The following is a 115,343-nucleotide window of genomic DNA, read 5'->3' on the forward strand; positions in this document are numbered from 1 at the left end:
GGCGCGACGCCAGCGTGAGATGAACTGGGAGGGCTACGAGCCCGACCTCACACTCATTGCCGACTGCGAGGCCTCGCGGGCTCGCGGCGACGACGAGGGCGTGCTCGCGGCGAGTTCGGGGCGGTGGGCGGATCAGGTCCGCAACACCCGACACGGGTTCCTCACCTATCGCGCCGAGGCACTGATCCACACGGGCAAGCTCGACGAGGCGAAAGAACTCGTCGACCAGCTCGCCGAGTGGCGAGGCACGCGCTGGCTCGAATACTGGGGCACGCTCGACTGGCTGCAGGCCCGGCTCGCTGAGGCCCAGGGCGACACTCAGGTGGCGATGTGGCACTACGAGGCCGCGGTGCGTAACCGGGCGTTCCCGCTCGCGCTCGGCCTCGCACTCACGGACTACGGAAACCTCCTGCTGCAGGCGGGGCGGCGCACCGAGGCCGCCGAGCGGCTCGACGCGGCCGTGCGCGAATTTGAGCGGATCGGAGCCGACGGATACCTCCCTCGTGCACGCACACTGCTCCAGCAGACTGCCGAAGCACACGGTGGATCAGGCGCGGCCCTGCTCGGGAGCCTCACCGAACGCGAGCGGCAGATCGTCGCGCAGCTCGTGAAGGGGCGCTCGAACAATCAGATCGCCGAGTCGTTCGTCGTGTCGGTCGCGACGGTGCGGTCGCACGTGTCAAACGTGCTGCGCAAGCTCAGGCTCTCCTCCCGCGGCGAGGTCCTCAGGCTTATGCGAGAGGCGGCGGATCCGCAGACCTAGCCGCGCTCAGCCGCGGTCGCTCAGCAGATCGTGCAGCTTCTCGAGGAGATCCGCCCGGCTTGACGCGCCGATCCGCGTGCGGATGCGTGCGATGTGGTGTTCGACAGTCTTCGGCGAGATGAATAGCTGCTCGCCGATCGCACGGTAGCCCTGCCCCTCGAGCACGAGACTCGCGACCTCAACCTCGCGCGCAGTGAGCACCGAGGGCGACGTAGCGGGTCGCCCCTCGCTGCCACCCTGCTCCTTGATGATCTCGCGGGCGAGCTGCATCATCGAGAGCGCGCTCTCGCGCTCGGGGTGCTGCAGCGCGGCCTGCCCCGCGAGCCGCGACGCCTCCCAGGTGTGCCCGCTGCCAGCGAGGGCGCGGGCACTCGCTGCCACGGAGTCGAAATCGACCTCCCCCCTAAGCACGTCGAGCCAGGTTCCCCCAGCCACCGCAAGTGTCGCCGCGTAGCGGCTGGCTTCGCCCGCACGTACGAGCGCGTTCGCGTAGGGGATGAGTGCGGCGGGGTCCTCAGCCTGAAACGCTGCCTGCACGCCGTGCCAGTGCAGCGGCGTCGACCACACGACCGGCTCGCCCATCGTCGCGAGCAGTTCGGTCGCCGCCTGCAGCATGCGGGAGATGTGCGCGGAATCCCTGAGCCTTGCGGCGAGTACCAGCATTTCCCCGAATGGGAGCAGGTCGTACAGGGTGATCTGCAGCCCGAAACTGTGTCTGCGAATCTCTCGCCAGGCCTCCCGCATCGCCGGCAGATCGCTGTGCCGTCGCGCAAGCCCGCCGCGCAAGCACCAGTAGAGCAGGAGGTCACGGTCGCACAGCTCGCGGGGATCTTGGAGCTCGGCGATCCTGCGTTCTGCCGCTTCGAGCCCGCCGCGCATCATCAGCCCCCAGGCGATGAGCAGCAGGTGCCTGCGGCGACCCGGCTCACCGCCGAGCTCAAGGCGCAGGGCGCGCTCGAGCACGATCTCGGCGGCGGCGGGCTCCCCGCGACCGAACGCGACGAGGGCCGCGATCGCGGCCGGGGTCTCCGGCAGCAGCACCTCGTCGCCGAGGGACGCAAGCGTTGACACTGACCCGGCGAGGAGCTCGAGTGCGCGGTCCCCAAAGCCCTCAGTGCTCGCAATCAGGCCATCAGCGAAATCGGTGAGTCCCGCAGCCCTGTTCGTGAGGCCGTTCTGCGCCATCGCCTCACGCCACTGTCGGGCCGCGGGAAGGTCGCCGCGGCCGATGGCGGCGACCACGGCCCAGGCTGCGTCGACTCCGATCCGCTCCTCGCCGACGTGGCGATACAGCGCGAGCGCGCGCTCGAGGCGGTTGCTCTGAATATGGGCGGCGGCAGCGAGGAGAGCTGCGCTGGTTTGGGTCGCGGTATCCGAAGACGGAGAGTCGAGGAGTTTCTCAGTGAGTGCGAGCACCTCGTCTGGCCGGCTCCGAGCGGCCGCATCAGTTGCGCGGCGCAGCATGAGCGTGTCGTCGCTCTCGCCACGAGCACGCGCGACCATCCCGAGTGCTGCGGCGAGGCCGGCCTCGTCGGGGTGCCTGCTGGTCGCGCGGATGAGCAGGTCAATGAGCGCCTCCGCTGCGCACCCGGACTCAGCGAGGGCGATGAGCGTTGTCGGGCGAGCGGTCACACCGGTCCTGAGCTCCGCAAGCACCTGCTCCTGCACTTCGCGCAGCTCCGTGCCCGCAGACTCGGCGACCAGGCGGGTCGCCGCCGAGGTGCGCAGCACGCCGTCGTGCAGGTGCACCGAGCCCTCCTGCATGAGCGCGGTCAGGTCCTCGTGGATCGCCTGCTGCGGCCGTGAGATGCGCGTTGAGAGTTCGCCCGCGTCGTACGGGCAGCTCACCGCGATGTGCAGGAGCAGCGTGCGGAACTCGCGTTCGCGATCCACCGCGGTCGTGTCCGTGCCCCCCGCGCTCATCGCTGCACCAGCGCACTGGCCCTTGTCGGAATCCCGGAGCCAGGAGGCGCTTCCGCGCCGTGAGCGCTGTGCGGCGGCCGCAGTTTGTGCCACCAGCTCCGCAGCCCCGAGGGTCGCCGTCGAGGGCCGGGGTGCAGCGAGATTGCACCCCTTGCTGCGGTGAGGCGCAGATCATCTGGGACGTGGACCGCGAGCCCGAGGTCGGCTGAGAGCCGTTGACTGATCACTGGCATGACGGCGAGCCCACCGGTGAGGAGAACCGCACCGATCTCCTCATCGGACTGCTCGATCGCGGTGCGCAGCATCCGCAGTATTGCCTCGAGCCACGGATCGGCGAGTTCGTCGAGTTCGCTGCGCACGAGCAGGAGCTTCCGCTCCGCCCCCGGCAACCTGGGCTGAACCGAGGCCATGGCGCTGCGAGAGAGCGTCTCGCGCAAGTTGCGGCACTGCTCGAGCGCCTCGCGGGCGGCCCGAAGCGTCTCGGAACTCGTCACGTTGATCTCATCCCCGAGATCAGTGAGCCCCCGCACGAGGTGTTGCAGCACGGCCGCATCGAGGTGCTCACCACCCTCACTACTCACCAGCCGCGGGCTTGGCACGGCGCGCGGACGTGTCGCGCAATCGCGCACGACGACCAGGCTCGTGAGCCGGCTGCGCAGGCTCACGACGGCCACGGTGTCGGGAAGGGGTTCGATGCTCGCCTGATAGCCAGCGACCGCGGCCTCGGCATCGTTTACGAGGTCCGCGTAGACGCCGAGCCCAGCGAGGGCGTTCGCGAGCTCAGCCACGACCTGCGGTGGCCACCACCCAGGCACCGCGAGTGCGACCGGTTCGGCGACCCCGCGACCTCGAATTGCCTCTGCGACCATCGACGCGTACAGCCCGACTGATTCGATGACCTCGCTTGTGCCGTCGACCACGCGCACATACGGCACCCCGTCGGCGATGCGCTGCAGCAAATCCGCTGGGGCTCCGGCGGGATCGAAGTCGACGCGTTCCCCGGAGCTGAACTCGAGCCCAGTCGCGCCGGCTTCGATGCCGATGATTCCGGCACCGGTCGCTCCCGCACTGATGGTCATTGGTTCCCCGCTGTCTTCCGTACCGTGGTCACACCGCAACCACGGGAATTTCCTTCCCCACCCTACTCCGGGGCTCATAGGGGAGATCGCCGATACCCGACGCCAAATCCCCTAATCCATCCCCTAATCACCCCCGGCCGAAGGGCACCTCTGAAAACGGCAACTAGGGCACGCATCAGGGGGATCCGCCCCGTCGCATGGGGGTGGGCTTGGAACTTACGGTGAATGTAACGCTCGTCGACCCTCGGTGGGCTGTGTCTCTAGGAGCTATTCATGGCTGTAACCTCGACGGAGCTTCTCCGTTTCATTCTGAGTCTGCTCGGCGATCCGACGAAGGCCGAAGACTTCATGGCGGATCCCTCCGCAGTGATGGCATCCGCTGGCCTCGGCGGCGTCTCTTGCGCAGACGTCGACGCCATCACCCCCGTTATCGCGAACGCAGCGGGCGGAGCGGTCGCCATTGCTGGTGGTGGCGCGACCCCAGCCGAAATGGTGCAGCACATCGTGAAGAACGTGGCTGTCTCGAACTTCGACAACAGTGGCGTTATTCAGAACATCTGGAGCGACGGCGATGTGCAGCAGGCCTTCGCTGGCAAGGGTGGCCTTGCACTCGGTGGCGACCTGGTGACTGACGACCCTATTATCACCGGTGACGGGAACATCGTCGCAACCGACACCGCGCAGGCTTCGGGCCGCGACACGATCCAGAACCAGGGTGACGGTAACCTCGCGCTCGGTGGCCCCCAGACCATCGCGCAGGACGACGGCGTCATCGCCGGCGGCGACGCGATTGCCCAGGGCGACAAGGTCGGCGGCAACAACAACAAGGCTGAGAACACCGGCAACGATAACTCTGTTCATGTCGGCGGGAATCAGAACAACGCCGAGAACACCGGCAACACCACCACCCACGATCAGTCGATCACCGTCGGCGATGTGTCTGTCGATCTCTCGGACAACTCTGACAATTCTGATCACTCGGACAATTCGACGACCGTTGGTGGAAATCAGCACAACGCTGAGAACACCGGGAACGACAACTCGGATGACCACTCGACCACTGTCGGGGGTAACCAGAACAGTGCCGAGAACACCGGGAATGACAATTCGGATCATTCTGACAACTCGGATGACCACTCGACCACTGTCGGGGGCAACCAGAACAACGCTGAGAACACCGGCAACGACAATTCGGATCATTCTGACAACTCGGATCACTCGGACAACTCGGATCACTCGGACAACTCCGACGATCACTCGACCACTGTCGGGGGCAACCAGAACAATGCTGAGAACACGGGGAACGACAATTCGGATCACTCGGATAACTCCGATCATTCCGATAACTCTGACAGCTCCGATAACTCTGATCACTCCGATAACTCTGATCACTCCGATAACTCTGATCACTCCGATAACTCTGATCACTCCGACAACTCTGATCACTCCGACAACTCGGAGAGCTCCGACAGCTCGACGACCGTGGGTGGGAACCAGAACAGTGCCGAGAACACCGGGAACGACAACTCGGTCGACTTCTCGGAAGACCACTCAGTGGGCGGCGACTACTGGGAAGACGGTTCAAACGTCGGTGGCATCGGTAACGAAGTGACTGACAACCGCCACTCGGGCAACACTGTTGACTCCGGCAACACCGTCACGCTCACCGAGACCAACGACCAGTCGATCAACGTTGGCTCCGTCGCGGTAGACCTGTCAAACAACTCACACAGCTCAACCGTTGATGATCATTCAGTGACTTCGGGTGACGTAACCGACGATCATTCCGTGACCTCCGGTGACGTCATTGACGATCATTCTGTGAACTCGGGTGATGTTATCGACGATCACTCATCGATCGTTGGCGATGCTACGAGTTACGACGATCATTCTGTGAACTCCGGTGATGTCATCGACGACCACTCTTCGGTCGTGGGCGATGTCTCGGTGCCGCAGGCACCGGCCGTCGAGGACACCGTGACCGAGGAGCCGGCAGAGGAGATCTCCGGCTACAGCTACACGTACGACGACCACTCGTACAGCTATGGTGACTCCTACGGTGCCGCTGACGTCCCCGCGGAGACGGGTGGCACCGATGGGGCGGCCGACATCACTGTGATGTAGCCCGCGCGGCCACTGAAGCGCAGTGCTGGATGTGCCCTCCCCGCACATCCAGCACTGCGCTTCCGGCACCGCGTATCTTCCCGCACAGCCCCGAGAAATGAGGACCGCATGGCATCTCCCTACCCCGAGCCCGTAGCCCGGCAGCTCGAGATGATCGCCCGGCAGATGATCGACGTCGCCCAGCGCGCGAGCCGGCCCGATCTCGCTGAGCGGCTCGAGCAGGCGAGACAGGATCTCGGCAATGTCGGAGTGCGTGTCGTTGTCGTCGGCCAATTCAAACAGGGCAAGAGCGCCCTCGTGAACGCCCTCGTCTCGGCCCCCGTCTGCCCGGTTGATGATGTCATCGCTACCTCCGTACCCACGGTGGTTCGCTGGGGGGAGCAGACCACTGCCACGCTCGTGACGGAGCTCTCCGGTGAACAGCAGTCGATCCGCACCGCCATCGACCCGGGGGAGCTCCGCGCGCACGTCACCGAGCTCGCGGGGGACTCCGGGATCTTCGGTACCCTGAACGCCGACGTCGCGTTGCCGCGGCGCCTGCTCGCCGGTGGCCTGACACTCATCGACACACCCGGCTTCGGCAGGGCGCAGGTCCGCGCCTCCTCGAACCTCGCTCTCCTCCCGCAGGCCGATGCCCTCGTGATGGTGAGCGATGCAACGCAGGAGCTCACCGAGCCCGAGCTCGTCTTCCTCGGGCAGGCATCCGAGCTCTGCTCGCGCCTCACCTTCGTCGTCAGCAAGAGCGACCTGCAACACGACTGGCGCAATATCGTCGCGGCCGATACCGAACACCTCGCCGCCGTGGGCATCGACGTCCCACTCCTCGTCACCTCGTCCCTCATCCACGAACTCGCTGTGCAACAGCGCGGCAACGAGCTCATTGAGGAGGCCGGGATCCACACGCTTGCGAAACACCTGCACCGCGTGCACGCCGATGTGCTCGCTGAACGGCACCGCGCCATCGCCTCCGAGATCCACACCGTCGGCGAACTGCTCGCGATGGTGTTCAGCACGGAACTTGAGGTGATCGGTAACCCCGAAAATGGCGAGGAGATCATTCAGGACCTCAGGCAGGCCGAGGAGACGGCTGAACGCCTCACCTTGCGTTCGGCACGTTGGCAGCAGACCCTCGCCGACGGTACGAGCGAGCTCATCGACGACATTGAGTTCGATCTTCGTGACCGGCTTCGCCAGGTCGGTCGCGAGGCCGAGCAGCTCATTGACTCGAGCGATCCCGGTCGTTCATGGGAGGACACGGGCACGTGGCTCGCCGAATCCGTCACGCAGGCAGTTTCTGACAACTTCGTGTGGGCGCACACGCGCAGCATGCACCTCGCCGACGTCGTCTCCAAGCACTTCGTGCTCGACGGCCGCTCTTCAGTGCCGGATCTCTCGCTCCCGAGCACAGACCGTGCGCTGCGGGCGATCGGAGACCTCGACTACGTCCGCTCTGGCTCGCTCTCCGCCGGTCAAAAACTCATGATCGGACTCAAGGGCTCGTACGGCGGCGTGCTCATGTTTGGGCTCATGACCACCCTCGCGGGCATGGCCCTCGTGAACCCGATCTCTGTCGTGGCCGGCCTCATCATGGGAGGGTTCGCGTACAAGCAGGACGCAAAGCAGCGTCTGGAACAGCGCCGAGCCGAGGCGAAGGTCGCGGTGCGCAAACTCATCGATGAGGCGATCTTCCAGGTGAGCAAGGAATCGCGTGACCGCCTGAACACGGTCAAGCGGGTGCTGCGTGATCACTTCGTCTCCGTCGCTGAGCACTTCAAGCAGTCGCTCGCCGAGTCGATCCGCTCTGCGAAGCGCAGCGGGGCCTTGCCCCCAAGCGAACGCAGCGTGCGCGCGGCAGCGGTCGCGTCCGAACTGCGAGCCCTGCGCGCGCTCGGCGACCGGGCGATGGAGGTCGGTGCACCCGCACCCACCAGAACGGCCGCGTCCGCGGCCCCGTGACCGCAGTCCCCGCCACCGCAGCTTCAACGCCAGCGTCCCCAGAACCTGCGCTAGCCGCACCAATCCCCGAATCAGTACGGAGTGCACGATGACACAGCAGCGAGCGACTGCGCAGGAGCTGCTTGCCGCAGCCAAGCAGCTCTACCACCTCCACGCCGATGTGTACGAGCAGATTGAGGTGCTCGAGCGCCGCCTCGACGAGCCCCTGCGGGTGGCCCTTGTCGGCTCGGTGAAGGCGGGCAAGTCGACGCTGCTGAACGGACTGCTCGGTGAGCGGATCGCGCCGACAGATTCTCGCGAGTGCACACGCATCGTCACCTGGTACCACCACGGCCCGACGCCGCGCGTGCGCGCGCACCTCACGAACGGGGAGAGCGCGGCGCTGCCCGCGAAACGGCAGCGCGAACGCCTCGAGCTCGACCTCGCGGGGCTGAGCTCTGATGATGTCGACCGCATTGACGTGACCTGGCCGGTGCCGGGCATCGGGCGCATTACGCTTATCGACACCCCGGGTATTGCATCGGCATCACACGACGTGTCTCACGAGACCGACAGGTTTCTCCTGCCGGACGAGGGTGCGGCGGGTGCGGACGCGGTCATCTACCTGCTGCGCTCGCTGCACGAGTCTGATGTGCAGTACATGCGGGCGCTCACGGAACGTACCCGACACGGCAACGCGACGATCGGGTCGATTGCGGTGCTGTCGCGCGCGGACGAGCTCGCGTCGGGGAGACTCACTGCGATGGTGTCGATCAACGAGAGCGCACAACGACTGCGGAACTCGCCGGAGCTCGAAGGCGTGTGCGAGACTGTCGTGCCCGTCGCCGGCCTCCTCGGAATGGGTGCCATGATGCTGCGTCAGGCTGACTTCGCCGCCTTCGCTACGCTCGCCGCCGTGCCCTCCACCGAGACCGAACGGCTCTTCATCAGCGCCGAGCGTTTCATCACCTCCCGCGACCAGGGGCTCCCTGCGGAGCGCGTGCGCATCGACCTCGTCGACCGCTTTGGGATGTACGGGATCCGTCTCGCCATCGCACTGCTGCGCGGCGGCATCAATGACGCCCCAGAGCTCTCGGCGGAACTGCTGCGCCGCAGCGGCCTCGAAGAGCTGCGGCGAGTGATCGATGTGCACTTCACGCAACGGACGGCGGAGCTCAAGGCGCACTCGGTCATGCTGGCGCTGCACCAGCTGCTACGTCAGCGCGCTGTTGCCGGCTCAGAAGACTTGCTCCTCGATGTGGATCAGCGCATGGCCGCCTCCCACACCTGCACGGAGATGCAGCTCGTCGGGCGCATCGCGAGCGGTCGCCTGTCGCTGTCTGACGAACGTGCGGCGGAACTGGAGCGGCTCCTCGGTGGCCGGGGGAGTGATCCTGCCGTGCGGCTTGGACTCATAGACGATCGGGTGCACGGGAAGTCAGGCGCGTCAGGCAGGTACGGTGTGCTCGGCGGTGGCCGCCCGAGCACCGAACAGCTGCTCGACGAGGCAACGAAGCACCTCCTGCGCTGGCGCGAACTGCTCGACAACCCACTGCTCGATCGCGAGACAGCGAGGGCCTGCGCCGTCGCAGAACAGAGCTGCGAGCGCCTCATCCTCGCCCTGATGGGCCACAGTCGCCTCGCGGCTGCCTGAGCCTTGCGGCCGGCTGCCTGAGCCTTGCTAGGAGGCAGCGATCGGGAGTGAGCGGCGCTCGTCGGGCTGGTGCAGCCACCGCGAGGCCCCCGGGGTGAAAGATAGGGTTGTGGCGACTAGCATGCTGAGTGCCGCCCCTCCTGCGAGCGCGAGGTCGAGGGCGTCGGCTTCACGTACGAGTATCCCGATGGCAAGCACAGCGACAGTGAGCGCGACGAAGACCAGGCACGTCACCCGCACCCCCGGTCGGCGGTGTGTCACCAGCGTTCGCATGCTCAGCGCCTGCAGCAACGCGAGCACCAGGGAGAGCCCAGCGAGCGCCCCGAACAGCACCAGCACGGCCCTGTCGATATCCGCGGCTGAATACTCCACCGAGAGGTCCTCAGGGAGCGCATCGATAAGTGCGTTACCGAGCGTCTCGAACTGCAGCGCGCCGACCAACACCGCTGCGGCGACGAGCAGAACGGCGACGCACGCAAGCACCAGGGCAACGACGAGCCTGCGCGGGCGTGCGATGCGTTCCTCGACGGGCAGACCCCAGGCGAATCCTGGGCGCTCAGGTATCCCCTCTCGCTCGGTCTCCCATGAGACGCGGGAGTCTGGGGAACGGTCGTGCGGACTCATTCGGTCGCCTTCTCGATCATGAACTGTAGCTCTTCGGGGCCCGGCATCGACTCCCGGCCGTCTGTGCTCTTCACGATCGGTACGCCGTCGACCCAGACAGTCGGTGTGGACGAAACGCCCGCGTCGACTGCCGCGTTGAGCGCCTGCGCGACCCAGCCGTCGAACGTGCGTTCGGTGATGCAGCTCGCAGCGTCCGCGGCCCCGGCGGTCTCTGCGAACGCGGTGAGCTCAGCGTCATTCGGGCCGGTAGCGCCCGGCGCCGGCTGATGGTCAAACAGGAGGTCGCGCATCGTCACGAAGGCCGGTACCCCCGCGAGGTCAGCCACGCACACCGCGGCGTTTGCGGCGCGCTGCGAGTACTCGTCAGAGGACGCACTCACGAGAAAGGCGAACGGACGGTACTCGATGCTGATCGTGCCGTCAGCTAACTCTGAGGAGAGCAGCGCGTTGGCTTGTTCGTGGAAGACGCCGCACGATGCGCAGAGGAAGTCCTCGTAGAGCACGACGGGGACGAATCCCTCGTTGTGTCCCGTCTCAGTCGCCTCGCTGTCGGCTTCTGGAGCTGCTGCGGTAAGGATGAAGCCGTAGCTATCGGTCGCATGCTTCGGCACCGCGACATCGTCAGCAGCGTGTTCGGAAGCGCGGAATTGGAGCCAGAGGAGTGCGGCGCAGGCGGCGACGACTGCCATCACAACGAGTACTTTCACGCCGAGGCCCCTTTTGCCGAAGCCGCGCTGGTGGTCGCGTCTGATTTGGTCGGCGAGGGCCTTGCGGCTCTCTGCGGCAGCGTCGGTATCGGTGCTGTTGGTCGCTGCGGCGCCCGCGGCCCCCGCGGAGCGCGGCTCTTGTTCGGGCCGGAAGCTAGCCGACCGTTTGGATCGGCGCTCCGAAGTGAGGTTCATACCTTCAGGGTACCAATCTGGGAGGGGCGATGCGGCGGCTAGATGGGATATGAGTCCCGGTCACGGTACGTCTCCAGCCAGTGCGGGTGACGGCCTCTCCCGAAAATGCAAGAAGGGTCTGGTGCATGACGGTCCTATAGACGCCAAACAGCGATGAGGTGGTTCCTGAGATCATTAAACACTTCACGTGCGATGAACCGTTTCAAACACCTCAACACGTCTTTCTTGGAGAGTCCTTCAGCGAGTCTGCGTTGCATATAGTCGACCGTTCGGGCGTCGTATCTGAGCCTGACCACCGCGATCATATGCAACGCACGGTTCGTTTTTCGGTCCCCGCCTCGGTGGAGTCGCATCCGATGACTCTTGCCAGATGAGACTGGCACCGGGGCGACTCCGCATAGCCGCGCGAATGCTGCTTCGGTGTGCAGGCGTTCAACGTTCTCGCCCGCGGTAACCAGAAGCTGAGCCGCGTGAATGGTCCCGATGCGAAGCCGAGACAGCAGAGTCGGAGAGGTCTCGTGGACCAGGACGGTGAGGGAACGTTCGACACCCTTGATCTCTTCGTCGAGGTTCCCGATACGCGCTGCGAGGGTACGCAGCGCAAGCTTGACAGCTTGCTCAGGATCGTTCAGGCGTGCATGGTCGGCACGGAACTTTTAGCAATGGTGTGCCGCGGCCAGCCCGCCAGCTGGAGCGCTCTCTCGGACACGTGCTGGTGCAGTGACCAGCATGTCTTGGAGCTGCAATATCGCCGCGGTGCGCGCTTTGACTGCAGAATCACGTGCGAGCGCGAGGAACCGTATCGACTCTATGACGCTATCGGTTCGTTTCGGTATAGCGCTCGCGACGCCAGCAAGCACTTTCCTGGCGGCAGCCTCAGCGTCGATAACGTCATCTTTTCCCACACGAGCTTTCGTGTGCGGGTGCGGGGTGTTCACTTCTCGGACCTCGATGTGATGATCGATCAGGAACCTTGCGAGTCCGGCAGCGTAAGAGCCGGTGGATTCCACCCCACACGCCTGAATATTTCCATGGGCGTGAGCCCAGGACAACAAGTCGGCATAGCCACGGGTTGTTGCCGGGAATTCGTGGTCTGCGATTCGCTGCCCAGTGCTGGTAAGAATTACCGCATGGTGAGTGTATTTGTGCGCATCAACGCCGATGATCACTTCTGGTTGACGCGTGACAGGGCTGGTGGTCATGATGGTGGTGTCTCCGTCACTTCGATGTGTGGGACGACCGAACCGGGCCGGACGGACACAACAGTGACGAGGCACTTTTGTCTCAGGGCCCTACGAAGTCACATCCCCGCCTGGTCTGGGCTTTCCCTCGCGGGAGCAGTGGTGCTGAGGCGACGACGCGTCGTGCACAGGACATCGTTGAGGGTGAGTCAGTTTAGAGGCGCTTCACTGTCATTTCGCCGTCGACCACGGCGATCACGACGTGCCCGTCCTCAGCACAGATCGACCGGTCGACAATGAGTTCGTCGCCGTCGGCGATGCCGACACGGATCATGCTGTGCCCACGAGCGCGGATCAGGAACGTCGAGAGGCGATTCGGCATTAGATGCTCGTTGAGGTCGATCTCGCTGGTTTGGTAATCCTGCGAAGGGGAAGGGAAGCCGCATTCGGCGTCGACGTTCGCAAGCGCGACTGTGACGAGCGGCGTGTCCGTACGCAGCTCACGCACTTCGACTACCTGCGCAACAACCCCCAAGCTCGAACATATGTTCGAACACCATGGTAGATCTGGCTGCCGACATTCCCCAAAGCAGGGCCACAAGTTCAAGTAATAGGAGCAAGATTTCCGCCCAACTAAACGTTACTAACCACGATATGCCCTAAAAAGCGGTTACGAACATCCAGTAAGCCCCGACCACTAAGCTCACCAATACGAGCGCGAGGGCAAGGCGGCCCCAACCTCCACCGATTGCGAGAACTCCAGCAATCACTATCGCAGCGACCGCAAGCCAGGGCATTTGTAGGCGAATGAATTCAAGCATCGGTATCGATCTCCTTATGGACGGGCGACAGGCCCTTGGGGCTGTCGCCTCATAGACGCTCACCCCCGCGCATACTGCCGGCCTCCGGCAGCTGGCCGGCCTTCCTCTTTCTGCCCGAACACCATTGTTCGGTGACTCCAGCACCTTCCACGCCGTGTGGGCGTGCACTTATCAATCACACCCACACGTCATGCTTCTAGCGCCCAGCACACTTTCGCACCCCCGCTGCGTTTGAGTTCCCGGGACGGCCCTTAGCTCGCCAGCCGCATCTGTTCGTCCAGGACCGGGCCGTTCGTTCGCTTCGCCTGGACCTCTAGAGCGCGGGGGTGAGTAGCTGCGAAGGCTGGAAGGACTTGCACTCCGGCGACAAGTGCTTCGTCCCGAACTTCAACATAAATCTGGGTGGTCGCAAGAGATGCATGCCCCAACAGCTGCTGTACGACCTGGACTTGGACCCCTTTCGCAATCATGTAACTAGCGAAGAAATGCCTGATCGAATGGCCAGTGATCATCGGGTCAGTGACGCCGATTCTGCGGAACGCGGAGGTGATCTTTGTGGATGCAGACTTCATCAAGATATGCCCTCCACCATTCGGGAATTTCGCGTTTCTACATGGAGACGGAAACCACCAGCCGGCGCTCGGCATTCTGTCAGCGACTTCTCGAGCAGATTCGTTCAACGGGAGATAGTGAATCAGTCCCCCCTTCCGCACTGTTCGCAAGAATCCAGTAACGGGGTCGAAGTCCTCACCACGTATCTGTACGGCTTCTCCAATCCGTAGTCCGGTAGTGGCGAGTACTACGATCAGATCCAGTGTTTGCTGCCACAAGGGCTCTTGCAGAAGGCGCTGAATGTGCTCGACGTGTACCGGCCTCGCTCGCCTTCGAGGAACTCGGACCTTCGGTAGACGCGCCGCTGGGCTGACGGCGAGTAATCCCTCAAGAACCATCCAGTCACCCCAGACCTGCAGGTAGGAGCGTTCCACCTGTTTGGTACTTGGTGAGAGTTCTCCTCCGGTTCGTGCATGCGGTCTGTTGAGAAAGTCCACGCAGTGTCGTAGCTCGACCAACGTTGGTGGCGTCCTCACGAATTCCGAAAATCGAGCCAGCATCATCCTTCGCTCAGAGATTGTTCTCTGGCTCAGTCCGGCCGCTCGCTGGTAATTGTCGAACTGGTCCAAGGTCGCGGACCAGCCCAGACTTGGGTGCTTCACTTTTCCTCCTGAAATACAAAAAGGTCCAGGGGGATATTCCCCCTGGACCTCATAGAGATCATGCCGTGATGGTCGCCTTAGAGGCGACGACGCGCATTGACACGGGTACAACGAGACGAATTCGTTGCGTGACGACTGGCTTCGCGAGAAATCAACAAAGATGATTTCACCTGAACGGCTGGCTGCTGCAAATTCAGAAGCAGAAAACCCACGGGAGCTGTCAGGACTATGGATTAAAAGTCCGTAGCTCTACCGCTGAGCTATAGGGGCCAACCCCAGTAGCTTAGCGGATTCGCACGACCCAGAATCACCTCACTGGCCGGCCCGGCGAACTTTGCGATACGGGTGGGTCTGCACCCGGGACGTGACCTCGGCGATCATGTCGGCGGCAGAGGCGTTCTGTCGCGCGGAGTCGACGATCTTGCGGGTTGTTTTCGCCGCGGCGCCGAGGTTCATCGGGCGCCCCTCGATCCCGAACAGGAGCAGCGCCCAGTCGGGAAGCAGCGAGAGGATCCCGTCCTGCACGTTGACGGTGATCCAGGTCGCCACGGGATTGCCGCTGAGCGATGGCTTGCGAAGCGACCGCGAGAGTTCGGCCGCTGGCAGGGTCAACGCCATCCAGTCTTTGTTCGCCTCAATGTAGGCGTCGAGCTCGGCGCGCGTGCTCGGCAGGTAGCTGTCGTCTTCGATCTCGACGAGGCAGGCGGCGATGTGCTGTTCGACGATGAAGCGATCCTGATCCGCGGTCGACAGCTCTGGGCCGAAGGCCTCCGCGGCCCGCAGCAGCCCGTACACGAGGGTGTTGTGGGTCCAGGCGAGCCACTCCTCATTGTCCGCCCGCAGGATCTGGCCGGTGCGCGGATCCGTCCAGATGCTCGCGGCGTGGAGCCGGTTCACGGCCTCAGCCGCGGCCTCCGCGTGCGCGCGGTCGCCATAGACGATCGTGTCGAGGTACCTACCGGTGCGCTCCCCGCGCCCCTCGACGTCGGCGAGGTAGTCGCTGGTCTCGGCGAAGAGGCGCATCATCATCGGGTTGAGCGATTGCAGCAGGATCGCCGCGACGCCGCCGAGCTGCGCCGCGGGGTCGGCGAAGACCCGCCAGCTCACGCTGTCAGGACCGAAGTAGCCGTTGTCGGACCGGTCAACAAGGTCGTGTGCTGACCCGGGCGCGTGCGCGATGGGGCAGCCGCGGGCGGGCGCCTGCGGGGACTGGCCGGTCGGCAGTGGCGTATCGGGGAGCGTTGCGTGGTCGGTCACGGACGTGTCTTTCTCGGGTGGTTCCGCGCACGGCTGCGTGCGCGCTCCACCACTATCGTCGAGATTTCGGCCTGACACACCGAACTGCGTAGGCTCAGCGCCCTAATCGCGTAGGGGCAGCTCGTCGACAAGGGGAAGCAGCTGTCGCCTATCGCTCACCCCGAGCTTGGCGTACGCACGCTGCAGGTGGCCCTCAACCGTGCGCTGGGACAGGAAGAGCTCCTCGGCGATGGCGACGTTTGTCAGCCCGGAGGCGGCGCGCACGCACACCTCGATCTCGCGGGCGGTCAAGAGCGTCGGGTCGACCCGCACGCGCGCCAGGCGCGGCGTGTTGACACCGGGCAGCTGGTCAGCGAGCTCGGCCGCCTGGGTGAGCAGCGCCTGCGCGCGAACCTTGTTCCCGTTGGCCCGCTCGATACGGGAGGCCTCCGAGAGGAACTCGGCAGCGTAGAGCGTCCGCCCGTCGGCGTATTGTGAGCTCGCGATGTCCTCGACGAGGGCGGCGTCGGGGAGCCGGCGTAGCGCGGCCGCGAGGTGGCCGTCGATGTCTGCGGCGGCGGCAGCCGGCGCGGCAAACCCATCAATCAGTCCGAGCCGCCACGCCTCATGCGTGAGCCGCATCGCTATGAACGGCAGGCCGTCGACGCCCGCGCGCGCGAGCAGCGCGTCGAGCTCGGCGCGGGCGGCGGCCTCGCCATCGACGAGCAGGATCGCGCCCACCGCCAACCGCTCGGCCTCGGGGCGCAGCATCTGGCCGCTCCGTGGCGAGCCGGACCGGTACATCGCGAGGAGCTCGCGGGCCCGTTCGGCGTCCTCGAGCATTGCTGCGGCTGCCGCGCCGATCGCCGCGACAAACCCCGCGATCCCGAATGGGTCGCCGATCTCGGTGAGCGCGAGGACCTGGTGCGCGAGGTCGAGCGCCTCGGCAGCGCGGCCGCACTCGATGAGGGCGTGCGCGCGTGACGCGATAAAGAGCCCGTGGTCGACGCCGAGCCTGTCCCAGTCGATCCCCACGACTCTGAACGCGTGCACGAGCTCGTGCGCGCCCTCGCAGATCAGCGCGAGGTGGAGCGAGTAGAGCAGTGCCCCGCTGTCGGGTCCGCTCACGTGCTTCCATAGGTCGCTCTCGAGGGCGGTGAAGCCGCGCTCGAGCGCGACGATGGGCTTGCCCGCGTAGCTCTCGTTCGCCATGACAGCGGCGAGGAGCCCGAACCGAAGCGATGGCGAGAAGCTCTCGTTCGCCGCCCACTCCTCGAACTGGCCCGGGTCGATCTGCTCGCCGGCGTGGGCCCGCCAGAGCGCGGCAGACGCGCGGAAGTAGTTGGAATCTCCGGGCTGGGGTGTGAGCAGCCGCATTCCGTGACCGTAGTCGCCGCTGATCGCTTCGATGCGTCCGGCGAGCAGGCGCGCCTCGCCGTCGCCGGCCGCGATGAGCGGTGCGAGCAGCGCAAGGAGTTCGGCCTGGTCTTCGTCGGGCACCCCGGTCGCTGCGCGCGCCCACCAGTCGGAGACCCGCTGCTGCGCCTCGGCCGTCCCCTCGTCGATCCGCTCCCTGACGTAGACGAGGTAGCCGCGCGCGCTGACGAAGCGGCCAGAGCCCATCGCTTCGTCGGCGAGCCGTGCGAGTTCCCGCGGCACGCCGTCGACGGCGTGGAGCATGTGGGTGAGCGAACTCGCGTTCACCTGCTGTCCGAGCTGCGCCTCGAGCATCACCTTCGCGTCGGTCTCGTCGATCCCACCGAGGCTGACTCGCGCAGTGCCCGCATGCCCGAGGAACGCGTAGAACGCGCTCGGCAGGCGCGCCGGATCGCGCACCGCGAGCACAAGCTGCACGATGCCGACGCCGGCGAGCTGGGTGAGGATCGCGGCCGACGTCGGATCGACGTGCTCGGCGTCGTCGATCAAGACGCGGAGCGGCCGCGCGTGGAACCGCGCGGCGAGCGCCTGCGAAGTACTGAGTGGATCCTCCGCGTAGCCGGCGATCTCGGGGACCCGGGTCGCGAGCGTCGCGAGGTGCGAGAACGGGATCGCCGTGAGCGCCTCACTGCCGAAGACCGTAAGTGTGTCGGCCCCGAACCGAGCGGAGTCCGATGCGAGCCGCCAGAGCAGGGTGGATCGTCCGAAGCCTGCGTCGCCGAGCACCGCGATCGCGGAGCCGGCTCGGAGCGCACCAAACGCTGCTCGCTCGGATTCGATGCGAGACGGCATGGGAGGCAGTGAAGCCGATGCCTGTGTTCCACCCCCCCTGTGGATCCACTTGGTGCATCTTGTTAGATTACAAGCCAAATAGAATGATTGGCCCAAATGTGCCGTTCCGTGACGGGTGAAGATTCGGGGGTAGATGACCCCTAGTGCATGAACAGGAGCACGCCGGCCACGACGACAAACAGCGCGCCGAACACCGTGTTGAGCACGCGCTGCCCCCGCGCCGTCGACGCAAACCGGCCAAACGGCTTCGCCGCCGCAGCGAAGAAGAACCACATGACGAGCACGTCAACCGCCACCGCGGTCGCCGCCAGGATCGCGTACTGCGGCACCTGGGGCTGATCGAGCCGCACGAACTGCGGGATAAAGGCCAGGAAGAAGACAATCGCCTTGGGGTTCAACAGGTTGACCCACAGGCCACGCAGCAGCATCGCCCGGTTCGTCACGTGCGGCACGACGACGACGCCACCGGTGTCCGCCTGCTTCGGCTTCGTGACCGCCATCCGCGCACCGAGATAGATGAGATAGGCGGCGCCCGCGTACCTGATGCCCGCGAAGAGCGCCGGCGACTTCGCAACGAAGACCCCGACGCCGGCGGCGACGATCACGATGTGTACGATGAGCGCAACAACCTGCCCAACGATGCCCCAGATCGATCGCCGCCAGCCGCTCGCGAGCGCGTTCGACATCGTGTTGATCGCGCCCGCCCCGGGGGTGAAGCTAATGACGAGGCACGCGGTCAGCAGTGAGAGCCAGAGGGAAAACGACACCCGACAAGTGTATGCATGCCGGGTGCCGCTCCCCCGCCACTACCAGCCGCGCTCGGCGAGGCGGTGGGGCGCGGGAAGGTCGCTGACGTTGATGCCGACCATCGCCTCGCCGAGCCCTCGCGAGACCTCGGCGATGACCTCCGGGTCGCGGTAGTGCTGCGTCGCCCGAACAATGGCGACGGCGCGCTGCTCCGGCGCATTGGACTTGAAGATTCCCGATCCAACGAAAACGCCGTCGGCCCCGAGCTGCATCATCATGGCAGCGTCGGCCGGTGTCGCGATCCCACCTGCCGTGAAGAGCGGCACGGGCAGCGCGCCCGTCGCGGCGACCTCTGCGACGAGTTCGTAGGGCGCCTGCAGCTCCTTTGCCGCAACGAAGAGCTCGTCACGACCGAGCGAACCGAGACGCGCGATCTCTGCCGAGATGGTGCGGATGTGCCGCGTCGCCTCGGACACGTCGCCGGTGCCCGCCTCACCCTTCGACCGGATCATCGCCGCGCCCTCGGTGATCCGGCGCAGCGCCTCGCCAAGGTTCGTCGCCCCGCACACGAACGGCACGTCGAACTGCCGCTTGTCGATGTGGTGCACGTAGTCGGCCGGCGACAGCACCTCGCTCTCGTCAACGTAGTCAACGCCGAGCGCCGCGAGGACCTGCGCCTCCACGAAGTGCCCAATGCGGGCCTTCGCCATCACCGGGATCGATACCGCCGCCCGGATCCCGTCGATGAGATCCGGGTCGCTCATGCGGGCGACCCCGCCCTGCGCACGAATGTCGGCGGGAACCCGCTCGAGGGCCATGACCGCGACCGCGCCCGAGGCCTCGGCGATCTTCGCCTGCTCTGCGGTCACGACGTCCATGATGACGCCGCCGCGGAAGCGATCGGTGAGCGCCGCGTGCGCGGCGTTGTGCGGGGTGAAGGCGGAAGTGTGCAGTGTCTGTTCGTTCATGCTGTCCACCCTCTCGAGCATTTTGGTTTACCTCAAGGCCCACTTTCAGCGTGTTGCAATGGACCACTTGTGCGAAGCTGTCGGCGATCCTGATCGGCTATGCGTTCGCCCCGATGCCGCTAGGGCACCCCTAGAATCTGGGTATGCGTCCCTTCCCCCGCCGCCTCCGCTGGGCGGCCATTGGCGCCCTCGGCCTCGCGCTGTCGGCGGGAGTGGTTGGCTGCGCTCCGGAGCCCGCCGCGCCCGCGGCCCCGACGACGTCTGCTCCCCCGCCACCGCCCACGCCCGAGGAACTCCGTGCGGCAGAAGCCGACGAGTGGGTCGCGGCGGCTTCGACGCGCGAGCTCGCGGGCAGCGTGATCATGGCGTCAATCCCCACCACGGATGCGACCCAGCTCCACGCCCTCATGACGACCTCTGGCATCGGCGGGTTCATCCTCATGGGCGCGAACGTGCCAGGCACACCCGAGGAGCTTGCCGCGCTCACCGCGCAGCTCACGGTCGACGAGGCGCTTCCGCCACTCGTCGCGATCGACGAGGAGGGCGGCCTCGTCACCAGGCTGCCGTGGGACACGCTCCCCGGCGCGGACGCGCTCCGTTCCCAGCCGCCGCGGGCAACGACGGACGCGTTTCGCGGGCGCGCTGACCTCCTCCAGGCCGCGGGCATCACCGTCAACTTCGGGGTCGTGGCCGACGCCACCGCCGACTCGGCCAGCTTCATCTACCCACGCTCCCTCGGCGACACCGGGAAGGACGCCGCTCCGCGCGTGGCGGCAGCCGTCGAGGGTGAACGCGGGCGCGTAGCCACGACGCTCAAGCACTTCCCCGGCCACGGCGTCACCCCGGCGGACTCGCACCAGGCGATCCCGCAGACCGGCCTCTCGCTCGCCGACTGGCGCTCCGACACGGCAGCCCCGTTCGCCGCCGGGATCGACGCCGGCGCCGAGCTGCTCATGTTCGGTCACCTGGCCTACACCGAAGTTTCGCCTGCCCCCGCGTCGCTCGCACCCGAGTGGTATGCGCTCGCACGGGACGAGCTCGGGTTCACCGGCGTCGCCGTCACCGACGACCTCGGCATGCTCCGCGCGAGCGGCGTCCCCGAGTATCAGGATCCCGTCGACACGACCGTGGCCGCGCTCGCTGCTGGCGCGGACCTCGCCCTCACCGTCATCGGCATGGACGCCACCGGCGTGGCCGCGCTCGTCGACGGTGTGACGGCGGCGGTCGAGACCGGGGCGCTTCCCGAGGGTCGGCTGCGCGAGGCGGCTACCCGGGTGACGCTGCTGCGGCTGGAGCTCGCGGATGCGCGAACACCTGCCGCGTGGAAACACGAGTGATGGTGGATCCTAGGGGAATTGAACCCCTGACCTCGTCATTGCGAACGACGCGCTCTACCAACTGAGCTAAGGACCCGTGCGAGCGTCACGCCCGTACAGCGAACCACTTTATCAGCGCCGGGACCCGCGCGTAAAATTCGCCGCGCAGATCGTCGAGGTCAGTACAGCTAGAGCGCGCGATTCGGCAGCACGATCCGCTGCCCCGTCACCGGGTGGCGGATCACCTCGACGGGGGTGCGGTAGACGTCGGTGAGCACGTCAGCCTCGAGCACCTCGTCGGGGGCGCCGTTCGCGACGATCTTGCCCTGCCGTAGCAGCGCGATCCTGTCGGAGTAGGCGCTTGCAAGATTAAGGTCGTGGAGCACGATGAGCACCGCGTCGCCGGCCGCGGCGCGCTCGCGAGCGAGCGTGAGCACGGCCTCTTGGTGCCCCAGGTCGAGTGCGGCGGTGGGCTCGTCGAGCATGAGCACACCCGTGCGGCCCGCAATCACGCGAGCGAAGGCGGTGCGCGCCCGCTCGCCGCCCGACAGGGACGGGACCCTGCGATGCCCGAGGTGGCCGATGTCGGTCGCCGAGATTGCCTCGCCGATCGCCTCGTTGTCGTCGTCCTCGAGTGGTGTGCGGCGCCACGGGGCGCGGCCCATTTCGACGACCTGGTGCACGGTGAACGGGAACAGCAGCTGGTTCTCCTGCAGCAGCACGGACCGCCGGCGCGAGAGGTCGACGAGCGACCATTCGTCAAGGAGCTTGCCGCCGAACTCGACGCGGCCCTCGTCGGGCTCGACGTCACCCGAGAGCAGGCTGAGCAGCGTCGACTTGCCGGCGCCGTTCGGCCCGAGCAGCGAGAGCACCTCGCCGGCGCGAACGTCGAGCGAGACGCTGTCGAGCAGCTTCTTCCGACCGCGCTCGATCGTGACGGACTCGGCTGCGCAGACGACGGTGCCGTGATCGGCGACCGTCGGGAGTGCGATGTGGCGAGCGTTCATTATCCCCACCCTCCCGAGCGCTTGCGGGTTCGTCGGAGCAGCCAGAAGAAGAACGGTCCGCCGACGAGCGCGGTGAGAATGCCGATGGGGAGCTCGGCCATCGGCACGAGCGTCCGGGCGGCGAGGTCAGCGAGCGTCATGAGCAGCGCGCCGGCGAGCGCGGTCGCCGTCACGAGCGGCAGGTGTGCGGGGCCGAGGATCATGCGCATGAGGTGCGGGATCACGAGCCCGACGAACGAGATGATGCCGGCGAATGCGACGGCCGCGCCGACGAGCAAGGAGACGACCAGGATCATGCCGATCCGCAGCAGCTCAACATTCACCCCGAGGTGGCGCGCGTTGCGCTCGCCGAGCGCGAGGAGGTCGAGCTTGCGCGACGAGATGTAGGCGGCGAACAGCCCGATGGCGATGATCGGCGCGACGACGAGCACCTGCGACCAGCTCATTCCCTTGAGGCTGCCGAGCTGCCAGAACACGATCGCCTCGCGCGACTGGGTATCGCCCATGAACGTGAGGGCAGCGATTGCGGCGCCGCCGATCGCGTTCACCGCGATACCGGTGAGCACGAGCGTCACGACCTCGGTTCGGCCTTCGGCGCGGCTCATCGAGTAGACGATGAGCGTCGCGATAAGGCCGGTGATGAACGCGAGGATCGCCGTCGTCCACTGCCCGAAGACGGTGAGCCCGAACACGATCGAGATGCCCGCGCCAACCGCGGCACCGGAGGAGATGCCAATGACGCCTGGCTCCGCGAGCGGGTTGCCGAAGATCGCCTGCATGATGAGGCCGGAGACTGAGAGGCCGACACCGATGAGCACCGCCATCGCGACGCGCGGGAAGCGGATCGCCCACAGCGCCTCGTCACCCGCCGGAACTGACGGCAGCGGCAGCCAGTCGATGCCAACGCGGTGCAGGATCGAGCCGAGCACCTCCTGCGGCGGGATCGCGAGTTGCCCCGTCCCGGCCGAGACGAGCACGCTCAGGACGAGCAGCACCGCAAGGACGGCGAAGAGGATGGGTGCGCGACTACTCCGTCGTGTTGGCGAAGTGCGGCCTGTGCTATTCATGCTCGCGCGTGACGCTTTCTAGGAGATCCGGGCGCTCTGCAACGCCGTGTACGAGAGAGTCTTCGAGAAAACTCACACTTCATCATATCTTCGTGAGGTTAAGCTTGCTCACGTCATACATATGAAAAGGGGATCGATGCTCAAGGCTCGCACTTCTCGCACTCGGGCGGCACTCGCCCTCGCCCTGGGGCTCGCCATCGCCCTGACAGGCTGCCAGACGGCCGGGCCGAACGCATCGGGAGGCGGCACCGAGACTGTCGAGTTGCCGCCACTTGCTTCGCTCACCCCGCTTCAGAATCCGCTGGATTACGAGGGACCGACGACGGCGATCGTTGGCGCCCCCTCAGTCACGCCACTCGCGGAGAAGCCGACGGCGAAGCTTCCGGTGACGGTGCAGTCGCACGACCGCACCGGCGACGTCCCCGTCGAGGTGACGGACACGTCCCGCGTGCTCGCGATCTCGCTCACCGGCACCCTCGCCGACATCGTCTACAACCTGGGCCTCGGCGATCAGCTCATCGGCCGCGACGCGACGACAACGTTCCCCGGGTCAGAGGACCTCCCCCTCGTCGTGACCGGCGGCCACGACATTGAGGCGGAGTCCGTGCTCGGCCTGGAGCCCAGCGTGATCTTCACCGACCTCAGCGTCGGCGGCATCGATTTCGTGAACGTCATGCGCAACGCCGGCGTGCCAGTCATCGTCGTGAAACGGTCCGTCGATCCCGCGTCGGCAGCCGAGGCGACGCAGCAGCTCGCGGAGGGTCTCGGCGTCGCGGATGCCGCGACCGAGCTCAATGCGAAGGTCGCTGACGCCATCGCCGCCAAGGAGGAGGAAGTCGCCCGGCTGATCCCCACCGACGAGGCAAAGCGGCCGCGCGTCGCGTTCCTCTACGTCCGCGGTGGCGCGGGCATCTACTACCTCTTCGGAGAGGGCAGCGGAGTCGACACGCTGCTCGAGTCGCTCGGCGTGATCGACGTCGCCGAGGAGGCTGGATGGAAGGGCGAGCGCCCGATGACCGATGAAGCGCTCGTCAAGATGGATCCCGACATCATTCTCGTCATGTCGAAGGGCCTCACGAGCACGGAGGGCGTTGACGGCCTCATCGAGGCGCAGCCGAGCATCGCGCTCACGACAGCGGGCAAGAAGCGCAGGATCATCGACATCAACGACTCGATGCTCTTCGCGAGCGCCGGCCGCACCCCTGATGTGATCGACGCACTCGCACGCGCGATCTATGCGCCCGACTCGCTCTAGCGCCCACGCCAACGCGCAGCGCACGCCGCTCCGAGTGCTTTCAGGATGCGCCTCGCGGCGGCAAGGTATTCTTGAGCGTTGAAACTCTCGGACGCCTGTCGGCGACCGAGCTTAGGCAGGGGACCTTGGAGACACGGGTGACACAGGAACACGAGGCGGCGCACGGCGTACGTTCGCGACGCGCCGCGGCTTCCGAGTACCCGGCAGACCGGTTCGACGAGATCCCGGCGGGCGGTCGCATCGGCGCCCACCGCGTGACGGCCCAGCCGCGCGTGACCTGGCACTTCGTGCTTGGCGGCCTGATCGGAGCTGCCCTCCTGACGACAATCGGCATCGTCGGCGTGACGATTGCCGGCTCGGCTGGCACCCTCCCGTTGCCCTCCTCGCAGGGCCCCGCAACCGCTGACACGAAGGTCAAGCCGAAACTCAACCCCGAGGCGACGGTCGCAGTGCTCGACGGCACCACCGCCGAGGGCGCGACTGCGCAGGCGCTCGCCACCGTCATCACTGACGAAAAGTGGGGCACGATCGTGCTCGCCGGACCGGCCGCGGACACTGACACCGCGATCTCGGCGGTCTTCTACGCCGATGCCGCGAACGAGGCGGCGGCGCTCGGACTCGCTGAGAAGCTCGGCGGCGTCTCCACGTATCTGAACGCCGACTACGCGGAGGGTGACTCCGACCTCGTGGTGCTCATCGGCGCCGACTACGCTGGCCCCGGCAAGTCCGCGAACTAGTTCGTTCCGCCGTTCGCTGCGGGCGAGCACCTCTCCTTGCACTCTCAGCACCTGAGTGCCAAAATTGGTGTTAGCAGTCGGATCGACTGAGTGCTAAACCTGGCGCAGAACCCTCGGGGTCTCTGCAGCTTTCCCTAGACGTCCGGGAGGGGCGAATTACATGGCAAAGATGATTGCGTTTGACGAAGAGGCACGTCGTGGCCTGGAGCGGGGCCTCAACATCCTCGCTGACACTGTCAAGGTGACGCTGGGCCCGCGCGGCCGCAACGTCGTCCTTGAGAAGAAGTGGGGCGCCCCGACGATCACCAACGATGGCGTCTCGATCGCCAAGGAGATCGAGCTCGACGATCCGTACGAGAAGATCGGCGCTGAGCTCGTCAAGGAGGTCGCGAAGAAGACCGACGACGTCGCAGGCGACGGCACCACCACCGCAACCGTGCTCGCTCAGGCGCTCGTGCGCGAGGGCCTCCGCAACGTTGCTGCGGGCAGCGACCCCATCGCTCTGAAGAAGGGCATCGAGAAGGCAGTGGCTGCGGTCATCACCGAGCTGCACGCAAACTCGAAGGAGATCGAGACCACCGCCGAGATCGCGGCAACCGCTTCGATCTCCGCAGCTGACGAGCAGATCGGCGCGCTGATCGCCGAGGCTATCGACAAGGTCGGCAAGGAGGGCGTCGTCACCGTCGAGGAGTCGAACACATTCGGCACCGAGCTCGAGCTCACCGAGGGCATGCGCTTCGACAAGGGCTACCTCTCGGCGTACTTCGTCACCGACGCTGACCGCCAGGAAGTCGTCTTCGAGGACCCCTACATCCTCGTCGTCAACAGCAAGGTCTCGAACATTAAGGACCTGCTCCCCGTTGTCGATCCGGTTATCCAGTCGGGCAAGCAGCTCCTCATCATCGCTGAGGACGTCGAGGGCGAGGCACTCGCTACGCTCGTGCTCAACAAGATCCGCGGCATCTTCAAGTCGGCAGCCGTCAAGGCTCCGGGCTTCGGTGATCGCCGCAAGGCAATGCTGCAGGACATCGCGATCCTCACCGGCGGCCAGGTCATCTCGGAAGAGGTCGGCCTGAAGCTCGAGAACGCAACGCTCGACATGCTCGGCACCGCCCGCAAGGTCATCATCACCAAGGATGAGACCACCATCGTTCAGGGTGGCGGCGAGAAGGAAGCAGTCGAGGGCCGCGTGCAGCAGATCCGCCGCGAGATCGACAACACCGACAGCGACTACGACCGGGAGAAGCTCCAGGAGCGCCTCGCGAAGCTCGCTGGCGGCGTTGCAGTCATCAAGGCTGGCGCAGCGACCGAGGTTGAGCTCAAGGAGCGCAAGCACCGCATCGAGGACGCAGTCCGCAACGCGAAGGCAGCAGTCGAGGAGGGCATCGTCCCCGGCGGCGGCGTCGCACTCATCCAGGCTGGCGCCAAGGCGTTCGCGAACCTCGAGCTCACCGGCGAAGAGGCTACCGGCGCGGCAATCGTGCAGGTCGCTATCGAGGCTCCGCTCAAGCAGATCGCCCTCAACGCAGGCCTCGAGCCCGGCGTTGTGGCACACAAGGTCTCTGAGCTCCCCGTCGGCCAGGGCCTGAACGCAGCAACCGGCGAGTACGTCGACATGCTCGCAGCCGGCATCAACGACCCGGTAAAGGTCACCCGTTCGGCGCTGCAGAACGCTGCATCGATCGCTGGCCTCTTCCTCACCACCGAGGCAGTCGTCGCCGACAAGCCCGAGCCCGCTGCTCCCATGGCAGCTGACCCGGGTGCAGGCATGGACTTCTAAGTCCCGCTAGGCAACAGGGCCGGTCGCACCTTCGGGAGCGACCGGCCCTGTGTCGTTCCCGGGGCTCGGGTCCGTGGCTCCCGGCACTCCATCCGCCAGCCTCCTTGGCCAAGCCCGCCGATGTACACGACTCCTGCGGATGTACACGAAACCTCGGGGTCGGAACCGTGTGCACTTGCGGGGGTCGTGTACAGTCGCGGCCCTGGCGCGGGCGGCGCTAGCGCGGGCAGCGCGGGCTCGGGCTCGGGATCGGGCTCGGGCTCGGAACAGCGAAAGGCCCTGACGCACTTCTGGCGCGTCAGGGCCTTCAAGACTGTCGCTGGAGGCTAGTCGGTCGGGCCCTCCGGCCCCTCCGCCTTCTGATCAGGGGCAGCGTTCTTGCGCCTATCAGCGATGAGCATTCCCGAGGTCACGCCAATCGCAATGAGAGCCACACCTCCGATAATGATCGGGATCCAGGGAACGGGTTGTTCGGGAGCCGGTGTTGTGGCTTCAGGCGCTTCGGGCGCGGCCGTCTCGGCCTCCGCAGCTGGAGGCTGCGTCGCGGTTGAAGATGCGAGGTCACACCCGCTCACCGTCATCGTGAGCGACAGCGGATCTACCTCGGCGCCCGCGACGTAATCTCCGTAGTCGCCGTTGAGTGCCGCCGCGCCCTCGGCTGTGAGCCTCACCTGCGCGCTGGGAATCGACAGCGTCGAGCCCTCCCCTGCGTCGTATCCGGCGAGGTCAACCTTTCCCGCGACAACACGCTCATAGGTGAGCTCGGCTTCGTCGGTGTCAGTCGATCCCATTCCCAGAACGAGCTGAGCGGATTCCGAGCCAGTGAAGACGAGCTCAGGGTCCCGGATGTCGAGTTTCATCAGGCCGCCGTGACCTGTGAAGTGCACATCGCCCGTAAACTTCACCGACCCTGAGTCAAGCTCAGGTGCTACAGCGCCCGCGCCGTTCGGCCAGCTAAAGGCCGGGGTCTCGTAGCTTGCGCCGTTCTCCGTTGTCCACTCGCCGTTTGCGATGCTTCCACTGATGTAGTTGCGGAAGCTCTCCTTCACTCCCCACCGCAGTTCAGCACCCGAGACTGCACAGGAGTCGGCAGCCGTCGTCTGGGCACTCGCGGCGCCTGCCGGTCCAACGACAAGGCCCCCAGCAACCAATAGGGCGGCGGTGAATCCCGCCGAGACTGCTCGGCGCTGACGTCGGTCGCTCACGTGTTTCTCCTCGTAGTTCATGCGCTTGGCGTGGTGCCACTACCGACGGTAGCAGCCGCTGCTGCGCGTCGCTGATTCGCGAGGACCACGCCCATCGCTCCGGCGAGGGCAACAAGCGCACCGGCGCCCACCCACCACATCCACACGGGTCCATCCGAGGCCACCGGCGCAGCAGTGTTCACACGCTGCGTCGACACGTCCGCGCTCGCTTCCTCCTGGTTAACCACCGGAGCCTTCTTCTTCGGCTTCTCCTTGACAACCTTGATCACCGCACCGGCGTCCTTGCTGCCCTGAAGCGTGATGGTGTGCTCACCTGGGGCGATATCGTCGGGGAGCATGCCGATCCATCGGACCTCACCGACCGAGCTCGCCCCGGCCTTCTCGTCAAGAACGATCGGGTCAGAGTAGAGCACCACGAGGATGTCTCGTTCGTCCGGTTCAAAGCCCGCCGCGACAAACTCGATCTCACCGCCGGGAACGATCTCGTCGGCCGGCGTGATAACGCGAATGCCCTCAGTTGTCGGAGGCGTCGCCGCGGCCTGACGGGCGGCCTTCTGTTCGGTCTGGGTCGTTGAACCGTAGCTCACGCGGCTGGCAGATCCAACGGTGAAGGTAAGCGGGTCCACTGCGAAAGATCCCCCGCCCGTGCCACCGCCCGCACTGCCTCCACCGGAGATTGCACCGCTCACAGGCACACCGCTCCAAGTAACGGCGCCGTTGGCTCCGACGCTCTTGCTTGCTGAGCCGAGGTCCAGTGCGAAACTGCGACCGCCAGCGGAGATGGTTCCCGAGGTGGCACTCGTGACCGTGATAACCGGGTTCGAGAAGGTCTCTGTCATGAGGCCCCTATGACCACTAAACGTCACCACACCGGAGTACTGGACACTGCCAGTCTGCGCCTGCTTGTTCCAGGAGCCCCCGCTCGCTTGCGGGAAGAGGTACGCCCCACCGCTGGCGCCAACGCCGGTCGTGCTGATCGATCCCTTTGCAATCCGCCCAGTGGTGTAGTCGCGGAAGCCGGACGAGATACCCCAGCTCAGCGAACCTGCCTGTTGCGCAGTATCGACCGGGCGCGGCTTCGGTGTGGGCTTCGGTGTGGGCTTGGGCTTCACCGGCTTGGTCGGCTCGGTCGGCCCGACCGGGACTTCAGCCTCGGCACCGTAGCTGAACGAGAGCGGCGCGGTCGCCTTGTTGGCGTACTGTTCCCAGGCCTCGATCTGCAGGTTGCTCGCGAACACTCCCGTCGCGCCAGCCCAGCTCAAACGCCCGTCCTCGCTCTTGACGAGCTCACCGGGAGCGATCGTGGCAAATTTGATGCGCTTCATGGCTGACGTACCAGCAGCGTCGTCCCGCGACACCTCGATGCTCAGCGTCGCAGCTGACTTCGAGGTAAATGTAATCTGCGGGTTCCGCAAGGCAATATCAAACCCGTGAGCCTCGCTTACATATCGCACGGTTCCCGCGAAGTAGATCGACCCGGTACCGGTCTTAACGTCGTATGTGCCGCCCTTAACCTGCGTGTACGTCGTGTTTCCGGCCGCGTCGGTCTTCGCACCAGCCGTGGCTGTGATGGTTCCGTTCGCAATTCCTCGAACGTAGGCATTCCACCCGGTGCTGAACGCCCAGGTCAGGTCACCCTCCGTGACCGAGGGCTCGGGGTCCACAGTCCCTGCCGTCTTGAAGTTCACCGGAACGCTGAGTTCCTGGAAAGCGTTAGCCACTTGGCCCGCACCGCCAGCGTAGGTGTAAATCCCGTAGGTGCCCTTCGCGAGGGCCTCCTCTGGGGCATTAAGCGTGATCTCGGTCTCGAATGATCCGGTGGCAGGATCAATCTGCACCCATTCCTTGCGAATCGTCTCGCGGAACGACTCAGGGATAGCATCGAGCGTGTCCTTGGCAAGGGCCCACTTGCGTGAATCCTTGTTCATCGTCCGAGTTGCAGCGGAGGCACCCTTCGAAGGCTGCCAGTTCTCGGCAAAACTTCCGAACACGACGAATGTTCCCTGCGGAAGCGAATTAGGAATCGGGACTCCACCCGAGCTATTTGCCGGCTTGTTCGCGTACGGGTCGAATCCCGTGCCGCGTACAACTAGCTTGTCTCCGGCCTTCAGCTCCTGATTCGTGTACTCCGTGGTTCCATCTGCGAGGAACACGCTGAGCGCAGGCTTGTACACCGGCTTCGTCGGACGCTCTTCCTTGTAGTTCAAGCGCAGGCCGAACTCCTGCGCCGCGTTCGAGGCGGTCCCGGCCGCGTAAACGAACACTCCGTACGAGCCACCGGCGGGCACGGTCTTGCCCTCAGGAATGTCCTTTGCCTGCAGCCGGGCTTCGAAGGTGCCTGCAGCGGTGAGCTGGACACGCTGGGCCGCAACCATCGGCTTGTACATTGGAGCGATGTTGACGAAGGTCTCGTCTGTCATCGCCCACCGCTGGTCAGCGACGACGCGCTGGGTCCCGGCGGCACCGCCTGCCGGGCTCCAATCCTGTGCGAAGGCACCGAACACTACGTAGTTTCCAGCGGGGTCGCCGGAGGTCACCGGCGGGCGTCCCAGGTTCACGTTTGAACTCGGGTCAAAACCTGTTCCCCGCACGACGATCTCGTCGCCAGGGTTCACCTCTTCCGCAGGGTCGAGCGGAGTGACTCCATCGGCCTTGAACAGCCGAACGTCAGGCGCGAATGCCTTTGGGAACACGCTGTCCCACTGGGCCTCCGACACCGCGAGATCAACCTGCCCCAAGTACCGGCTGTCATTCAACATGCCATGCGCAAGCCACGTCACCGCAACATACTGCTTCGAACGATCCAGCTTCGCAGCCGGAACCGGAATACTCCGCGTAACCGCACCATCCTTGATGAACGTCTTGTAGGCGAAGTCCTGCGCAGCACCCGCGGCAGAATCCTTGCCATAGTCGGCAACACGATCCTTCTCAATGATCCCGACATACACGCCAGCATCAGCCTTGCCAGTGTCAGGAACATCGGCGGCATCGCGAAGCACAATGTTCTTCACCGTCGCCGACACCTGCAAGCCAGCCTCGGTCGCCTCAACCACCGACGCCTCAATCGACGCCTTCGGCGAACCAAAGACGCTGTCCCACTGGGCCTCCGACACCGCAAGATCAACCTGCCCCAAGTACCGGCCGTCGTTCAACATGCCATGCGCAAGCCACGTCACCGCAACATACTGCTTCGAACGATCCAGCTTCGCAACAGGAACCGGAATACTCCGCGTAACCGCACCATCCTTGATGAACGTCTTGTAGGCGAAGTCCTGCGCAGCACCCGCGGCAGAATCCTTGCCATAGTCGGCAACACGATCCTTCTCAATGATCCCGACATACACGCCAGCATCAGCCTTGCCAGTGTCAGGAACATCGGCGGCATCGCGAAGCACAATGTTCTTCACCGTCGCCGACACCTGCAAGCCAGCCTCGGTCGCCTCAACCACCGACGCCTCAATCGACGCCTTCACTGGTTCAGGGGTCGTCTTCTCCGTAACCACCACGGATTCTTCAGCCGAGACTGACCCGACAAACGCTGCCGGGTCCGCCGGCACGAACGTCGCGCGAATCGCGTGCGCCCCCACAGAAAGGCTTCCAGTGGTGAGTGTCGCCACACCGTCAACAACCGGCTGAGCGTCTCCGAGCTGAGTGCCCGCGTCAGAGAAGATAACGGTTCCGTCGGCTGCGGGCGCAACTGTCGCCGTGAGCGTGAGCTTATCGCCCACCGTGACTGACTGTGCCGATACCGACAGCGAGGTTGCGGTTGCCACCGCAACGGGCGCCGGTTGCTGGACTGTCACGGGCGCGAAGGAATCAAGCGCGCGCACGGTGCCGGAGAGCTCGTGGGCGGCTGACGTAGCGACATGGTATTCCTTGGCAGGATCGAGCGTGTTCGCCGGAACCTTAAGCGTCGTGGTGAAAGCGCCATCGACGATGTTCCTCGCCTGGACCCAGCCCTGTGCGATCCAACCGTCTGCGACGAGCGGGCCACCACCCGCCCAGATGTTCTTCTCACCGAAGAGCACGTACACGCCATTCTTTGTGGTCGCTGCATCGCCCACAAAGCCGGCCCCTGTGACCGTCAGCGTCTGCTCTACCGCCGGATCGAGGTTCTCGGACGGGGAAACCGTGATCGTCGGGCCCTCAGCCGCCTGTGCCGTGGGCACGACGAGGAGGCCGCTCAGAACGACGAGGATTGACGTGACGATTGCGAGCGCTCCGGCGCCGAAGCGCCCGGTTTTCTCGGTGAGTGTACTCACGACGAGTTCTCCTTGAAAAGGTAAGAGAGTTCAGGCGCTCATTTTGGGGAGTCACCCTACATCGGACCGAACTGAGGCAAACCTAAGTCTGCCGACCACCCATAAGTCTGACGAATATCGTCAGATGATGCAAGCTGCAGATCAGACCTGGGCGAGTTTTCGTACGGATCACGCACAGTCCGGGGCCCGTATGCTTGAAACACACGAAAATCTTCGGAGGTCACTATGTCTGCCATTGGCGAGGGCAACTACCCGTTCCAGCTCAGCGAGAGCGAGTGGCGCGAGCGCCTCACACCGGACGAGTACGCCATTCTGCGCGAGGCCGCGACCGAACGCGCCGGCACCGGCGAACTCCTCGGTCAGTGGGGCGACGGGCTGTACTCGTGCCGCGGCTGCGGTGCCGAGCTCTTCCAGAGCGGCACGAAGTTCGAGTCGCACTGCGGCTGGCCGAGCTTCTACGAGAGCATCAACCCCGACGCCGTCGAGTTGCTCGAGGACACGACGCTGGGGCAGGTCCGCACTGAGGTGCGCTGCGCGAACTGCGGCTCGCACCTTGGCCACGTGTTCCCCGACGGCTTCGGCACCCCGACCGGCAACCGGTTCTGCATGAACTCCCTCGCCCTCGGGTTCGAGGGTCCGGCCTCGTAAGCTGCGCCCCGGAGCCGCCTGGGCTCCTTCAGGCGCCCTAGGATGACACCATGGAGATCTGGAGGCCACTGTGGGCCCTCTCGCGGCCCGACGGCTCTGCTGAGACGTTGAGCTACTTCGGCGGGCTCCCAACGGGTCTCCCGGCCGCCGCGTGGCCGCAGTGCGGCGAGTGTGGCAGGGCCATGACGCTCCTGCTGCAGCTCGCGGCCGGGCCATGGCTGCCACGGATCCCGTCAGGGCACGCGCTGCTCGTGTTCAAGTGCGAGAGTGACGACGTCTGCGACTTCTGGGAGCCCGACGAGATCGCCAATCGGTGCCTGCTGCTACCGGTGCCCGCCGACTCCGCCGAGACGGCGGCGCCAACGACGACCGGCGCGGCGCCGGCGCGGATACTTCCGCAGCTCTGGGTGCAGGCGTGGGCGTCGGACGAGGACGGAATCTCTGCCGAGGTGGCGGATCAGCTCACCGATCCTGATCGCTTCTGGGACGTCCCCGAGCATGTGAGCTTCGGCCACTGGTTCGCGTCGGAGCACCTCACGAAAGCCGGCGGCGCCCCCTACTGGACGGGGCAGGGACCCAGCGAGGATCCCCCGCTGCCCCGCCGCCTGCTCGTCCAGCTGGACAACTGGATCGCCGTGACCGACTCGGCCGCGGCGATCGTGGACTCGCCGGCCGGCCGCGACCCGCTCACCACCGTGTCGGGCCAGTCAGTCAGCGCGGCCAACTTCATGAGCGACGGAATCGCGTACGTGTTCGACACCACTCCCGACGCTGCGTTGCCGACTCCGAGACTCGTCATCAACCGCTAGGCGCGCTCCGCGCTAGATCGCCTCGCCCCGCCCGAGCGGCTTACTCGGCAGCGCTGCGACGATCACGGCCACGAACGCGATCGTCGTCCCCACCACGAGCGCCGGAGTGAGCCCGCCCGCGAGCGGGAACCCGATCTCGAAAAGCATCGCGGCGATAAGCTGGCCGGCAACGTTCGACATGCTGAGCAGCAGCACCCCGGCCTGTCGGACGAGCATCGCGGCCACGGCGATGAAGATCACGCCGATGACGCCGCCGCTGTACATCCAGAGCTCCGACGGCCAGCTCGTCGGCCAGCCGTTGATGAGCACCGACACGAGCGCCACGGTGCCGAGCACCGCCGTTCCGACGACGAAGTTCATGAATGTCGCGGTCACCGCGCTCTCCGCGGCCGCTCTCACGAGGCCGTTCACCATCGACTGGGCTGCCATGCCCGCGCCGACAACGACCGGGACGAGCACGAGCAGCACGAGGTCCGCGTCGAGGCTTGCGGCCACCGTCACGATGACCGCGACGATGGCGAGGGCCGTTCCCGCAAGACGCGTCGGTGTGGCGTTGATGCGCCCGCCCGGGCCAAGCCCCAGCCTGTCCATCAGGAGGCCGCCAGACACCTGGCCGGCGACGATCCCGACGGTGAAAAGGGCGACGCCCGTGAGCGGGGTGATCAGCCCCTGCGTCAGCACGAATGCCGCGCCGCCAATGCCCCCGAACAGCGCCCAGACGGGAAGCCTGCCGGCCGAGACCTCGCGGCGCATCTTCCCGAGGCCAGTTCGGCCGCGCCGCGAACACACGAGCACCAGACCAATGAGGACAAGCCCTCCCCCGAATGAGATCGCCGCGGCAAGATAGCCGCTCCCGATCTCCTGCGCGAAGCCGCCGTTAATGCGAGACTGCAGGGCGACGAGCATACCCGCGAGGCCAGAGCCTGTGAGGGCCGCCGCGAGCTGATACTTGGAACGAGCCATTTTCCCCATTGTACTCGCGCTGCTCGCGGGCGATCGCCGCGCCAGCGCCCACACTCGGGCCAGCACGGGCGCGCGCGATCCCGCACCCCACAACGCAGAATGGCCCCGCCGAAGCGGAGCCATTCGTGTGAGCCCCCTATCGGACTCGAACCGATCACCTGCAGTTTACAAGGCTGCTGCTCTACCAGATGAGCTAAGGAGGCGTGTGGGGCGGCCGAAGCCGCCCCTCCGATCTTAGTCGGAAATTTGTTAGTCCGTTGCCGACTCTGCGGCGCCGGCCTGCTCGATCTCACCCTTGATCTTCAGCATGAAGGTCTCGAGCGAGCCGTCGCGGCCCTCGCTCCACTGCTGCCCGTTGACGAGCACGAGCGGGGTCGATACGAGGCGCTGCGGCTTACCCTCGGGCTGGAGCTCCGTCGCGCTCGAGGGCTGCAGCAGGCGCTGCCCGTCGGCGAGGCCCCAGATGCCCTCGCTCGCGGCCGTGTAGTTCTCGCTGAAGAACCCGCCGAAGGGCCGGTCCTGGATGCAGCGCTGGAGCTCCTGGGTCGGCTTCGCACCGGCCGCCTCGGCCTGCTTCAGCAGTTCCTTATCGTCGAGGCCCGGGGTGCCCTCGGACGGCTGTACCTCGGGGCTCAGGAGACGCTTGTGCAGTTCGAAGGCGAAGTCGGGCTGCTGCTCGACGACGCAGGCGAACGCGTTCGCCGCGCGTGTCGAGTACTTCGTGCCGAGCGACTGGCCGTCGAGGAAGTTGATCGGGTAGACCGCGAGGTTCGCATCGCCGGAGCCGACGTAGTTCTCGAGCATGACGCCGTTCTGGGCCTCGAAGTTGCCGCAGGCGGGGCACATGTAGTCCACGTAGACGGTGACGTCGAGGGGCAGCTCGTCGCGGTTCACCTCGGGGGCGACGCGCTCGGCCTTCGGGTCCTCAAGTGCGGGCGACGGCACGACCTTCAGGTCCTTCGTGAACACTGCGGCGCCGGAAGCCATGTTCTTCGGTCCGGGACCGGCGGGCTTCAGCGACTGTGTGAGCACGAGGCCGACGATCGCGAGGATCGCGACGACGCCAAGCACGACGCCGCCCTGCACATACAGGCGACGGCGCTTTTCGCGCTTCTTCTCAGCCTCACGAGCGATCCGAGCCTGCTCGCGAGCCTGCGTGCGTCGCTCGTTCTTCGAGAGTCGCGACGTGGTGTCATTCGACATGGGTATTTCCTCCAGAGAAGCATCGATGGTCGATGCGGGGTCACGGTGAGCGCGGGTACGCGGCCGTTACTTCTTCTTCGCGCGGCGCTGGGCGCGGTTCGCGGCACCGGCCTCATCGGCGGGAACCTGCTGGCCGAATGCGCCTCGCGTGGTGGGCTGCTCGGGCTGCTTCGAGCCGCGCTGCTTGGCCTGTGCCGGGTTGGCGCCAGCGCCACTCACCTCGGGGGTGCCGTCAACGTCGGGGGCCGTGTAGCTCAGCTGGGCCTCGTCGGGCTTCGTCTGCTCGTCGAGGCCGCCACCCTCGAGGTGGACGTGCCCCTCGTGGCCTGGCTCGTTCGGGCGGACCTGGACCTCGAGGTTGTAGAGGAGGCCGACCGATTCTTCCTTGATCTGCCCCATCATGCCCTCGAACATCGTGAAGCCTTCGCGCTGGTACTCGACGAGCGGGTCGCGCTGCGCCATCGCGCGCAGGCCGATGCCCTCCTTGAGGTAGTCCATCTCGTAGAGGTGGTCGCGCCAGCGGCGGTCGATCGTCGTCAGCACAACGCGGCGCTCGAGCTCGCGCATCGCCTCGGAGCCGAGCGACTCCTCACGAGCGGCGTACGCGACCTCGGCGTCCGACAGGATCTCGCGACGGAGGAACGCCTTGTCGACGCGCCCGTTCGGCGCCTCAGCGACAACCTCATCGACGGTGAGCGCGATCGGGTAGAGCTGCTTGAGGTCTGACCAGAGCGCGTCGAAGTCCCAGTTCTCATCTGCGCCGTGCGAATCGAGGATCGCGTCGATCGTCTGCTCGCGGAACGCAATCACGCGCTCTTCGATGGCTTCGCCGTCAAGGATCTGGGCGCGGTCGCCGTAGATCGCCTGACGCTGACGGTTCAGGACGTCGTCGTACTTGAGGACGTTCTTGCGGATCTCAGCGTTGCGCGCCTCGACCTGGCTCTGGGCGCTCTGGATCGAGCGGGTGACCATCTTCGACTCGATCGCGAGATCGTCGGGGAAGCCGTCGCGGTTCATGAGCGCGGCGGCGGCGCCGGAGTTGAACAGGCGCATGAGGTCGTCGGCGAGCGACAGGTAGAAGCGGCTCTCGCCGGGGTCACCTTGACGTCCCGAACGACCACGCAGCTGGTTGTCGATACGGCGCGACTCGTGGCGCTCGGTGCCGAGCACGTAGAGGCCACCAGCCTCGAGTACCTTGTCGGCCTCGCCGGCGACCGCTTCCTTCACGGCCTCGAAGACGTCGTCCCACGCGGCCTCGTACGCCTCGGGATCCTCCTCCGTGGAGAAGCCGCGCGCGGTCATCTCCTGCACGGCGAGGAACTCGGCGTTGCCACCGAGCATGATGTCAGTACCGCGGCCGGCCATGTTAGTTGCGACGGTGACGGCGCCGTAGCGGCCCGCCTGCGCGATGATCGCGGCCTCACGTGCGTGGTTCTTCGCGTTGAGCACCTCGTGGCGCACACCCTGCTTTGCGAGCTGGCGCGACAGGTACTCGCTCTTCTCGACGCTGGTCGTGCCGACGAGCACCGGCTGCCCCTTCGCGTGACGCTCGGCGATGTCGTCGACGACCGCAGCGAACTTCGCCTCCTCGTTCTTGTAGACGAGGTCGGGCTGGTCGATGCGCTGCATCTTCTTGTTCGTGGGGATCGGGACGACGCCGAGCTTGTAGGTCGACATGAACTCGCCGGCCTCGGTCTCGGCGGTGCCGGTCATGCCCGAGAGCTTGTCGTACAGGCGGAAGAAGTTCTGCAGGGTGACGGTCGCGAGCATCTGGTTCTCGGCCTTGACCTGCACGCCTTCCTTCGCCTCGATGGCCTGGTGCATGCCCTCGTTGTAGCGACGCCCGGCGAGGATACGGCCGGTGTGCTCGTCGACGATGAGCACCTCGCCGTTGAGCACGACATAGTCCTTATCGCGGGTGAACAGGGCCTTCGCCTTGATCGAGTTGTTGAGGAACGAGATGAGCGGCGTGTTCACCGACTCGTACAGGTTCGTGATGCCGAGGTGATCCTCGACCTTTTCGATGCCCGGCTCGAGCACGCCGACGGTGCGCTTCTTTTCGTCGACCTCGTAGTCGACGCCGGGCTCGAGGGTCTTTGCGATCCGGGCGAACTCACCGAACCAGCGGTTTCCCTCGCCGGAGGACGGGCCCGAGATGATGAGCGGGGTACGCGCCTCGTCGATCAGGATCGAGTCGACCTCATCGATGATCGCGAAGAAGTGACCGCGCTGCACGCGCTCGGCCGACGTGCTCGCCATGTTGTCGCGGAGGTAGTCGAAGCCGAACTCGTTGTTCGTGCCGTACGTGATGTCGGCGTCGTACTGCTTGCGACGCTCGACGGGATCCTGACCAGAGATGATGCAACCGGTCGTCATGCCGAGGGCGCGGAAGACGCGACCCATGAGCTCAGACTGGTAGCTCGCGAGGTAGTCGTTGACGGTCACGACGTGCACGCCCTTGCCTGCAAGCGCGTTGAGGTACGACGGCATTGTCGCGACGAGGGTCTTGCCCTCACCGGTCTTCATCTCGGAGATGTTGCCGAGGTGCAGGTTCGCGCCACCCATGACCTGCACGTCGAAGGGGCGGAGCCCAATCGTGCGCTTCGCCGCCTCGCGGACCGCCGCGAACGCCTCAGGGAGCAGGTCGTCGAGCGTCTCGCCAGCCTCAAGGCGCTTCTTAAACTCCGTCGTCTCCTCGCGCAGCTCCTCGTCGCTGAGGGCCTCAAAAGAGGGCTCAAGGTCATTGACCGTCTTGGCCAACCGCTCGAGCTTCTTGAGCGTGCGTCCTTCGCCGACGCGAAGGATCTTCTCGAGGACTGTCGCCACGTTGTGTCTCCTGTACGGTAGTGCGCGATGAACTGCGGAGCAGAGGCATCGTCGTTGCCTAATTGTGACAACTCCTCAGCTTAGCAACGGCTGTGTGCATTGCGCTGGGAATTCCTCCCTTCATTTGAATGATTCAAAATAAGGGCTACACTAGAGGCATGCCCACAACCCACCCCGCCACGGAATCGGCGGCTCGACTGAACGCCGTCGGGCTGCGCTCCACGGCGCCCCGTCGCGCCGTTCTTGAGGCACTACAGCCGGGTGGGCACCTCGACGCGAGCGAGCTCTACGAGCGTTTGAAGGGCGACCTGCCTGGCACATCGCTCCAGGCCATTTACGGCGTACTCACGGCCCTCGTTGAGGCCAATCTCGTTCGGCGGGTCACGCCAGCCGGCGGGTCCGCCAGGTACGAGGCGCGGGTCGGTGACAATCACCATCACCTGCTGTGCCGGTCGTGCGGGCGCCTCGAGGACGTGCCGTGCGCCGTCGGCGCGGCACCGTGCTTGACCCCCTCTGAGGACCACGGATTTCAGATCGAGGCGGCCGAGGTCACATTCCACGGCCTGTGTACCGACTGCGCAGTTGCGGGCTAACGCGCCGTCATCAACTGCATCACAACTTCCATCCGACTCAACCCCCACGAAATGAGGCATCATGGCTGAGAACAAAACCCTGACCACGCAGACGGGCACCCCCGTCGCGAACAACGAGCACTCGCTCACCGTTGGCCCCGACGGCCCCACGGTGCTGCACGACCACTACCTGCTCGAGAAGCTCGCGTCGTTCAACCGCGAGCGCGTGCCCGAGCGCAACCCGCACGCGAAGGGCGGCGGCGCGTTTGGTGAGTTCGTCGTGACCGAGGACGTCTCGAAGTACACCCGTGCCGCGGTGTTCCAGCCGGGCGCCAAGGCCGAGACCCTCATCCGCTTCTCGTCGGTTGCCGGCGAGCAGGGCTCCCCCGACACCTGGCGCGACGTCCGCGGCTTCTCGCTGCGTTTCTACACGCCCGAGGGCAACCTCGACATCGTCGGCAACAACACGCCGACGTTCTTCATCCGCGACGGCATCAAGTTCCCGGACTTCATCCACTCGCAGAAGCGCCTCGGGGCATCGGGCCTGCGCGACGCCGACATGCAGTGGGACTTCTGGACCCTCTCCCCCGAGTCCGCACACCAGGTGACCTACCTCATGGGTGACCGTGGCCTCTCGAAGAGCTGGCGCCACCTCAACGGCTACGGTTCGCACACCTACCAGTGGATCAACGCCGAGGGCGAGCGCTTCTGGGTGAAGTACCACTTCATCTCCCAGCAGGGCGTCGAGCGCCTCTCGCCGGAAGAGGCAGAGAAGCTCGCCGGCTCGGACGCCGACTACTACCGTCGCGACCTGTTCGAGTCGATCGAGCGCGGCGAGTTCCCGTCGTGGGACGTCTACGTGCAGATCATGCCGTACGAGGAAGCCAAGACCTACCGCTTCAACCCGTTCGACCTCACGAAGGTGTGGCCGAAGGCTGACTACCCGCGCATCAAGGTTGGCACGTTCACGCTGAACCGCAACCCTGAGAACTTCTTCGCTCAGATCGAGCAGGCAGCGTTCACGCCCGGCAACCAGGTGCCCGGCACCGGCATCTCGCCCGACAAGATGCTCATGGCTCGCGTGTTCTCGTACGCTGACGCGCACCGTCACCGCATCGGCGCGAACTTCAACCAGCTGCCGGTCAACCAGCCGCACGCTGGCGAGGTGAACAACTACCAGCACGAGGGCAACATGCGCTACCACTTCAACAGCGCAGAGCACCGCACCTACTCGCCGAACTCGTACGGCCCGGCTGGCGGCCCGGTGGCCGATCCGGTCGCGGGCGTCGAGGCAAGCTGGGAGGCCGACGGCACGCTCGTCCGCTCCGCGCACACGCTGCGCGCCGACGACGACGACTTCGGCCAGGCGGGCACCCTCTACCGCGACGTGTTCTCGGCTGAGGAGAAGGCACGCTTCCACGAGGTGCTCGGTGGCCAGGCGCAGGCCATCACCGTTGACCGCATCCGCGAGGCGTTCTTCCAGTACTGGACGAACGTCGACGCAGAGCTCGGCGCGATCTTGCGCGCGAACTACGCGGCGTAGCACCGTCTGAGGGGCCGGGTGCCAGCCAATGCGGCTGGCACCCGGCCCCTCGCGTTTTCTAAACTCCGTCTGAAATGATTGGTCCGTGCAGCATCCCGTCGTCCCTGAGAGCGTGACCCACACGAGCGTGCTCGTCGTGCTGCCAACATTCAACGAACGAGACTCGCTCGCCGGAGTCGTCGCTGCCGTGCTCGACGCGGTGCCCGGCGCGAATGTGCTCATCATCGACGACAACAGCCCGGACGGCACCGGCGACGTCGCTGACGGGCTCGCGAGCGCCGACACGCGCGTCTCCGTGATGCACCGAGCCGGTAAACTCGGGCTCGGCACGGCGTACATCGCCGGCTTCCAGCGCGGGCTCGATCTCGGCTACGAGTTCGTCGTTGAGATGGACTCCGACGGCTCGCATCTGCCGGGTGAGCTCCCTGCGCTCCTGAACGCCGCCGCCTCGGGCGCTGAGCTCGTCATCGGCACGAGATGGATGCCGGGCGGCACAATCGTGAACTGGCCACGCCACCGCCGAATGCTGTCTCGGGGCGGGACCGCGTTCGCCCGCTTCGCGCTCCGGTCGCGCCTGCGAGACCTCACGAGCGGCTATCGCGTGCTGTCCCGCGGCTGCGTCGAGCGGCTCGGACTCGAGCGTATCGATTCGGAGGGCTACGCCTTCCAGGTCGAGACCGCCTGGCGCATCGAGCGGCTCGGCGTCCCCGTAGCCGAAGTTCCCATTACGTTCGTCGAGCGCACCACCGGACGGTCGAAGATGTCGGCGCGGATCATGTGGGAGGCCTTCACGAACGTGCTCCGTTGGGGCGTCGGTATCCGCGGGGCACGCGAGCCGGCCCTCCAAAACTAGGTCCGGGCGCGACACCCCAGCCCAGGCCGGCCCAACCCGCCCGGCCCGGCCCGGCCGCACACCGTCCGTATGCGATCGGCAGGTCCAATGCCCGATTCCCGAGAGTTTGGCATTGGAATTGCAGATCCACGACAGTGGGCGCGAGCGGCCGCGCCGGCCCTCCCCTGACACGGCGGCGGCCGCCCCCGGGACTCCGGGGACGGCCGCGCGCAGGTTCGCAGACCTAGCTGTCAGAGAGCGACAGCACGCCGTAGTTCCATCCCTTGCGGCGGTACACCACGCTGGGCTTGTCGGTTTCTGCGTCGATGAACAGGAAGAAGTCGTGGCCGACGAGCTCCATCTGGTCGACAGCGTCTTCGACCGGTAGGCGCTCTGCCGGGAACTCCTTCGAACGGATCACAACGGGCGAGTACGCCTCTTCGGTTTCGGTCACGACCGGCACCGAGCCCGTCGAGACTGCGTCGATGACCTCAGCGGATGCCGGCTGCAGGTCTACGACGGCGAAGTCGTTCGCTGCGGCGTCTCCGAGGGATGTTCGCCCGCGACCGCGACGATCCTGAGCACGATCCTTGGAGCGGCGAATGCGCTCGAGCACACGACCGTATGCAATGTCGTAGGCGGCGTACTTGTCGGGCCCCACGGATTCGGCACGAATCACCGGGCCCGGGCCGATCAGCGTAATCTCAACCCGGTCACCATGTTTCGGGCTCTTGTCACTCAGACGCGAAACGCGCACTTCGAAGGCCTGTGCCTTCGGGAGCAACCCCGCTACCTTTTCGGTTTTTGACTCAACGTACTGCTCAAAGCGATCAGTAATCTCGACATTTCGTCCGTGGATGCTGACGTCCATGACGACCTCCCAGGTGACTCAGGCGGGTGGGCCGGTGTGGCGCACCACTACGCCTTTCTCGAACATTACCCCCTTTCGCCTGTGAGCTTCCACTCTGTTTTTTGTGGCGCGTCGCGTCGCTCGGCTGCGCACAAGGCCACAGCTCCCACAACGGAGATCCCCTCCGCTTCGAGCACGGCGATTGCTGCCCGGAGCGTGGCGCCGGTCGTCGCAATGTCATCGACGAGGATCACGCCCCTCCCAGCAATCGCCCGCACGGAGGCGCGGCGCACGCGGATGAGCCGCGCGTTGCGTTCCCTCTCGCTTGGACGCAACCCGACCTGTCCCACGCGGCCGCGCCGTGGCGCGAGCGCTCGGACACGTCTGCCTGGCAGCCGGCCGGCCCGCAGCCCGGCGCGCAGAATCACGTCAACGTGTCGGTACCCGCGTTCCCGCTCGCGACGTCTCCGGGACGGGAGGGGCACAAACACTGGCGCGCTCGGAGCCACCCGCCCGGCGGTCTCGTCGAGCGACCCCAGCGAACCTTGCGACCCGCGTGAGTCCTGCGAGCCCCACGAACCCTGCGACCCCAGCGAACCCAACGGACCCCGCGAGCCCTGCGAAGCCCGAGAGCTCTGCCGGTGGTGCTCTGCGGCGAGCGCAGCGCGGAGCGGCTCGATCATCCGTTCCCCGAGCAGGCGATTGAACCCGTAGGCCCCACGATGCTTGTACGCGAGCAGCACCGAGCGCAACACCCCGCTATACGGGCCCGCGGCGAAGCCCGGCACTCCGAGTGCTGGGATGTCTAGAACGCCGTCAGGCGGGGCGCGTGCAGCCTCTACGGCGCATGCCGCGCACAGCTCACGGTCCCGCGCGCCGCACCCGGCGCACGAGCACGGCCAGAGGAGCGCGAGTAGGTCGAGCCCGAGTTCTCGCAGCGCCCGCAGCCCATCTGTCATTGCTCGGGGCCACGCGCGAGCCGACGTGCGGTCGTCGGGCGCATGCCCGCCACCAGCCGGGGACCGGGGAGGCATCGAACGCCGGGCCCGAGCCGACCCCCTGCTCGCATGGGCCCGGTTCGCAGTCGCATCTCGTGATTCCATGGGTCAACCCTCGCCGACGGCGCCCTCTCTTGGCAGGGTCGCCACGGGATTGTGGAAAACTTCGGGCGCGGTGTGCCCGGCCGCGTGCTGTGGAGCGAGCTAGCCGCGCTTTGCGATCACCTCGACATCGGCCGCGACCCGCTGCCAGCCGCTCGCACCCTGCGGCGCGAACAGCTCCCCGTTTGTGGTGAGCACCCGAATCTGTGTCCGGTTGCCGCCGCCAAAGATCTCCTCGGCGTCCGGTACCGAGCCCTGCTCGCTCGGGAAGGTACCCGGCCCACCAACTGTCACCTTGCCAGCCGTCCCCTGCTTCGTGACGGCGACAAAGCGATTCTGATCGATCCAGTCGAAGTCGAGCGCCTCTCCGCTTGCCCACAGTTCGACGTCGGCCTTCGGTGTGACCGCCGTTGGCATCCCGCCCTCGTTCTCCCTGAGGATCCCCCCGACCAGGACGTAGCTCTTCCCGCCATCGTCGATAAGCGCGCCGATCATGGCGCCGCCAGGCGCGATGCCGACAGCCCGGACGTCGAGCCCGTCGAGCCAGGGAATCACGATGTCGTGCTGTGCGCCCGAGGCGCTCGCGACGTGCATCTTGGTGGGCTCGGCGGCCGACAGTGACCAGGTCCACAGGTCGTCATCCACGCTCGGAGCGAGCAGCCCCTTGCGCCCGTCGATGACGGCGGTGAACCCTTGCGAGACGATGTGCACACCGGCTGCGGTGCGGACGGCCGCGACGGTCTTCGACCGCGACAGCGCAATCGCGTCACCGTCGAGTTCTTCGACGACCGGGCTGATCCCGATGACGGGTTCGATGCCCGAGGCAGTGAAAACACCGAACTTGCCGTTCTGCATCCCGGCGAGCTTCGCCCCCACCTGCGACGGCGTCATCGGCGCCACGGCCTGCGGCTTCCGCTTCACCGGCGTCCCCTCGATGAGCAGCTCCACGCGATTCACTCCCGAGACGGTCTGCAGACTCGTCTGGAGCTGCAGCAGCATCTCTTCCTGGGCGTTCGGATTGTTGAGCCCTTCGCCCTTGATGTCGACGCGGGCGAGCCCGTCCTCGACGGTGACGGCGTTCTTCGTGAGCGAGGTCCCCTCGGGGAACCCAGACCGCGCGACGAGTTCGAACCGCTCGCTCGGCCCCTCGAGCAGCGCATTCACGATCTCGGTCGAGAGCGCCGCCCGCGACAGGAACCATCTCGTGTCGGGCACCAGCCTGCCGCCGGCGCCGAGGAAGTTCACCTGATGCTGCGACCAGATCGCGTCAAACGTCGCGCGGTCGAGGATCACGCCAGCGGGAGCCGACGAGATCCGCCACTCGTCGCCCTCGCGAGTGAACTCGAAGCGGAGCTCGGTGCTCTCCCCCGCCTCCGTCAGCAGCAGTCGCCCCTCTGGGTCCACCTCTGCGACGACCGAGAGCAGCAGCATGCCCGCGGCATCGCCGTCGGGTCGGAACGGCCGCGATCCCTCCCAGACGAGCACACCGAAGTAGGGGTCCCACTGATCGGCGTACTCGGGGGTGAGGTACTCACGTGCGACTGAGTAGTCATCGATTGGCGATCGCGCGGCGGTGATGAACCCGCGCACGAGTTCCTCCTGCGTCGCCCCCGCCGACGGGCCGAACGCGCTGAACTGGAGCGCCTGCTCAGCCTGGTTGATGTCGGTGAGGCCAGGCTGAACCGCGCCGGATCCTGGAATCGCGGCGCACGCGCTGAGCGACATCGTCGCCGCGACGACGACGCCGAGCACGGCGCGCGACGCGCGCTTGGTGTTGCGCTGAGTCATGATCGGCCTTCCTTCGGCGTCTTGATGCTCCGACGGAATGGGCGTTTCAGCCATCCTCCCGTCGTCTCGCGAACGTCAGCTCCATCCGCCACGTCCTCGGGGATGAGCGGGATCGGCGAGACGAAGTCGGTGACCTCGTCGCCGCGCGGGAGGGTGAGTCTGAAGTTCGTGCCGACGCCCCTCGCCGACCACACTTCGAGGAAGCCGCCGTGCACCGCGGCATCCTCCCGGGCGATGGCGAGACCGAGACCGGTGCCGCCAAGCGTGCGCTTCCGCGACGGGTCGGCGCGCCAAAACCTGTCGAAGACATGGTCGACGTCGTCTGCGCTCATCCCGACGCCCCAGTCACGCACCGAGACGGCGATCGCGTGCGCGTTCGAATCAACGGTGACGACGATCGGCCGATCCTCACCGTGCTCGATCGCGTTTCCGACGAGGTTCGACACGATGCGTCTGATTCGCCTCGCGTCGACATCGACGGGGGTATAGCCGCCGAGCGGCCGCACCTCGATGAGGCTCGAGGACAGCGGGCGGAGGAGCGTCACCACCTCGTCAACGAGGTGGACGAGGTTCGTGGGCTCCGTCTCCAGCGTCACGCGCCCTGCGTCGTACCGGGAGATCTCGAGCAGGTCGGTGAGGAGCGATTCGAACCGGCCAACCTGCGTACTCAGCACCTCAACCGCGCGCTGCTGACCCGGCGCCAGCGTGTCCTGCTGGCCGCTGAGCACCTCGCTCGCGAGCCGGATCGTCGTGAGCGGTGTGCGCAGCTCATGGGAGACGTCGGACACAAACCGCTGCTGCATTTCGGAGAGGTCGTCGAGCTCCTGGATGCGCGCCTGCAGCGTGTCGGCCATGTCGTTGAATCCCTCCGAGAGCACGTCAAAGTGCTCGTCGTGTTGCAGCGGCATACGCGCATCAGGCTCGCCCGCTGCGAGCCGACGGCTCGTGTCGGCTGCGACGCGAATTGGCCGGAAGACGATGCGGGAGATCACCCAGACGAGCAGGCCGATGAACAGCATCAGGCCTGCCGCGGTGAACAGGAGCGTGCGCTGGACGAACGAGAGCGTCTCAGCGGTCGCCGACAGTTCGTAGCCGATGAACAGGTCGAACACGCCGGCGCCGGCCGGGAACTTCAGGGACGAGCCAACGACGATGCCCGGCGAGTCCTTCGCTTCGCCGTCGCGGAAGGTCACCGCCTGCCAGTACTGGGGCTCCTCGGCGACGAGTACGGCGTTCGCGAGTTCCTCGCTCACCGCCTGCCCGAGCGCTGATGGGGTGCTCGCGACGGGCGAGAGCTCAGGGAACGGCGCTTGGTTCTCCTGGCGCCGAATGTAGATCATCTGGCTCGACGACGTATCCTGCACCGTCCGAAGTACGGACGTCTGCAGCGACTGCAGCCCGCCCCGGTCGGCGGGGTCGAACGAGTCGATCATGCGCTGCGCCTGCACCGTTGCGCGCGCCGAGTCCTGCAGCGACTGCTCCAGGCGCGACTGATAGAGGTCGTTGCTCACGCTCGTGAGGAGAAAGACCCCAGCGATCGCGATCATCGCGCCGGTCACGAGGCCAGTGATTGTCATCGTGCGGAGCATGAGCGAGCGCCGCCACCGCGCACGGAAGGGACCGAGCACGGGCTGGGTCAGCTTGATCCAGCGCAAGCGCAGGCGCCGCCACGTCCGCTGCACTCGACCGCGAGACCTTGGCTCAGTCATGCGAGGGACTATTCTGCGCGCGCACCAGCACGGTATCCGACCCCGCGCACGGTCGTCACAATCGCCGGGCGATCAGGATCGATCTCGATCTTCGCGCGCAGCCGCTGGACGTGAACGTTGACGAGGCGCGTATCTGCCTTGTACTGGTAGCCCCACACCTTCTCGAGCAGCACCTCGCGGGTGAAGACCTGCTGGGGTTTGCGGGCGAGGATCGCGAGGAGATCGAACTCGAGTGGCGTGAGCGCGATGACCTCGTCGCCCCGCTTGACCTCGTGGCCCGCGACGTCGATGTGCAGGTCGCCGATCATCAGCGTCTCGTTCGTGTCCTCCTGCGGTTCGCGGAGGCGGGCGCGGATACGCGCGATGAGCTCGGCCGGGTTGAACGGCTTCACGACGTAGTCGTCGGCGCCGACCTCGAGCCCGCGCACGACGTCGCGGGTATCGGTGCGGGCCGTCAGCATGATGATCGGTACGCCGGACTCCGCGCGGATCTGCTCGCAGACCCCGATCCCGTCGAGCCCAGGCAGCATCACGTCGAGAAGCACAAGATCAGGGCGCGTCGCACGGAACTGCTCGACGGCTTCGAAGCCGTCGTACGCATGCTCGACAAGGAATCCTTCTCCCTGCAGCACCATGCTCAGCATCTCAGCGAGTGCTCTGTCGTCATCCACTACGAGGATTCGTGCGCTCATGTGCCTATTATGACCGGTCGGCCTGATAAACGTGCAACCGAGCCCCTCGGTGGGTGGCGCCACTAGTAGTGGTCGAACCTTCCGGGCAGCAGTTCCCACGGTTCGCGACCGAGATATTCGCACACGGCGCGGTACACGCAGTGCTCGACAAAGTAGCGCCGGTGCTCGTCGTCGTCGACGTGCAGCCCCTTGCTCCGCTGGATCGGCATCCGGTACAGCATGATGCTCCGCGCCGCGCGGTCGATCGAGTACAGCATCGGCATCGAACTCTCGCCGATCGCCGCGGGCACCGTTTGAAAGCCGATCTGTACTCCGTGCAGCTCCTCGGGGAGGGCACGCTGCAGGAACTCGACGGCACCCCGAGCGTCGGCCTCGAACTTCGTGACCCTGCTCTGCGGGTTCGCGAGCGCGGGCCCGGTGATCGACGAGCGGATCGGGCGCCGCCCGTGCCGCGTTGGCCGCCCTTGCGTCCGCGGGGTCCGAGAAGTCATGCCACCCAGTCTACGGGCCGCGCTAGCGGGTGTAGACCGTGAGCTGCCCAGTGTGCTCGGCCCGCGGCATGATCGGGTAGCCTGCGATCGAACCGCTGCCGATCATGCGCACGCCGGCATGCACGGGCTCGGTGCTCGTGAGCGTGCGGCTGCCCTCACCGGGCACGACGACCGCGGACCCGGGAGCGATCTTCAGCTGTTGCTCCTTGCCACCGGCGACGGTGACCTCGGCCTCCCTGTCGCCCGTGTTCGCGACGATGAGCGCCCCGCCCGGGGTCACCGGAGCGGCCGTCGGCGTATTCGCCGGGATCGTCGGCGCCGCAGCGAACCACTGGAAGTCGTGCGTCTCGCCGGAGTTCGCTGCGCCTTCCGCACCAGCGAAGACCGGCACGTCGGCGTCGACGACGATTGCGGTTGCGTCGTGCGGCCACGCCTCGACCGCAAGCGCGCCGACGATGCGCGGCTCCAACTCGATGACACCAAGCTCGGTGCGGACGCCCTTCGCGTCAATCGCCGAGATCGTTGCGCTGCCTGCGGCGTCGCCCGGGGCGATCGCGTGCACGAGCACAGGGAAGCGGTCGGCCGGGCCAGTGTCGGTCGGCACCTCCTCGTGGTCGTGCGAGTCCTCGTTCGCGACGCCGGGAATGACGAGCTGCTGCTCGGGACGAAGCTGCCGGGTAACCGCGGACGTGCCGACAGGCACGATGCCGTCCACGCGCGCGACGCCGAGGCTTGCCGTGACCGGCGCGCCTGTGCTCGTCACGCGCACGGCGAGGCGCTCGCGGTTCGGTGCGTAGCCGTTGAGGGAGACGATCTGCTCGGAGTTCGGCGTCACAATGACGCCCGAGGTCTGCACGGCGTCGATCTCGCCGTTCTCGTCGAACACGGAGATCTGCACGGTCGCAGGCACCTCGCTCGCGTTGCCGAGGCTGAGCGTGGTGGAGAGTCCGAGCGTGCTCGCGCCGCCAACAAGCCACTGCTCGTTCACGGGCTCGACGCACGCGCTCGCCGTTGCGCCTCGCAGCGATGCAGACGACAGCTTCTGGCTCTGGGCGGCCGCGATCGATGCCTCAGCGGCGCCCGTCAGCACGCGTGCACCGCTCGCGCTCGCGCCCTCGCCGCCGCTGAGCGTGCCCAGCTCACCGTCGCCGCTCACGACGACGCTCGCCTCGCCAACAGGCACGGCGACATCGGGGCGCGAGGGATCGGCCCCGAGTTCGGCGAATGCGCCAGCGCACACGATGCTGCGCTCGCCCGTCTGGGTGGTGCTCACCTTGACGGCGTGCGGCGCGCGCTCGACGCCCGGCAGCTGAACCGTTCCAAGCAGCAGCACGCCAGCGGCGGCGGCTCCGGTGATGACGAGGCCGGTGAGCGCGCGGGCACCGCCGCGGACAAACCTCTTACTCGTGCTCATCTACTTGCCCTCCTCCGGCTGCTCGTCTGCGTCTGTCGAACCCTGATCTGTCGAGCCTTCGGACTCCGAGCCGGGAACCGCGTCACCCGCGCGTACCGGTTCCTCAGCAGGTGCCTCGTCCTCCGACGGCACTGCGTCCTCCGCCGGCCCTGCGTCCTCGGCAGGCGCGGGAACCTCTGCCGCAGGCGCGGGGTCTTCCGCCGGCGCGACGACCGAAGCAGACACGACTTCGGTCGCGTCGAGGGGGTCCTCGTCCGGAGCGCCGACGGCGGCCGCCTCAGCTTCAGGGGCATCAGGGCCCGGAACTACCGGATCGGCGTCCACCGGCTCGCCAGCGTCAGCGGCGACAGCGACATCAGCGCCGTCGGCGGCAGCGACATCAGCGACATCAGCGGCAGCGACATCGGCGCCAGCTGCAACCGCGCCACCTGCCACGGCGCCAGCCCCGGCCGTCGCGGACGCGGCGGCCCGGCGCTCGGCGCGCTTGCTCAACCGCGTGCGCACCCGCTTCGGGCGCTTGCGCCGCTCAGGGCGCTCCACGACCTCGCCCGTCGGCAGCGCGAGCAGCAGCATCGCGAACAGCAGCACGAGCTGCGCGGTCCACACGGTCTGACCGCCGAACGAGGTTCCGACGAGGTCGGCGGACTCGTCGCCTTCTGACTCGCGTCCGGTGGCGGCGTCGGATACGCGCCAGAGCAGGCCCTGCTCCGTCGTGCCGACGCTTGCGAGCTCCGGGTGCTGGTCGAGCGTGCGCTGGAGCTGTGTTTCGGCGGTTGGCTCATTGCCCGAGCGCAGCAGGACGTAGCTGATCCGCTCGGCGTTCAGTGCGTCGCCGACGCTGCCGCCGCCGATGCTCGCGAGCGAACCGACAAGTTCGGCAAGCTGCGTGTCGGCGTCGGTCGGGTCAGACAGGCGCGAGGCGGTACGGATGTCGTCGAGTTCGATGCCTTCGCCCGTCACGACCTCGGCACGCATGGCCTGGTCTCCCGATGCGCTGAGCACGAGCGTGCGGGTGTTCGTGTTCTGCTCTCCTGCGACCTGAACAAGCGCGGGCATCCGGGTCTCGCCCGCGCCCATCGGCACGTTGCCCGTGACGAGGCGGAAGGCGATTGGCCCGGCTGCGACGACGGCCGCGACGAGCGCCACGGCGACGACCGCTGGCGCTGCTCGCCTCGCGGTCTCGGCGCCAAGCGCTGCCAGGCCGAGCACGGCGAGCCAGTACAGCACCAGCCCGGAGCCCGTCCACACGGCGATCGGGGTGTCGCCCGCGGTCGTGAGCATGAGCTGCGTCGAGCCGACGGCGGCGAGGATTCCGAGCCCGCCGAAGAGGGCGTGCAGCAGTGTGACTGCGACCTTGCCCGTGTAGAGCCCGAGCAGCGCGAGGAGCGCGATCGGCAGCATGAGGACACCGACGAGCAGCGTCGCGGGCAGGTTGCCGAGCCCGATCGATTCGAAGATGCGCGCCCAGCCGTCAAGGCCAAACTCGGGGAACCCGAGCAACAGGTGCCAGGTCGTCCCAGGTGTGTAGGGCAGCGCGATGCCGGGGTCTGCAAGCAGGTCGAGCGGTCGGCCGCCAAACACCGTCGCAATGATCTTCGGCCCGAACAGCACGAGCGGAGCGATGGCGATCGAGAGCACGCGCAGCGCGCCGCGCACGCTTGAGAAGACGCCAACGATGAGGAAGATGAGCGCGACCGGAATGAGCACGGGGGCGCTCGCGAGGGCGACCGCTGCGAGCAGCGACGCGGTGCCCGCCCAACTCCATGACTCGCGGCAGCGGGTGGCCGCGAGCAGCAGCCACGGCATCACGACGGCGAGGATCAGCGTGGTGACGCGGCCCGAGGCGATCGAGCCGAGCAGCACGGGGCTGAGGGCGAACCCGATGGCGACGACCGCTCGCGCGGCGCCGGACTCTGAGATCTGCGCCGCCCAGATCCAGGCGCCGAGCGCCGAGAGCGGTACGGCGACGATGAGCAGGATGACGAGTGCGTGGGAGGGGTTCCAGAACGTCACCGACCCGAGCACTGCGAGCACCCAGGCGAACGGGTCGGCGGGCACGCCGTCGAGCGTGCGGGTGTGGTGCCAGAGCTCACCGATGGGGCTGAGCGGGGCAAGGCCACCTCCGAAGAGGCTCGTCTGGGCGACGGCCCACCAGGTGAGCGCGATCGCGATAACGGAGGTGAGTACGAGGACGGCGAGGCCGCCAGTGGAGACGAACCCGAGTTCGCGCGGCACGCGCCCCTGGGCCGCGAGGATCGCCTCGCGGTCGATCATGCGCGCCGTTCGGACGGTCTTTCGGTCGGTGCGTAGCGGCCGCACCGCAGCCCAGCCGACGCGCGACGCGCGTTTCACGCGTTTCCGCGACGCGAGGAGCGCCTTCGGACGGAAGAAAACAGTCAGGGCCGCCACGAACTCGCCGATCATGTTGCCGGGTTGCTCGCGAATGAGCGACCAGAACACGCGAACGATCGCGAGCAGGGGCAGCCCGAGCCACATGAAGAAGGCCGGGAGCGGCGACGCGTAGGCGATCCGGCGGTGCAGGTGCGCGGTGCGCGCCTGCCGGTGGGCGGTGCGGAGCACGCCGCGGGACCGGTCGATGTGGGGTCCCGCGACGCCGCTTCGGGCGAAGCGGACCCGTGATTCGGGCGATACCTCGACCCGGTAGCCGGCCAGGCGTGTGCGCACGCAGAAGTCGAGCGCGTCATCGTAGCTCGTGAATGCGGGGTCGAAGCCCCCGAGCTCGTCCCACACGTCGCGGCGAACGAGCATGCCGACAGGCCCGACGCCGAGCACGTCTTCGAGGTGGTCGTACTGCTGCTGATCGAGCTCCTGCCGCCGGAGCAGCCAGCGCGACCCGGTCGTGGTGAGGCTCTGGCCCAGCTCGATGATGCGCTCCGGGTGATCCCAGTCCACGAGTTTGGGCCCGGCGACCGCGACCGACTGCGCTCGCTGCACGCTCGACAGGATTCGCTCGAGCGCCTCGGGCTCCGGGCAGGAGTCCTCGCTCAGCAGCCAGATCCATTCCTCGGCCGGGTTGGTTCCCGGCAGCACGGCGGTCAGCGCAGCGGCGACGGCGCGCCCGAAGGAGACGCGCGACGGGATCCCGATGACCCGCGACGTCTCGGCGCCGCCGAGGTTCGCGTTCACAAGCTGGGTGCCGACTCGCTCGGCTCCGCCGTTGTTGATCGCGACGATGGCGTTTGGGCGCCGCGTTTGGGAGGCGATCCCTGCGATCGTCTCGTCGAGCCACTCCCCACCCTGGGAAGCGACGATGACTGCGGTAACTGTGGTGCGCATAACGCCGTCAGTCTAGAAGGGGTGGCATGGTTTCAAACTGGGGGCATGCCGAAGAGAGCAAAGCTCAGCTGGCCTCGCGACGCAGCTTGCGGCGCTCGCGCTCGGACAGTCCGCCCCAGATGCCGAAGCGTTCGTCGTTCTCCAGCGCGTAATCGAGGCACTCGGAGCGCACCTCGCAGCTCTCGCAGATCCGCTTCGCCTCGCGGGTGGAGCCGCCCTTCTCGGGGAAGAACGACTCGGGATCGGTCTGTGCGCACAGCGCGTCGGACTGCCAGGCGAGCGCCTCGTCCTCTGTCTGGCGGCGAATTCCTGGGGTGCCGAGAAATACCGGATCGACAAACCAGTCGCCGGGAACGCCTGGCCCTGAAGCTTGTTCCATGGGTGCGCTCCTTTCTCGAAATCTCCGTTTTGTGACGCTGACACGCCGCATTACCTAAATAATTACACCCTTGTCATTCGTTGAATGTCAAGCCGAGGAGTTTAAACCCTCAAGTACGCATTGAGGGTCAGTGGAGCGGCGCGTGTCGCACCTCTACACTTGATGCCATGTCTGATTCTCTTCGCGTCGCGTCGGTAAACGTCAACGGCATCAGGGCCGCCTACCGCAAGGGTATGGGTGAGTGGCTCGCCGAGCGGGACGTCGACATCCTCGCGCTGCAGGAGGTGCGCGCCCAGGATGAGCACCTCGAGGAGTTCCTCGGCGCCGCTGGGTGGCATTGGCTGCACGACCCCTGCGAGATCAAGGGCCGCGCCGGTGTCGCGATCGCAAGCCGCGTCCCCGCGCTCTCGCACCGCGTCGGGCTCGGAGCCGTCGCCGATCAGGATCGCGTGCAGTCGTCGGGCCGCTGGCTCGAAGCGGACTTCGCGTTTGGCGATTCGCAGCTCACCGTCGTGAGCAACTACACGCACTCGGGCGAGGTCGACACGCCGCGGCAGGAGGCCAAGTGGGCTTTCCTCGACGCGATGGGCGTCCGGATGACGGAGCTCGCGAGCGAGCGCGACTTCGCCGCGATCGTGGGCGACTTCAACGTGGGCCACCGCGAGCTCGACATTAAGAACTGGAAGGGCAACGTGAAGAAGAGCGGCTTCCTGCCCCGGGAACGCGCCTACTTCGACCGCTTCTTCGGCCCGCGCGGCGAGGTCGTCGCTGGCGTGGACGGCTCAGAGGGCGAGGGCTACGGCTGGGTCGATGTCGGGCGCACGTTCGCCGGCGAGGTCGACGGGCCCTACTCGTGGTGGTCGAACCGCGGCCAGGCGTTCGACAACGACACCGGCTGGCGCATCGACTATCACGTCGTGACCCCGCAGCTCGGCGAGCGTGTGCTCGACTACACGATCGACCGCGCCGCCGCCTACGACCTGCGATGGTCCGATCACGCTCCCGTCGTCGTCGATTACCGCATCTGACCGCGCTGCCGCGGCACAGCGAACCACACTTCACACAGAAACACCTTAGATCTCACATGAGCGATTCAAAGCCAGTCATTTTCTCGGGCATGCAGCCCTCGAGCGATTCCCTCCAGCTTGGCAACTACATTGGCGCGCTGAGCCAGTGGACCAAGATGCAGGAGGACTACGACGCGATCTTCTGCGTCGTGAACCTGCACGCGATCACCGTGCCCCAGGACCCCAAGGAACTCGCCCTGCGCACCCGTCGTACCGCAGCCCAGTACATCGCGGCGGGCATCGACCCCGCAAAGTCGACCCTGTTCATCCAGTCGCACGTGCCCGCCCACGCCGAGCTCGCGTGGGTGCTCAACACCATCACCGGGTTCGGTGAGGCTGGGCGCATGACCCAGTTCAAGGACAAGTCGCAGCGCCACGGCGCCGACGCGGCGTCGGTCGGGCTGTTCACCTACCCGATCCTCATGGCCGCCGACATCCTGCTCTACCAGGCGGAGTCCGTGCCCGTCGGCGAGGATCAGCGACAGCACGTCGAGCTCACGCGCGACCTCGCGAACCGCTTCAACTCGCGCTTTGGCGACACCTTTGTGCTGCCCGAAGCGCAGATCCCGAAGACCGTCGCGAAGATCTACGACCTGCAGAACCCCTCGGCCAAGATGTCAAAGTCGGCCGAAACCGAGGCCGGGCTCATCAAGGTGCTCGACCCCGCAAACGTCACCAAGAAAAAGATCATGCGGGCGGTCACCGACGACGGTGACGAGATCCGCTTCGATCGCGCGGCAAAGCCGGGCGTCTCAAACCTGCTCACGATCTTCTCCGTGCTCGCTGAGCGTTCCATCGAGTCGATCGAGGAGGAATTCTCCGGGCTCGGCTACGGCCACCTGAAGAAGGCAGTCGCAGAGGTCGTCGAGGAGTCCCTCGCCCCCGTGCGCGAGCGCACCGACGAACTCATGGCCGATCCCGCCGAGCTCGACAGGCTCCTCGGGCGCGGCGCAGAGCGTGCGAACGAGATCGCGAATGCGACACTCGACCTCGTCTATGAGCGCGTGGGGCTCATGCGCTAAAGTCGAGCTAATTCGCTGGAGAGGGACGCGAGATGTCAGGGCTGAAGATACTCGTTGTCGACGACGATCCGGACGTCGCGCTCCTCGTGAAAACGGTGCTGGAACGGCGCGCCGGCGCGGCGGTCACCGTCGCGCACGACGCGCCGCAGGCGCTCGAGCGGGCGCGTGCGGCGCGTCCCGACGTCGTCGTCACGGACATCGAGATGCCTGGCGCGAGCGGCATCGACCTGCTGAGCGACATCAGGCGCGAGTTTCCCGGGGTCCCCGTGCTCGTGATGACGGCGCATGTGTCCGTCGACTACGCCGTCTCCGCGTTGCGGGCGCAGGCCGACGAGTTTCTCACGAAGCCGCTCGACAACGCGCAGCTCGTGGAGGCTGTCACCCGCCTCGCGGCGGAGGCACGCACGCGCGGGCCCGGGCGACGGCCCGAGACCGTGCTCGCCGTGGGAGCGCATCCCGACGACGTCGAGATCGGGGTCGGAGGCATCCTTGCGGCGCACGCAGCAGCCGGCGACACAGTCACGATCCTCACGCTGTCCCGGGGCGCCCGCGGCGGCGACGCCGACAGCCGACAGTTCGAGTCGCTCGCGGCCGCCGAGCTCCTCGGCGCGCGCCTGTTTCTGAAGGATCTCGTCGACACCGAGATCACGAACAGCGGCCAGACCGTGCGGCTCATCGAGGAGGTCGTCCGTGAGGTGCAGCCGACCGTCGTCTACACGCACACGAGCAACGACCGGCATCAGGATCACCGCGCGGTGAGCGAGGCCACGGTCGTCGCGACCCGAAGCGTCGCGACTGTCGCCTGCTACCAGAGCCCGTCGGCCACGATCGATTTCAGACCGACCAGGTTCGTGCGGATCGACGATTTCCTTGAGCGGAAGTTCGACCTGCTGGCCTGCTTCGATTCCCAGGTGGCGAGCCGAGACTACCTCGCGCGCGACTTCGTCGCCGCCACCGCACGCTACTGGACCCGGTTCGGCGGCGGCAAAGCCGTCGAGCCCCTCGAGATTGTGCGGGAAAGCACTGAACTTGCGCACAGCTACGAGCGCCTACGGTTGGAGAATTGATGCCCACTCGCGTACTTGTCACCGGCGCGGGCGGCCCCGCCGGGGTCTCCGTCATCAGGTCGCTGCTGCGCAGGCCGGACCTCGAGGTCTTCGCCGCCGACATGGATGGCTGGGCGAGCGGGCTCTACCTGGTGCCCGCCGAACGGCGCCGGCTCGTGCCGCCCGGGCGCGACGACTCGTTCGTTCAGGCACTCGCCGCGCTCGTCGCCGATGACGAGCTCGACCTCGTCATCTCGACGGTTGACGTCGAGCTCGTCGCAGTCGCGGACCGCAGGGAGGAGCTGGCGCCGGCAGTGCTCGCTGCCCCGAGCTCGGACACGCTGCGCGTCTGCCTCGACAAGCTTGCGCTCGCAGAACGGTGCGCGCCGACCGGCCGTTCGCCTCGCACCGTCGCGGCCGGTCCCGATGCGCTCGCACTCGACTGGGAGTTTCCCGCCTTTGCGAAGCCCCGGCAGGGTGCCGGCAGCCGCGGCATCCGGATGGTGCCCGACCGGGCTGCTCTCGAGGCGCTCCCGCTCGACGAGGACCTCATCGTCCAGGATCTGCTGCCAGGCGACGAGTATTCGGTCGACGTCATCGCGGACGCGGCAGGCAACGTCGTCGCCGCCGTCCCGCGCACCCGCGCGCGCGTGGACTCCGGCGTCGCAATCGCGGGTCGCACCGTGCACGACGCCGAGCTCGAGGAGACCGCCGCTGCGATCGCACGCGCCATTGGGCTCACCGGCGTCGCCAACGTGCAGCTGCGCCGGGACCGCTCCGGTCGCGCGATGCTCCTCGAGGTCAACCCGCGCTTCCCCGGGGCGCTCCCGCTGACGATTTCGGCCGGGGTCGATATCCCGTCGCTCGTGGTCGACCTGTTCCTCGGCCGAGATCTGCCGGCCACCGTCGAGTTCCGCGAGGTTGCGGCCGTCCGGTTCCTCGAGGACATCGTCGTCGAGGTGTCTGACGTGCTCGAATCGGCGCACGCCGGCCACCAGGACGACGCATGAGCGAGACCGCCCCACGCGTCCTCGGCGGCGACTTCCATGTGCACTCGACGTTCTCCGACGACGCGCGTTCGTCCCTCGCCGAGAACGTCGCTGCGGCCGCTGCGGCTGGCCTGCACACGGTGCGGCTCGTCGACCACGTCCGGCAGTCCACCGAGTGGGTGCCCGATTACCTCGCGGCCGTCGCCGCCCTCGAGGTTCCCAACGGGCTGACCGTGCTCACAGGCGTCGAGGCGAAGGTGCTGAACACCGCCGGCGAACTCGACATCCCGGCGCTCCCCGCTGGTATCGACAGGATCCTCATCGCCGACCACCAGTTCCCGACCCCGGACGGGCCGATCGGGCCGGCCGCGGTCGTGGAGCGCATCTCCGCGGGCTGGTCGCCCGACGACGCGCTCGACTCCCTCGTCACCGCTTTGGTTGCCGCGATGGAGCGCTATCCGGGTAACCAGCTCGCCCACTGCTTCTCGATCCTGCCGAAGGTCGAACTCAGCGAGGCCGATCTCTCGCAGGATCAGCTCGTCGCGTGGGCGCGCGCCGCCGCACGCACCGACACTCACGTCGAGGTCAACGAGAAGTGGGCCTGCCCCGGACCGCGCGCGCTCACAGCGCTCCGCGCCGCCGGCGCGACGGTCGTCGCCTCGACCGACAGCCACGACGCGGAGACCGTGGGCCGCTACGCGCGCGTGCGGGACCTGCTCGCTGCCGCCGGGGTCGGCCAGTGAACGGGTTTCAGATCGCGCTCGCGGTCTTTCTTCTCGTGTGCGTGCTCGTCGGCACGCTGCCCGTGTTCAACACTGCCTTCCAGTTTCTCGTGCTTCCGTTTCACGCGGTCAAGAACCACTACCGGCGCGCGGCGCCGTACACGCCGAACGTCGCGGTGATCGTTCCCGCGTGGAACGAGGGACTGGTGATCGGGGCGTCGATTGACAGGCTCCTCACCCTCGACTATCCCGAAGCGAACCTGCGCGTCTTCGTCGTCGACGACGCCTCGACAGACAATACGCCCGACGTCGTGCTCGCCCGCGCCGCCGAACACCCGGGCCGCGTCGTACACCTCCGCCGCGAGGTCGGCGGCGAGGGCAAGGCGCACACGCTCAACCACGGCATCTCCCAGGTCCTCGCCGACTCATGGGCCGAGGCCGTGCTCATCATGGACGCCGACGTCATCTTCGCGCACGATTCGCTGCGGAAGCTCACACGACACCTCGCCGACGAGCGCGTGGGCGCCGTCACCGCGTACATCGCCGAGGGCTCGGCGGACCGCAACTACCTCACCCGCTTCATCGGCGTCGAGTACGTGATCTCACAGCTCGCCGCGCGGCGGGCGCAGAACGTGCTCGGCGCGATCGCCTGCCTCGCTGGCGGGGCCCAACTGCACTCGCGCGCAAACCTCGAAGCGATCGGGGGGCGGATCCCGACGGGCACCCTCGCTGAGGACACGATGACCACATTCGAGAGCCAGCTCACCGGGCGAAAGATGGTGTTCGAACCGCACGCCGTCGTGCTCGCCGAGGAGCCGCGCACGGTCGACGCGCTCTGGAAGCAGCGGCTGCGGTGGGCGCGCGGCAACGTGCAGCTCACGTCGATCTACAAGCGCCTGTGGTTCCGTCCGAGCCGAACGCACAGGCTCGGGAGCATCCCGTTCGGTGTCGCCTGGTTCAGCATTCTGTTGCTGCCAGCGTTCCTCCTGCTCTCCGCCGCCGCACTGTTCGCGCTGCTCCTGCTGCACAGCGACATCGCGGAATCCGTCTTCCGGTTCATGTGGATCGTCGCCGCCTGCACGTACCTGTACTCGATCCTGTTTGCCGTGCAGCTCGACCCGCGCACCGCGCGCCGCTCGTGGCGCGAGGCGCTCCTCTTTCCCGGGCTCGGGGCGATGCTCATCATGGCCGTCGCGCTGTTCCCCGGCGTCACCGACGCGGCGCTCACCGAGTGGTTCGGCAGGCTCACCCCGAGCGACAGGTTCGTCACCTCGAGCATCCTGTACCTGTGGGGACCGCTGTCGCTGCTCGGGGCGTGGCTCGCGCGCTGGATCGAACGCTTCCGGGGCGGAAAGTTTGTCGCAGGTCTACTGATTTACGTGTGCGGCTATGGCTCGCTGCTGTGTGCCATTACTGTTGATTCCTACATCAAGGAATGGCGCCGAGCGGACGCTTCTTGGGTGAAGACCGAGAAGGTTGGAAGGGTCGTTTCATGAGCACACACGAATCAGACGAAGACATTCGCCGCGACGCGAAGCGCGAGCTCCGGCTCGTGCCGCAGGCGATCCTCGCCCTCGTCGTCGTTGCGGCCATCGCCATTGTCCGAGAGCTGCTCCTCCGGTGACCCCGCGCGCGCTCGCCCTCACCGTCGAGGACTCCGCCGAGCAGTCAGAACTCCTTCGCCACATGCTCGAACGGGAGGGGTACGAGGTGTTCTCCGCCCCCGACGCCGAGACCGCGATTGCCGCGTTCCCGACGATCGAACCCGAGATCGCCATCATCGACCTTCGGCTGCCCGGCGTGACGGGCAGCGAATGCATCGACCTCGTGCGCTCGCGATTTCCGGGCTGCCGGATCATCGTGAGCTCCGTGCTCGACGCAGACGAGTACCCATGCGCAGACGCCGCGCTTCCCAAACCTGTCACCAGCGCGGTCCTGCACGACGTGTTAGCTGAGCTGTCAACATGATCGACAGCCGTGAGGTCAGGTGGTACCGCAACTTCGACCAGCCGAGCCCACTCCTCAAGCAGGCCCCGACGGTCATCGCGTTCGTGCTTGCCCTTGCCACGATGGCCCTCGTCCCGGGGCTCGCCCCGCTCGACGGCACCCTCATGGTGCTCGCCGCCGTCCTGCTCGCGGCGGCGACCTCGCTCGCGGTCGCGCTGACGGTGCGCGGCCAGTTCCAAGGCGGGCTCGTGCTACTCATCCCGCTCATCGACTTCGTCGGGCTCGCGTTCTTCCGGGCCGCGACGGGCGCCGGACAGTCGATGTTCGCGACACTCGTGCTGATCCCGATCGCATGGCTCGCGACCGCGCCGGGCATCCGGCAGGTCGCGACGGTGTTCGTGTTGAGCGCTGCGATGGTCTTCATCCCATACATCTCCGACCCGCCAGAGAACAGCACTGACCTGCTGCGCGGCGTCATCGTCCCGCTGATCTACGCGGCGGTCGCTGCCGTCATCAACGAGCTGTCACGGCAGCAGCGCGCCCGCATGGAGCAGGCAGAGCGGCTCGCCGCCGAGCGGACGCGAGCGCTCACCGAGAACGAGCTGATGCTCGCCCAGCTGCGCGAGAGCGAGACGCGCTACCGCACACTCCTCGAGTCTCACGAGAGCCTCTGGGCGGCCATCACCGCGCAGGCCGTCATCGCGACCGACTGCAGCGGCCGCGTGAGCGCCTGGAACCCCGGCGCTGAGCGGATGCTCGGGCTCACCGAGCAGGAGGCGCTGGACGGGGTCACCATCGACCGATTCTTCTCGCCCGCGATGCTCGCGACGCTGGCTGGCGGCCAGCCGGGCGCCGCGGCAGCCGACGCCGTCGCCCCGAACGTCCAGGCGCTGTTCGAGCGGGCAAACGCCGGATCCACGCTCGACGAGGAGCTCGAGATCAAGACGGCGGCGGGCAGCAGGCTCCCAGCGCGCGTCACGGTGACGCGGCGCGACGACGGTGCCGGACACCAGCAGGGGTACCTGCTCGTCATCACCGATGAGACGCGCCAGGCCGAGGTCGCGCGCATGAAGGACCAGTTCGTCGGGATGATCTCGCACGAGCTTCGCACCCCGCTCAGCGCGATCATCGGGTTTCTTGACCTCCTCCGCAACGACCCGGAGCAGCCGCTCGCCGAACAGCAGGTGGAGTTCGTCGACATCATCGAGCGCAACGCGCAGCGGCTTCTCGCACTCGTCGGCGACCTGCTGTTCACCGCGCAGGTCGAGTCGGGCAGGTTCCCGATCACCCCGCATCACCTCGACATCTACGACAGCCTGCGGCTCGCGACGGAGTCGGCGCGGCCGCACGCCGAGGATGAGGGCGTCGAGCTCGGGCTCGACGTGCCAGCCGAACCGCTGTTCGTCGTGGCGGACGGCGGCAGAATCGGCCAGGCGATCGACAACCTCATCTCCAACGCCATCAAGTTCACGCCGCGCGGCGGGCGCGTGTCGGTGTCCGCCGCGCCCCACGACGGCGCGGTGGTGATCTCAGTGAGCGACACCGGCATCGGGATCCCAAAGGCCGAGCAGGCCGACCTGTTCAACCGGTTCTTCCGGGCCTCGACGGCGACCCAGAACGCGATCCCCGGCGTCGGTCTGGGCCTCAACATCACCCACGCCATCGCGGTCGCACACGGCGGGGGCATCACGGTGGTGAGCGACGAGGGCGTCGGCACGACGTTTGAGGTGCGGCTGCCGCTCACTCCCACGACCCAGGCGATCCCGGTCGTACAGGGCCGGTAGCACCCGCCGTCCGAGCGCCGGTTCGCCCGCGCCGCCGCCCGCTCCACGCACCTCGAGGTGCGGGGCCGTGTTCGCCTGTAGCAATCCCCCACCCGCGGCGCGCCGGAGGGCGCTATGCTGAGGGGGTGTTCCGGGGTCGGTGGGATTCCGAACCGGCGGTGAAAGTCCGCGACCTCCGCATCCGCGGGGCTGAATCGGTGAAATTCCGATACCGACGGTGATGTGTGGAGCTGACGCTCGCGCACAAGTCCGGATAGGAGGAACGCGGGTGACCGAGGCGACGCCTCGAGCACCCCACACCCGGGCACCCGAAAGGGATCGAATGCCTGCCGCGCACGCACTCTCACCACAGGTGATCGAGGCCGCAATGCGTCGCGGGCTCGTGCTCGCAGAGCGCGGCCCTGCCGACAATGAGAACCCGCAGGTCGGCTGCGTCATCCTCGACCGAACGGGCACGACGGTCGCGGAAGGGTGGCACGAGGGCGCGGGCACCCCGCACGCGGAGGTCATGGCACTCGCCGGACTCCCCGCAGACGTCGACGCCGCCGGGCTCACCGCCGTCGTCACGCTCGAGCCATGCAACCACACAGGGCGCACCGGCCCGTGCGCTCAGGCACTCCTTGCGCGCGGCATCGGCGCCGTGGCGTACGGGCTCTCCGATCCCGGTGCGGCCTCGAGCGGGGGCGGCGAAACGCTCCGCGCGGCGGGTGTCACTGTGACCGGTGGCGTGCTCGCGGCCGAGGTGCGCGCGTTTCTCGCCCCCTGGCTCGCGCGGCAGGCGGAGGCCCACCATGACGACTAGACCGACGATCACCGTGAAGTGGGCGCAGACGATCGACGGTCGCGCCGCAGCCGCAGACGGCACCAGCCAGTGGATCACGGGCCCCGCCGCGCGCGCCGACGTCCACGCGCGCCGCGCCGCGGCCGACGCGATCCTCATCGGCACCGGCACGCTCCTCGCCGACGACCCATCGCTCACCGCGAGGACGCCGAACGGCGAGCTCCTCGTCGCGGCAGCAGATCAGCCGCTGCCCGTCGTCGTCGGCACCCGTGACATTCCCGCGGACGCCAAGGTGTTGCGGCACCCCGCCCTCGCCGCGACCGGGGCGCAGCCCATCCGGCTCGCCGGCGCAGACCTCGCCGCCGATCTCGCCTCGCTGAGTGAGCGTGGGATCCGGTCAGTGTTCGTCGAGGGCGGCCCCCACATCGTGAGCTCCCTGCTCCGGCTCGGGCTCGTCGACGAGCTGCTCGTCTACGTCGCTCCCGCGCTGCTTGGCGGGCCCGGACTCGCGGTGAACGACCTGGGCATCGGCACGATGACCGACATCGTCAGGCTGTCGTTCACGGGAATCGAGCACCACGGCCCAGACCTCTTGATTGTTGCAACGCCCGAACCGAAGGAGACCCGCTAGTGTTCACCGGACTTATCGAAGAAATCGGCGAGATCCTCGCCATCGAGCCGCTCGGCGACTCCCTCCGCCTCACCGTCGCCGGCCCGCTCGTCACGAGCGACGCAACCCACGGCGCCTCGATCGCGGTCTCGGGCGTCTGCCTGACTGTCGTCGACCAGGGCACGGACAGCGCCGGTCGCGGTACCTTCAGCGCCGACGTCATGGCGCAGTCGCTCAAGATGTCCACGCTCGGCGACCTTGGCGTCGGCAGCCCGGTCAACCTTGAGCGCGCCGCCCGCCTCGACACCCGGCTCGGCGGCCACATCGTCCAGGGCCACGTCGACGGCACCGCGACGCTGCTCACGCTCGAAGACGGCGACGCCTGGCGCACGTTGCGCTTCGCCCTGTCGCGCGACCTCGCCCCGCTGCTCGTCGACAAGGGCTCGGTGACGCTCTCCGGCACCTCGCTCACGGTCTCTGCGATCTCGCCGGCCGAGGCGGCCGAGCAGTGGTTCGAGGTGTCGCTCATCCCCGAGACTCTCGAAGCGACCACGCTCGGCGCGCTCCGCCCCGGCGACCGCGTCAACGTCGAGACCGACCTCATCGCCCGCCACGTCGAGCGCATGCTCAGTTTCACTACCCAGGCGTAGCACGCTGCTCCCACGATCCACACACACGCTAAAGGACATCGAATGACTACCGAACGCACCGAGGGTATCGCCTCGATCGAAGAGGCCATCGCCGCCATCAAGGCCGGGCGCCCGGTCATCGTCGCAGACAACGAGAACCGCGAGAACGAGGGCGACGTCATCATCTCGGCCGAGCTCGCTTCGGCCGAGTGGATCGCCTGGACCGTGCACCGCTCGTCTGGGCTGCTCTGCGCGCCCATGACGAACGAGATTGCCGACCAGCTCGACCTTCCGATGATGGTCGAACGCAACGAGGACGTGCGCGGGACCGCGTACACGGTCACCGTCGACGCTGCGCACGGCGTCACCACCGGCATCAGCGCGAGCGACCGCGCGACGACGGCGCGCGTGCTCGCCAACCCCGACGCCGTCCCGACGGACGTAAACCGGCCCGGCCACATTCTCCCGCTCCGCGCCGTCGACGGCGGCGTCCGCGCTCGCGACGGCCACACGGAGGCCGGCGTCGAGCTCATGCGGCTCGCGGGCCTGCGCGAGGTCGCGATCATCGCCGAGATCGTCGCCGACGACGGCGAGATGATGCGTCTGCCAGGGCTCATCGAGCTCGGTGGCGCGGAGGGCGTTCCTGTCATCACGATCGAACAGCTCATCGCCTACCTGAACGAGCACGACCCCGCCGGCACCCCGGCCGAGCAGGGTCACTCGCGCCGCGTGAGCCTCCGCGCCGACACCCTGCTCCCCACCGAGCACGGCGACTTCCGCGCGCTCGCGTACCGCGACCGCCGCGCCGGCGTCGACCACGTCGCGCTCGTCGCTGCCGGTCCAGACGGTGCGATGCCAGGCAAGGGTGCGCTCGTTCGCGTCCACTCCGAGTGCATCACCGGGGAGGCGTTCGGGTCGCTGAAGTGCGAGTGCGGGCCGCAGCTCGACGCCGCGCTCGACCTCATTCACGAGCGCGGGGGCGTCGTCGTGTACCTCCGCGGCCAGGAGGGTCGCGGCATCGGACTCGCCAACAAGCTCCGCGCGTACCAGCTGCAGGAGAACGGTATCGACACCCTCGACGCGAACCTGCAGCTCGGTCTGCCAGCCGACGCGCGCGACTACACCGCCGCGGCCGAGATCCTCTCGGACCTCGGCGTGAGCGACGTGCGACTGCTCACGAACAACCCCGACAAGGTTGCGCAGCTCGAGTCACACGGACTCGCGGTCGCCGACCGCGTGCCGCTGTTCGTCGGCGTGACCGACGAGAACCGCGGCTACCTGCAGGCGAAGCGCGACCGGATGGGGCACCAGCTCCCCGAGGGCGACCTGTAGGCCGCGTTCCCACCCCCACGAATCACACGAAGTAAGGACACCAGACATGAGTGGAGCAGGAGCCCCGACGCTCGCCGTCGACGCGACCGGGATGCGCGTCGCAATCATCGCCGGAAGCTGGCACACGGAGATCATGACCGGCCTCATCGCCGGCGCCGAGGAATCGGTCGCCGCGTCGGGCGCCGCGCACTCGCTGTTTCGGGTCGCGGGTGCGTTCGAGCTGCCGGCGGCCGCGCAGGCGGCGCTCACCCCCGTGGCGGAGGGCGGCGGCGGGTTCGACGCTGCAGTCTGCCTCGGCGTCATCATCCGCGGCGGCACGCCGCACTTCGAGTACGTCTCGAGCGCCGTGACCGACGGCCTCACGCGCGTCCAGCTCGACACGGGCCGCCCCGTCGGCTTCGGGGTGCTCACGACCGACAGCGAGCAGCAGGCGCTCGACCGCTCCGGTCTGCCGGGGTCCGTCGAGTCGAAGGGCGTCGAGGCCGCCGAGGCAGCGCTCCATCTCGCGGCAACGGTGCGGGCGATTCGCGAGGCCGGCGCCTAGTCGCGCGCTCCGTCCCTGTCCCGCGACCGGGCGCCAGCGGCTAGCCTCAGCGCGCCGATTTCACAGCGCTCACCCACCGCTGCTGGATAGAGTAATCGGGTGCCAGAATCCAACGCGCGTCAGTCTTCACCGCTCAGCGACACGGTTCCGACGGAGGCCGCCGAGCCGGCGCGTGCGTCCGGTCGGCGACGCGGGCGTGGAGCCCAGTCCGGTGGGCCGCGGGCGTCGTTCAAGCAGCTCCTCCCGTACCTCTTTGAGCAGCGTGGGCTGCTCGCCTTCATCATTGCGCTGAGCCTCGTGAGCGCGCTTGTGTCGCTGTCGCAGCCGCTGCTCGTTGGGCAGGTCATCGAGCGGGTCCAGGATTCGCGCCCGCTCGGCGTCCTCGTCGGGGTCCTCGTCGTCGTCGTGATCGTCGGCGCGCTCCTCGACGGCTACCAGCACTACCTCCTCCAGCGCATGGGTGAGGGCGTCGTGCTCCGGTCGCGGCGCAGGCTCATCGCGAAGATCCTGCATCTGCCGATCTCCGAGTTCGATCGCCGCCGCACGGGCGACCTCGTCTCCCGTGTCGGTTCGGATACGACGCTGCTCCGGGCTGTCCTCACGCAGGGCCTCGTCGAGGCCGTCGGCGGATCGCTGCTCTTCGTTGGCGCGCTGATCGGCATGCTCATCATCGACCCGGTGCTGTTCCTCATCACCTTCGGCATTATCGGCGTCTCCCTTGTCGTCGTCGTGCTGCTCGCAAGCCGCATCCGGCCCGCGGTCGCGAGAGCCCAGGAGAAGGTCGGTGACCTCGCCGCGTCGGTCGACCGCGCGATCGGGTCGATGCGCACCATCCGCGCCGCTGGCGCCGCGGAACGCGAGCAGGTGGCGATTGTGCAGCAGGCGGAGGAGGCGTACGGGTTTGGTCTGAAGATCGCCAGGATCTCTGCGTTGATCGTGCCCATCTCGTTCATCGCGCTGCAGGTCTCGCTGCTCTCCGTGCTTGGTTTCGGCGGGTACCGGGTCGCCTCCGGGGCGATCGAAATCAGTCAGCTCGTCACCTTCATCATCTTCCTCTTCATGATGGTCGCGCCCCTGGGGCAGGCCTTCGGAGCCTTCTCCGCGGTGAACCAGGCCCTCGGTGCGCTCGGACGTATCCAGGAGATCGATTCGCTCAGCACGGAGACCGCGGGCGACGCCGAGCGTTCCCCGTCGGGGAACCTCGTCGCCCTCGCTGACGCCGGGACTGAGCAGGCACCGGCGATCCGCTTCGACGACGTCCGCTTCACCTACCGTTCGGCGGCGCCCGACCGTGTCGATGCACGCGAGCTCGTGCGCGGCCGGTCGGGGCGCGCAGCAGCGGCGATCCCCGCAGAAATCGTCGAGACCCCGGTGCTGCACGGCGTATCATTTGACGTTCCACGTGGCACACGCGTCGCGCTCGTCGGCCCGTCCGGCGCAGGCAAGTCGACAGTGCTCGGCCTGATCGAGCGCTTCTACGATCCTGACTCCGGCACCATCGAGCTGTTCGGCGTCGACCTGCGCTCCCTCGACCGCGGCGAGCTGCGCGCCCAGCTCGGCTACGTTGAGCAGGACGCACCGGTGCTCGCGGGTACGCTCCGCGACAACCTGCTGCTCGCGTCACCCGACGCGAGCGACGCGGCGTGCGAGCGTGTCCTCCGAGCCGTCAACCTCGGCGGCCTCCTCGACCGCTCGGCCGCGACCGGCGGGCTCGAAAGCGGCCTCGACGCGCAGGTCGGCGAGAACGGCCTGATGCTCTCCGGCGGCGAGAAGCAGCGGCTCGCGATCGCGCGCGCCCTGCTCACCGCTCCCCCGATCCTGCTGCTCGACGAGTCGACCGCATCACTCGACGGTGTGAACGAACGCCTGATGCGCGAGGCGCTCGACTCGGTCGCGACCGGCCGCACGCTCGTCGTGATCGCGCACCGTCTCTCGACCGTTGTCGACTCAGACAAGATCATTGTCGTGAACGACGGCGCCGTGATCGGCGAGGGCACGCACGCCGAGCTCGTCGCCGCGGTGCCGCTCTACCGCGAGCTCGCGCAGCATCAGCTGCTCGTGCCGAAGGATCTGGCGAACTAACGCGTCGCCGAGGCGTCGTCGCGGCGGAAGAGCCAATCGATGCGCGGCTCGACGATCGGGCGGAAGACCTTCGAGACCACGGCCGTCGACAGTAGCGCCGCGACCCCCACGGAGATGCCGGTGAGGATCACGATCCCGACCCAGCCGAGCTCGCCGATCGAGTCGACGACGCCCGACTCGCGCAGCGCCCAGACGACGACGCCGTGCAGGAGGTAGACGTACAGGGTGCGCGCTCCCCACACCGTCGCGATCGAGTGGGTACGCGACACGATGAGGAGCAGCGCGAGCGTCATCGCGGCGGCGAGGAGCATAAGCAGGCCACCAACGAGGATTCCGCCGCCCGCGAGCCCGAACCAGCCCGCGACGCCGGAGCCGTTCGCGTCCCATCCGCCAACGGGGGCGTTGGCGAACATCCACGCGTAGCTGTCGCGGTGGGTCAGCCACCGATCGATGCGCCACAACCCCCGAAGCCCGCCGGGCAGGAGCGCGAGCACGGCCATAGCCGCCGCCACCGCGCCAAGGAGCGCCCAGGCGCCCGCGCGCAGCGCTCGAGTCGGGGCCATGAACCAGTCGCCCGAAAGCCAGCCGTGCTCGCGGGCGAGCCACGCGCCGACGAAGAACGGCAGGAACGCGAGCGTGCGGGCGGCCGAGAAGTTCACACCGATGGCGGGGAGGAGCGGTGCGATGAGCGCGAGGCCCGTCGCGAGCGCGAGCGGGTGCCGAACTCTCGCGATGTAGGGCAGCAGGATCCGCATCGTCGCGAGAGAGACGAGGAACCACAGCGTCCACGCGGGGCTCACCAGGAAGCTCTGGCTCAGGTGCTTGCCCTCGACGAGTCCGCGCAGCACCGCCCAGATGCCCTCCCAGGCGAGCCACACAACAACGAGCTGCACCGTGGAGGCGATCGCCTTCGGCGTGACCTCGGGTTTCGAGAACAGCCCGGACAGCGCGATCATCGCGGGCATGTGGAACAGGTAGATGTACGCGTACAGGGCAAACCCGAGCTCGGTGTCCGTGCGAACCGTCGAGATCAGGTGCCCGATGACGACGAGCACAATAAGCGCAAAACGCGCGTTGTCCCAAAGGGCGACGCGCGTTTTAGCGGGTGAAGCTTGAGTAGCCAGGGCTAGACCATCTTCGTGACCTGGTCGAAGCCGAGCTCGACCGGAGTCTCACGCTCGAAGAGCGACACCAGAACGGTGAGCTTTCCGGCGGCCGGGTTGATCTCGCTGATCGTGCCGGGCAGGCCCTCGAACGAGCCGGACTTGATGGTGATGGTCTCGCCGATCTCGAAGTCGATCTCGACCTGACCCTGCGCAACGGCAGTTGCCGGAGCCTTGCCCTTTGCGGTCGCAGCCGGCTCGAGCTCGACGGTGCTCTTCAGCATCTCGAAGGCCTCGTTCAGGCGAAGCGGGACCGGGTTGTGCGCGTTGCCGACGAAGCCGGTCACGCCCGGGGTGTGGCGGACGACGGACCAGGTGCTCTCGGTGAGGTTCATGCGAACGAGCACGTAGCCGGGGATCCGCACGCGGGTCACCATCTTGCGCTGGCCGTTCTTGACCTCCATGACCTCTTCCATCGGGACCTGGATCTCGTAGATGTCGTCTACGGCACCCATGACCTCGCGGCGGTTCCAGAGGTTGGACTTCACCTTGCGCTCGTACCCGGCGTAGGTGTGGATCACGAACCACTTGCCGGGACGGCGGCGCAGGTCCTTCTTGAAGGCTTTGTAGGGATCTTCAGCGGACTCGGCCGCTTCGCCCTCTTCCGTCGACTCCTCGTCGACGATTGCGTGTGCGGCGGCCTCTGCCTCATCGACCGAGTCGATATCGAGTGCGTCTTCGACTGCCGCGTCGACCTCGGGGTCGGCCACGTTCGCCAGCGCGTCAAGCGCCGCGTCGAGCTCTGACTCGGGTGTGGTGCTGTTCTCGGGCGTCATCTCAGGGTGCCTTCTCGTTCGTTACGTGCGTGTGGGTCGTCTGGGCTCTAGCGAAGCGGAGTGCCGAAGACGAAGAGGGTGACCCAGCCGAAGGCTTGGTCAAGCACCCACACGAGCGCCATCATGACGACCACGAAGGCGAGCACGACGAGGGTGTACCTTACGAGCTCCTTGCGGGTCGGGGTGACGACCTTCTTCAGCTCCGAAAAGACCTGCTGAATGAACAGGATGATTCGCCCGAAGAAGCCGCGCTTGCGGTCATCCTTCTTCGCTGGCTCGACGTTTCCGCCGTTCTCAGCGAGTTCCATGCTGCTCATCGGGTTGTCCTTTCAGTGCCCTGATCTGACGACCAGGAGTGGCAGGGCGGACAGGACTCGAACCTGCAACCTACGGTTTTGGAGACCGTTGCGCTACCAATTGCGCCACCACCCTAAGTAGACGACCCCCGCCTCACGATTGCGTTTTGGGCACAACCGATAATGGCAGAAGTCAATGCCTAGGTATAACACTACGCGATCCTGTGCTGCTTGTCGAACTGGGATTCGTTTGGGCGCACGCCGGGTGCGCCGCGGACCCGCACCGCACCAACGGACGCGCACGAGCATGCGCTCAGGAGTAGGCTTATTGCGTGACCGAAACCAACCGTTTGTCAAAGAAGATCGCCGCCATCGCAGAGTCAGCCACGCTCAAGGTTGATTCGAAGGCGAAAGCCCTCCAAGCCGAAGGCCGCCCCGTCATTAGCTTTGCCGCTGGCGAGCCTGACTTCGCGACCCCGGAGCACATCGTTGACGCGGCACGTCGCGCCCTCGACGATCCCAAGAACTTCCGCTACACCCCCGCCGTCGGGCTCCCCGTGCTGCGCGAGGCGATCGTGCGCAAGACCAAGCGCGACTCGGGCCTCGACATCACGCCCGCGCAGGTGATCGTCACCAACGGCGGGAAGCACGCCGTCTACTCGGCGTTCCAGACGATCCTCGACCCGGGCGACGAGGTCATCCTCCCCGCCCCGTACTGGACGAGCTACTCCGAAGAGATCAAGCTCGCCGACGGCACCGCAGTCGAGGTCTTCGCCGGGGCCGATCAGGGCTACAAGGTGACAGTTGAGCAGCTCGAGGCTGCCCGCACCGACCGCACCAAGGCGCTCCTGTTCTGCTCGCCGTCGAACCCGACCGGCGCCGTCTACACCCCGGAGGAGACCACCGCCATCGGCGAGTGGGCGCTCGAGCACAACCTGCTCGTCGTGACCGACGAGATCTACCAGAACCTCACGTACGACGGGGTCCGCGCGATCTCGATCGTCGAGGCGGTTCCCGCGCTCGCGAGCAACACGATTCTCGTGAACGGCGTCGCCAAGACCTACGCGATGACCGGCTGGCGCATTGGCTGGTTTATCGGCCCGGCTGACCTCGTCAAGGGCGCAGCGAACCTGCAGTCCCACATGACGTCCAACATCAACAACATCGCGCAGATCGCCGCAGCCGCGGCCCTCGACGGCCCCCAGGAGCCGATCGAGGAGATGCGGCAGGCATTCGCCCGCCGTCGCGGGCTCATCGTCGAGGAACTCAACAAGGTCCCCGGCTTCCACTGCCCGACCCCGGAGGGCGCCTTCTACGCCTACGTTGACGTGACCGCAGCGCTCGGCCGCGAGATTCGCGGGGTCACTCCGACGACCTCCCTCGAGCTCGCTGACCTCATCCTGTCCGAGGCAGAGGTCGCAGCGGTGCCGGGCGAGGCGTTCGGCCCGTCCGGGTACCTTCGTTTCAGCTACGCGCTCGGCGATGACGCGATCGTCGAGGGCATCCGCCGTATCCAGGCGCTGCTCTCCGAGTAGTGGTCCGCGCGGCGCGTGCGCCGCGCGCGCGAGCGATGGGGTCCGGGACGATGTCTCGGGCCCCATCGCTGTCTCCGGGCGCGGTTGGGTCGTAGACCACCCCCGCTCGCTCGGCGGCGCCCGGCTCGGCCCACCGGACTGCACTCCCATGTTGGCCGGTTGTCCACGTTGGCTGTGCACTCCTGTCAGTGGCCTGTGTCACCGTGCTACCGTGTGCCGCATGGCGGGCATCACCGACGCAGTTCAATTCTTCGACGGGCTCCTCGCGGAGGCGCGATCGCGCGAGGCGATCCTGGCTCAGGCCGCGGTGGCCATCCGCGGAACGGTCGCAGTGCGCTTTCCCGGCGGCGATCGGATCGTGCGGGTGAGCCCAGCCATCAAGCCGCATTTCTCGCGCCCGCCGACGCGGGTGAACTACCACGCACCCGACGGGCTGCACGTCTGGCACCAGGACGCGCATGAGGAGGTGCCCGACGATTTCCTGCCCCGGCTGGCTGTCGCACTGCGCATCGCTGCACACTGGGATCGGGCACCCAACGACGGTAATCACGCGATCCAAACGCTCTTCCATGCCGAGGCTGCGCCGGCCCCGAAGACGGCGGCCCTGGCGGAGCTCTCGCTCCTGCCGCAACAGCCAGTTCGGGTGCTCGCAATCGCCGGGAGCGAGAAGCCAGCAGAGCGCTTCGTGGAGCAGTGCACGCAGTCGAGCGAGCTCTACGGCCGGATGACGTTTCCGAAGCACGAGGCCATGCTCGTGTCCGCGGCATTCACGCCCGAGCCCGTCGGTCCGCCCCCGCCGGGCGTCCTTGCCGCATTCAGCGGCGTCTTCCCCGCCGAACGCGCGGATCGGGCGCTCCGCAACGCGCAAGACGCGCTGCGCTTCACGACGCTCACGCGACAGCGCAGCCCGCTCCACCTCGCGCGAGACACCGGGTGGCGCAACGGCGGTGAACTTCACGGTATCGCCGCGCTCACGAGCCTGCCGCGGGGCAAGCTCCGGGCCCTCGAGGACGTACAGATTCTCGAGCAGCTCCGAAAGGCCCACGGCGACCGGGTGCTCCACGTGCTTGAGGCGTTCGCCACCACGACCTCAGTGCGCGGCGCGGGCTCCGAACTCTACATGCACCGAAACACGGTCGCCCACTGGGTCCGCAAGGCCGAGGAGGCGTTTGGCTACTCGCTCTCGCAGCCGTATGCGAGGGCCGTGCTGTTTGTCTCGCTGTGCATGCATCACCTCGTGTACCGCAGCCCAGAAGTCACGCCGTAACCGGCGCTCCGACCGTCGCGAGGAAGACCTCACCGCTGCCGGTGAGGTGGATCGGCTCGCCAGCGGAGACGTAGAGGGACTGCCCGCGGGCGACGTTCGCCATCTCGGCAAGCTCCGCCTCTGGGCGAGACACAAGCACGCGCCCCGCGGTCGCGATGAGCACGAGCGGGGCGTGCGCGTCGACGACGACTTCCGTCGCCGCCCCCTCGAGCTGTGCGCCGCCAAGGGACGCCGCATCGCTGAACACGCCGCCGGCGCCCGCGCTGCTGTCGTGGGTGACGCGTGCCCTGAACAGCCGGAAGTCGGGCACGCCCGGATCCCACTCGCAGAGTCCAGCAGCGGCACGCCTGCCGAACATTCGCGGCTCGCTCAACTCGCCAAAGTCGAGGACTCGGAGCATCTCGGGGATGTCGATGTGCTTCTCGGTGAGGCCAGCGCGCAAGACGTTGTCCGAGGCCGCCATCACTTCCACCGCAATCCCGCCGAGGTACGCGTGCAGCTGCCTGGCCCCCAGGTACACGGCCTCGCCTGGCGCCAGCCGGACGTGGTGGAGCAACAGGGAGACGAGCGCGCCTGGGTCGCCGGGGTAGTGGGCGGCGAGGCTTCGCAGGCATTCGAGCCGGTCCGGGTGGATCGCCGGGCGGGATCCCTGCCCGATCGCGTCCACTACGGCCCGCAGCGCGTCCCCGACCTCAACAGCGTCCGAGAACGCCCACCGCAGGAACACCTCCCGCCCGCGCTCCTGGTCCGCGCCCACGAGCCGATCCGCCACCGCCCAGAGCGCAGCAGCGCCGTGCGGCGCGGCTGCGGCGAGCGCACGCAGGTCCATGATCGTATCCGCGAGCGGCCGGAACCCGCTGAGTGCGGTGACCTCACTGAGCGCGACGAGCAGCTCAGGCTTGTGGTTCGGATCGCGGTAGTTGCGTACGGGCGAATCGATCGGCACGCCCGCCGCGTTCTCCGCTGCGAAGCCTGCCCGCGCCTGCGCCTCGTCAGGGTGCGCCTGTAGCGACAGCGGCGCCCCGATCGCGAGCACCTTCAGCAGGAACGGCAGCGGGCCGCCGTTCACGCCATAGCGCTCGGGATCCTGCGAGATCAGCTCGATCAGCGTGTGTGGCACCGGGGTTGCCTTCGCGACGCTCGCGGGGCTTCCCGGATGGTCGCCGAGCCAGAGTTCGGCCTGCGGTTCGCCGGTCGGCGCGTGGCCGAGCATCGCCGGGAGTGCATCGGTTGAGCCCCACGCGTATGCGCGCGGAGTGTTCTCGATGAAGATCAGCACAATGCTCCCAGCGGTATCCCGATGCTCTACCATACCGGGTATGGCCAACAGCAAGACAAGACTCGGGGTGAGCGCGTACGCGATCGTCGTGTTTGTCTTCACGCTCGCCAGCAACGGCGTGCGAAACCTGCTCGGCTGGCCCGGCTTCATCGCGGCTGCGATCGTGCTTGCGGCGGTCGGCGGAATCATGTTCCTGAAGATGCGGCCCGAGCGGTTCCGGTGGTATCGGCTCCCCTCGCCGATCTACCTCTTTCTCGCGCTCGCGGCCTGCTCGATCCTGTGGTCGCAGTACCGGCTTGAGAGCGTGCTCGGCGTTGTCGCCCAGCTGCTCACGACGCTCGTCGCCGTCGCGCTCGCGTTCATCCTGACCTGGCACGAGACCCTGCGAACGCTCGGCACCGCGCTGCGCTACGTGATCGGCCTGTCGCTCCTGTTCGAGCTGTGGGTGTCGCTGTTCGTGCAGCACCCAGTGCTCCCCTGGTGGATCGAGCTCACCGCCACGCAGGAGGAGAAGACCCCGAAGCTGCTCTATTGGAGCCGCGACCTGCTGTTCGACGGCGGCCCCATCCAGGGGCTCGTCGGCAGCTCGACGCTGTTCGGCTTCATCGGCCTCATCGGCCTCATCATCTTCGCGATCCAGCTGCGCGCGCGCCTCATCACGCGGTTTGCCGGCTGGTTCTGGGTTGCGATGTCGCTCGCCACGCTCGCGCTCACGCGTTCGGCCACCGTGACCGTCGCGCTCGTCGCCGTCGTGATCGCGCTCGCGTTCGCGCTGTGGGCTCGCCGATCCGGACCCGTCGGGCGGCTCCCCGTCTACATCACGGGCGCCGTCGTGCTCGCCGCGATCGCCGGCATCGCGCTCTTCGCCCGGTCGTGGGTGTTCTCGCTGCTCGGCAAGAGCAGCGACCTCACAGGCCGCGTCGACACCTGGGAGGGCGTCATCGCGCTCGCGCAGCAGCGCCCGTGGTTCGGGTGGGGCTGGATCAGCTACTGGGCGCCCTGGGTCGAGCCGTACAAGTCACTCGACGTGCAGGGTGGCATCCCTGTCATGAGCGCCCACAACGCGTGGCTCGACGTCTGGCTGCAGCTCGGCATCGTCGGCCTCCTCCTCTTCGTGCCGCTCGTCGCCCTCACGCTCTGGCGCGTGTGGTTCCGCGCGGTCGACCAGCCGCGCCGCGGGTACGGCCCCCCGCTGCCGTACGCGACGAGCGCCCTGTGGCCGTTCCTCCTCATGGTCGCGCTCGTGGTGCAGTCGTTCGCAGAGAGCCGGATCCTGATCGAGAGCGGTTGGCTCCTGCTCATCATGCTCGCGGCGAAGAGCCGCTTCGATTTCGAGCTGCCATCGCTCGACGCGGAACCGCAGCGGATGCCGTGGCGCCAGGTTCCCATCCCGCGCGAGATCGCGCCGGCGACCACCGCGCGCTAGCCACGTCTGACGCCAGGCGACTCCACGCGGGCTTGGTAGAATTGCCCCGTGAACCTCACCTCAGAGCGCCTGCAGAAACTGCGGGACGACGCGCACCTCGAACGCGAGACGATTCTCGAGTATCGGGTGCGCGGTGGGCAGGATCCCGCTGTCGCCTACGAAGAGGTTCCCGAGCTCGATGACTTCGTCGTTGCCGCGTTGCGCGATGAGCTGCTCGAGGATCGTGGCCAGCTCGCCGAGTACGGGCTCGCCCGCCTTGCCGCGCAGTCGTCGAGCGCCGACGCTGACACGCACCGCGCCAACGCTGACCGCGTCGAGTTTGAACTGCTGCGCGAAATTGCCGACTCGGTGCCCGAGCTCGCAGTCGCCGTCTGGCGCGCCGCCGGCAAGCTGAACGTCGAGTAGCCTGCGCACAACGGGGTGTGTCGCCGGAGTGAACGTTCCACCCGTCGCGCCCCGAGTTCCGTAGGCTCTCAGCCGGTCGAATTCCGCGAGGATAGAATAAGCCGGTCAGTACCCTGATCCGGAAGTGAGACGCTCCTAGATGCCGACAACGCTGCAGACCATCGTGTTCCCGGTGTCGCAGGACCCCGACGTCCTGCCGCTCTACGCCGACTCCGAGACTTGGACTAAGGTCGGCACCAGGCCGATCCGACTGAGCAACAACGCGAGCATCGATAACGTGCTCTCGCGCTCAAGCGCGCAGGTGCGTGCCGGCCAGCGCGTCTCGTTCGCGAGCTACTTCAACGCATTCCCGGCTGCATATTGGCAACGCTGGACCGTCGTCACGAGCGTCACGCTCTCGCTGCGCACGACCGGCCGCGGCACGATCATCGTCTACCGGTCGAACGCGAACGGTGTGCCGCAGCGCGTCGCGTCACACCAGGTCTCGGGCTCCGAGTCGACCACTTTCGACCTCCCCCTCACCTCGTTCAGTGACGGCGGCTGGTACTGGTTCGACCTCATCGCGAGCACCGAGGACCTCGTGCTCGACGGCGGCGAGTGGTCGACCGCCGCAGAGCCGGTGCAGACCGGCAAGCTGAGCCTCGGCATGACCACGTACAACAAGCCCGACTACTGCGTCGCCACGCTCGCGAACATCGCCGAGAACCCGGCGCTCGTCGCGGGGATCGACCGGATCTTCCTCGTCGACCAGGGTACGCAGAAGGTGCGCGACGAAGCCGGCTTCGACGAGGTCGCGGCCGCGCTCGGCGAGCACCTGCAGATCATCGAGCAGGGCAACCTCGGAGGTTCGGGCGGGTTCTCCCGCTCCATGTCCGAGACGCTCGAGCGCGAGGACACCGACTTCCTGCTGCTGCTCGATGACGACATCGAGTTCGAGACCGAGAGCGCGCTGCGTGCGCTGCAGTTCGGCCGGTTCAGCCGCGAACCTGTCATCGTGGGCGGCCACATGTTCGACCTGCTCGACAAGCCCGTCATGCACGCGTGGGCAGAGGTCGTGCGGCCCGACCCGTTCATGTGGGGGCCGTCGTTCGAGGAGCAGCACCGCCACGACTTCCGCAACCGCAACCTGCGCCAGACGAAGTGGATGCACGCGCGACTCGACTCCGACTACAACGGCTGGTGGATGTGCATGATCCCGAAGCAGGTCATCGCCGAGATCGGGCTCGCGCTCCCCGTCTTCATCAAGTGGGACGACGCCGAGTACGGTCTGCGCGCAAAGGCAGCCGGCTACCGCACGGTATCGCTGCCCGGCGTCGCCCTCTGGCACGTGTCCTGGCTCGATAAGGACGACTCACAGGACTGGCAGGCCTTCTTCCACACCCGCAACCGGCTCATCGCTGGCCTGCTGCACTCCGACAGGCCGAAGAGCGGGAAGCTGCTGCAGAACAGCGGCCGCCAGGACATCAAGAAGCTGCTGAACATGCAGTACTACGCGACCCAGCTCGCGGTGGACGGCATGCGCGCCGTGCTCCGCGGCCCGGCGTCACTCCACGACGACATCTCGTGCGACATGCCTGCCGCCCGCGGGCGAGCGAAGGACTTCCCCGAGACTCGCGTGTACCGGCCCGGCGACCCCGAGACCCCCGTGTCGCTCGGTGGCCGCGCCCTGCCAGAGCTCGCTGAGAAGCCGAAGGGCCCGACCGGGATCCGGCTCGCCCTCTTCACGCTCAGGATGGTGCCCCAGCACTGGCGGCGGGCGACGGTGCCAGAGGGCGAGCAGCCGGGCCTCGAGTACGCGAAGCAGGGCGCGCACTGGTGGCAGATCCCGCACCATGCAAACGTCATCGTCGGCGCCGCCGACGGCAGCGGCAAGATGTGGTACCGCCACGACCGCGCGAAGTTCCGCCGGCTCCTGCGCGAGTCCCGCAGCCTGAGCAAGCAGATCGAAAAGAACTGGGACGCGCTCTCGTCCGAGTACCGCGCGGCGCTGCCCCAGATGACCTCGGTCGAGGAGTGGCGCAAGACGTTCGAGGGGCGCTAGCACCTTCGCGCGTCTCTCTTGGCGCGTGCTAGTCTGCGTTGTTATCTTGGTTGGGACGCCCCGGCGTCCGGTTTAACCACGCAACGACGCGAAAGACGGTGACGCATCTTGACGGAACAGCTGCAGGACATACTCGACACCATCGGCGGGATCATTTGGGGGCCGTTCGTCCTTATCCCGCTGCTCTTCCTCACCGGCTTGTACCTCACCGTACGGCTCGGCGGCATCCAGTTTCTGCGGCTTGGAGCCGCGCTGAACCTCGGCCTGCTGCGCCGCAAGGACCCCGGAGCGCAGGGCGATATCTCGCAGTTCCAGGCACTCACGACGGCCCTCGCGGCCACGGTCGGCACGGGCAACATCGTCGGTGTCGCGACCGCGATCGGGATCGGTGGCCCCGGAGCCCTGTTCTGGATGTGGATCACTGGTCTGCTCGGCATGGCCTCGAAGTACACGGAGGCGTTCCTGGGCGTGCGCTTCCGCCAGGCGGACGCGAAGGGTGAGCGCAACGGCGGTCCACAGTACTACCTCGAGAAGGGCATTCGTGGGCCGCTCGGCAAGATCCTCGGCTGGTCGTTCACCGTCTTCGCGGTGTTCGCCTGCTTCGGCATCGGCAACCTCACCCAGTCGAACTCGATCGCGGCGAACGTCGAGCACAGCTTCAACGTTCCCGTCTGGGTCACCGGCCTGATCCTGACCGCGTTTGCCCTCGTCGTGCTCGTCGGCGGCATCAAGTCGATCGGCCGCGTTACCGCCGGCTTCGTGCCGATCATGATCGTGTTCTACGTCGTCGCCGCGCTCTACATTCTCGGCGCGAACATCGGGGAGGTGCCGGCGGCCCTCGCAACCATCTTCCACGACGCGTTCACCGGCACCGCGGCGGCCGGCGGGTTCGCCGGCTCAGTGTTCATCATCGCGGTGCAGTACGGCTTCGCGCGCGGCATCTTCTCGAACGAGTCGGGCATGGGCTCGGCGGCGATCGCGGCCGCGGCCGCACAGACGAGCCACCCCGTACGGCAGGGCCTCGTGTCGATGACGCAGACCTTCATCGACACGATCATCGTCGTGACCATGACCGGCCTCGTCATCGTCACGACCGGCACCTACTCGCAGGTGGACCCCGCCACCAACGAGCAGCTCTCCCCCGCGCTCATGACCGGTCAGGCGTTCTCACACGGATTGCCCGGCCAGTGGGGTCACTGGGTGGTGACGATTGGCCTCGTGATGTTCGCGTTCTCGACAATCCTCGGCTGGGCCTACTACGGTGAGCGCAACATCGTCCGCATCTTCGGCCGCAAAATCGCGATCCCGTTCCGCGTGCTGTTCTCGCTCATCGTGTTCGTCGGCGCGACCACCCAGCTCGACATCGCGTGGTCGTTCTCGGACATGATGAACGGGCTCATGGCGATCCCGAACCTCATCGGCCTGCTGATCCTCTCGGGCCTCGTCGCCCGCGAGACGCGCGCCTACTTGAAATTCGACCCGAAGCTCAAGGCAACGCCCGAGGAGATCTCAGCGGCCCTCGCCGACGAGCCCGGATATCAGTCGTGGCGCGTGCGTGAGGCCGAGCTCGATCGCGAGGGCGGGAGGGCGCCGCAGACGCCCGCGACCCGCACCGTGCCGCTGCCTCCGGACGAGTAAGCGGGACGGCGAACGGCCGGCCTCAGCGAATGCTGAGACCGGCCGTTCTGTGTTTGTCCGCCGCGCGGCGAGCCACGAGTCAGATCAGATGACGCCGTCGAGCTTGTTGTTCCACATGGAGAGGGCCGAGCCAATCGCCATGTGCATGTCGAGGTACTGGTACGTGCCGAGGCGACCACCGAAGAACACCTGGGGTTCCGAGTCGGTGAGCTCGCGATACTTCAGCAGCCGCTCGCGGTCCTCCGGGGTGTTCACCGGGTAGTACGGCTCATCCTCGCGCTTCGCAAACCGCGAGTACTCGTGCATGATGACGGTCTTGTCGGTCGGGTAGTCGCGCTCCGGGTGGAAGTGGCGGAACTCATGAATACGCGTGTACGGGACGTCCGCGCCGGCGTAGTTCATGACGCTCGTGCCCTGGAAGTCACCAACCGGCAGCACCTCCTGCTCGAAGTCGAGCGTGCGCCACCCGAGCTCACCCTCCGAGTAGTCGAAGTAGCGGTCGACGGGGCCGGTGTAGACCACCGGGACCTTACCGAGGACCGCGGCCTTATTCAGCGGCTGTGACTCGTCGAAGAAGTCGGTGTTCAGCCGGACCTCAATGTTCGGGTGATCAGCCATCTTCTCGAGCCATGCAGTGTACCCGTTGACGGGAAGCCCCTCGTGGGTGTCGCTGAAGTAGCGGTTGTCGTAGTTGTAGCGCACCGGCAGACGGCTGATGACCTCTGCGGGAAGCTCTGTGGTGGGCGTCTGCCACTGCTTCGAGGTGTAGTCGCGGATGAACGCCTCGTAGAGCGGGCGACCGATGAGCGAGATGCCCTTCTCCTCCAGGTTCTGAGCGCTCTTCGTGTCGAACTCCCCAGCCTGCTCAGCGATCAGCGCACGAGCCTCGTCCGGGCTGTACGCGGCTCGGAAGAACTGGTTGATGGTGCCGAGGTTGATCGGCAGCGGGTACACCTCGCCCTTGAAATTCGAGTAGACCTTGTGCTGGTAGCTCGTGAACTCGGTGAACCGGTTCACGTACTCCCAGACGGTCTCGTTCGACGTGTGGAAGAGGTGGGCGCCGTAGCGGTGCACCTCAATGCCAGTCTCGGGCTCGGCCTCGGAGTAGGCGTTCCCCCCAATGTGATTGCGGCGGTCGATCACGACCACCTTCTTGCCGGCGCTTGCGGCGCGCTCGGCGATGGTGAGGCCAAAGAAACCAGAGCCAACTACGAGAAGATCCATGGGGTCTATTCTAAGGGGCCTTCAACGGGCCCCCCTGGACATGGCTGAAGCCAGCACCTGGCGGTGCTGGCTTCAGCTGAGACTTACGCGGATGCGCCGATCACGATCCTCGGCACGCCCTTCCAAGCCGCCGGATCGGTGAAGTTGCGGCCATCTGCAAAGAGCTTGATTCCTGGGAAGCTCGTGGGTCCCAGTTCGCGATACTCGGCATGATCCGCCTGCAAGATGGCAACGTCAACTGCGTCGCCGATCTTGTGAGGCATAAAGCCGAAAGCGGCAAGCTCATCATCTGAGAAGACAGGGTCGTGCACAGTCACGACTGCTCCTCGCCGTGTCAGTTCCTCGACGGTTGGGAAGACGCCGGATACCGCCGTCTCCTTCACACCACCGCGGTACGACGCCCCGAGCACGACCACACGCTGGCCGGCCAGCTCTCCAATGGTCTGCTCGACGCGGTCCACAACGTAGGTCGGCATCGTCGCGTTGTAGTTGCGCGCGGTGCGCACGATATCTGCATCGGGATCGGTTGAGAGGTACAGCCGGGGGTATACCGGGATACAGTGGCCTCCGACGGCGATTCCGGGCCGGTGAATGTGGCTAAACGGCTGCGAGTTGCAGGCCTCGATGACCTTGTAGACGTCAATACCGATAGTATCCGCGTACCGTGCGAACTGGTTAGCAAGCCCGATGTTTACGTCGCGGTATGTTGTCTCCGCGAGCTTCGCCATCTCGGCTGCTTCAGCCGTGCCCATGTCCCAGACGCCGTTGGGCTGGCGCAGTTCCGGCCGGTCGTCAAACGTGAGAACCGACTCGTAAAACTCGATTGCCTTCTTCGTCCCGGCGTCGTTGAGCCCACCGACGAGCTTCGGGTATTTCTTCAGATCCTCGTAGACGCGGCCGGTGAGCACGCGCTCAGGAGAAAACACGAGGTGGAAGTCTTCACCCTCGGTCAGTCCAGAAACCTCTTCAATGAGTGGCTTCCAGCGGTTGCGCGTGGTGCCAACGGGGAGCGTCGTTTCGTACGAAATCAGCGTTCCAGGTGTGAGGTGCTCTGCGAGCGACGTGGTCGCAGCATCCATCCACTTGAAATCAGGCTCCCAGGTCTCCTCGTCGACGAGCAACGGCACGACGAGGACGACCGCATCGGCTCCAGGGATCGCGTCAGCATAGTCCGTGGTCGCACGGAGCTTCCCAGCGGGCACCTGCTCGGCGAGCTTCTCCGCCAGGCCGGCTTCGCCCGGGAAAGGTTCAACGCCCGAGTTGATGACGTCGACGAGCGCCTGGTTGACGTCAACGCCGACAACCTCGTGCCCCATCGATGCGAACTGGGTCGCGAGAGGAAGGCCAATTTTTCCGGTAGCTACGACTGCAATCTTCACGCGGCAATTGTATCTCACCAGCTCATGAGCCCCGTCGCAGCGTAGACCTCATTCGTTGGACGGCGGAATCTGGCGCTGCACGAGTTGCCCGTTGAGGGCGTACCCGCACCCCGCGCCAATCTGGATCGGGCGAGCCGACGCTCAACACAGCGCCTGTCGCGGCTACCCGCGCGGTCAGTTCCTCGCGAAGCTTTGGAAGGAACCGACGGACTCCGATTGCCACACACGTGCTTCAGGTGTGCTGTGCGGAGCGTCACCGGAGGCAATCCGGTTAGCAAATAGCGCAAGCGAACTGTCGTCGCTGATCCGGTCCGGAAACATCTTGGCCGACGAATAATGGTCGGCGAGGTCCGTTTCGATGACACCGATATGAACTCCGAACGCCAACGCCTCATAGAGCACGGTGCTCACCATTCCGATCACCGCTTTGGAGTTCGAAATCGAACTGTTGACTTCCGACTGCACGTCGACCTCAACACCGTCATCCAGCAATGCGGCGTAGAGCTCGTTGACCGTGGCGCGCTCCGAGGGGTGAGGACGGAACACCACTTGCCAGTGGTCGGGCAGCTGACGCCGGAGCGACTGGGTCACAGAAATCAGGCGTTCGCGCTCCATGATGCTCGACACCACAAGCACCCTGGGTGGCCGTTTCTCATACGGCACTGCCACTCGGGCGGCTTCCTCAAGCGAGGGCTTGCCAACGGGAATCACGCGCCCCGGAAAACGTACCTCCTCGCCCCAATATTCTCCAAAGGTCAACAACGTATCGGGCAAGCATGCCAGCAGCTCAGGGCGGCGCATGACAGCACCAAAGTTGTATGCAGCATGGGAGGCGCCAATCCACCCATGCTGGAGCTCGGCGACTTCGATACCTCGCTCATGGGCGATGCGGATGAGGTTTGAACGGTCCCCATACGCCGCGGTCTGCATATAGATTCTGCGTGGGCGAGTCCTCTCCAGGAGTCCCCGAAACTCTCTGGCCACGTGTGGCAAACGGTTGACACGGTAGACCACCTGGGTGTGCACTCGCGAGCGAAGCCGTTCCGAAAGCTGCCGCGAGAACGGGGCAAGCATGTCCGCCATGATGCTGTCGAACTGAGAAAGCTCTTTGGCCGCTAGCGGCTCGAGGCGCGTCCGCTGGTCAACCCGCCGCAACGCTCGCGAGAATGACCAGGTTCGAGCCACAAGGGGACGCTCAGACCTCGGCCCCCCATAGCGAAGCGGAGCGTCTTGCACGACTGCGGCTCGCTCGTCGAGCGCCGTTGCATACGAGTCGGTCAGCCAGTTCCCCACTCCTCCCAGAGTCTCCACTCGCGTTGTGCCAGACACGATAAAAAGATGCTCAACGGGCTCTCTCAGACGGTCTGACGAGACGGGAGTGGGCACCATCCCGAGTGCATGCTGCACCAGTGCCTTCGGCCGCGACGGACGCTTCCTCGGAACGCTCGTGACGTTAAGGCCCTCTTCTGACAGCGCTCGCGCAAGCGGCCAACGCACGAGCGGCCAGAGAAGCGCATCAGTGCCCGGTACCGTCTCCAGCAGCAACTCCGAAGCTTCGTCCTCCACCTCTAGTAGCGCACGAACCGTCGGCGTGTCCTCCATAGTCACTCTTCCCCTCTAATGTTTGACGCGGCCATCGGCAGTTTTTGAACCGAGATCAATGCCAGTGTCGCTCAGCTTAACGAGACAGCAATGCCTGCAGCGCGCGTTTGACGTCAGACACTTGAGCGGAGAAGCTGAGCGGCTCAGCGGCACGATCTGCTGCGTGCTTGAACGAGTCGAGCTTGTCTGCGTCGAGATCTCGCAGCGAATCCGCGAGATCCTTCGGATCAAAGCTGCGGCTCACCACGCCTAGTCCGTATTCCCGCAGCTCACGTACCATTTCCTCACTGGGTCCAATCGCTACCCCGATGCGAGCTTGCACGTAGTCAAAGAACTTATTTGGGAGCGTCAGTCTCGCATTCGTGTGCGTCGGCGGGATCCAGAACAGCCCAAGGTCGAAACTCGACAGCGTCCGCGGCAACTCGCTCGGAGTAACTGGATCCCGGAACCGGATTCGATCGCAGCCTTCGGCAGCTCGTTGCAGCTCTCGAAGGTGAGCCCCTCCGTCACCGCCTGGCACCAAGAACAGATCGAGAGTGAACCTCGCTGGCAAGTCCTTCACAACCTGAATCATCGTCTCGAGTCCGCGGCCACCAATCGCAGCCCCACTGTGCACGCACGCAATGGCATCGCCCTGAGACGGACGCACAGCGATGTCTTGAAACGGTCCTGCATTCGTCATGAGCAGCGGCTCTACCCCAAAGTGTTCACGGTACAGCTCTGCAATTCCACGCGACACCGTGGTAACTAGCGAAGCTCGGCGCAGGTAGGTACGACACAAATAGACCATGAACGGTGCCACGAGCAGCCGCCAGGACAATACGTGCGTTCGCTCTTCCGGCGCCCACTCGTGCAGGTCGGCCCAGACCGGGGAGCCGCCTGCCAGGCTGAAGGCGAGATCCAGCACCCGCGCATCATTCGCAACGACGAGGTCCCAGTCCGATGCGACGTTCTCCCGCTGCTTCAGCACCCAACTCGCTGCCGGCGATGAGCATTCGCTCGCCGCATGCATCCGCAGGGCCAACCTCAGCACGCCCACTGGGGTCTGCGGCAAAGTGGCAAGTCCATCAGGAACCCTGATATGCGCCGTCGCGAGTTTCGGCGCTTCTCCGAATCCAATCGTTGTGACCTCCCCCATCTCCGCGAGCAGGGCTATCTGCCGTAGAACTCTAGCGTCACGATGGATCGGCGTCAGCGAGATGCAGAGAATCTTCCTTGCCATTCGGGTGGCCTTCCTACTTCATGTCCGACAGCCCATTGTTCCCTATCGCGGCAAGATGCCGCGCAGGCTTCGTTCACGGGTGCTCGCGTAAGATAATCGGGGCGGCTCCCTCCGGTGCGCCCGATAGATTGGAAACACGCGTGAGAGACCTTTTTAAACTGTACCGTCGCGTACTGGGCACGCTCCCCGAGCAGGCCCGCCGGTTCTTAGGCTTCTACGCATCTGCGCTGGGAGTGCTTGCGGTTTTCGACGCTGCCGCTCTTGGTTTGCTTGCGGCAGTCATCGCCCCACTCAGCACTGGCTCACCCGTGGTACTGCCCGTACTCGGGGAGTTGAGCACAAAGGGAGTGGTGTGGGCGATCGTCCTGATCTGTGTGCTCATGATGACCAAAGCCATCGTCTCCGTCATCCTGCTGCGCTGGGCTACCAAGGGCTTTGCCCAATACGAGCTGCAGCTTGGCGCGCGGCTCTTCCGGGGCTATCTTCGAGCACCCTGGGAGGAACGCCTTCGAAAGAACTCGACTGACCTCACGCGGCTCATCGACGGCAGCGTGGCCCAGACGATCAGTGGCTTCTTGCTTCCGGGTGCGACACTGATTGGCGAAGCTTCGAGCCTCATTGCGGTAATTCTGGTGCTCGCGATTGCACAGCCGCTCGTGGCCGTCATTACGCTCGTGTACCTTGGGGCGATCGGGATGGTGTTGTACTTCTGGATTGCCCGACACGCTCGCATCGCGGGAAAGGTAACACTCACCTACGCGCTCAAGAATTCACGCCTGATTACCGAGATGGTCGGCGCGCTCAAGGAGATCACGCTGCGCGGAAAATCGGACGAGGTGTCAGACTTCCTCTCGCAGAACCGAACCAAGACCACGCAGGCGCGAGCGAATGTCCAATTTCTTGGGCAAGTGCCGCGGTTCGTGTTGGATGCTGGCATTGTCGGCGGGTTCCTCATTGTTGGAGGCGCTTCGTTCCTCTTCGGAGGGGCTTCCTCAGCGCTCACAGCGGTCGCTCTCTTCGGGTTGGCTGGTTTCCGGATGGCGCCTTCCGTCATCCGGTTCCAAACGATCATGTCGCAAATGACATCTACTTCGGCGCATGCCAAGCGTGTGCTTGAGGAGATCGAATCGGCTGAATCCGCTGCCATTCGCTCGATACCGCCCCAGACCGCTGAGTTCCCCAACGACCCGCAGAGCATCGAAGTACGGAATATGAGTTTCCGCTACGGTGGAACTGATTCCAACGCACTTAGCGATATCAGTTTGAAGATCCCCTTTGGGCAAACAGTCGCTTTTGTTGGCGAATCTGGTTCCGGCAAGAGCACGATGGTTGATATCTTGCTTGGCCTCCTCGCGCCCACCGAGGGCGACGTACTTGTTGACAACAGTTCGATTGCCTCATTGCAGGGAGGGTGGCGCTCCCGCTTGGGCTACGTCCCGCAGGAGGTGTCAATTTTTGACGCGTCCATTGCGCAAAACGTCGCGCTCACCTGGCGCAACGATTACGACGAAGACAAAGTACGCGACTCACTCGATCGCGCTCAACTCCTTGGGCTTGTCGAGCGGCGCGAGGGGGGCATCTTTGGCGCCGTCGGCGAGCGGGGTCTGTCACTTTCCGGCGGACAGAAGCAACGCCTCGGCATTGCTCGAGCACTCTATACCGACCCGAAGGTCCTCGTTATGGATGAGGCAACAAGTGCACTTGACGCGGAGACAGAGGCCGCAATCACGGGCGCAGTAAACGCGCTCAAGGGCGACACCACTTTGATCCTTGTCGCGCATCGACTCTCCACCGTGCGCAACGCGGACCAGATCTTCTATCTCGAGCAAGGACGGCTTGTAGCGAGTGGTTCGTTTGATGACCTCGTTCGCAAGGTGAAGCGCTTCGAGAGGCAGGCTCGATTGTCGGGCCTCATTGATTGATCGTGACGCAAGAGAGTTGGATTCTGCTATGAACACTTCCGCACCGCTCAGGGTATTGGTCCTTGCAGTGACTCCATTCATGACTGAGCCCCGAGGGATTAAGCAGGTCATGGAGCTTCGCAAGCACCATGACGTCACCACTGCAGGCATTGGCCCATCGCCGTTTCCGGATCTACCACACATTGAGTTCTCGAACCCTTCGGAGTCGAGTCCTGGACTGGTGTCGAAGCTTGCGACCGCTGCGAGGCATCTCTTCCGCATGCATCGATCGGCTTTGCGGCACAACCCGTTGCTCGCCGAGGCGCATGCCAAGCTTGCCGGTGGCGAATGGGATATTGTCGTGTCCAACGATCTGCTCGGGGTTCCGCTCGCGAACAGAGTGAAGTCACGTTATGGCGTGGTTGCTGACCTCCACGAATACGCTCCCCGGCAGGGCGAGAACCGCATGATGTGGCGCCTGCTCATCGCACCATACTTCGACTGGATCCTGCGCAAGGAGGTTGCTCCGAAGGTCGTCGCTGCCACCAGCGTCGGCCAGGGAATCCTCGACGAGTACGAACGGGTCTATGGTATTCGCGGTGATCTTGCTGTTAACGCCACACCCTGGCATGACCTCGAACCGCTCCCGGTAGCCTCCCCGATACGTCTCGTTCACAGTGGCCTCCCGGCCCCAGCCCGCAAGCTCGAAGTCATGATCGATGCCGTGCTTGCCACACACACCAACGTGACGCTCGACCTCTATCTCATGCAGAACAACAAGGCATATCTAGAGGAGTTGAAGCAGCGCGCTGGCGGGGATCCTCGAATCACCTTCCGAGACCCAGTCACGTACACCGAACTCGTCACCACGCTGCACGGCTATGATGTGGGGCTCAGCCTCATCGCCCCCACGACGTTCAACCTGGAGTGGTGCCTCCCCAACAAGTTCTTCGACTTTGTTCAGGCTCGTCTCGGCGTCATTACCGGGCCATCGCCTGAAATGGTGCGCTACGTGAATGAATACGGATTCGGTGAGGCTACCGATGACTTTACGGCTGAGAGTCTCACTGCGGCATTGGACGGTTTGACACCAGAGAAGGTCTCGCTGTGGAAACAGCATTCCCATCTGCACGCCAATGAACTGTCAGGCGAACGCCAGGCTGTCGTGTGGAGTGAAGTCGTCGAACGCGTTGTCTCGGGCGCGGAGAAGAGGACCGACTAACTGAGGAACACGTGCCTCTCCCATGCCAGGGGCAAGGGACTCAGCCGCTTAGAGACGTGAGATCTCAGCGACTGCGCGCGCGGCGACGCCCTCGAGGCTGACGCTGTGCATCGCCCAGCTACTCACCCGGGATCTCCGAGCGGCGTCGTGGGGCCGCTGGAGGGCGGCGAGCATTGCTTCCGCAACCTCTCCGGGTTCGAGCCCGACCGCAACCCCGATGGGGGCGCCGTCAACCTCCGTGCGCGCAAACGGTTGTCCAGGCCCAGTGCCCGCGTAGATCAATGGAGCGCCGCAGACGGCGGCGCTGTACAGCTTCGTTGGAAAAGCAAAATCGTATCCAGACCCCGGCCGCACGCTTGCTAGAGCCGCGACTGCCCCGTGCAGCACAGGCGCAAGCTCCGCCGGGCCCCGCACCGGCTCGAAACGCACCGCGTGAGAGACACCGTTGTCGTCTGCCAAAGCTTCAATCGCTTCGCGCTCGGAACCACCGCCGATGAACCGGAGTACGACGTCGGGCCGTTCTGCGAGAACCCGGGGCAGCGCACGCACAAACACGTCAGCTCCATGCCACTCCGACGCGGTGCCCGCGTACACGAATTCCGGGTGAGCGGGCGCATGAGCGGTACCGACGGCAACCCCGCGGACGAATTCGCGAGCGTTCACTCCGTTGCCAATTGTTGCAACGTTCTCGGTCACTCCGAGCTCCGCGAGGCGCATGGTCACGCCATCCGACACAGACAGCACCAGCCGAGCGCCCTTCCAGGCAAACAGCTCGATACGGCGAACCACATCCAGCATCCAACTTGGGGCACCTGTTTGCGATGCGGCGTCAGACCAAATGTCGGCCGCATAGTACACATACGGGGTGCGACGCACAGCCGCCGCCAGCCGCACAAAGAGGCCGGTCGTTGGAGGGGGCTCCGCGATGATGAGGTTCCGTTTCTTCCCGAAGAGAATACGGAAAAACAGCGGCACGTCAAAACTCAGGTACTGCACGTAGCCACGCACGTAGCCATTTCGGTCACGGAGCACCGGGAAACGCCTCACGCGGAACTTCTGAGGCTCGACGACGGTCGGGATCTCACCTGTTACGTTCGCCAGGGTGTGCTGGGATCCGTTTTTCCCGGCCGCCGCTGCGTTCACAATCTGGCGAGGGGGCTGCACGGTGAGCACTGTCACGTCATCACCGCGTTCAGCTAGGGCCTCGGCGAGGGCTTGAAGCCGAAACGAAGCTGCGCTCGGCTCAGGATTGAAAATCCTGCTAGCTATCGCGATTCGCACGACGTGGGTTACGCGCCCGCGCTCAGTACAGCGGTCACTCCGGCGATGACCCGGTCGAGGTCGGCCGCGGTCAGCGACGGGTGCACTGGCAGCGCGAGTACCTCTTTCGCCGCCCGCTCGGTCTCGGGAAGGTCGAGGCCCGGTGCATATTTCTCGAGCGAGGGGAGCCGGTGATTCGGAATCGGGTAGTACACTCCGGACCCAACGTTGTGCTCCGCCTTGAGTGCTTCGCGCAGGCGGTCACGCTCTGTTGGGTCGACTCGAATCGTGTACTGGTGGTAGACGTGTACGGCCTCGGGTGCCACGTACGGCGTCGTGAGGCCCGCGACGCCGGCGAGACCGTCGTTGAGCACTGCGGCATTCGCCTGACGCTGCCGAGTCCACGCGTCGACCTTGGTGAGCTGCACCCGGCCGATTGCCGCGTGAATGTCGGTCATACGCATATTGAAGCCAACGATCTCATTTGCGTACTGGGTCTCCATGCCCTGGTTTCGCAGCAGACGCATGTTTCGGGCAATTTCAGGCGTGGCGCACGTCACCATGCCGCCCTCCCCCGACGTCATGTTCTTGGTGGGGTAGAGCGAGAACATCGCAAAATCGCCGATGGAGCCGACGGAGCGCCCCGACCACGACGCACCGTGTGCTTGAGCCGCGTCCTCGTAAATGGCGAGGTTGTGCTTCTTCGCAATGTCCTCGATCTGGTCGACCAGGAAGGGATGTCCGTAGAGGTGTACAGGCATGATGCCCTTGGTGTTCGGCGTGATCGCGGCCTCGACAGCGACAGGATCGAGGGTGAAAGTCTGGGGATCGATATCGGCGAAGACTGGGGTCGCGCCAGAAAGCGCCACCGAGTTGCCAGTTGCAGCGAACGTAAACGAAGGAACAATCACCTCATCGCCAGCACCGACCCCTGCGGCGAGCAGACCCAGATGCTGACCGCTCGTACCCGAATTCACGGCTACCGTCTCACGCCCCTGGACAAAGTGATCTGCGAACTCCGACTCAAACGCTGCAACCTCGGGCCCCTGGGCCACCATCCCGGAACGCAACACACGATCTACTGCTTCGCGTTCTTCGTCTCCGATGATTGGTTTTGCCGCAGGGATGAATTCAGCGCTCATGGCGTCAATTATAACGGACCCGTCTCCTCGACGTCTCCGGCTGCCTTCTGTCAGTCTTGTTCGGCTGCTAGCCCCTCCGCAGCTGACGGCTCGGGCGGCGACACTTCGGTCGGCTCGGGCGGCAGACCTTCGGTCGGCTCGGGTGAGGGCTCCACCTCGGCCTTCGCTGCGCTCGACTTTGGAACAAACACCACGGGTGACGGCGGTGCCAGAACCGCGTTACCGTTCTGGAACGGCACAGCCTTCCCGCTGCCAACAGCGAACCCCGGACCAGCAGGCCACCCCCACGGACCCGTCGGACCACCAGACTTCTCATACGCCGACAAATACGCACTCGGGCTAAACGCCAACGGCTTGCCATACGGGCCGTAGTACACCGTCTGACGAGCGAACACCTGATACGTGCCCTGACCATCAACGACGACAGTATCCTTCACCGGGAAGCCAGTGGCACCCTTCGGACCACCGCTCGCAACCCACTTATCGAAGGTCGCCGTCTGCATGAACGCAGCAACACCAGTGCTCGAGGAATACACCGCATTGCCCTTCTGGAACGGCACAGCCTTCCCGCTGCCAACAGCGAACCCCGGACCAGCAGGCCACCCCCACGGACCCGTCGGACCACCAGACTTCTCATACGCCGACAAATACGCACTCGGGCTAAACGCCAACGGCTTGCCATACGGGCCGTAGTACACCGTCTGACGAGCGAACACCTGATACGTGCCCTGACCATCAACGACGACAGTATCCTTCACCGGGAAGCCAGTGGCACCCTTCGGACCACCGCTCGCAACCCACTTATCGAAGGTCGCCGTCTGCATGAACGCAGCAACACCAGTGCTCGAGGAATACACCGCATTGCCCTTCTGGAACGGCACAGCCTTCCCGCTGCCAACAGCGAACCCCGGACCAGCAGGCCACCCCCACGGACCCGTCGGACCACCAGACTTCTCATACGCCGACAAATACGCACTCGGGCTAAACGCCAACGGCTTGCCATACGGGCCGTAGTACACCGTCTGACGAGCGAACACCTGATACGTGCCCTGACCATCAACGACGACAGTATCCTTCACCGGGAAGCCAGTGGCACCCTTCGGACCACCGCTCGCAACCCACTTATCGAAGGTCGCCGTCTGCATGAACGCAGCAACACCAGTGCTCGAGGAATACACCGCATTGCCCTTCTGGAACTTCATCGCGGCACCGCCGCTGACCGTGATGGCCGATACCGGCCATCCCCAGGTCTGCACCGTCGATTCAGACGACACAAACCGTTCAAAAATTCCGGCCGGAACGAAGACCTGTGCGCTTGCGGATGTCTGGACCATCCCGCCCTTCTCAGTGCGCCGATAGCTCTTACCTGCGAAGGGTGTCCGATCTGCGTTCGCGAGCCCGACAACGGGGTACCCGCCAAGCGCAGTCCAGGTCTTCAGCTCCGCGGCATCGAGCACCGCGGTTCCGTTCCTGGACACCATCAGTGTTCCCCCTTGGAAGAGCTGGGAAGCGGCAGTGCTGGAGTGAAGTGTGGCGTCCTTCGATGGAAATCCAAGCGGACCCTTCTGCTCTCCACGCGCCTTCCAAGCGTTGAACACCAGCGTTGGCATGTATCTCATGACCACATTCTTGGGATCGTAGACCGTGGTCCCGTGCTGGAACGAGGCGCGATAGTTCCCGTTCGCTGCAACGCCGGAGATCCCGCTCGCGAGGAATCCCCAGGAACCTGACGCTCCGCCCGCGGCGAGATAGGCGTCCATCATCCAGCCACGAAGAATACCGAAACTCTTCCCGAGCAACTTGGACTCTGTAATGATTCCGTTCTCAAATTCCATCTGAAAACCGCCACCATTCTTAGTAACGGTGACTCGTGCACCCAGCGGGTTCCCATAGTTGAAGCCGGAAGCAAGCGCTTGGTCGTATACCTGTCGAATCCCGGGCGACATTTGGTCGTCGATGACCGTGGATCCAAACCAGGTGTTCCAGAGGATAAAGAAGTTGCGGTTGCCGTACGACGAACACGCATCGCCCGTTCCGGAGCCCGCCCGGAGCGCGGCCTGGTTCGGCTGATATGGCGTGTAAATGTACAGGGCAGCTGTGGCCCAGTTCTCGATGTACACGTTGGACCCACCGCACGACTGCTTCGGATGCCACTGGATGAAGTTCTTTTTCAGTGGTTTGTAGTTGTACGAGTCTGAGAATGCACGGTACACCTGGAGCTGCCACGCGGCTCGATACACTTGCTGAAAGAATCCGCCCTGTTTCGGGTCACATGCCGCTGTGCCGCCTGGCCCGCTGTCCGGACACGCGTATCCCATCGCCATGAAGTACTGATTCTCATTCGGCCACGGATCGGTAATCAGGCTCTGCTCTTTCTCGAGCATCACGAGGAGGACGCGAGGGCTGATCCCACACGCGGCCCCCACCTTGGCGATAATCGCCGCGGCCTTCTCATTGGGAGCGCCAGTGTAGGCCTTGCAGTACGCATTCGCGGGGCGTGAAGCCGTCGTCACCGTATAGTCGCGCGTGCACTTCGACGCGAGCTTGGTTGGCCCGTTCCAGGTGACCGGTTTGCCAACCTCATAACCCGGACGCCCAAGCCAACACTCCGGCACGCGTTTATTCAAAAATGACTGCACTTCAGCAGTGGTCATCCCGGCCCCGTTATAGAAGAGCCCGTCGTCAACGATATTTCCGGCCTTGAAATCCATTGCACTCCACGCGTTGGCTGGAGTTACGCTTCCGGTCACCGTCAAGGAGGAGCCAGCGAGGATCACGCTGGCCGACAGCGCCGCCACAACGATCGCCCAAAACCGCTTTTTCGTCGCCACTCATTCACCTTCAACTAGAGATCGAACTTCCCGAATACAACCACTGTAGTTGAACGCTATTTTTGATGGCAACCTCGCCGTATTGGCGCACCGTTCCTCCCTTTGCGGGAGGCGTCACGTTGCCGCCGCTGCTATTTCTCCTCGACAAGCCCGACGTTGCGAGGAAGATCCGCTGCGGTTCGAGAAAGCGAGGGCTGCTGCGCGAGCAACTTCAGAACGTCGTCTTGGCCAAACTCCGGGTTCGACGCATACAACTGCTCGTAAACACGCTCCACGAAGACAAAGTCTTCGGGAACGTCAACCGTCCACCGGAGATCAGAGTGATCTGTGCCCTGTTGTACGTTCCAAGTCGTGAATTCCTCTGTTCGCCGATACATACCAAGGGTGACGTGCTCACGCTCGGAAGCCGTCAACGGAGAGTCCGCCAAGCGGGCGAACGCAGCAGGTGAGAATACCTCCACGTCGAGACCATGTGGAAAAGTCGGCACCAGCACATTCGATGTGTAGTCGGTCTTGTAGAGCAAATGCTCGTCGATGACACGATCGATGACGCCGGGGTCGGCAAGCGGGCAATCTGCAGTCAGGCGCACGACTTGATCAGGTTCGAACTCGGCGATGACCCGCGCAAACCTGCCCAGAACGTCATCGAGCGGGCCGCGGCGAACCTCCCAGCCGTTTGTCGCAAGCAGCAGGGCGAGCTGGTCGTCTGATGCTTCTTCGGAAGTCGCCACGACGAGCCGATCAATGTTTTTGCTGCGCGCGAGCCGCTCTAGCTGGCGCAGAATCATCTCCTTCCCAAGGAGCGGCTCGAGAACCTTCCTCGGGAAGCGCGACGAACTTGAACGTGCTTGCAGGATTCCAAGAATCATCGGTGCCTGTCCTTTATCTTTTCTTGGGGTTGAGCAACGCTGCTAGCCGTCGCCTACTTGTCGCTCTGCGCCACCTTGACTACCTCATGGCAGTGAGGAGCGTATCGATAACATCATCGACCTGCGCATCGGAAAGCCCCGGGAAGATTGGCAGCGAGAGCTCTTCAGCGTAGAACGACTCAGCGTTCGGGCACATGCCCCGCTTGTAACCCTGCTCTGTGTAGACCGGGTGCCAATAGACGGGCATGTAGTTGACCTGCACACCGATTCCCGCAGCGCGCATCTTGTCAAACACTTCCCGCCGGCGCCCGCCTTCCACACGGAGCGGGTACAGATGCCAGACAGGATCCACGTCGTCACGCTGCGTCGGAATGCGTACACCGTCAACGTCACTCAGTGCAGCGTTGTATCTCGCTGTGATTTCCGCCCGACGCCGTTTGAAGGCTTCCAGGCGCTGCAACTGCGACAGGCCGAGTGCGCTGGCGATATCGGGGAGTCTATAGTTCAGCCCGAACTCGTGGACCTCTTGGTGCCATGGTCCTTCGGTCGTGATCCTAAACCGATCGGGATCACGCACGAGGCCGATGTAGTGGAACTCATGAGCACGCTGGGCTAAGACCGGGTCCTTCGCAACGAATGCTCCGCCCTCTCCTGTCGTCAGGTTCTTTGTCGGGAAAAACGAAAAGGTCGTCATGTCGGCCAGGTCTCCGACCGGCCGTCCACGATAGCTTCCCCCAATTGAGTGGGCGGCGTCGTCAAGGGTAAGCGCCCCTACGGAGTCGGCAAGTGACTGAAGCGCGTCGTAGTCGGCGGGGTGCCCAGCATAGTCGACCGCAGCAATCACCTTGGTCCGGTCGCTTAACTGAGCTGCGACCGCACTCGGATCGATGAGTCCGGTGTCCTCTTCAACATCTGCGAAGCGCACCCTGGCACCAAGCATTGACGCCGCGGCGGTGGTCGCGATGAAGGTCATGGGGGTTGCCACGACTTCATCCCCGGGGCCAATTCCCGCTGCGGCGTATGCCATATGCAGCGCAGCAGTCCCCGAGGTGGCGGTAACCGCACGGTGTCCGCCAGAGAGACGCGATATCTCGGATTCGAGCGCAGCGACGGCGGGACCAGTCGTCAGCCAGTCACCACGAAGGATCTCTACAACCGCGGAGATGTCGTCCTCGGATATTGACTGCCTACCGTAGGGAAGCATGCTTAGATTCCAGCCTGAATAATGTCGGCAATCTCCTGCTGGGTGAACCACTGATCGTTGAGATCCGAGCGGTACGCGAAGCCTTCAGCGACTGGAATCGCATCAGCAGGCGGCTCGTAACCCCACGTGGCAAGATCGGGTTGGATCACGAAGTACTTCCCGCCCTGAATCGTCACCGCTCGACGCCCCTCCTCAGGGCTGATCATCTCCTCGTGCAGCTTCTCGCCGGGACGGAGCCCAACATCAACTAGCTCCGCGCCCGGAACCACTGCGTGGGCCAGATCAACGACTCGCATCGACGGAATGCGCGGGACTAGCAGCTCGCCGCCCTGCATCAGCTCGAAAGCGTCAACCACCATCTGTACTGCGTCGGGCAGGGTGATGAAGAACCGGCTACAGCGCAGGTCCGTGATGGGCAGCGGCTGACCAGCAGCGCCCAGCTTCGCAAAGAATGGGATGACGGAGCCCCGCGATCCCATCACGTTGCCGTAACGGACAACAGCGAACCTCGTGTCGTACGCCGCAGCGTAGTGGTTACCAGTAATAAAGAGTTTGTCGGCAGTCAACTTCGTCGCACCATATAGATTGATGGGGCTCGATGCCTTGTCTGTCGATAGCGCCACAACCTTCTTGACACCGGCGTCGATGGAAGCCTCGATAACGTTCTGACTTCCAATGATGTTTGTCTTTACGAATTCGAACGGATTGTATTCGGCGGTGTCCACCTGCTTGAGGGCTGCGGCGTGGACGACGTAGTCAACTTTGTGCAGAGCTCTCGCCAGCCGGCGCTCATCCCTGATATCGCCCAGGAACCACCGCAGTCGCGGATCATCGTTGAACTGCTGTCGCACCTCATACTGCTTGAGCTCATCCCGTGAGAACACAATGAGTCTGCGCGGATTCAAGTTGTCGAGAGCGTATCGGATGAAGGCCTTGCCGAAAGAACCAGTACCTCCGGTAATGAGGATCGTGGACCCCTCAAGTATCGACACGTGTTCTCCTCATTCCTGCGCCAAGTCCGAGAGCTGGCGACATCCGTCGTAGTGCGTGCGAACTATTCTATCGTTAGGGTACGCCCCTCAGCCGTAATGCTCCGCGCGAGAGGAAAATCAATGGCAGCACACACTGCACTCATTCACTGCAACGCCGATTTAGAGCGCGGCATGGGGCATCTGATGCGGGCGTTGTGCCTAGCTGAAGAGGCCTCCTCGCGGGGGTGGAGTGTTGACATTGCCGGCCGGTTCGGTGACCGCGCGGTCGAGCACGTTGACGAGCTGTTTCCCGGACAGAGCCTCATCCAGCTCGATGCTTCCGAACCGCGCCGCGACCTGCAGCGTCTCCTCTCCGAACGATCTGTGGACGTACTCCACATCGACAGCTACGACACAGCCCTCGACGGGTTCTTCCCCGGCGCCACGTTGACGAGCAACATGCAGGACGGTCAGTTCGGGCGTCGCCCCGCGGATCTCCACGTGGACGGAAACCTCGACGCCGAGCTCCGCTACGTCCCCAGCGGTCAGGCGGATCTCGCCCTACTCGGAGCATCTGTTGTCCAGATCCGAAAAACGATGCGCGCGATTTCTCACCGAGTGCGGCCGGAGGCGGAACTGCGCAAGCGCGTACTCGTCGTCCTTGGTGGAACAGATCCGTTCGATGTCACGCCACAGATTGTTGAGGGCCTGTTACAGCTCCCCAACGTCTCCCTCACGGTCATCTGCCGTCCTGAAGTGCAGCCCGCGCTCCGCCGGTCCCTCGGCGATTCCGCAGGCCGCGTCAACATTCTCTCGTTCACGAGCGACCTCCCACGCCTCGCCGACTCGATGGATGCCGTAGTGACTGCTGCAGGCACCTCAGTGTGGGACTTCGCCGCAGCCGGGATCCCCATGGGGATAGTCGCCGTCACCGAAAACCAGCTACCTGGCTACAGGTCATGCGAGGCTCACGGGATCGGCTTTCCGCTCGGAACCCCGCCATACGGTGACATTCCCAACAGACTCGAAGCTTTCGCAGACTTCCTGGATGACACCGCGCGTTTGAGCGAAAGCGCCGAGCTGGGAAGGACACTCATCGACGGGCGCGGGGCCTGGCGCGTCGTCTCGGCGTGGGAAGAGCTTCTTGCTGCCGGTGCCCACTCGGCTCGGGTGGAGGAGCCTGTGAAGCTCGCTGCTCGAGTCGCCAAGCTCTCCGACGCCGAGTTCCTCTTCGACTGGCGGAACGACCCTGTCACCAGGCAGGTATCGCGCTCCCAAGAACCAGTTACCTGGCCTGATCACCGTGCATGGCTAGAACGTGTTGTGGCTGACGAGAATCGCCGCTTACTCATAATTGAAAAGGCGGGCACACCGGTCGCGACCGTGCGTTGGGATCGCCGCGGGGTGACGTCGTGGGAGGCCTCAATCACGATCGCCCCGACGTCTCGGGGGCGCGGCATCGGCAAGGGTGCGCTGGCCGCAGGCGAAGATTGGCTCGTGAGCGCAGAACCCGTGCAACTCCTCGCGACGATCCACTCGTCGAATACTGCATCCCAGCGGCTTTTTCGAGGAGCGAAATACCTGCCGTACCTGCCTGCAGACAAGGACGGATTCGAGATGCGGTCCAAATGGAAGCTTCCCACCGAGGGCCACGCAGCCCTCGGCGACTCACCATCCTGAACCTTACAAAAGGTCCCAGGTCAACGCTGTTCCTCGCGAAACGTCTTGCGAGAACGTCCGGCCGGCCACGAGGTCGAAGCTGTCGGCAGGCAGACCCCCGGCCGGACGGATAGAGCGCACATTCTGGCTGGAGACTTGTTCGCCCGCTACGACATCGGTGACGACGTAGAGCGATCGCCGGAGTGCGAGGACCGCCCGCTCCTGCTCGGTGGGCCCGAACGCCACGCCGCTCTGAACCGCTACTCTGGCCTGCTCCGCCCCCGTCACAAGTGCAGCAAATTCAGCTGGCGTCAGAGAGAAGTCTGAGTCGACTCCCCCATCGGCACGGTCAAGCGTCAAATGCTTCTCGATGACCGTCGCGCCCAAAGCGGCTGCTGCGACGGCGACTCCAGTACCGAGCGTGTGATCAGAAAGCCCGACGGGAACATCGAACGCTTCACGGAGCACTTGAATGTTGCCCAGCCGTGCTTCCTCCGGTTCGGCTGGGTATGCCGCAGTGCACGCCAACAGCACGAGTTCCTTGCACCCGGCATCACGCATCGCGGTCACCGCGGCATCAATTTCGGAGAGCGTTGCCATCCCCGTCGACACAACCACAGGCTTGCCTGTTCGGGCGACCTCGCGCAGGAGGGGAAGATCGACAATCTCCGCGGAAGCGGTTTTGTAGAGCTCGACGCCGAGATCTTCGAGGAACGCCACGGACGTTGGGTCAAAAGGGGTTGAGAATGGAATGAGGCCGTGAGACTTTGCGCGGCTGAAGATCTCTTTGTGCCATTCCCAGGGCGTATGCGCCTCTTGGTAAAGGGAGTACAGGTTTCGATCTCCCCACAGGCCGTGGTCTCCCCGCACGCGGAACGCTGGAGCGTCTGAATCGATCGTGAGCGTATCCGCGGTATAGGTCTGAATCTTGAGCGCGTGTGCCCCGGTCGAACCGACAGCATCGACAATGTCAAGCGCTCTGTTCAGGTCGCCGTTGTGGTTACCCGACATCTCGGCGATCGTGAAGACTGGGTTGCCGTGCCCGATTACTGCGCTCGAGAGAGAAATATGCTGAGTTGCGCTCATTTGGCCTAGATTACCTCTATTTCTTCTGCCGAGGGGAGTAGGTGCGCTCGGGCGCTCCCGCTGAGGCATATTTCTGCCAGAATAGGGGATATGATCCCCGCCTCTCCGAGTGGTAATTCGCGCTCCAGATCGAATAACGATGTATGGGTCGTCATCCCTCTATTCAATGAGGCAACCGTTATTGCTTCGGTTATCAATGGACTGCTTCCAACGTTCCCGAATGTCGTGTGTATCGACGACGGTTCCACGGATGGTTCCGGAGTGATTGCCGAAGTTGCAGGAGCACGTTTGGTGTCGCACCCAATCAACCTTGGTCAGGGTGCCGCGCTGCAAACCGGGTTTGAATTCGCCCTTGAACGGGACGCGCGTTTCGTTGTCACGTTCGACGCTGACGGCCAGCATCGCGTAGAAGACGCCGTCGCCATGGTTGAGCGCGCGAGAACAGAGGACGTTGCGATTGTCTTCGGCTCCCGGTTTTTGGATGACAGAACCAAGCCAGGTGTCCTCAAGAAGATCGTCCTCAAGACCGCGGTGTGGGTCACAAACGTCACAACCCGAACAAAACTCACTGACGCCCACAACGGCTTGCGGGTCATTCGAGAAGATGCACTCCGGCAAATCAAGCTACGGCAAGACCGTATGGCACACGGTACCGAGATTGTCGTTCAGCTTGGGCGGACCGGGCTCCCGTTTGTCGAGCAGCCCGTTGAAGTCCTGTACACGGACTATTCCAAGGCCAAGGGCCAATCCTTACTTAACTCCGTCAACATTCTCGTTGACCTTCTGATTCGGTAGGCGACATGCTTTTCCAAGCGCTCCTCATTGCCCTTGTCATAATCATTGCCGTATTTGCAGTCCGGAGTTTGCCGGGCGAGAAGTCATTGGCGGTCAAGCGCCTCATCGCGCTTCTGTTCGTCGCCGCCGCGATTCTAGCGATCCTGTTCCCCCAGTTGCTCTCCGCTGTTGCGAATTTCTTTGGAATCGGACGCGGCACCGACCTCCTGTTATACCTCTTTGTGGTTGCGGGACTCGTCTTCGCAGTTCTCACGATTCGGGCGAAAGCAAGGAGCGACGCTCGCGTCACCGAACTAGCTCGAGCCGTCGCACTCATGGAGGCTCGTCTCACTGAGCCGGAAGGCACACCCCGCCCGTGACCGAGTGGCTCTCTCTGCTGTTTCCGCTGGCCTGCTCGCTCGCGCTGGTCGCGGCCCTTGGACTCCCCGCAGCCCTTGCTCTCGGGGCCCGGGGGTTCACACTCGCATTACTCACAATCCCAGCTGCGTTCGCGGTCATCTCCGTTGCGAGCATCGCGCTCCCGCTCGCGGGCCTCACGTGGACCCCCGTGACAGTCTGTGCTTCCGGTGTCGGGCTCGCACTGCTGCTGCTCATCGTGCGTCGCTGGCTCGGTTCCCAGAACGAGCCGCGAAACCGTGCGGCCCGGTTCTGGCCTGTGTCCGCGGCGGCAGCCATCGGCGGCGCAGCAATCGCAGTGTCGCTCGTGCTCGGAATCAAGGGACCAAGCCACGTTTCACAGTCATACGACGCGATTTTCCATCTCAACGCCGTCCGCTTCATCCTCGACACAGGATCCGCTTCGCCGTTTGATATGACGTTGGCCACCTCGCCGGACGCTGCGGTGTACTACCCAACTCCTTGGCATGGCTTCGTCGCGCTCATCGTGCAACTATCTGGTGCTTCGATCCCGCTCGCCACAAACGCAGCGGTGTTCACAGTTGCCTGTGTTGTGTGGCCCATCGGCGTCGTCGCCCTCGGCCGCGCCGTCGCGGGGCCATCCATGCGCGTAACACTCGTGTCGGGAATACTCGCAGCGGCATTTCCGTCGTTTCCCCTTCTCCTCGTGCGGTACGGGGTGCTCTATCCCAACCTCCTCGCGACCGCGCTCATTCCGTTCGCCTTCGTCGCGCTCCTTGCTCTGATGAACCTCGGACCGGCGAGGGCTTCATTTGTTGCGAGCAGTGGCACACGGATTGTGCTCTTTCTCGGGGCGCTCGGAGCAGCCTCAACAGCCCACCCCAACGCGTTCTTCGCGCTCGTAGTCGTCGGCCTCCCAGCTGTGTTCGTTGCCGCGTATCGCGGTTGGCGACGTCCTGGCCAAGAGCGGTTCGGGGCACGAGTGGCCATCGCGCTGGGCCTGTTGGCATTATGCGGCGCGATCGGCTTCCTCTGGATGCGCGCCACAACTTCCGACAACGGATGGGAAGGAACTAAGAGTTTCCCTGCGGCCGTTTTGGACGCGTTCGGCTCGAGCCCGCGTCTCGAAGGGCACGCCTGGGTGCTTACAGTGCTCGTTGTGCTTGGCGCCATCATCGCTATCGGCCGACGACATCACCGGTGGCTTATTGTCAGTTACGCCGCGCTGTTGCTGTTGTTTGGCGTAGCCAATGGCCTCCCCACGAGTGCTTTGCGGACCGCGCTCATTGGCCTGTGGTACAACGATGCCTGGCGGCTTGCAGCGATCCTGCCGCTCGCCGCTATTCCCCTTGCCGTCCTCGGACTCTCCACGCTCGCCGCCCTACTCCATGTCGGATGGCTGCGCTGGCGCGCCCTGCTCGGCAAGGATCCCGCCAGCGGCCGAGCCGCCGCCGTTGGCGCCGCCGTGCTTCTAGCCCTCGCAGCCACTCAGGGCTCCGGGATCTATGCCGCGGTCCAGGCCGTGAGTTCACGCTACGATCCCGTCGGCAATCCCATCCTCCTTTCCGAAGACGAGGAAGCATTGCTCAAGCGTTTGGACGAGCATGTCCCGGCCGACACCGTACTCGCGACGAACCCGTGGAACGGCGGCTCGCTTGCGTACGCGATTAGTGACCGAGAGGTTCTAGTCGCGCATACGGGAGGCTTGTTGGCCCCCGAGGTTGCGGAGCTGACTTCCAATCTCGCAGATGGTGGAGCCCGAGTCTGCGAACTCGCCGCAGATCTCAATGTGGAGTTCGTCCTTGACTTCGGTGAACACTACGTGTTCCCGGGCACTCCTCGTGCTGAGCCCTTTGCTGGCATTAGCGGCGTCGAGGACAGCAGCATCCTTACGGAGGTCGACCGTGAGGGCGACGCCGTGCTCTTCGAAATCACCGGGTGCAGGAACTAGTTTTCAGGTAGCAACCGCCGCGCATCCACCGGTGATCCGCGGGCATCGCACTACTGGTAGAGGGGATTGTCTGGAAAACGGGGCTGTGGGTTGAACTTCCGGGCCTCGTTCAGCGCACGACGCATGCGCTTGCGAACCGGCTTCGACACCTCTCCCTCGCGCATCTCACGCAAGATCCGTCGGTAGTAGAGCGCATAGGGAATACGGCCCTCATTGCGGAGCCTGTAGGACGCCTGATTTCGGGCGCCCTTCTCAAACTTCCACACGTTGGACTCGTCGATCATTCGGTAGTTCACGCCGGCATTCACTCCCATGTCATGGACGACAAGCGAATCCAACGCAATAATCCCCGGACCGTAGTGGCGCGTCAGCCGCTTCGTGTACTCCTTGTCGTCAAACCAGATGAAGTACTCGCCGAGCGGCAGCCCGTGTTCCTCAATCGCCCACCGCGGGACAAGAACTGAGACGAAGGTGCACTCAGTGATGAGTAGCGACTTCCGGCCGTCGAGGTAGGCGCGCGGCCAATCCCAAGTGGTGATCGGATTATTCATCTCGCAGAGGGAACCATCGATGAATTTGACGAGCGAACAGGCGAAGGGCACGTCGTAGCCGAGCGACTGTGACGACAGGTCTCGCTCGCGCAGCAAGATCTCGAGTGCCTCTGCTTCTGGGTAGCAATCATCATCCATGATCCAGACGTAGTCGGCGCCCAGATTGTACCCTCGTGCCATGCCGTGTTCGAAGCCGCCCGCCCCACCGAGGTTCTCGTCGAGATGCAGGATCTCAAGCTTGGGATTGTCGAGGCCCTCGAGGTACTCCCGGGTCCCGTCGGTTGAGTTGTTGTTTACCACGACAACCCAGTCGCACCCATAGCTCTGTGCAAGCACAGTCTCGAGCGTCTTCGGAAGCTTCGCGAGGCGGTTGTAGGTCACAATGACCGCAGCAACGCGTCCCTGTACTGAAGCGACCTGTGGGTTCGTGACGATCGGTACAGGCCGAGTCTCGGGGCGCTTCTCGTCAAAGGATTCTGCCACTGCTGGCCTTTCTCGATTCGGATTGCTCACAAGGAGAAACCTGGGCTGTCAGTTGTTGGGCTGGTCTACGGCCTGCCCGGGGTAGCCCGGGGTGAGTCGCGTCTCGATGAGGTCGAGCATCTCGGCGACCCGAAGGCTATCGCGGCGAACCTCGTCGAGCTCTCGCTCAAGTTCATCCACGCGTACCGCCAGTTGGCGGCTTCGAAATAGCGTATTCAACACTCGCTGTGAAAAGCGCTGGCGCTCCTGCATCATTGGTTCTCCTTGCCAGAATTACGGTTCTCGGAAAAGCGGACTCCGTATGGTCGCCGATGTTGTTCTTCGGGGGACGCGGCAATCTCCGATATCTCCGCGTGCAGCCCGAAGTCTGCTGCACGATCTTGCAGCACCTCGGGCGGAATTGCCCAGTCTGTGGGGTTCTCATGCGGATCCGCACTCTCGATTTCGCCATAGAGCGTTGCAGCCGCGGTTCCGCCCGACCGGACGGCCATGCGGATGAGTCGCAGTGCATTCGGAATCGCGTGTGGGCCGAGGTGTTGAATGAGATGATTCGCGACGAGGTCGAAGGGACCCCTGATTTCAGCGTCCTGTGGCAGCGCTAGCGCAAGACTCCGATAGAGGTTCGTGTGAATCGTCGAAAAGCGCTCAGGACCGTGTGCCGCCGCAAGTTCAAGCGCATACGGCGAGTAGTCTGCCGCGATGACCTGACGGTGCGGCCCACGGTCCCGCAATTGTGCCCCGAGCGCCCCAGCCCCTGCACCGAGGTCCACGAGCCACCCGCCGGTGAAATCGGACTCCTGAGAGAGAATCCAGTCAGCCCCGCTCTGCCACTGGCGGTCACTATCCGCCCCTTCAACACGGTAACGGTCATTCCAGAAGTCCCGTGAGTGGTGAAACGAGCCAAACCAATTGCGGAATCGTCGAACTGTGGGGAGTGGTGTTTCGAGCCGGTAGCCGGGAATCGGAGTGCGCCAATTCTCGTCGTAGTTGATGACGAGCCAGGCCTCGGGGTCGGCTGGTGCGGGGAATGACCGCCCTTGTATTTGCACGGTACCAAACGGGAGCATCTGCTCTTCGCGCATCTCACCGCGCACGTGGAACGGTTGGTTCATGTGGCCGTCGTCGGTGAAGAACGCCGTGAACACATCAACGTAGTAGTCGAGTTGCCCGTGCTCTCCCCGGAAGTAGAGCTGCATGTGGGTGGCGCTGTGGCGAACGAGTTCGTAGCCGAGAGCCTCAAGCTTGTGCCCCAGGGCGAAGCCCTCGGCGGCAACGTCCACGGGGTTCGTATGCGTGGAGAGATACGCGACGTCAGCGTCGTCGTCGTGCGGAAGCAGCGCACCGTCCCTGATGCCGCCGAGGAGGGTGCCGCCCACGACGAACGGACGCAATCCAAGCCCCTCGAGATGGGCAATGACCTCGGTGGTGCGGTCGAGGATTCGTCCCTGCACGCCCGTATTTCCGGCCTCAAGCGTCTTCCCCAGCCTGCCCCACTTATTGATGGCGAGCGGAACTCCGTCTGCATCGGTCACGCGCGGCTCGGAGGGGTCCTCCGTAAAACGCACCTCAACAGAGCCAAGTAGCCGCCCGGTCCCGGACTGCGAGAGACGGACATTCGTTCGGCCAACGAGATACGGCAGTAGTGGTGCCGGCCACGGATAGGACCGGTCCTGCGGAACGTTACCCGAGCTGAGATCAATCGACCACACGCGATGATCTGCAAAACTGACGTCCACTGAAAGCACTCCTGCTTCGAGCGGCGGCAGCGTCACCCCAGCGGACGTAACCGCAAAAGACATGGAACCCCCTACTCCGAGCTACTCACGACGAGTACCGCGCGACTTACATGGTAGTCCCCTTCATCAGGAGTGCAGCTATCGGCCGGTAGACTGGACTTTGTGAGCGCAAATGCGATTCTGAACGATCCAGACTTTACGAAACCGGGGACCGACAGCGGCCTCCTCGGTGTCTTCCGTCACAGGCATCTCCTGTCACTCCTCCTGAAGAAGGGCGTCGCCACCCGCTATCACGGGTCGGCGCTCGGCTGGGTGTGGTCATACATTCGACCGGCCGCACAGTTCATCATGTACTCGATCGTGGTCGGAATCCTCATGGGCGGCCGAGACGACATTACGTCGTTCCCCGTCTATCTTTTCACTGGGATCGTCGCGGTCAACCTGTTCAGCGAGACCCTCCGCAACACGACGAGCGCGATCACTGACAACAAGTCGCTCGTCAAGAAGATTTACCTGCCCCGCGAACTCTTCCCGATAGCCGCGCTCGGCGTCGCCCTGATTCACTTTCTCCCCCAGGCGGCATTGCTATTGGCAGTCGTTCTACTGTTCGGCTGGACGTTCAGCTGGGTTGCCGTGCTTTCGTTTGTCGCCGGCGTGATCCTCATCCTCATCTTCTCACTCGGTCTCGGGCTGTTCTTCGGCGCCATCAATGTCGCCTATCGCGACGCCAAGAACTTTGTCGACCTCATCCTGATGTTCGCGACGTGGGCATCGCCCGTGCTCTACACGTGGAGCATGGTTGCGACGCATGCCCCGAACTGGCTCTATCAGATTTATATGGTGAATCCGATGACCGCCGCTGTGGAGCTTTTCCATACGGCATTCTGGGCCCCGATCGCACCGAACGACGCGCGTCCGCCGGAGATCATTCTTCACACACTTATTGCTGCCGGCATCGCAATCGCAACGCTTGTGATCGGCCAGCTTACGTTTAGGAAATTGGAGGGCAGCTTTGCCCAGCATCTCTGACTCAGCGCCGCAGACGCCCCCAAAGAAGCCGGTCATCGTTTTCAACGACGTCAGCAAGACCTTCCGGATCAAGCATGCGCACTCGTTCAAGCAGGCGTTTATCTCGAAGATCAAGCGGAAAGAGCTTTCGACTGATTTTCACGCAGTGGACGGCGTGAGCTTCAAGGTGCCTGAGGGCCAATCGGTGGCCCTCATGGGCCGGAACGGCTCGGGCAAGTCGACTACCCTGAAGCTCCTTTCTGGCGTCATGGATCCCGACGCGGGTTGGATCCGCACTCGCGGCCGGATTGCCGGCCTCCTCGAGGTGGGCGCTGGCTTCCATCCCGATCTGACGGGTCGCGAGAACGTGTATTTGAATGCTGCAATCCTCGGAATGAGCAAGGAGGAGACCGACGCGCGCTTCGATGACATCCTTGAGTTCTCAGAGATCGGCGACTTCATCGATACCGAGGTAAAGCGCTACTCCTCGGGAATGTACGCGCGACTGGGGTTCTCCGTCGCGGTGCATACGGAGCTCGACACGCTGCTTGTCGACGAGGTGCTCTCGGTTGGTGATGCTGAGTTCCGTAAGAAGTGCGAGCAGCGCATGCTCGATCTCCAGGCGCAGGGCAAAACGATGTTCATCGTGAGCCACAACGCGAACCAGGTGCGAAAGCTCTGCACCCGCGGCATCGTGCTCGATCGCGGACGGGTTATCTACGATGGCCCGATCGACGAGGCAATCGTGCGGCTCCAATCCAACCCGGACTCGGTAGAGACCGCGTACCCGGTGTCAGGATCGATCTACGACGTGTACTCAGCGGACCCCGAAAGGTTTGGAGCTCCCACGGGTCCCGAACAGGCAGTTGAGGGGCCAGAACCTGGCGTCTACCAAGAGTTCGAGTTTGGCGTGATCACGAGCTACGTTCCGCGGACGCGGGACGAACCCCTCACCATCGGGCTCGGCCGTGGGCACTTTCTCGCGATGTATATGAAGCACGGCGGCCCCTCCGGGCCGTGGGGGTTCATCCGTTCTCAGCCGACCGGTAGCCTCGAAGATTTCGAGGAGCGGATCATGGAGTTCTCCAACGGCGTCGCACGTTTCACGCTCGACACGGGCATCCATTTCCACCCGCACGACGGCGGGTAGTCCGAAGCTTTCAACTTCCCCTCCCACACCCGCGCCAGCTCCCCTCCGATAGGCTTGCTGACGCACATACACCGACCCAAGGAGAACGCCATGACGCTCCGCTTCGGCCTCATCGGCCTCGGAATGATGGGACGGCACCACGCTCGTGTCGCCCGCGAAGTCGAAGGCGTCGAGCTCGTCGCCGTTGCAGACGCAATGGGTGACCCGCACGGCGTCGCCGGGAGCCTTCCGCTGTACGACTCCGTCGACGCGCTCATTGAGCACGGCGTCGACGCGGTCGTGGTCGCTGTCCCGACACAGTTTCACGAGGAAGTCGGACTGAAGCTCGCTGCGGCTGGCGTGCACGCGCTGATCGAGAAGCCTGTCGCGCACTCGCTCGAGGCGGGGACCCGCCTTGTCGAGGCGTTCGAGGCGAAGGATCTCGTGGGCGCTGTCGGTCATATCGAGCGCTTCAATCCCGCACTTGTGAGCCTCCGCAAGCGGCTCGAGAACGGTGATCTCGGTGAGGTCTACCAGATCCATACACGCCGCCAGGGCCCGTTCCCCGCGCGTATCGCCGACGTCGGCGTCATGAAGGACCTCGGCAGCCACGACGTTGACCTGACGGCGTGGCTCGCACGTTCCGACTACACGCAGGTCGCCGCGCAGACCGCGTTCCGGTCCGGCCGCGCCCACGAAGACATGGTGAGCATCTCTGCGAAGCTCGCGAACGGGATCATCACCGACCACGTCGTGAACTGGCTCACGCCGTTCAAGGAACGCCTCACGCTCGTCACGGGCGAGCGCGGTTCGTTCATTGCTGACACGCTCACCGCCGACCTCACGTTCTACGAGAACGGCACGCACACCACGGAGTGGGAGGCTGTCACGTCGTTCCGCGGCGTGAGTGAAGGCACTGTCACCCGATTCCAGCTTGAGAAGCGCGAGCCGCTGAAGGCCGAGCACGAGGCGTTCCGCGACCGCATCCTCGGCACCGCGACCGAGATCGTCACGCTCCGTGAGGGCCTGCAGGTGTTGCGCGTCTGCGAGGCCGCTCTTGAGTCGGCACAGACCGGCGCGACCGTCGCCATCGCGGGCTAGCTCGTGAGCGATTCGAAGATTAGCCCGCTCGCCTACGTCGGTCCAGGCGTTGTGCTTGGCGCGGATGTAACGATCGGCCCCGGCGCTGTGATCCTTGGCCCGTGCACGATCGGCGACAACGTGTGGATCGGCCCCGGCGCCCAGATCGGCGCACCGCCGGAAATGACCGACCAGCCGCAGAACGCTGCCTGGACTGGTGACCTCACCCACGCCGGCGTCCGTATTGGCGCTGGCGCCGTCATCCGGGAGGGCGCAGTGATCCACCAGGGAAGCTACCGCGAAACGACCGTCGGCGCGGGCTCTTGGATCCTCAACCGCGCGTACCTGGCGCACGACGTGTTGCTTGGCGCTGGCACCACCGTTTCGGCTGGGGTCTCTATCGGTGGCCACTGCGTCATCGGCGATCGGGTCAACATCGGGATGAACGCGAGCGTGCACCAGCGTCGCTTCATCGGGGCGGGCAGCATGATCGGCATGGGCACTCCCGTCGCGCGCGACGTGCCGCCGCACTCGAAGGCGTTTGGCGTGCCTGCCCGAGTGCGGGGCGTCAATACTGTCGGAATGTCCAGGCAGGGCATCCCCGCGGCAGAAATCGACTCCCTTGTCGCCGCGTACGCCTCGGGCGATCTCCTGCTCGCCGAGCTCGACCTGGCGCAGTTCAGCACGGGCCTCGCGGCGGATCTCGCTCAGTGGGTGGGTCGTGACGACCGGAACGTGATGACCGCCACCCTCAGGTAAGTTCGCCGGGAACTTCGTCCCGGCGCCCACACGGGAGGCTACTTGTCCCCGGGCAACCCTGAGCCGACGAATCGGCGGAAGAGGACTCGCTTGAGCGACGCCGGCATCAGCCGGTAGACGCCTTTGACGACAACGTTGCGCACGTACTGCGTGCGGGTGATGAACCCGATCCGCAGCATCTCGCGCTGCAGCCTCCACTCCGTCTTCGCTTCCTGCCAGCCCCCGCGGCGGGCGAAGGCGCCGGCGCCAACCCGATACCTCACGAGCGGCTCGGCGATGTTCTCGACCCGCGCGCCCGAGGCGATGAGCCGCACGCCGAGCCAGTAGTCTTCCATCTTTCCGAGCGGTTGGTAGCGGCCGACAGCGTCGAGTGCGGAGACCCGGTACATCATCGTGGGATGGTTGAAGGGATTGTGGGTACGGGCGTGCTCGCGGATCCGATCTGCCCCGGTCGGGGGCACCCTGACGGCCGCGACGATGGCAGCGTCGCTCTCGAACTCGGCCATGCCGGTCCCGACAAGATCGGCCCCCTCGTTCATGATCGCCCACTGCTTGCGGAAGCGCTGAGGGTCTGAGACGTCGTCGGCGTCCATGCGGGCAACCACCGGGTAGGCGCACGCGTCGAGACCCGCGTTGAGGGCGACGGTCAGGCCGCGGTTCTCCGGAAGCCGCACGATCCGGACGGGGATCGGGCTGTCGCGCTCGATGCGCGCGAGCTCGGCTTCCAATGGCGCTGGCACGGGCCCGTCCTGGACGATCACCGCTTCGGCGGGTCGCACCACCTGATCGTCAACGCTGCTCTCGTAGGCCAACCGTAGGAACGCGGGGGTGTCGCCGGCGTACACAGGCAGCAGGAGCGAGAATTCGGGGGCAGTCACCATAGCCTCACCAGCTTAGCCGGAGCAGCGCCGCCCCACCCCGCCCTCACGCCGCCGCGCCAACGCCGCCTGCTATTCGAGCGAGATGACGACGACGCCGCTCTCGCCGGTCTCGACGCGCATGACCTCCCCGACGAGCCCGCGCGCGATGTGGTCCATCAGTGCCTCCATGTCGATCTCGGAGGCCTCCGCAAGCCCGGGAATGCGGTCCCAGATCTGCGCCCCAAACCTCACGAGTCCGATCGGCACGGTGATCACTGTCGGCGTCTCCTTCTGCGGATCCTCAACCCGCACGACAACCTTGGTCGTCACATGCGCGGAGGAGGCCGCCCGCGATCCGACGAGCGCGCCCGGTGTTCGTTTCAGCACCGCCGGATCGCCTTGGAGCAGTTCGTCGACGGTGCAATCAAGCGCCTCGGCGAGTGGCCGGAGCATTCCGACGTCTGGCATCGATTGTTCGGTCTCCCACTTCGAGACCGCTTGAGCGGACACCCCGAGCCTCGCGGCGAGACCTTCCTGTGTCCACCCGCGCTGACGTCGCGCCTCGGCGACGAACGATCCGATTCCGGCCATGTTCCACTCCTCCGCTCGCACTCATCCTGCCTCTCGAGCGTATCGAGCAAACGAGGCAGAGCGCCTCGAGAGTCACGCGAACCGGCCAACCTGCCAGTTGCGCTCGCGTGCTGGAACAACCGCTGGTTGCGCCACAGCGGCGCCGTCCTAGCAACGGTTGGGCTCGCCCCGCCTCCGAACGCCGCGGGCCGGGGCACAGACCCCGGCCCGCGGCGCCCCAGTGCGCTTACTGGACCGACCAGCCGCCGTCAGACGTGAGGATCGCGCCGTTGATGTTCACGCCGTCGTCGCTCAGCAGGAAGGTGATCGACGCCGCGAGCTGTTCGGCGGTCGCGACCGACGGGATCGCGTCTTGGAACGGCTTCAGGCGCGCGCTGCCGAACTCCGACACGTTTGCCGGGAAGGGGATACCGGTGGCAACGCCTCCAGGGGCGACGGCGTTGACGCGCAGGCCCTCGGTCGCGTACATGAATGCCGCGCTCTTGGTGAGGCCGATGACGCCGTGCTTGGACGCGGTGTAGGCGTTGCCCGAGGCGTTGCCGCGAATGCCGGCCTCCGACGAGATGTTCACGATCGAGCCGGCGCCAGCCGCGCGCATCGCAGGCACAACGGCCCGGGTGAGCTTGAAGACACCCGTGAGGTTGATGCCGATGACACGGTCCCAGATCTCATCGCTCGTCTCGTGAATCGGCGAGAAGTCGTCGTTCACGCCGGCGATGTTCGCGAGTCCGTCAATGCGGTCGCCAGCAGCCGCGAGGATCTTGTCGATGTCGTCCTGCTTGGTGACGTCACCGGCGACTGGGACGACGCTCCCCTCGGGCGCGCCCTCGGCAAGCTCAGCGAGCTTCTCGGCGGAGATGTCGACGGCGACCACCCGGCCGCCCTCGCGGACGATTCGCGAGGCGGTGGCGCGGCCGATTCCGCTCGCGGCGCCCGTAACGATGACGGTCTTGCCGTCGAAGCGGCCGCCCGTGACGCGTTCACGCCATGCGCCCCTGTCGGTATCCTCGGGAAGTTCACCGCCGTTGACCGAACGCACGAGGTCGTTGACGACGGATTGGGGCATCTGTCCCTGGCTGAGCGCGACGAGTTGCTGGAGCGGCAGCGCGCGCACCGGGGTAAGCGAGTCGGCGTCGCCTCCGGACTGGGCGAGCATCGCGCGGATTGCCGCGCCGCCCTCCGGGTGATCGAGCCAGTCGCCGATGGTGCTGTTGGCGGTGAGTGTGGACATGGGGCCTCCCTCGGTGGATGTCCCTGCCCTGCGCAAGGACGAGCACCTCCAGGCTACTCCAACACGTGTCGGAGACACAGGGCGTTCGTTCGCGGCGTACGAGTCGCGGTTTTCCTGCCAGAATCGACGGTATGGATCCACGCGCGGCACACACTCAGACGCTTCTGCGCACGGCGATCGTGGCACTCGCGTCTGACCGGCCCATCACCGACATCACGGTGAAAGACATCATCGAGCTCGCGGGCGTGAACCGCTCGAGCTTCTACCAGCACTTCGAGAGCCGCGAGGAGCTCCTCGCGGCCGCGCTCGAGCACATCGAGACCGAGATGGCGCGCGCCGACGAGCCGGTGGTCATCACCGATCCCACTCGCCCGCCGGCGGAGCTCGTGCGCTTCATGCATCACTTCGCCGACCACGCTGGCCTCTATCGCGGCGTCTTCGGCCCGCACGGATCCGCGCTCGTCGTCGCGCGCGTGCGCGCCAGGATCCTCGCGCTCGTCCGCGCCGGGATCCTCCTCTCGCCGGAGTATCGGCGCCTCACCGATCTTCCTGTCGACATCGAGGCCGCCGGCACCTCGGGGGCGCTGCTCGGCGTCATCGAGGCGTGGCTCGCCCAGGATCCGCTGCCGGCTCCAGAGACCGCCGCGAACTGGATGTGGAGCTTCCTCACGCGCATGCACTCCCAGTAGGGGCGCGCACGCACTCCGCGCAGTGTCGCGCGGCGCGGCGGCGCTAGGAGCGGCGCTCGACCTTCTCGAGCCGCTCGATCTCGATCATCACGTCGACGGGGACGCCCGTGTCGCGCAGCACGTCGCGCGTCGACCGGGGGTTGGTGCGCATGCCCTCGCGCCAACCGCGCTTCAGGCAGTCACGCAGCTGAGCGCGGTCGCTCGACGCTCGAAAGGTCCGGATCCAGCGGCGCACGCTCGCGCCAAAGTACAGGAACTTCTCCCAGCCGTAGAGCGCGTCGGAGCGGCGGAACACCCAGAGCTTGTTTCGCACCTCAAAGAAGAAGCGGGGGCCGGGGTCGGCGTCGCTCGAGCCGCGCTTCGCGGTCTTGTGGGTGACGACCGAGGCCGGCGTGTAAATGCCCCGGGCGCCGCGGAGCAGCCGTGCCGAGTACTCGAAGTCGTCGTTCCACAGGAAGTAGTCGGCGATCGGCAGCCCGAGCTCGCGCACGCGGGCGGCGCGCAGGAACGCGGAGACGAACGAGATCGACCGGATCTCCATCCCGCCGGCAGCCGCGGCGCGGTCGCGCTCGGCCTGGCCGGCGCGGATCTTGGCCTTCGGCGTGTTCATCGGATGGTCCTCGCCGTCAGTCCAGACGACGCGCGAGCCCATCACGGCGAGATCGTCCCGGCCTGAAGCGCGGTAGCGCTCGTGCGTCTCGAGGGCGCCGGCGAGGGCGTCGGGCCCTGGGACAGTGTCGTCGTCCATCACCCAGACCCAGTCGGTCTCCTCATCGACGACGGCGGCGGCGATGCCGACGGCGAAGCCGCCCGCCCCGCCAGTGTTCTTGTCGAGCTTGATGAGCCGAGCGCACTCGCCCCACTCGGCGAGCCGTTCCTCGGCGAACTCGGTCGAGCCGTCGGTCGAGGCGTTGTCGACGACAACGAGCCGGTCGACGGGTCGCGACTGCGCCGCGAGCGCGTCGAGCGCCTCCGCGAGCAATTCGCGTCGATTAAAGGCGACCAGTACTGCAGTGACCCGCATGACCACCCTTTCGTTGCACGTGAAACCCGACCTAGTCTAGGGGATCGCTCACTGAGCGTCGCCCTCGGGCTGCGGGCTGGCCGCCGCGACGCCCTGCGCGACGAGGTCACGAATCACCGTGTAGTCGGGCGCCTCGGGGTCGACGGTGGGCGGTACCAGCTCGACGTTGACAATCTCGTGGCCGCGCGCCTTACCCGCGAGGTCGACAAATCGCCCAAGCATCGAGTCGGGAATGTCGGTCTTCACGAGCTGCGTTCCGGCCGCGGCGATCTCCTGGAACCGCAGCAGCACGTTCGTCGGGTTCATCTGGGCGAGGATCGCGGCCTGGAGGTCGCGCTGGCGCTGCATGCGGTCGTAGTCGCCGTTCGCCGAGCCGTACCGTGACCTGGCGAACCACTGCGCGTAGTACCCGTTGAGGTGCTGCTCGCCCGGCTCGATCCACTCGTCGACGTTCACGAGCTCGCCCGAGTACTCGTCGATCCCGCCACCGATCGGGAGTCGCTCGGGGACGTTCACGGTGACCCCGCCGAGCGCGTCAATGATGTTCGAGAATGCGTCCATGTTCAGCAGCACGAAGAACTGCGGGTCGAGGCCCGTTGCGCCCTGCACCGCGTCCTTCGTCGCCTCGATGCCCGGCTCGGAGCCGCGCTTCGCCGCCTCCGGGTAGAGCCCCCCGTACATGTCGGGGAAGTCCTCGACCTCCGTATAGACGGCGTTGAGGTAGCAGGTCGTGTAGCAGCCGCCCCAGTCGCCGAACGAGTTGGGTGCGACGCCGAAGCCGTAGGGGTGGATCGCCGCCATCGGCGACTCCTCGGGGAACGGCATCTCGATGAGCTCGCGCGGCAGGCCGATGATCACGGACTGGCCCGTCTTCGCGTCGACGCTCACGAGCGAGATCGAGTCGGGACGCATGCCCTCGCGGTCCGAGCCCGCGTCGGTGCCGAGGAGCAGGATGTTGTAGCGCCCGTCGATCGGGGCGACAGCCGGCGCTCCGATGAAGATGCTCCCGATCGCGCCGCGACCGGAGTTGATGAGGGTCGCCGCCCAAGCGGCGCCCGCGACGGGAACGAGGGTGAGGATCACCGAGAGCATCGCAACGGGCACCCGCCACTTCGGCTTCACCTTCACGAGCCGGGTGAGCCGGAGGGTATCGATGCCGAGCACGAGCCACATGACGCCGACCCCGACGATGAGCCACTGGAGCACGAGCAGAAACAGGCCGTTGGTAAGCACTGACAGCGTCGCGGCGCGCGCGAACAGCAGCCCGAGGAGCGTGATCGCCGCGAACAGCAGCGCGCCGACGGTCACACCGATCCCGAACCGGCCGAGCCTCCGGTTGCCGGCGAGCAGCTGCGCGCTTCCGGGCAGCAGGAAGCCGAGCACCACGAGCCACCGCGCCCGCTTGGTCATGAGCGGCGGGGACGACAGATCCGGGGTGCGGATCGGCCGTTCTAGGTCATAGTCCAGGCTTGCGCTCATACACCGTACCCGTCAGGGTTCGCAGACTGCCAGGCCCACGAATCCCTGCAGGCGTCGGCAAGCGAGCGGCGCGTCTGCCACTCAAGCTCGCGGTTCGCCTTTGCCGGGTTCGCAACCGTCTCAGCGACGTCACCGTCGCGACCGGGCACGACGACGTACGGGATCTCGCGGCCCGCGGCCTCGCCGAACGCGCGGACGACGTCGAGCACGCTCGATCCGGTGCCCGATCCCAGGTTGTAGGCCGTCACGCCGGCTGTCATCCGCTCAAGCGCGGCCACGTGCCCCTCGGCGAGGTCCATCACGTGAATGTAGTCGCGCACGCCCGTGCCATCGGGCGTCGGGTAGGTATCGCCAAACACGCTGAGCTTCTCCCGCTTGCCGACCGCGACCTGCGCGATGAATGGCATGAGGTTGTTCGGGATCCCCGAGGGATCCTCCCCGATGCGCCCCGAGGGGTGCGCGCCGACGGGGTTGAAGTAACGCAGCAGCACGGCCTCAAGCGCGGGCCACGAGACCTGCGCG

The 115,343-nt window shown here is 65.6% G+C and carries 94 protein-coding genes, 3 tRNA genes, 2 pseudogenes and 1 riboswitch (2 of these 100 cut by a window edge); of the genes and pseudogenes, 44 read left to right on the forward strand and 55 right to left on the reverse strand.

What is annotated here, in order from left to right:
- Positions 1–763, forward strand: partial view of a helix-turn-helix transcriptional regulator gene (locus tag BJ960_RS13460; RefSeq protein WP_185987665.1) — the end only. 2,063 nt of this gene lie to the left of the window's left edge; 763 of the gene's 2,826 nt are visible here — the last part of the coding sequence; the start codon falls outside the window, past its left edge; the stop codon is at positions 761–763.
- A 6-nt stretch (positions 764–769) separates the two neighbouring features.
- On the opposite strand, the gene BJ960_RS13465 is transcribed toward BJ960_RS13460, so the two are convergent.
- Positions 770–2,686, reverse strand: a complete 1,917-nt coding sequence (locus tag BJ960_RS13465; protein ID WP_185987666.1) for a LuxR C-terminal-related transcriptional regulator — start codon at positions 2,684–2,686, stop codon at positions 770–772.
- Positions 2,683–3,765 (reverse strand): Hsp70 family protein, encoded by a 1,083-nt coding sequence (locus BJ960_RS13470; RefSeq protein ID WP_185987667.1) that lies wholly within the window; start codon positions 3,763–3,765, stop codon positions 2,683–2,685. Before BJ960_RS13470 ends, BJ960_RS13465 begins: the two co-directional genes overlap by 4 nt.
- Before the next feature lie 273 nt (positions 3,766–4,038).
- On the opposite strand from BJ960_RS13470, the gene BJ960_RS13475 reads away from it, so the two are divergent.
- The 3 genes from BJ960_RS13475 (at position 4,039) to BJ960_RS13485 (ending at position 9,478) form a co-directional block, all read left to right on the forward strand.
- Positions 4,039–5,889, forward strand: coding sequence for an IniB N-terminal domain-containing protein (locus tag BJ960_RS13475; protein ID WP_185987668.1), 1,851 nt, complete (start codon positions 4,039–4,041; stop codon positions 5,887–5,889).
- 108 nt (positions 5,890–5,997) lie between these two features.
- Positions 5,998–7,845, forward strand: a complete 1,848-nt coding sequence (locus BJ960_RS13480; protein WP_185987669.1) for a dynamin family protein — start codon at positions 5,998–6,000, stop codon at positions 7,843–7,845.
- Between the two features lie 88 nt (positions 7,846–7,933).
- The gene (locus BJ960_RS13485) at positions 7,934–9,478 is read left to right on the forward strand and encodes a dynamin family protein (RefSeq protein ID WP_185987670.1); all 1,545 of its coding nucleotides are present in this window, start codon (positions 7,934–7,936) and stop codon (positions 9,476–9,478) included.
- A 27-nt stretch (positions 9,479–9,505) separates the two neighbouring features.
- On the opposite strand, the gene BJ960_RS13490 is transcribed toward BJ960_RS13485, so the two are convergent.
- The 10 genes and pseudogenes from BJ960_RS13490 to pdxS all read right to left on the reverse strand — a co-directional run bounded on the left by BJ960_RS13490 (position 9,506) and on the right by pdxS (position 19,400).
- Positions 9,506–10,102, reverse strand: a complete 597-nt coding sequence (locus tag BJ960_RS13490) for a hypothetical protein (RefSeq protein ID WP_185987671.1) — start codon at positions 10,100–10,102, stop codon at positions 9,506–9,508.
- The gene (locus BJ960_RS13495) at positions 10,099–11,004 is read right to left on the reverse strand and encodes a DsbA family protein (protein ID WP_185987672.1); all 906 of its coding nucleotides are present in this window, start codon (positions 11,002–11,004) and stop codon (positions 10,099–10,101) included. Before BJ960_RS13495 ends, BJ960_RS13490 begins: the two co-directional genes overlap by 4 nt.
- Positions 11,005–11,138: 134 nt before the next feature.
- Positions 11,139–12,206 (reverse strand): annotated as a pseudogene (locus tag BJ960_RS17385) (IS110 family RNA-guided transposase).
- Between the two features lie 193 nt (positions 12,207–12,399).
- On the reverse strand, positions 12,400–12,693 hold the full coding sequence (locus tag BJ960_RS16475; RefSeq protein WP_202229114.1) for a S24 family peptidase: 294 nt from the start codon (positions 12,691–12,693) through the stop codon (positions 12,400–12,402).
- A gap of 151 nt (positions 12,694–12,844) precedes the next feature.
- On the reverse strand, positions 12,845–13,006 hold the full coding sequence (locus BJ960_RS16480) for a hypothetical protein (RefSeq protein ID WP_202229113.1): 162 nt from the start codon (positions 13,004–13,006) through the stop codon (positions 12,845–12,847).
- A 251-nt stretch (positions 13,007–13,257) separates the two neighbouring features.
- A complete protein-coding gene (locus tag BJ960_RS17390) occupies positions 13,258–14,121 on the reverse strand; it encodes a tyrosine-type recombinase/integrase (protein ID WP_425324743.1) in 864 nt (287 codons plus the stop codon).
- Positions 14,122–14,532: 411 nt separating this feature from the next.
- A complete protein-coding gene (locus BJ960_RS13515) occupies positions 14,533–15,477 on the reverse strand; it encodes an oxygenase MpaB family protein (RefSeq protein WP_307814560.1) in 945 nt (314 codons plus the stop codon).
- Positions 15,478–15,579: 102 nt separating this feature from the next.
- Positions 15,580–17,685 (reverse strand): helix-turn-helix transcriptional regulator, encoded by a 2,106-nt coding sequence (locus tag BJ960_RS13520; protein ID WP_185987674.1) that lies wholly within the window; start codon positions 17,683–17,685, stop codon positions 15,580–15,582.
- Between the two features lie 140 nt (positions 17,686–17,825).
- The gene (locus BJ960_RS13525; protein WP_185987675.1) at positions 17,826–18,452 is read right to left on the reverse strand and encodes a LysE family transporter; all 627 of its coding nucleotides are present in this window, start codon (positions 18,450–18,452) and stop codon (positions 17,826–17,828) included.
- Positions 18,453–18,491: 39 nt separating this feature from the next.
- Entirely contained in the window at positions 18,492–19,400 is a 909-nt protein-coding gene (pdxS, locus tag BJ960_RS13530) for a pyridoxal 5'-phosphate synthase lyase subunit PdxS (RefSeq protein ID WP_185987676.1), read from the reverse strand.
- Between the two features lie 143 nt (positions 19,401–19,543).
- On the opposite strand from pdxS, the gene BJ960_RS13535 reads away from it, so the two are divergent.
- Complete coding sequence (locus tag BJ960_RS13535; protein WP_185987677.1) at positions 19,544–20,737, forward strand: glycoside hydrolase family 3 N-terminal domain-containing protein; 1,194 nt, start codon at positions 19,544–19,546, stop codon at positions 20,735–20,737.
- On the opposite strand, the gene BJ960_RS13540 is transcribed toward BJ960_RS13535, so the two are convergent.
- The 3 genes from BJ960_RS13540 to BJ960_RS13550 form a co-directional block, all read right to left on the reverse strand.
- Positions 20,738–20,813, reverse strand: a tRNA-Ala gene (locus tag BJ960_RS13540).
- A 91-nt stretch (positions 20,814–20,904) separates the two neighbouring features.
- The gene (locus BJ960_RS13545) at positions 20,905–21,723 is read right to left on the reverse strand and encodes a heme ABC transporter ATP-binding protein (RefSeq protein WP_202229112.1); all 819 of its coding nucleotides are present in this window, start codon (positions 21,721–21,723) and stop codon (positions 20,905–20,907) included.
- Complete coding sequence (locus tag BJ960_RS13550; protein ID WP_121078800.1) at positions 21,723–22,790, reverse strand: FecCD family ABC transporter permease; 1,068 nt, start codon at positions 22,788–22,790, stop codon at positions 21,723–21,725. The genes BJ960_RS13545 and BJ960_RS13550 overlap by 1 nt, the downstream gene beginning before the upstream one ends.
- Positions 22,791–22,926: 136 nt before the next feature.
- On the opposite strand from BJ960_RS13550, the gene BJ960_RS13555 reads away from it, so the two are divergent.
- From BJ960_RS13555 to groL, 3 genes are all read left to right on the forward strand, one after another.
- Positions 22,927–24,045, forward strand: a complete 1,119-nt coding sequence (locus BJ960_RS13555) for a heme/hemin ABC transporter substrate-binding protein (protein WP_185987679.1) — start codon at positions 22,927–22,929, stop codon at positions 24,043–24,045.
- Between the two features lie 137 nt (positions 24,046–24,182).
- A complete protein-coding gene (locus BJ960_RS17250) occupies positions 24,183–24,782 on the forward strand; it encodes a LytR C-terminal domain-containing protein (RefSeq protein WP_185987680.1) in 600 nt (199 codons plus the stop codon).
- A 160-nt stretch (positions 24,783–24,942) separates the two neighbouring features.
- A complete protein-coding gene (groL, locus tag BJ960_RS13565) occupies positions 24,943–26,562 on the forward strand; it encodes a chaperonin GroEL (RefSeq protein WP_121078806.1) in 1,620 nt (539 codons plus the stop codon).
- A gap of 326 nt (positions 26,563–26,888) precedes the next feature.
- On the opposite strand, the gene BJ960_RS13570 is transcribed toward groL, so the two are convergent.
- A complete protein-coding gene (locus tag BJ960_RS13570; RefSeq protein ID WP_185987681.1) occupies positions 26,889–27,767 on the reverse strand; it encodes an HtaA domain-containing protein in 879 nt (292 codons plus the stop codon).
- A 17-nt stretch (positions 27,768–27,784) separates the two neighbouring features.
- Positions 27,785–32,029, reverse strand: a complete 4,245-nt coding sequence (locus tag BJ960_RS13575) for an HtaA domain-containing protein (protein WP_185987682.1) — start codon at positions 32,027–32,029, stop codon at positions 27,785–27,787.
- A gap of 225 nt (positions 32,030–32,254) precedes the next feature.
- Here BJ960_RS13575 and msrB point away from each other — a divergent pair, with 225 nt between their 5' ends.
- Together msrB and BJ960_RS13585 are read left to right on the forward strand one after the other, a co-directional pair.
- Positions 32,255–32,677 (forward strand): peptide-methionine (R)-S-oxide reductase MsrB, encoded by a 423-nt coding sequence (gene msrB, locus BJ960_RS13580; protein WP_121076921.1) that lies wholly within the window; start codon positions 32,255–32,257, stop codon positions 32,675–32,677.
- A gap of 50 nt (positions 32,678–32,727) precedes the next feature.
- Positions 32,728–33,486: a hypothetical protein gene (locus tag BJ960_RS13585; RefSeq protein ID WP_185987683.1), complete on the forward strand. Its 759-nt coding sequence runs from the start codon at positions 32,728–32,730 to the stop codon at positions 33,484–33,486.
- A gap of 12 nt (positions 33,487–33,498) precedes the next feature.
- Here the strand turns inward: BJ960_RS13585 and BJ960_RS13590 are convergent, their stop codons facing one another.
- The 4 genes from BJ960_RS13590 to secA all read right to left on the reverse strand — a co-directional run bounded on the left by BJ960_RS13590 (position 33,499) and on the right by secA (position 38,478).
- Positions 33,499–34,449, reverse strand: a complete 951-nt coding sequence (locus BJ960_RS13590; RefSeq protein WP_185987684.1) for a DMT family transporter — start codon at positions 34,447–34,449, stop codon at positions 33,499–33,501.
- A 130-nt stretch (positions 34,450–34,579) separates the two neighbouring features.
- Positions 34,580–34,652 (reverse strand) — tRNA-Thr (locus BJ960_RS13595).
- Positions 34,653–34,698: 46 nt separating this feature from the next.
- On the reverse strand, positions 34,699–35,652 hold the full coding sequence (locus BJ960_RS13600) for a DsbA family protein (protein ID WP_185987685.1): 954 nt from the start codon (positions 35,650–35,652) through the stop codon (positions 34,699–34,701).
- Between the two features lie 66 nt (positions 35,653–35,718).
- Positions 35,719–38,478 (reverse strand): preprotein translocase subunit SecA, encoded by a 2,760-nt coding sequence (secA, locus tag BJ960_RS13605; RefSeq protein ID WP_185987686.1) that lies wholly within the window; start codon positions 38,476–38,478, stop codon positions 35,719–35,721.
- Between the two features lie 158 nt (positions 38,479–38,636).
- Between secA and BJ960_RS13610 the strand changes: the two genes are divergently transcribed.
- The 3 genes from BJ960_RS13610 to BJ960_RS13620 all read left to right on the forward strand — a co-directional run bounded on the left by BJ960_RS13610 (position 38,637) and on the right by BJ960_RS13620 (position 41,446).
- Positions 38,637–39,071 carry a Fur family transcriptional regulator gene (locus tag BJ960_RS13610; RefSeq protein ID WP_185987687.1) on the forward strand — a complete coding sequence of 145 codons (435 nt, stop codon included), beginning with the start codon at positions 38,637–38,639 and terminating at the stop codon, positions 39,069–39,071.
- A gap of 61 nt (positions 39,072–39,132) precedes the next feature.
- Positions 39,133–40,593: a catalase gene (locus BJ960_RS13615; protein ID WP_185987688.1), complete on the forward strand. Its 1,461-nt coding sequence runs from the start codon at positions 39,133–39,135 to the stop codon at positions 40,591–40,593.
- Between the two features lie 85 nt (positions 40,594–40,678).
- Positions 40,679–41,446 carry a polyprenol monophosphomannose synthase gene (locus BJ960_RS13620; RefSeq protein ID WP_307814558.1) on the forward strand — a complete coding sequence of 256 codons (768 nt, stop codon included), beginning with the start codon at positions 40,679–40,681 and terminating at the stop codon, positions 41,444–41,446.
- 223 nt (positions 41,447–41,669) lie between these two features.
- Here BJ960_RS13620 and hpf read toward each other — a convergent pair whose 3' ends face one another.
- From hpf to BJ960_RS13665, 9 genes are all read right to left on the reverse strand, one after another.
- Entirely contained in the window at positions 41,670–42,296 is a 627-nt protein-coding gene (gene hpf / locus BJ960_RS13625) for a ribosome hibernation-promoting factor, HPF/YfiA family (protein ID WP_185987689.1), read from the reverse strand.
- Positions 42,297–42,361: 65 nt separating this feature from the next.
- The gene (locus tag BJ960_RS13630) at positions 42,362–43,234 is read right to left on the reverse strand and encodes a ComF family protein (RefSeq protein ID WP_185987690.1); all 873 of its coding nucleotides are present in this window, start codon (positions 43,232–43,234) and stop codon (positions 42,362–42,364) included.
- Between the two features lie 243 nt (positions 43,235–43,477).
- A complete protein-coding gene (locus tag BJ960_RS13635) occupies positions 43,478–45,163 on the reverse strand; it encodes an LpqB family beta-propeller domain-containing protein (protein ID WP_185987691.1) in 1,686 nt (561 codons plus the stop codon).
- Positions 45,160–46,872: an MtrAB system histidine kinase MtrB gene (mtrB, locus tag BJ960_RS13640; RefSeq protein ID WP_185987692.1), complete on the reverse strand. Its 1,713-nt coding sequence runs from the start codon at positions 46,870–46,872 to the stop codon at positions 45,160–45,162. The genes BJ960_RS13635 and mtrB overlap by 4 nt, the downstream gene beginning before the upstream one ends.
- 8 nt (positions 46,873–46,880) lie before the next feature.
- Positions 46,881–47,564: an MtrAB system response regulator MtrA gene (gene mtrA, locus BJ960_RS13645; protein WP_121076900.1), complete on the reverse strand. Its 684-nt coding sequence runs from the start codon at positions 47,562–47,564 to the stop codon at positions 46,881–46,883.
- A gap of 62 nt (positions 47,565–47,626) precedes the next feature.
- Positions 47,627–48,055: a metallopeptidase family protein gene (locus BJ960_RS13650; protein ID WP_221936311.1), complete on the reverse strand. Its 429-nt coding sequence runs from the start codon at positions 48,053–48,055 to the stop codon at positions 47,627–47,629.
- A gap of 22 nt (positions 48,056–48,077) precedes the next feature.
- Positions 48,078–49,469 carry a DUF5719 family protein gene (locus BJ960_RS13655; protein ID WP_185987693.1) on the reverse strand — a complete coding sequence of 464 codons (1,392 nt, stop codon included), beginning with the start codon at positions 49,467–49,469 and terminating at the stop codon, positions 48,078–48,080.
- The gene (locus BJ960_RS13660; RefSeq protein ID WP_185987694.1) at positions 49,470–52,766 is read right to left on the reverse strand and encodes a glycosyltransferase family 2 protein; all 3,297 of its coding nucleotides are present in this window, start codon (positions 52,764–52,766) and stop codon (positions 49,470–49,472) included.
- A 64-nt stretch (positions 52,767–52,830) separates the two neighbouring features.
- Positions 52,831–53,145, reverse strand: a complete 315-nt coding sequence (locus tag BJ960_RS13665) for a WhiB family transcriptional regulator (RefSeq protein WP_121076894.1) — start codon at positions 53,143–53,145, stop codon at positions 52,831–52,833.
- 167 nt (positions 53,146–53,312) lie between these two features.
- Between BJ960_RS13665 and BJ960_RS13670 the strand changes: the two genes are divergently transcribed.
- From BJ960_RS13670 to BJ960_RS13730, 14 genes and pseudogenes are all read left to right on the forward strand, one after another.
- A complete protein-coding gene (locus tag BJ960_RS13670; RefSeq protein ID WP_121076892.1) occupies positions 53,313–54,173 on the forward strand; it encodes an exodeoxyribonuclease III in 861 nt (286 codons plus the stop codon).
- A gap of 56 nt (positions 54,174–54,229) precedes the next feature.
- Positions 54,230–55,234 (forward strand): tryptophan--tRNA ligase, encoded by a 1,005-nt coding sequence (gene trpS, locus BJ960_RS13675; protein WP_121076890.1) that lies wholly within the window; start codon positions 54,230–54,232, stop codon positions 55,232–55,234.
- Between the two features lie 32 nt (positions 55,235–55,266).
- Positions 55,267–56,301 carry a response regulator gene (locus tag BJ960_RS13680; protein WP_121076888.1) on the forward strand — a complete coding sequence of 345 codons (1,035 nt, stop codon included), beginning with the start codon at positions 55,267–55,269 and terminating at the stop codon, positions 56,299–56,301.
- Positions 56,301–57,290 carry an ATP-grasp domain-containing protein gene (locus BJ960_RS13685; protein ID WP_185987695.1) on the forward strand — a complete coding sequence of 330 codons (990 nt, stop codon included), beginning with the start codon at positions 56,301–56,303 and terminating at the stop codon, positions 57,288–57,290. Before BJ960_RS13680 ends, BJ960_RS13685 begins: the two co-directional genes overlap by 1 nt.
- A complete protein-coding gene (locus tag BJ960_RS13690) occupies positions 57,287–58,012 on the forward strand; it encodes a PHP domain-containing protein (protein ID WP_185987696.1) in 726 nt (241 codons plus the stop codon). Before BJ960_RS13685 ends, BJ960_RS13690 begins: the two co-directional genes overlap by 4 nt.
- A complete protein-coding gene (locus BJ960_RS13695; RefSeq protein ID WP_307814557.1) occupies positions 58,009–59,487 on the forward strand; it encodes a glycosyltransferase family 2 protein in 1,479 nt (492 codons plus the stop codon). The genes BJ960_RS13690 and BJ960_RS13695 overlap by 4 nt, the downstream gene beginning before the upstream one ends.
- A complete protein-coding gene (locus tag BJ960_RS17050) occupies positions 59,484–59,615 on the forward strand; it encodes a hypothetical protein (protein WP_272928748.1) in 132 nt (43 codons plus the stop codon). The genes BJ960_RS13695 and BJ960_RS17050 overlap by 4 nt, the downstream gene beginning before the upstream one ends.
- The gene (locus BJ960_RS13700) at positions 59,612–59,959 is read left to right on the forward strand and encodes a response regulator (RefSeq protein WP_185987697.1); all 348 of its coding nucleotides are present in this window, start codon (positions 59,612–59,614) and stop codon (positions 59,957–59,959) included. The genes BJ960_RS17050 and BJ960_RS13700 overlap by 4 nt, the downstream gene beginning before the upstream one ends.
- On the forward strand, positions 59,956–61,722 hold the full coding sequence (locus BJ960_RS13705) for a sensor histidine kinase (RefSeq protein ID WP_185987698.1): 1,767 nt from the start codon (positions 59,956–59,958) through the stop codon (positions 61,720–61,722). Before BJ960_RS13700 ends, BJ960_RS13705 begins: the two co-directional genes overlap by 4 nt.
- A 122-nt stretch (positions 61,723–61,844) precedes the next feature.
- A riboswitch (FMN riboswitch) is annotated at positions 61,845–61,991 on the forward strand.
- A 53-nt stretch (positions 61,992–62,044) separates the two neighbouring features.
- Positions 62,045–63,134 (forward strand): annotated as a pseudogene (gene ribD / locus BJ960_RS17395) (bifunctional diaminohydroxyphosphoribosylaminopyrimidine deaminase/5-amino-6-(5-phosphoribosylamino)uracil reductase RibD).
- The gene (locus tag BJ960_RS13715; RefSeq protein ID WP_121076878.1) at positions 63,134–63,763 is read left to right on the forward strand and encodes a riboflavin synthase; all 630 of its coding nucleotides are present in this window, start codon (positions 63,134–63,136) and stop codon (positions 63,761–63,763) included. The pseudogene ribD and the gene BJ960_RS13715 overlap by 1 nt, the downstream one beginning before the upstream one ends.
- Before the next feature lie 42 nt (positions 63,764–63,805).
- The gene (gene ribA / locus BJ960_RS13720; protein ID WP_121076876.1) at positions 63,806–65,074 is read left to right on the forward strand and encodes a GTP cyclohydrolase II; all 1,269 of its coding nucleotides are present in this window, start codon (positions 63,806–63,808) and stop codon (positions 65,072–65,074) included.
- A 46-nt stretch (positions 65,075–65,120) separates the two neighbouring features.
- Positions 65,121–65,618, forward strand: coding sequence for a 6,7-dimethyl-8-ribityllumazine synthase (gene ribH / locus BJ960_RS13725; RefSeq protein WP_121076874.1), 498 nt, complete (start codon positions 65,121–65,123; stop codon positions 65,616–65,618).
- A gap of 99 nt (positions 65,619–65,717) precedes the next feature.
- Entirely contained in the window at positions 65,718–67,700 is a 1,983-nt protein-coding gene (locus tag BJ960_RS13730) for an ABC transporter ATP-binding protein (protein ID WP_185987699.1), read from the forward strand.
- Here BJ960_RS13730 and BJ960_RS13735 read toward each other — a convergent pair.
- The 4 genes from BJ960_RS13735 to BJ960_RS13750 all read right to left on the reverse strand — a co-directional run bounded on the left by BJ960_RS13735 (position 67,697) and on the right by BJ960_RS13750 (position 70,071).
- Positions 67,697–68,824, reverse strand: coding sequence for an acyltransferase family protein (locus tag BJ960_RS13735; RefSeq protein WP_185988311.1), 1,128 nt, complete (start codon positions 68,822–68,824; stop codon positions 67,697–67,699). The genes BJ960_RS13730 and BJ960_RS13735 overlap by 4 nt on opposite strands.
- 2 nt (positions 68,825–68,826) lie before the next feature.
- Positions 68,827–69,639 (reverse strand): transcription termination/antitermination protein NusG, encoded by an 813-nt coding sequence (nusG, locus tag BJ960_RS13740; protein WP_121076868.1) that lies wholly within the window; start codon positions 69,637–69,639, stop codon positions 68,827–68,829.
- 47 nt (positions 69,640–69,686) lie between these two features.
- Complete coding sequence (gene secE, locus BJ960_RS13745; protein ID WP_121076866.1) at positions 69,687–69,956, reverse strand: preprotein translocase subunit SecE; 270 nt, start codon at positions 69,954–69,956, stop codon at positions 69,687–69,689.
- A 39-nt stretch (positions 69,957–69,995) separates the two neighbouring features.
- Positions 69,996–70,071 (reverse strand) — tRNA-Trp (locus tag BJ960_RS13750).
- A 196-nt stretch (positions 70,072–70,267) separates the two neighbouring features.
- Between BJ960_RS13750 and BJ960_RS13755 the strand changes: the two genes are divergently transcribed.
- Positions 70,268–71,470: a pyridoxal phosphate-dependent aminotransferase gene (locus BJ960_RS13755; protein WP_185987700.1), complete on the forward strand. Its 1,203-nt coding sequence runs from the start codon at positions 70,268–70,270 to the stop codon at positions 71,468–71,470.
- Positions 71,471–71,690: 220 nt separating this feature from the next.
- The gene (locus tag BJ960_RS13760; RefSeq protein WP_183075342.1) at positions 71,691–72,737 is read left to right on the forward strand and encodes a helix-turn-helix domain-containing protein; all 1,047 of its coding nucleotides are present in this window, start codon (positions 71,691–71,693) and stop codon (positions 72,735–72,737) included.
- On the opposite strand, the gene manA is transcribed toward BJ960_RS13760, so the two are convergent.
- Positions 72,727–74,049, reverse strand: coding sequence for a mannose-6-phosphate isomerase, class I (gene manA, locus BJ960_RS13765; RefSeq protein ID WP_221936312.1), 1,323 nt, complete (start codon positions 74,047–74,049; stop codon positions 72,727–72,729). The genes BJ960_RS13760 and manA overlap by 11 nt on opposite strands.
- A gap of 7 nt (positions 74,050–74,056) precedes the next feature.
- Between manA and BJ960_RS13770 the strand changes: the two genes are divergently transcribed.
- The 4 genes from BJ960_RS13770 to BJ960_RS13785 all read left to right on the forward strand — a co-directional run bounded on the left by BJ960_RS13770 (position 74,057) and on the right by BJ960_RS13785 (position 79,526).
- The gene (locus BJ960_RS13770; RefSeq protein ID WP_185987701.1) at positions 74,057–75,442 is read left to right on the forward strand and encodes an O-antigen ligase family protein; all 1,386 of its coding nucleotides are present in this window, start codon (positions 74,057–74,059) and stop codon (positions 75,440–75,442) included.
- A gap of 48 nt (positions 75,443–75,490) precedes the next feature.
- A complete protein-coding gene (locus BJ960_RS13775; RefSeq protein ID WP_185987702.1) occupies positions 75,491–75,847 on the forward strand; it encodes a hypothetical protein in 357 nt (118 codons plus the stop codon).
- A gap of 139 nt (positions 75,848–75,986) precedes the next feature.
- Positions 75,987–77,888: a glycosyltransferase gene (locus BJ960_RS13780; protein WP_185987703.1), complete on the forward strand. Its 1,902-nt coding sequence runs from the start codon at positions 75,987–75,989 to the stop codon at positions 77,886–77,888.
- 108 nt (positions 77,889–77,996) lie between these two features.
- Entirely contained in the window at positions 77,997–79,526 is a 1,530-nt protein-coding gene (locus tag BJ960_RS13785) for an alanine/glycine:cation symporter family protein (protein ID WP_185987704.1), read from the forward strand.
- Positions 79,527–79,610: 84 nt separating this feature from the next.
- Here BJ960_RS13785 and glf read toward each other — a convergent pair whose 3' ends face one another.
- From glf to BJ960_RS13805, 4 genes are all read right to left on the reverse strand, one after another.
- Positions 79,611–80,750, reverse strand: a complete 1,140-nt coding sequence (gene glf, locus BJ960_RS13790; RefSeq protein WP_185987705.1) for a UDP-galactopyranose mutase — start codon at positions 80,748–80,750, stop codon at positions 79,611–79,613.
- Positions 80,751–80,833: 83 nt separating this feature from the next.
- Complete coding sequence (locus BJ960_RS13795) at positions 80,834–82,129, reverse strand: nucleotide sugar dehydrogenase (protein ID WP_185987706.1); 1,296 nt, start codon at positions 82,127–82,129, stop codon at positions 80,834–80,836.
- A gap of 174 nt (positions 82,130–82,303) precedes the next feature.
- Positions 82,304–83,059: a polysialyltransferase family glycosyltransferase gene (locus BJ960_RS13800; RefSeq protein WP_185987707.1), complete on the reverse strand. Its 756-nt coding sequence runs from the start codon at positions 83,057–83,059 to the stop codon at positions 82,304–82,306.
- A gap of 748 nt (positions 83,060–83,807) precedes the next feature.
- Complete coding sequence (locus BJ960_RS13805) at positions 83,808–84,953, reverse strand: glycosyltransferase family protein (protein WP_185987708.1); 1,146 nt, start codon at positions 84,951–84,953, stop codon at positions 83,808–83,810.
- A 140-nt stretch (positions 84,954–85,093) separates the two neighbouring features.
- On the opposite strand from BJ960_RS13805, the gene BJ960_RS17265 reads away from it, so the two are divergent.
- Positions 85,094–86,875 carry an ABC transporter ATP-binding protein gene (locus tag BJ960_RS17265; RefSeq protein WP_185987709.1) on the forward strand — a complete coding sequence of 594 codons (1,782 nt, stop codon included), beginning with the start codon at positions 85,094–85,096 and terminating at the stop codon, positions 86,873–86,875.
- Positions 86,876–86,903: 28 nt separating this feature from the next.
- Positions 86,904–88,076, forward strand: coding sequence for a glycosyltransferase family protein (locus BJ960_RS13815; RefSeq protein WP_185987710.1), 1,173 nt, complete (start codon positions 86,904–86,906; stop codon positions 88,074–88,076).
- 48 nt (positions 88,077–88,124) lie between these two features.
- Here the strand turns inward: BJ960_RS13815 and BJ960_RS17055 are convergent, their stop codons facing one another.
- The 6 genes from BJ960_RS17055 to pseB all read right to left on the reverse strand — a co-directional run bounded on the left by BJ960_RS17055 (position 88,125) and on the right by pseB (position 96,374).
- On the reverse strand, positions 88,125–89,357 hold the full coding sequence (locus BJ960_RS17055; protein WP_221936313.1) for a glycosyltransferase family 4 protein: 1,233 nt from the start codon (positions 89,355–89,357) through the stop codon (positions 88,125–88,127).
- Positions 89,358–89,365: 8 nt separating this feature from the next.
- Positions 89,366–90,478 carry a DegT/DnrJ/EryC1/StrS family aminotransferase gene (locus tag BJ960_RS13825; protein WP_185987711.1) on the reverse strand — a complete coding sequence of 371 codons (1,113 nt, stop codon included), beginning with the start codon at positions 90,476–90,478 and terminating at the stop codon, positions 89,366–89,368.
- Positions 90,479–90,528: 50 nt separating this feature from the next.
- Complete coding sequence (locus BJ960_RS13830) at positions 90,529–93,309, reverse strand: hypothetical protein (protein WP_185987712.1); 2,781 nt, start codon at positions 93,307–93,309, stop codon at positions 90,529–90,531.
- Between the two features lie 131 nt (positions 93,310–93,440).
- Complete coding sequence (locus tag BJ960_RS13835) at positions 93,441–94,178, reverse strand: cytidylyltransferase domain-containing protein (RefSeq protein WP_185987713.1); 738 nt, start codon at positions 94,176–94,178, stop codon at positions 93,441–93,443.
- A 79-nt stretch (positions 94,179–94,257) separates the two neighbouring features.
- Positions 94,258–95,382, reverse strand: coding sequence for a DegT/DnrJ/EryC1/StrS family aminotransferase (locus BJ960_RS13840; RefSeq protein WP_185987714.1), 1,125 nt, complete (start codon positions 95,380–95,382; stop codon positions 94,258–94,260).
- Between the two features lie 2 nt (positions 95,383–95,384).
- Positions 95,385–96,374, reverse strand: coding sequence for a UDP-N-acetylglucosamine 4,6-dehydratase (inverting) (gene pseB, locus BJ960_RS13845; RefSeq protein ID WP_185987715.1), 990 nt, complete (start codon positions 96,372–96,374; stop codon positions 95,385–95,387).
- A 120-nt stretch (positions 96,375–96,494) separates the two neighbouring features.
- Here pseB and BJ960_RS13850 point away from each other — a divergent pair, with 120 nt between their 5' ends.
- Positions 96,495–98,033, forward strand: a complete 1,539-nt coding sequence (locus BJ960_RS13850; protein ID WP_185987716.1) for a bifunctional UDP-2,4-diacetamido-2,4,6-trideoxy-beta-L-altropyranose hydrolase/GNAT family N-acetyltransferase — start codon at positions 96,495–96,497, stop codon at positions 98,031–98,033.
- Positions 98,034–98,036: 3 nt separating this feature from the next.
- Here BJ960_RS13850 and pseI read toward each other — a convergent pair whose 3' ends face one another.
- Positions 98,037–99,098, reverse strand: a complete 1,062-nt coding sequence (pseI, locus tag BJ960_RS13855; protein WP_185987717.1) for a pseudaminic acid synthase — start codon at positions 99,096–99,098, stop codon at positions 98,037–98,039.
- 90 nt (positions 99,099–99,188) lie between these two features.
- Here pseI and BJ960_RS13860 point away from each other — a divergent pair, with 90 nt between their 5' ends.
- Genes BJ960_RS13860 through BJ960_RS13870 form a run of 3 tightly spaced genes read left to right on the forward strand, consistent with a single transcriptional unit; the run spans position 99,189 to position 102,201 of the window.
- Complete coding sequence (locus BJ960_RS13860) at positions 99,189–99,893, forward strand: glycosyltransferase family 2 protein (RefSeq protein ID WP_185987718.1); 705 nt, start codon at positions 99,189–99,191, stop codon at positions 99,891–99,893.
- A 5-nt stretch (positions 99,894–99,898) separates the two neighbouring features.
- Positions 99,899–100,252 (forward strand): DUF2304 domain-containing protein, encoded by a 354-nt coding sequence (locus BJ960_RS13865; RefSeq protein ID WP_185987719.1) that lies wholly within the window; start codon positions 99,899–99,901, stop codon positions 100,250–100,252.
- On the forward strand, positions 100,249–102,201 hold the full coding sequence (locus BJ960_RS13870; protein WP_185987720.1) for a DUF6541 family protein: 1,953 nt from the start codon (positions 100,249–100,251) through the stop codon (positions 102,199–102,201). The genes BJ960_RS13865 and BJ960_RS13870 overlap by 4 nt, the downstream gene beginning before the upstream one ends.
- 50 nt (positions 102,202–102,251) lie before the next feature.
- Here BJ960_RS13870 and BJ960_RS13875 read toward each other — a convergent pair whose 3' ends face one another.
- The 3 genes from BJ960_RS13875 to BJ960_RS17270 all read right to left on the reverse strand — a co-directional run bounded on the left by BJ960_RS13875 (position 102,252) and on the right by BJ960_RS17270 (position 104,767).
- Positions 102,252–103,235 (reverse strand): glycosyltransferase family 2 protein, encoded by a 984-nt coding sequence (locus tag BJ960_RS13875; protein ID WP_185987721.1) that lies wholly within the window; start codon positions 103,233–103,235, stop codon positions 102,252–102,254.
- 48 nt (positions 103,236–103,283) lie between these two features.
- Entirely contained in the window at positions 103,284–103,415 is a 132-nt protein-coding gene (locus BJ960_RS17060; protein ID WP_259126141.1) for a hypothetical protein, read from the reverse strand.
- A gap of 71 nt (positions 103,416–103,486) precedes the next feature.
- Entirely contained in the window at positions 103,487–104,767 is a 1,281-nt protein-coding gene (locus tag BJ960_RS17270; protein ID WP_185987722.1) for a class I SAM-dependent methyltransferase, read from the reverse strand.
- A gap of 366 nt (positions 104,768–105,133) precedes the next feature.
- Here BJ960_RS17270 and BJ960_RS13885 point away from each other — a divergent pair, with 366 nt between their 5' ends.
- The 4 genes from BJ960_RS13885 to BJ960_RS17275 all read left to right on the forward strand — a co-directional run bounded on the left by BJ960_RS13885 (position 105,134) and on the right by BJ960_RS17275 (position 108,947).
- A complete protein-coding gene (locus tag BJ960_RS13885) occupies positions 105,134–106,000 on the forward strand; it encodes an ABC transporter permease (protein ID WP_185987723.1) in 867 nt (288 codons plus the stop codon).
- On the forward strand, positions 105,984–107,129 hold the full coding sequence (locus BJ960_RS13890; protein WP_221936314.1) for an ABC transporter ATP-binding protein: 1,146 nt from the start codon (positions 105,984–105,986) through the stop codon (positions 107,127–107,129). The genes BJ960_RS13885 and BJ960_RS13890 overlap by 17 nt, the downstream gene beginning before the upstream one ends.
- Before the next feature lie 90 nt (positions 107,130–107,219).
- Complete coding sequence (locus BJ960_RS13895) at positions 107,220–108,209, forward strand: Gfo/Idh/MocA family protein (protein ID WP_185987724.1); 990 nt, start codon at positions 107,220–107,222, stop codon at positions 108,207–108,209.
- A 3-nt stretch (positions 108,210–108,212) separates the two neighbouring features.
- Positions 108,213–108,947 carry an acyl-ACP--UDP-N-acetylglucosamine O-acyltransferase family protein gene (locus BJ960_RS17275; protein ID WP_185987725.1) on the forward strand — a complete coding sequence of 245 codons (735 nt, stop codon included), beginning with the start codon at positions 108,213–108,215 and terminating at the stop codon, positions 108,945–108,947.
- 38 nt (positions 108,948–108,985) lie between these two features.
- Here the strand turns inward: BJ960_RS17275 and BJ960_RS13905 are convergent, their stop codons facing one another.
- The 3 genes from BJ960_RS13905 to BJ960_RS13915 form a co-directional block, all read right to left on the reverse strand.
- Positions 108,986–109,828 carry a glycosyltransferase gene (locus BJ960_RS13905; protein ID WP_185987726.1) on the reverse strand — a complete coding sequence of 281 codons (843 nt, stop codon included), beginning with the start codon at positions 109,826–109,828 and terminating at the stop codon, positions 108,986–108,988.
- A 69-nt stretch (positions 109,829–109,897) separates the two neighbouring features.
- A complete protein-coding gene (locus tag BJ960_RS13910; protein WP_185987727.1) occupies positions 109,898–110,398 on the reverse strand; it encodes a helix-turn-helix domain-containing protein in 501 nt (166 codons plus the stop codon).
- Positions 110,399–110,624: 226 nt separating this feature from the next.
- Positions 110,625–111,629 (reverse strand): SDR family NAD(P)-dependent oxidoreductase, encoded by a 1,005-nt coding sequence (locus tag BJ960_RS13915; RefSeq protein WP_185987728.1) that lies wholly within the window; start codon positions 111,627–111,629, stop codon positions 110,625–110,627.
- Between the two features lie 131 nt (positions 111,630–111,760).
- Between BJ960_RS13915 and BJ960_RS13920 the strand changes: the two genes are divergently transcribed.
- Positions 111,761–112,318, forward strand: coding sequence for a TetR/AcrR family transcriptional regulator (locus BJ960_RS13920; protein ID WP_185987729.1), 558 nt, complete (start codon positions 111,761–111,763; stop codon positions 112,316–112,318).
- A 43-nt stretch (positions 112,319–112,361) separates the two neighbouring features.
- On the opposite strand, the gene BJ960_RS13925 is transcribed toward BJ960_RS13920, so the two are convergent.
- The 3 genes in view from BJ960_RS13925 to galE are tightly spaced (at most 48 nt apart) and all read right to left on the reverse strand, a layout consistent with a single transcriptional unit that may run on beyond the window.
- The gene (locus BJ960_RS13925) at positions 112,362–113,342 is read right to left on the reverse strand and encodes a glycosyltransferase (RefSeq protein WP_121076793.1); all 981 of its coding nucleotides are present in this window, start codon (positions 113,340–113,342) and stop codon (positions 112,362–112,364) included.
- 48 nt (positions 113,343–113,390) lie between these two features.
- Positions 113,391–114,821, reverse strand: coding sequence for an LCP family protein (locus BJ960_RS13930; protein ID WP_121076791.1), 1,431 nt, complete (start codon positions 114,819–114,821; stop codon positions 113,391–113,393).
- A protein-coding gene (galE, locus tag BJ960_RS13935) for a UDP-glucose 4-epimerase GalE (RefSeq protein WP_185987730.1) crosses the window boundary here: on the reverse strand, positions 114,818–115,343 show its 3' portion. The gene runs 488 nt beyond the window's last position; only the last 526 of its 1,014 coding nucleotides appear in the window; the start codon falls outside the window, past its right edge; it ends in the stop codon at positions 114,818–114,820. The genes BJ960_RS13930 and galE overlap by 4 nt, the downstream gene beginning before the upstream one ends.

The sequence above is a fragment of the Leucobacter aridicollis genome (assembly GCF_013409595.1).
GTDB lineage: Bacteria > Actinomycetota > Actinomycetes > Actinomycetales > Microbacteriaceae > Leucobacter > Leucobacter aridicollis.

What these genes read in the sequence shown, in the direction of transcription:
- BJ960_RS13465 (WP_185987666.1), bottom strand. Translation starts at nt 2,686, where the DNA reads ATGAGCGCGGGGGGCACGGACACGACCGCGGTGGATCGCGAACGCGAG.
- BJ960_RS13470 (WP_185987667.1), bottom strand. Translation starts at nt 3,765, where the DNA reads ATGACCATCAGTGCGGGAGCGACCGGTGCCGGAATCATCGGCATCGAA.
- BJ960_RS13475 (WP_185987668.1), top strand. Translation starts at nt 4,039, where the DNA reads ATGGCTGTAACCTCGACGGAGCTTCTCCGTTTCATTCTGAGTCTGCTC.
- BJ960_RS13480 (WP_185987669.1), top strand. Translation starts at nt 5,998, where the DNA reads ATGGCATCTCCCTACCCCGAGCCCGTAGCCCGGCAGCTCGAGATGATC.
- BJ960_RS13485 (WP_185987670.1), top strand. Translation starts at nt 7,934, where the DNA reads ATGACACAGCAGCGAGCGACTGCGCAGGAGCTGCTTGCCGCAGCCAAG.
- BJ960_RS13490 (WP_185987671.1), bottom strand. Translation starts at nt 10,102, where the DNA reads ATGAGTCCGCACGACCGTTCCCCAGACTCCCGCGTCTCATGGGAGACC.
- BJ960_RS13495 (WP_185987672.1), bottom strand. Translation starts at nt 11,004, where the DNA reads ATGAACCTCACTTCGGAGCGCCGATCCAAACGGTCGGCTAGCTTCCGG.
- BJ960_RS16480 (WP_202229113.1), bottom strand. Translation starts at nt 13,006, where the DNA reads ATGCTTGAATTCATTCGCCTACAAATGCCCTGGCTTGCGGTCGCTGCG.
- BJ960_RS17390 (WP_425324743.1), bottom strand. Translation starts at nt 14,121, where the DNA reads ATGATGCTGGCTCGATTTTCGGAATTCGTGAGGACGCCACCAACGTTG.
- BJ960_RS13520 (WP_185987674.1), bottom strand. Translation starts at nt 17,685, where the DNA reads ATGCCGTCTCGCATCGAATCCGAGCGAGCAGCGTTTGGTGCGCTCCGA.
- pdxS (WP_185987676.1), bottom strand. Translation starts at nt 19,400, where the DNA reads ATGAACGAACAGACACTGCACACTTCCGCCTTCACCCCGCACAACGCC.
- BJ960_RS13535 (WP_185987677.1), top strand. Translation starts at nt 19,544, where the DNA reads ATGCGTCCCTTCCCCCGCCGCCTCCGCTGGGCGGCCATTGGCGCCCTC.
- BJ960_RS13545 (WP_202229112.1), bottom strand. Translation starts at nt 21,723, where the DNA reads ATGAACGCTCGCCACATCGCACTCCCGACGGTCGCCGATCACGGCACC.
- BJ960_RS13550 (WP_121078800.1), bottom strand. Translation starts at nt 22,790, where the DNA reads ATGAATAGCACAGGCCGCACTTCGCCAACACGACGGAGTAGTCGCGCA.
- BJ960_RS13555 (WP_185987679.1), top strand. Translation starts at nt 22,927, where the DNA reads ATGCTCAAGGCTCGCACTTCTCGCACTCGGGCGGCACTCGCCCTCGCC.
- groL (WP_121078806.1), top strand. Translation starts at nt 24,943, where the DNA reads ATGGCAAAGATGATTGCGTTTGACGAAGAGGCACGTCGTGGCCTGGAG.
- msrB (WP_121076921.1), top strand. Translation starts at nt 32,255, where the DNA reads ATGTCTGCCATTGGCGAGGGCAACTACCCGTTCCAGCTCAGCGAGAGC.
- BJ960_RS13585 (WP_185987683.1), top strand. Translation starts at nt 32,728, where the DNA reads ATGGAGATCTGGAGGCCACTGTGGGCCCTCTCGCGGCCCGACGGCTCT.
- BJ960_RS13590 (WP_185987684.1), bottom strand. Translation starts at nt 34,449, where the DNA reads ATGGCTCGTTCCAAGTATCAGCTCGCGGCGGCCCTCACAGGCTCTGGC.
- BJ960_RS13600 (WP_185987685.1), bottom strand. Translation starts at nt 35,652, where the DNA reads ATGTCGAATGACACCACGTCGCGACTCTCGAAGAACGAGCGACGCACG.
- BJ960_RS13610 (WP_185987687.1), top strand. Translation starts at nt 38,637, where the DNA reads ATGCCCACAACCCACCCCGCCACGGAATCGGCGGCTCGACTGAACGCC.
- BJ960_RS13615 (WP_185987688.1), top strand. Translation starts at nt 39,133, where the DNA reads ATGGCTGAGAACAAAACCCTGACCACGCAGACGGGCACCCCCGTCGCG.
- hpf (WP_185987689.1), bottom strand. Translation starts at nt 42,296, where the DNA reads ATGGACGTCAGCATCCACGGACGAAATGTCGAGATTACTGATCGCTTT.
- BJ960_RS13630 (WP_185987690.1), bottom strand. Translation starts at nt 43,234, where the DNA reads ATGACAGATGGGCTGCGGGCGCTGCGAGAACTCGGGCTCGACCTACTC.
- BJ960_RS13635 (WP_185987691.1), bottom strand. Translation starts at nt 45,163, where the DNA reads ATGACTCAGCGCAACACCAAGCGCGCGTCGCGCGCCGTGCTCGGCGTC.
- mtrB (WP_185987692.1), bottom strand. Translation starts at nt 46,872, where the DNA reads ATGACTGAGCCAAGGTCTCGCGGTCGAGTGCAGCGGACGTGGCGGCGC.
- mtrA (WP_121076900.1), bottom strand. Translation starts at nt 47,564, where the DNA reads ATGAGCGCACGAATCCTCGTAGTGGATGACGACAGAGCACTCGCTGAG.
- BJ960_RS13650 (WP_221936311.1), bottom strand. Translation starts at nt 48,055, where the DNA reads ATGACTTCTCGGACCCCGCGGACGCAAGGGCGGCCAACGCGGCACGGG.
- BJ960_RS13655 (WP_185987693.1), bottom strand. Translation starts at nt 49,469, where the DNA reads ATGAGCACGAGTAAGAGGTTTGTCCGCGGCGGTGCCCGCGCGCTCACC.
- BJ960_RS13660 (WP_185987694.1), bottom strand. Translation starts at nt 52,766, where the DNA reads ATGCGCACCACAGTTACCGCAGTCATCGTCGCTTCCCAGGGTGGGGAG.
- BJ960_RS13665 (WP_121076894.1), bottom strand. Translation starts at nt 53,145, where the DNA reads ATGGAACAAGCTTCAGGGCCAGGCGTTCCCGGCGACTGGTTTGTCGAT.
- BJ960_RS13670 (WP_121076892.1), top strand. Translation starts at nt 53,313, where the DNA reads ATGTCTGATTCTCTTCGCGTCGCGTCGGTAAACGTCAACGGCATCAGG.
- trpS (WP_121076890.1), top strand. Translation starts at nt 54,230, where the DNA reads ATGAGCGATTCAAAGCCAGTCATTTTCTCGGGCATGCAGCCCTCGAGC.
- BJ960_RS13680 (WP_121076888.1), top strand. Translation starts at nt 55,267, where the DNA reads ATGTCAGGGCTGAAGATACTCGTTGTCGACGACGATCCGGACGTCGCG.
- BJ960_RS13685 (WP_185987695.1), top strand. Translation starts at nt 56,301, where the DNA reads ATGCCCACTCGCGTACTTGTCACCGGCGCGGGCGGCCCCGCCGGGGTC.
- BJ960_RS13690 (WP_185987696.1), top strand. Translation starts at nt 57,287, where the DNA reads ATGAGCGAGACCGCCCCACGCGTCCTCGGCGGCGACTTCCATGTGCAC.
- BJ960_RS17050 (WP_272928748.1), top strand. Translation starts at nt 59,484, where the DNA reads ATGAGCACACACGAATCAGACGAAGACATTCGCCGCGACGCGAAGCGC.
- BJ960_RS13705 (WP_185987698.1), top strand. Translation starts at nt 59,956, where the DNA reads ATGATCGACAGCCGTGAGGTCAGGTGGTACCGCAACTTCGACCAGCCG.
- ribA (WP_121076876.1), top strand. Translation starts at nt 63,806, where the DNA reads ATGACTACCGAACGCACCGAGGGTATCGCCTCGATCGAAGAGGCCATC.
- ribH (WP_121076874.1), top strand. Translation starts at nt 65,121, where the DNA reads ATGAGTGGAGCAGGAGCCCCGACGCTCGCCGTCGACGCGACCGGGATG.
- nusG (WP_121076868.1), bottom strand. Translation starts at nt 69,639, where the DNA reads ATGACGCCCGAGAACAGCACCACACCCGAGTCAGAGCTCGACGCGGCG.
- secE (WP_121076866.1), bottom strand. Translation starts at nt 69,956, where the DNA reads ATGAGCAGCATGGAACTCGCTGAGAACGGCGGAAACGTCGAGCCAGCG.
- BJ960_RS13760 (WP_183075342.1), top strand. Translation starts at nt 71,691, where the DNA reads ATGGCGGGCATCACCGACGCAGTTCAATTCTTCGACGGGCTCCTCGCG.
- manA (WP_221936312.1), bottom strand. Translation starts at nt 74,049, where the DNA reads ATGGTAGAGCATCGGGATACCGCTGGGAGCATTGTGCTGATCTTCATC.
- BJ960_RS13770 (WP_185987701.1), top strand. Translation starts at nt 74,057, where the DNA reads ATGGCCAACAGCAAGACAAGACTCGGGGTGAGCGCGTACGCGATCGTC.
- BJ960_RS13780 (WP_185987703.1), top strand. Translation starts at nt 75,987, where the DNA reads ATGCCGACAACGCTGCAGACCATCGTGTTCCCGGTGTCGCAGGACCCC.
- glf (WP_185987705.1), bottom strand. Translation starts at nt 80,750, where the DNA reads ATGGATCTTCTCGTAGTTGGCTCTGGTTTCTTTGGCCTCACCATCGCC.
- BJ960_RS13800 (WP_185987707.1), bottom strand. Translation starts at nt 83,059, where the DNA reads ATGCAGACCGCGGCGTATGGGGACCGTTCAAACCTCATCCGCATCGCC.
- BJ960_RS13805 (WP_185987708.1), bottom strand. Translation starts at nt 84,953, where the DNA reads ATGGCAAGGAAGATTCTCTGCATCTCGCTGACGCCGATCCATCGTGAC.
- BJ960_RS13815 (WP_185987710.1), top strand. Translation starts at nt 86,904, where the DNA reads ATGAACACTTCCGCACCGCTCAGGGTATTGGTCCTTGCAGTGACTCCA.
- BJ960_RS13825 (WP_185987711.1), bottom strand. Translation starts at nt 90,478, where the DNA reads ATGAGCGCTGAATTCATCCCTGCGGCAAAACCAATCATCGGAGACGAA.
- BJ960_RS13835 (WP_185987713.1), bottom strand. Translation starts at nt 94,178, where the DNA reads ATGATTCTTGGAATCCTGCAAGCACGTTCAAGTTCGTCGCGCTTCCCG.
- BJ960_RS13840 (WP_185987714.1), bottom strand. Translation starts at nt 95,382, where the DNA reads ATGCTTCCCTACGGTAGGCAGTCAATATCCGAGGACGACATCTCCGCG.
- BJ960_RS13850 (WP_185987716.1), top strand. Translation starts at nt 96,495, where the DNA reads ATGGCAGCACACACTGCACTCATTCACTGCAACGCCGATTTAGAGCGC.
- pseI (WP_185987717.1), bottom strand. Translation starts at nt 99,098, where the DNA reads ATGAGCGCAACTCAGCATATTTCTCTCTCGAGCGCAGTAATCGGGCAC.
- BJ960_RS13860 (WP_185987718.1), top strand. Translation starts at nt 99,189, where the DNA reads ATGATCCCCGCCTCTCCGAGTGGTAATTCGCGCTCCAGATCGAATAAC.
- BJ960_RS13865 (WP_185987719.1), top strand. Translation starts at nt 99,899, where the DNA reads ATGCTTTTCCAAGCGCTCCTCATTGCCCTTGTCATAATCATTGCCGTA.
- BJ960_RS13895 (WP_185987724.1), top strand. Translation starts at nt 107,220, where the DNA reads ATGACGCTCCGCTTCGGCCTCATCGGCCTCGGAATGATGGGACGGCAC.
- BJ960_RS13905 (WP_185987726.1), bottom strand. Translation starts at nt 109,828, where the DNA reads ATGGTGACTGCCCCCGAATTCTCGCTCCTGCTGCCTGTGTACGCCGGC.
- BJ960_RS13910 (WP_185987727.1), bottom strand. Translation starts at nt 110,398, where the DNA reads ATGGCCGGAATCGGATCGTTCGTCGCCGAGGCGCGACGTCAGCGCGGG.
- BJ960_RS13915 (WP_185987728.1), bottom strand. Translation starts at nt 111,629, where the DNA reads ATGTCCACACTCACCGCCAACAGCACCATCGGCGACTGGCTCGATCAC.
- BJ960_RS13920 (WP_185987729.1), top strand. Translation starts at nt 111,761, where the DNA reads ATGGATCCACGCGCGGCACACACTCAGACGCTTCTGCGCACGGCGATC.
- BJ960_RS13925 (WP_121076793.1), bottom strand. Translation starts at nt 113,342, where the DNA reads ATGCGGGTCACTGCAGTACTGGTCGCCTTTAATCGACGCGAATTGCTC.
- BJ960_RS13930 (WP_121076791.1), bottom strand. Translation starts at nt 114,821, where the DNA reads ATGAGCGCAAGCCTGGACTATGACCTAGAACGGCCGATCCGCACCCCG.